This window comes from Solimonas sp. SE-A11 (genome assembly GCF_030345715.1).
Lineage (GTDB): Bacteria > Pseudomonadota > Gammaproteobacteria > Nevskiales > Nevskiaceae > Solimonas_A.
Genome location: NZ_JAUASX010000018.1, coordinates 1 through 115,343, shown reverse-complemented (window position 1 = coordinate 115,343; position 115,343 = coordinate 1). Strand labels below are relative to the sequence as shown.

94 protein-coding genes, 2 tRNA genes, 1 pseudogene and 1 riboswitch (1 of these 98 running past the window's edge) are annotated in these 115,343 nt (G+C 67.1%); of the genes and pseudogenes, 27 read left to right on the top strand and 70 right to left on the bottom strand.

Features of this window, described 5'->3' with window-relative positions:
• Window positions 1–956 carry the 3' portion of a thrombospondin type 3 repeat-containing protein gene (locus QT386_RS18445; protein ID WP_289275213.1) on the top strand. It extends 610 nt beyond the left edge of the window, so only the last 956 of its 1,566 coding nucleotides appear in the window; the start codon falls outside the window, past its left edge; its stop codon occupies window positions 954–956.
• Between the two features lie 389 nt (window positions 957–1,345).
• Here the strand turns inward: QT386_RS18445 and QT386_RS18440 are convergent, their stop codons facing one another.
• From QT386_RS18440 to QT386_RS18405, 8 genes are all read right to left on the bottom strand, one after another.
• Entirely contained in the window at window positions 1,346–3,334 is a 1,989-nt protein-coding gene (locus QT386_RS18440) for an acetyl-CoA carboxylase biotin carboxylase subunit (RefSeq protein ID WP_289275212.1), read from the bottom strand.
• A gap of 20 nt (window positions 3,335–3,354) precedes the next feature.
• Window positions 3,355–4,167, bottom strand: coding sequence for an enoyl-CoA hydratase/isomerase family protein (locus QT386_RS18435; protein ID WP_289275211.1), 813 nt, complete (start codon window positions 4,165–4,167; stop codon window positions 3,355–3,357).
• 17 nt (window positions 4,168–4,184) lie between these two features.
• The gene (locus QT386_RS18430) at window positions 4,185–5,810 is read right to left on the bottom strand and encodes an acyl-CoA carboxylase subunit beta (RefSeq protein WP_289275210.1); all 1,626 of its coding nucleotides are present in this window, start codon (window positions 5,808–5,810) and stop codon (window positions 4,185–4,187) included.
• A gap of 164 nt (window positions 5,811–5,974) precedes the next feature.
• The gene (locus QT386_RS18425) at window positions 5,975–6,835 is read right to left on the bottom strand and encodes an SDR family oxidoreductase (protein ID WP_289275209.1); all 861 of its coding nucleotides are present in this window, start codon (window positions 6,833–6,835) and stop codon (window positions 5,975–5,977) included.
• 68 nt (window positions 6,836–6,903) lie between these two features.
• On the bottom strand, window positions 6,904–7,839 hold the full coding sequence (locus QT386_RS18420) for an electron transfer flavoprotein subunit alpha/FixB family protein (RefSeq protein WP_289275208.1): 936 nt from the start codon (window positions 7,837–7,839) through the stop codon (window positions 6,904–6,906).
• Entirely contained in the window at window positions 7,839–8,585 is a 747-nt protein-coding gene (locus tag QT386_RS18415) for an electron transfer flavoprotein subunit beta/FixA family protein (RefSeq protein ID WP_289275207.1), read from the bottom strand. The genes QT386_RS18420 and QT386_RS18415 overlap by 1 nt, the downstream gene beginning before the upstream one ends.
• A gap of 66 nt (window positions 8,586–8,651) precedes the next feature.
• Window positions 8,652–9,113: a hypothetical protein gene (locus tag QT386_RS18410; protein ID WP_289275206.1), complete on the bottom strand. Its 462-nt coding sequence runs from the start codon at window positions 9,111–9,113 to the stop codon at window positions 8,652–8,654.
• A gap of 7 nt (window positions 9,114–9,120) precedes the next feature.
• Complete coding sequence (locus tag QT386_RS18405) at window positions 9,121–10,782, bottom strand: electron transfer flavoprotein-ubiquinone oxidoreductase (RefSeq protein ID WP_289275205.1); 1,662 nt, start codon at window positions 10,780–10,782, stop codon at window positions 9,121–9,123.
• A gap of 240 nt (window positions 10,783–11,022) precedes the next feature.
• On the opposite strand from QT386_RS18405, the gene QT386_RS18400 reads away from it, so the two are divergent.
• Window positions 11,023–11,463, top strand: coding sequence for an EF-hand domain-containing protein (locus QT386_RS18400; RefSeq protein ID WP_289275204.1), 441 nt, complete (start codon window positions 11,023–11,025; stop codon window positions 11,461–11,463).
• Here QT386_RS18400 and QT386_RS18395 read toward each other — a convergent pair.
• Together QT386_RS18395 and QT386_RS18390 are read right to left on the bottom strand one after the other, a co-directional pair.
• Window positions 11,460–13,250, bottom strand: coding sequence for an acyclic terpene utilization AtuA family protein (locus QT386_RS18395; RefSeq protein WP_289275203.1), 1,791 nt, complete (start codon window positions 13,248–13,250; stop codon window positions 11,460–11,462). The genes QT386_RS18400 and QT386_RS18395 overlap by 4 nt on opposite strands.
• Window positions 13,251–13,354: 104 nt before the next feature.
• A complete protein-coding gene (locus QT386_RS18390; RefSeq protein WP_289275202.1) occupies window positions 13,355–13,897 on the bottom strand; it encodes a phosphatidylglycerophosphatase A in 543 nt (180 codons plus the stop codon).
• Here QT386_RS18390 and QT386_RS18385 point away from each other — a divergent pair.
• Window positions 13,896–14,342, top strand: coding sequence for a hypothetical protein (locus QT386_RS18385; protein ID WP_289275201.1), 447 nt, complete (start codon window positions 13,896–13,898; stop codon window positions 14,340–14,342). The genes QT386_RS18390 and QT386_RS18385 overlap by 2 nt on opposite strands.
• A 126-nt stretch (window positions 14,343–14,468) precedes the next feature.
• Window positions 14,469–14,843, top strand: a complete 375-nt coding sequence (locus QT386_RS18380) for a hypothetical protein (RefSeq protein WP_289275200.1) — start codon at window positions 14,469–14,471, stop codon at window positions 14,841–14,843.
• On the opposite strand, the gene htpG is transcribed toward QT386_RS18380, so the two are convergent.
• The 8 genes from htpG to rpsP form a co-directional block, all read right to left on the bottom strand.
• Window positions 14,821–16,698, bottom strand: a complete 1,878-nt coding sequence (htpG, locus tag QT386_RS18375; protein WP_289275199.1) for a molecular chaperone HtpG — start codon at window positions 16,696–16,698, stop codon at window positions 14,821–14,823. The genes QT386_RS18380 and htpG overlap by 23 nt on opposite strands.
• 106 nt (window positions 16,699–16,804) lie before the next feature.
• Window positions 16,805–17,680 (bottom strand): alpha/beta hydrolase, encoded by an 876-nt coding sequence (locus QT386_RS18370; protein WP_289275198.1) that lies wholly within the window; start codon window positions 17,678–17,680, stop codon window positions 16,805–16,807.
• A gap of 23 nt (window positions 17,681–17,703) precedes the next feature.
• Window positions 17,704–19,578 carry a DUF4105 domain-containing protein gene (locus QT386_RS18365; protein ID WP_289275197.1) on the bottom strand — a complete coding sequence of 625 codons (1,875 nt, stop codon included), beginning with the start codon at window positions 19,576–19,578 and terminating at the stop codon, window positions 17,704–17,706.
• 93 nt (window positions 19,579–19,671) lie between these two features.
• Window positions 19,672–20,148, bottom strand: coding sequence for a DUF3015 domain-containing protein (locus QT386_RS18360; protein WP_289275196.1), 477 nt, complete (start codon window positions 20,146–20,148; stop codon window positions 19,672–19,674).
• A 236-nt stretch (window positions 20,149–20,384) separates the two neighbouring features.
• On the bottom strand, window positions 20,385–20,738 hold the full coding sequence (gene rplS / locus QT386_RS18355) for a 50S ribosomal protein L19 (RefSeq protein WP_289275195.1): 354 nt from the start codon (window positions 20,736–20,738) through the stop codon (window positions 20,385–20,387).
• 15 nt (window positions 20,739–20,753) lie between these two features.
• The gene (gene trmD, locus QT386_RS18350; RefSeq protein WP_289275194.1) at window positions 20,754–21,491 is read right to left on the bottom strand and encodes a tRNA (guanosine(37)-N1)-methyltransferase TrmD; all 738 of its coding nucleotides are present in this window, start codon (window positions 21,489–21,491) and stop codon (window positions 20,754–20,756) included.
• Window positions 21,481–22,008, bottom strand: a complete 528-nt coding sequence (gene rimM / locus QT386_RS18345; RefSeq protein ID WP_289275193.1) for a ribosome maturation factor RimM — start codon at window positions 22,006–22,008, stop codon at window positions 21,481–21,483. Before rimM ends, trmD begins: the two co-directional genes overlap by 11 nt.
• A gap of 4 nt (window positions 22,009–22,012) precedes the next feature.
• Window positions 22,013–22,261, bottom strand: a complete 249-nt coding sequence (gene rpsP / locus QT386_RS18340; protein ID WP_289275192.1) for a 30S ribosomal protein S16 — start codon at window positions 22,259–22,261, stop codon at window positions 22,013–22,015.
• Window positions 22,262–22,561: 300 nt separating this feature from the next.
• Here rpsP and QT386_RS18335 point away from each other — a divergent pair, with 300 nt between their 5' ends.
• The 5 genes from QT386_RS18335 to QT386_RS18315 all read left to right on the top strand — a co-directional run bounded on the left by QT386_RS18335 (window position 22,562) and on the right by QT386_RS18315 (window position 31,138).
• Window positions 22,562–23,278 carry an Hpt domain-containing protein gene (locus QT386_RS18335; RefSeq protein ID WP_289275191.1) on the top strand — a complete coding sequence of 239 codons (717 nt, stop codon included), beginning with the start codon at window positions 22,562–22,564 and terminating at the stop codon, window positions 23,276–23,278.
• A complete protein-coding gene (locus tag QT386_RS18330) occupies window positions 23,259–25,877 on the top strand; it encodes a response regulator (RefSeq protein WP_289275190.1) in 2,619 nt (872 codons plus the stop codon). The genes QT386_RS18335 and QT386_RS18330 overlap by 20 nt, the downstream gene beginning before the upstream one ends.
• 8 nt (window positions 25,878–25,885) lie before the next feature.
• Entirely contained in the window at window positions 25,886–29,053 is a 3,168-nt protein-coding gene (locus QT386_RS18325; protein ID WP_289275189.1) for a hybrid sensor histidine kinase/response regulator, read from the top strand.
• Window positions 29,041–30,408 carry an alginate export family protein gene (locus QT386_RS18320; RefSeq protein ID WP_289275188.1) on the top strand — a complete coding sequence of 456 codons (1,368 nt, stop codon included), beginning with the start codon at window positions 29,041–29,043 and terminating at the stop codon, window positions 30,406–30,408. The genes QT386_RS18325 and QT386_RS18320 overlap by 13 nt, the downstream gene beginning before the upstream one ends.
• Before the next feature lie 88 nt (window positions 30,409–30,496).
• Window positions 30,497–31,138: a response regulator transcription factor gene (locus QT386_RS18315; protein ID WP_289275187.1), complete on the top strand. Its 642-nt coding sequence runs from the start codon at window positions 30,497–30,499 to the stop codon at window positions 31,136–31,138.
• A gap of 141 nt (window positions 31,139–31,279) precedes the next feature.
• Here the strand turns inward: QT386_RS18315 and bamE are convergent, their stop codons facing one another.
• The 6 genes from bamE to QT386_RS18285 all read right to left on the bottom strand — a co-directional run bounded on the left by bamE (window position 31,280) and on the right by QT386_RS18285 (window position 47,948).
• On the bottom strand, window positions 31,280–32,176 hold the full coding sequence (gene bamE, locus QT386_RS18310; RefSeq protein WP_289275186.1) for an outer membrane protein assembly factor BamE: 897 nt from the start codon (window positions 32,174–32,176) through the stop codon (window positions 31,280–31,282).
• A gap of 50 nt (window positions 32,177–32,226) precedes the next feature.
• Window positions 32,227–43,053, bottom strand: a complete 10,827-nt coding sequence (locus QT386_RS18305) for an ESPR-type extended signal peptide-containing protein (protein ID WP_289275185.1) — start codon at window positions 43,051–43,053, stop codon at window positions 32,227–32,229.
• 191 nt (window positions 43,054–43,244) lie between these two features.
• A complete protein-coding gene (locus QT386_RS18300; protein ID WP_289275184.1) occupies window positions 43,245–44,438 on the bottom strand; it encodes a nucleotide disphospho-sugar-binding domain-containing protein in 1,194 nt (397 codons plus the stop codon).
• Window positions 44,435–45,448, bottom strand: a complete 1,014-nt coding sequence (locus QT386_RS18295) for a GNAT family N-acetyltransferase (protein ID WP_289275183.1) — start codon at window positions 45,446–45,448, stop codon at window positions 44,435–44,437. Before QT386_RS18295 ends, QT386_RS18300 begins: the two co-directional genes overlap by 4 nt.
• A 19-nt stretch (window positions 45,449–45,467) precedes the next feature.
• Window positions 45,468–46,403 (bottom strand): hypothetical protein, encoded by a 936-nt coding sequence (locus tag QT386_RS18290; protein ID WP_289275182.1) that lies wholly within the window; start codon window positions 46,401–46,403, stop codon window positions 45,468–45,470.
• Between the two features lie 249 nt (window positions 46,404–46,652).
• Window positions 46,653–47,948, bottom strand: a complete 1,296-nt coding sequence (locus QT386_RS18285) for an OprO/OprP family phosphate-selective porin (protein ID WP_289275181.1) — start codon at window positions 47,946–47,948, stop codon at window positions 46,653–46,655.
• A gap of 90 nt (window positions 47,949–48,038) precedes the next feature.
• Here QT386_RS18285 and modA point away from each other — a divergent pair, with 90 nt between their 5' ends.
• From modA to QT386_RS18270, 3 genes are read left to right on the top strand one after another with little or no spacing between them, the layout of a single operon-like run.
• Window positions 48,039–48,809 carry a molybdate ABC transporter substrate-binding protein gene (gene modA / locus QT386_RS18280; RefSeq protein ID WP_289275180.1) on the top strand — a complete coding sequence of 257 codons (771 nt, stop codon included), beginning with the start codon at window positions 48,039–48,041 and terminating at the stop codon, window positions 48,807–48,809.
• On the top strand, window positions 48,810–49,514 hold the full coding sequence (modB, locus tag QT386_RS18275; RefSeq protein WP_289275179.1) for a molybdate ABC transporter permease subunit: 705 nt from the start codon (window positions 48,810–48,812) through the stop codon (window positions 49,512–49,514).
• Window positions 49,501–50,133 carry an ATP-binding cassette domain-containing protein gene (locus QT386_RS18270; RefSeq protein ID WP_289275178.1) on the top strand — a complete coding sequence of 211 codons (633 nt, stop codon included), beginning with the start codon at window positions 49,501–49,503 and terminating at the stop codon, window positions 50,131–50,133. Before modB ends, QT386_RS18270 begins: the two co-directional genes overlap by 14 nt.
• 100 nt (window positions 50,134–50,233) lie before the next feature.
• On the opposite strand, the gene QT386_RS18265 is transcribed toward QT386_RS18270, so the two are convergent.
• From QT386_RS18265 to QT386_RS18250, 4 genes are all read right to left on the bottom strand, one after another.
• Window positions 50,234–51,046: a TOBE domain-containing protein gene (locus tag QT386_RS18265; RefSeq protein ID WP_289275177.1), complete on the bottom strand. Its 813-nt coding sequence runs from the start codon at window positions 51,044–51,046 to the stop codon at window positions 50,234–50,236.
• 1 nt (window position 51,047) lies between these two features.
• Entirely contained in the window at window positions 51,048–51,551 is a 504-nt protein-coding gene (locus QT386_RS18260) for a TlpA disulfide reductase family protein (RefSeq protein ID WP_289275176.1), read from the bottom strand.
• Between the two features lie 5 nt (window positions 51,552–51,556).
• Entirely contained in the window at window positions 51,557–52,921 is a 1,365-nt protein-coding gene (ffh, locus tag QT386_RS18255; RefSeq protein ID WP_289275175.1) for a signal recognition particle protein, read from the bottom strand.
• Window positions 52,922–53,019: 98 nt separating this feature from the next.
• Window positions 53,020–53,787: an MBL fold metallo-hydrolase gene (locus QT386_RS18250; protein WP_289275174.1), complete on the bottom strand. Its 768-nt coding sequence runs from the start codon at window positions 53,785–53,787 to the stop codon at window positions 53,020–53,022.
• A 110-nt stretch (window positions 53,788–53,897) separates the two neighbouring features.
• On the opposite strand from QT386_RS18250, the gene QT386_RS18245 reads away from it, so the two are divergent.
• Together QT386_RS18245 and QT386_RS18240 are read left to right on the top strand one after the other, a co-directional pair.
• The gene (locus tag QT386_RS18245) at window positions 53,898–54,695 is read left to right on the top strand and encodes an inner membrane protein YpjD (RefSeq protein ID WP_289275173.1); all 798 of its coding nucleotides are present in this window, start codon (window positions 53,898–53,900) and stop codon (window positions 54,693–54,695) included.
• 133 nt (window positions 54,696–54,828) lie between these two features.
• A complete protein-coding gene (locus tag QT386_RS18240; protein ID WP_289275217.1) occupies window positions 54,829–56,061 on the top strand; it encodes an HlyC/CorC family transporter in 1,233 nt (410 codons plus the stop codon).
• A 55-nt stretch (window positions 56,062–56,116) separates the two neighbouring features.
• Here QT386_RS18240 and radA read toward each other — a convergent pair whose 3' ends face one another.
• On the bottom strand, window positions 56,117–57,493 hold the full coding sequence (gene radA / locus QT386_RS18235) for a DNA repair protein RadA (protein WP_289275172.1): 1,377 nt from the start codon (window positions 57,491–57,493) through the stop codon (window positions 56,117–56,119).
• A gap of 89 nt (window positions 57,494–57,582) precedes the next feature.
• On the opposite strand from radA, the gene QT386_RS18230 reads away from it, so the two are divergent.
• From QT386_RS18230 to QT386_RS18220, 3 genes are read left to right on the top strand one after another with little or no spacing between them, the layout of a single operon-like run.
• Window positions 57,583–60,267, top strand: coding sequence for a serine/threonine-protein kinase (locus tag QT386_RS18230; protein WP_289275171.1), 2,685 nt, complete (start codon window positions 57,583–57,585; stop codon window positions 60,265–60,267).
• A gap of 10 nt (window positions 60,268–60,277) precedes the next feature.
• A complete protein-coding gene (locus QT386_RS18225) occupies window positions 60,278–61,099 on the top strand; it encodes a Stp1/IreP family PP2C-type Ser/Thr phosphatase (RefSeq protein ID WP_289275170.1) in 822 nt (273 codons plus the stop codon).
• Between the two features lie 7 nt (window positions 61,100–61,106).
• Window positions 61,107–61,856, top strand: a complete 750-nt coding sequence (locus QT386_RS18220; RefSeq protein ID WP_289275169.1) for an FHA domain-containing protein — start codon at window positions 61,107–61,109, stop codon at window positions 61,854–61,856.
• A 433-nt stretch (window positions 61,857–62,289) separates the two neighbouring features.
• Here the strand turns inward: QT386_RS18220 and alr are convergent, their stop codons facing one another.
• The 15 genes from alr to rnr all read right to left on the bottom strand — a co-directional run bounded on the left by alr (window position 62,290) and on the right by rnr (window position 79,971).
• Window positions 62,290–63,366 (bottom strand): alanine racemase, encoded by a 1,077-nt coding sequence (gene alr / locus QT386_RS18215; protein WP_367401460.1) that lies wholly within the window; start codon window positions 63,364–63,366, stop codon window positions 62,290–62,292.
• Between the two features lie 34 nt (window positions 63,367–63,400).
• The gene (dnaB, locus tag QT386_RS18210) at window positions 63,401–64,750 is read right to left on the bottom strand and encodes a replicative DNA helicase (protein ID WP_289275167.1); all 1,350 of its coding nucleotides are present in this window, start codon (window positions 64,748–64,750) and stop codon (window positions 63,401–63,403) included.
• A 115-nt stretch (window positions 64,751–64,865) separates the two neighbouring features.
• Window positions 64,866–65,330 carry a 50S ribosomal protein L9 gene (rplI, locus tag QT386_RS18205; protein WP_289275166.1) on the bottom strand — a complete coding sequence of 155 codons (465 nt, stop codon included), beginning with the start codon at window positions 65,328–65,330 and terminating at the stop codon, window positions 64,866–64,868.
• Window positions 65,331–65,342: 12 nt separating this feature from the next.
• The gene (rpsR, locus tag QT386_RS18200) at window positions 65,343–65,570 is read right to left on the bottom strand and encodes a 30S ribosomal protein S18 (RefSeq protein WP_104231687.1); all 228 of its coding nucleotides are present in this window, start codon (window positions 65,568–65,570) and stop codon (window positions 65,343–65,345) included.
• Window positions 65,571–65,573: 3 nt separating this feature from the next.
• Window positions 65,574–65,990 (bottom strand): 30S ribosomal protein S6, encoded by a 417-nt coding sequence (gene rpsF, locus QT386_RS18195; protein ID WP_289275165.1) that lies wholly within the window; start codon window positions 65,988–65,990, stop codon window positions 65,574–65,576.
• Between the two features lie 169 nt (window positions 65,991–66,159).
• On the bottom strand, window positions 66,160–67,929 hold the full coding sequence (gene atzF, locus QT386_RS18190; protein WP_289275164.1) for an allophanate hydrolase: 1,770 nt from the start codon (window positions 67,927–67,929) through the stop codon (window positions 66,160–66,162).
• The gene (uca, locus tag QT386_RS18185) at window positions 67,926–71,507 is read right to left on the bottom strand and encodes an urea carboxylase (RefSeq protein ID WP_289275163.1); all 3,582 of its coding nucleotides are present in this window, start codon (window positions 71,505–71,507) and stop codon (window positions 67,926–67,928) included. Before uca ends, atzF begins: the two co-directional genes overlap by 4 nt.
• Window positions 71,508–71,739: 232 nt before the next feature.
• Window positions 71,740–72,378, bottom strand: coding sequence for an urea amidolyase associated protein UAAP2 (locus tag QT386_RS18180; RefSeq protein WP_289275162.1), 639 nt, complete (start codon window positions 72,376–72,378; stop codon window positions 71,740–71,742).
• The gene (locus QT386_RS18175) at window positions 72,375–73,103 is read right to left on the bottom strand and encodes an urea amidolyase associated protein UAAP1 (RefSeq protein WP_289275161.1); all 729 of its coding nucleotides are present in this window, start codon (window positions 73,101–73,103) and stop codon (window positions 72,375–72,377) included. The genes QT386_RS18180 and QT386_RS18175 overlap by 4 nt, the downstream gene beginning before the upstream one ends.
• Complete coding sequence (locus QT386_RS18170; protein ID WP_289275160.1) at window positions 73,100–73,891, bottom strand: ABC transporter ATP-binding protein; 792 nt, start codon at window positions 73,889–73,891, stop codon at window positions 73,100–73,102. Before QT386_RS18170 ends, QT386_RS18175 begins: the two co-directional genes overlap by 4 nt.
• Entirely contained in the window at window positions 73,891–74,718 is an 828-nt protein-coding gene (locus QT386_RS18165; protein ID WP_289275159.1) for an ABC transporter permease, read from the bottom strand. The genes QT386_RS18170 and QT386_RS18165 overlap by 1 nt, the downstream gene beginning before the upstream one ends.
• Before the next feature lie 25 nt (window positions 74,719–74,743).
• Window positions 74,744–75,793: a putative urea ABC transporter substrate-binding protein gene (locus QT386_RS18160; RefSeq protein ID WP_367401459.1), complete on the bottom strand. Its 1,050-nt coding sequence runs from the start codon at window positions 75,791–75,793 to the stop codon at window positions 74,744–74,746.
• Between the two features lie 98 nt (window positions 75,794–75,891).
• Window positions 75,892–75,994, bottom strand: a riboswitch (guanidine-I (ykkC/yxkD leader).
• Window positions 75,995–76,103: 109 nt separating this feature from the next.
• The gene (rlmB, locus tag QT386_RS18155; RefSeq protein WP_289275157.1) at window positions 76,104–76,856 is read right to left on the bottom strand and encodes a 23S rRNA (guanosine(2251)-2'-O)-methyltransferase RlmB; all 753 of its coding nucleotides are present in this window, start codon (window positions 76,854–76,856) and stop codon (window positions 76,104–76,106) included.
• Between the two features lie 116 nt (window positions 76,857–76,972).
• Entirely contained in the window at window positions 76,973–77,668 is a 696-nt protein-coding gene (locus QT386_RS18150; protein ID WP_289275156.1) for an OmpA family protein, read from the bottom strand.
• On the bottom strand, window positions 77,665–79,971 hold the full coding sequence (rnr, locus tag QT386_RS18145; RefSeq protein ID WP_289275155.1) for a ribonuclease R: 2,307 nt from the start codon (window positions 79,969–79,971) through the stop codon (window positions 77,665–77,667). Before rnr ends, QT386_RS18150 begins: the two co-directional genes overlap by 4 nt.
• Before the next feature lie 125 nt (window positions 79,972–80,096).
• On the opposite strand from rnr, the gene QT386_RS18140 reads away from it, so the two are divergent.
• Window positions 80,097–80,181: transfer RNA gene (locus tag QT386_RS18140), tRNA-Leu, on the top strand.
• Between the two features lie 166 nt (window positions 80,182–80,347).
• Here QT386_RS18140 and QT386_RS18135 read toward each other — a convergent pair.
• From QT386_RS18135 to QT386_RS18080, 12 genes are all read right to left on the bottom strand, one after another.
• Window positions 80,348–81,640: an adenylosuccinate synthase gene (locus tag QT386_RS18135; RefSeq protein ID WP_301334391.1), complete on the bottom strand. Its 1,293-nt coding sequence runs from the start codon at window positions 81,638–81,640 to the stop codon at window positions 80,348–80,350.
• Window positions 81,641–81,669: 29 nt separating this feature from the next.
• A complete protein-coding gene (locus tag QT386_RS18130; RefSeq protein WP_289275154.1) occupies window positions 81,670–82,653 on the bottom strand; it encodes an ATP phosphoribosyltransferase regulatory subunit in 984 nt (327 codons plus the stop codon).
• A gap of 10 nt (window positions 82,654–82,663) precedes the next feature.
• Window positions 82,664–82,849 carry a DUF2065 domain-containing protein gene (locus tag QT386_RS18125; RefSeq protein ID WP_289275153.1) on the bottom strand — a complete coding sequence of 62 codons (186 nt, stop codon included), beginning with the start codon at window positions 82,847–82,849 and terminating at the stop codon, window positions 82,664–82,666.
• Window position 82,850: 1 nt separating this feature from the next.
• Window positions 82,851–83,720, bottom strand: a complete 870-nt coding sequence (gene hflC / locus QT386_RS18120) for a protease modulator HflC (RefSeq protein ID WP_289275152.1) — start codon at window positions 83,718–83,720, stop codon at window positions 82,851–82,853.
• Between the two features lie 2 nt (window positions 83,721–83,722).
• Window positions 83,723–84,859 carry an FtsH protease activity modulator HflK gene (gene hflK, locus QT386_RS18115; RefSeq protein ID WP_289275151.1) on the bottom strand — a complete coding sequence of 379 codons (1,137 nt, stop codon included), beginning with the start codon at window positions 84,857–84,859 and terminating at the stop codon, window positions 83,723–83,725.
• Between the two features lie 222 nt (window positions 84,860–85,081).
• Window positions 85,082–86,398: a ribosome rescue GTPase HflX gene (hflX, locus tag QT386_RS18110; RefSeq protein ID WP_289275150.1), complete on the bottom strand. Its 1,317-nt coding sequence runs from the start codon at window positions 86,396–86,398 to the stop codon at window positions 85,082–85,084.
• 80 nt (window positions 86,399–86,478) lie between these two features.
• Window positions 86,479–86,763: an RNA chaperone Hfq gene (hfq, locus tag QT386_RS18105; protein ID WP_289275149.1), complete on the bottom strand. Its 285-nt coding sequence runs from the start codon at window positions 86,761–86,763 to the stop codon at window positions 86,479–86,481.
• 90 nt (window positions 86,764–86,853) lie between these two features.
• Complete coding sequence (gene miaA, locus QT386_RS18100) at window positions 86,854–87,795, bottom strand: tRNA (adenosine(37)-N6)-dimethylallyltransferase MiaA (protein ID WP_289275148.1); 942 nt, start codon at window positions 87,793–87,795, stop codon at window positions 86,854–86,856.
• A gap of 4 nt (window positions 87,796–87,799) precedes the next feature.
• On the bottom strand, window positions 87,800–89,626 hold the full coding sequence (mutL, locus tag QT386_RS18095; protein ID WP_289275147.1) for a DNA mismatch repair endonuclease MutL: 1,827 nt from the start codon (window positions 89,624–89,626) through the stop codon (window positions 87,800–87,802).
• Window positions 89,627–89,742: 116 nt separating this feature from the next.
• Window positions 89,743–90,981 (bottom strand): N-acetylmuramoyl-L-alanine amidase, encoded by a 1,239-nt coding sequence (locus QT386_RS18090; RefSeq protein ID WP_289275146.1) that lies wholly within the window; start codon window positions 90,979–90,981, stop codon window positions 89,743–89,745.
• A 96-nt stretch (window positions 90,982–91,077) separates the two neighbouring features.
• Window positions 91,078–91,548, bottom strand: a complete 471-nt coding sequence (gene tsaE / locus QT386_RS18085) for a tRNA (adenosine(37)-N6)-threonylcarbamoyltransferase complex ATPase subunit type 1 TsaE (RefSeq protein WP_289275145.1) — start codon at window positions 91,546–91,548, stop codon at window positions 91,078–91,080.
• Window positions 91,545–93,029 (bottom strand): NAD(P)H-hydrate dehydratase, encoded by a 1,485-nt coding sequence (locus tag QT386_RS18080; RefSeq protein ID WP_289275144.1) that lies wholly within the window; start codon window positions 93,027–93,029, stop codon window positions 91,545–91,547. The genes tsaE and QT386_RS18080 overlap by 4 nt, the downstream gene beginning before the upstream one ends.
• On the opposite strand from QT386_RS18080, the gene queG reads away from it, so the two are divergent.
• Window positions 93,028–94,113, top strand: coding sequence for a tRNA epoxyqueuosine(34) reductase QueG (queG, locus tag QT386_RS18075; protein WP_289275143.1), 1,086 nt, complete (start codon window positions 93,028–93,030; stop codon window positions 94,111–94,113). The two genes, QT386_RS18080 and queG, sit on opposite strands and share 2 nt — an antisense overlap.
• On the opposite strand, the gene QT386_RS18070 is transcribed toward queG, so the two are convergent.
• The 10 genes from QT386_RS18070 to pcnB all read right to left on the bottom strand — a co-directional run bounded on the left by QT386_RS18070 (window position 94,110) and on the right by pcnB (window position 102,551).
• Window positions 94,110–95,048: a PA2778 family cysteine peptidase gene (locus QT386_RS18070; protein WP_289275142.1), complete on the bottom strand. Its 939-nt coding sequence runs from the start codon at window positions 95,046–95,048 to the stop codon at window positions 94,110–94,112. The two genes, queG and QT386_RS18070, sit on opposite strands and share 4 nt — an antisense overlap.
• Window positions 95,048–95,431 carry a PA2779 family protein gene (locus QT386_RS18065; RefSeq protein ID WP_289275141.1) on the bottom strand — a complete coding sequence of 128 codons (384 nt, stop codon included), beginning with the start codon at window positions 95,429–95,431 and terminating at the stop codon, window positions 95,048–95,050. Before QT386_RS18065 ends, QT386_RS18070 begins: the two co-directional genes overlap by 1 nt.
• Window positions 95,432–95,463: 32 nt before the next feature.
• The gene (pgi, locus tag QT386_RS18060; RefSeq protein ID WP_289275140.1) at window positions 95,464–97,107 is read right to left on the bottom strand and encodes a glucose-6-phosphate isomerase; all 1,644 of its coding nucleotides are present in this window, start codon (window positions 97,105–97,107) and stop codon (window positions 95,464–95,466) included.
• Between the two features lie 136 nt (window positions 97,108–97,243).
• Window positions 97,244–97,858, bottom strand: coding sequence for a TIGR02466 family protein (locus tag QT386_RS18055; protein WP_289275139.1), 615 nt, complete (start codon window positions 97,856–97,858; stop codon window positions 97,244–97,246).
• Window positions 97,859–97,918: 60 nt separating this feature from the next.
• Window positions 97,919–98,302, bottom strand: coding sequence for an aspartate 1-decarboxylase (gene panD, locus QT386_RS18050; protein WP_104231717.1), 384 nt, complete (start codon window positions 98,300–98,302; stop codon window positions 97,919–97,921).
• A gap of 158 nt (window positions 98,303–98,460) precedes the next feature.
• Window positions 98,461–99,306: a pantoate--beta-alanine ligase gene (panC, locus tag QT386_RS18045; protein WP_289275138.1), complete on the bottom strand. Its 846-nt coding sequence runs from the start codon at window positions 99,304–99,306 to the stop codon at window positions 98,461–98,463.
• Window positions 99,303–100,124, bottom strand: a complete 822-nt coding sequence (panB, locus tag QT386_RS18040; RefSeq protein WP_289275137.1) for a 3-methyl-2-oxobutanoate hydroxymethyltransferase — start codon at window positions 100,122–100,124, stop codon at window positions 99,303–99,305. The genes panC and panB overlap by 4 nt, the downstream gene beginning before the upstream one ends.
• 39 nt (window positions 100,125–100,163) lie before the next feature.
• Window positions 100,164–100,793 carry a deoxynucleoside kinase gene (locus tag QT386_RS18035; protein ID WP_289275136.1) on the bottom strand — a complete coding sequence of 210 codons (630 nt, stop codon included), beginning with the start codon at window positions 100,791–100,793 and terminating at the stop codon, window positions 100,164–100,166.
• Window positions 100,794–100,800: 7 nt separating this feature from the next.
• Window positions 100,801–101,274 (bottom strand): 2-amino-4-hydroxy-6-hydroxymethyldihydropteridine diphosphokinase, encoded by a 474-nt coding sequence (gene folK, locus QT386_RS18030; protein WP_289275135.1) that lies wholly within the window; start codon window positions 101,272–101,274, stop codon window positions 100,801–100,803.
• Window positions 101,274–102,551, bottom strand: coding sequence for a polynucleotide adenylyltransferase PcnB (gene pcnB, locus QT386_RS18025; protein ID WP_289275215.1), 1,278 nt, complete (start codon window positions 102,549–102,551; stop codon window positions 101,274–101,276). The genes folK and pcnB overlap by 1 nt, the downstream gene beginning before the upstream one ends.
• A gap of 106 nt (window positions 102,552–102,657) precedes the next feature.
• Between pcnB and QT386_RS18020 the strand changes: the two genes are divergently transcribed.
• The 3 genes from QT386_RS18020 (at window position 102,658) to QT386_RS18010 (ending at window position 104,275) form a co-directional block, all read left to right on the top strand.
• Window positions 102,658–102,733, top strand: a tRNA-Glu gene (locus tag QT386_RS18020).
• A 378-nt stretch (window positions 102,734–103,111) separates the two neighbouring features.
• Window positions 103,112–103,675 (top strand): glutathione peroxidase, encoded by a 564-nt coding sequence (locus QT386_RS18015; RefSeq protein ID WP_289275134.1) that lies wholly within the window; start codon window positions 103,112–103,114, stop codon window positions 103,673–103,675.
• 72 nt (window positions 103,676–103,747) lie between these two features.
• Entirely contained in the window at window positions 103,748–104,275 is a 528-nt protein-coding gene (locus tag QT386_RS18010) for an RDD family protein (RefSeq protein WP_289275133.1), read from the top strand.
• Between the two features lie 12 nt (window positions 104,276–104,287).
• On the opposite strand, the gene lptG is transcribed toward QT386_RS18010, so the two are convergent.
• Together lptG and lptF are read right to left on the bottom strand one after the other, a co-directional pair.
• A complete protein-coding gene (gene lptG / locus QT386_RS18005) occupies window positions 104,288–105,361 on the bottom strand; it encodes an LPS export ABC transporter permease LptG (protein ID WP_289275132.1) in 1,074 nt (357 codons plus the stop codon).
• A complete protein-coding gene (lptF, locus tag QT386_RS18000) occupies window positions 105,358–106,431 on the bottom strand; it encodes an LPS export ABC transporter permease LptF (protein ID WP_289275131.1) in 1,074 nt (357 codons plus the stop codon). The genes lptG and lptF overlap by 4 nt, the downstream gene beginning before the upstream one ends.
• Before the next feature lie 323 nt (window positions 106,432–106,754).
• On the opposite strand from lptF, the gene QT386_RS17995 reads away from it, so the two are divergent.
• From QT386_RS17995 to QT386_RS17980, 4 genes are all read left to right on the top strand, one after another.
• Window positions 106,755–108,272, top strand: a complete 1,518-nt coding sequence (locus QT386_RS17995; protein ID WP_289275130.1) for a leucyl aminopeptidase — start codon at window positions 106,755–106,757, stop codon at window positions 108,270–108,272.
• Between the two features lie 52 nt (window positions 108,273–108,324).
• Window positions 108,325–108,759 (top strand): DNA polymerase III subunit chi, encoded by a 435-nt coding sequence (locus QT386_RS17990; RefSeq protein WP_289275129.1) that lies wholly within the window; start codon window positions 108,325–108,327, stop codon window positions 108,757–108,759.
• An 8-nt stretch (window positions 108,760–108,767) separates the two neighbouring features.
• Entirely contained in the window at window positions 108,768–110,237 is a 1,470-nt protein-coding gene (locus QT386_RS17985) for a glycosyltransferase family 39 protein (protein WP_289275128.1), read from the top strand.
• 138 nt (window positions 110,238–110,375) lie between these two features.
• On the top strand, window positions 110,376–113,165 hold the full coding sequence (locus QT386_RS17980) for a valine--tRNA ligase (RefSeq protein ID WP_289275127.1): 2,790 nt from the start codon (window positions 110,376–110,378) through the stop codon (window positions 113,163–113,165).
• A 187-nt stretch (window positions 113,166–113,352) separates the two neighbouring features.
• Here QT386_RS17980 and QT386_RS17975 read toward each other — a convergent pair whose 3' ends face one another.
• Window positions 113,353–113,766: a pilin gene (locus tag QT386_RS17975; protein WP_289275126.1), complete on the bottom strand. Its 414-nt coding sequence runs from the start codon at window positions 113,764–113,766 to the stop codon at window positions 113,353–113,355.
• Here QT386_RS17975 and QT386_RS17970 point away from each other — a divergent pair.
• Complete coding sequence (locus QT386_RS17970; RefSeq protein WP_289275125.1) at window positions 113,765–114,010, top strand: hypothetical protein; 246 nt, start codon at window positions 113,765–113,767, stop codon at window positions 114,008–114,010. The two genes, QT386_RS17975 and QT386_RS17970, sit on opposite strands and share 2 nt — an antisense overlap.
• A gap of 431 nt (window positions 114,011–114,441) precedes the next feature.
• On the opposite strand, the pseudogene QT386_RS17965 reads toward QT386_RS17970, so the two are convergent.
• A pseudogene (locus tag QT386_RS17965) lies at window positions 114,442–115,261 on the bottom strand (IS3 family transposase); the annotation flags it as partial.
• Window positions 115,262–115,343 lie beyond the last annotated feature (82 nt).

The window sequence follows — 115,343 nt, the reverse complement described above, 5'->3', positions numbered from 1 at the left end:
AGAAGCCGGGTGATGCCGACGGTGACGGCGTACCCGATCACCTCGACAAGTGCCCCAACACCCCCAAGGGTGTCTCGGTGTACTCGGACGGCTGCCCGGTGGATACCGACGGCGACGGCGTGCCGGATTACCTGGACAAGTGCCCCGGCACCCCCAAGGGTACGGTGGTCAATGCCTCCGGCTGCCCGGCGGATTCCGACGGTGACGGCGTGCCCGACGAGCTGGACAAGTGCCCGAACACGCCGCGCGGCGTGCTGGTGGGCCCGGACGGCTGCCCGATCGATTCCGACGGTGACGGCATCCCGGATGCCTATGACAAGTGCCCCAACACCCCCAAGGGCACCATCGTGGGTCCGGACGGTTGCCCGGCCGCTGACGCCGATGGCGATGGCATCCCCGACTTCATGGACAAGTGCCCGGATACTCCCAAGGGCGTGGCGGTGGGTCCGGATGGCTGCCCGCTGGATTCCGACGGTGACGGCATCCCCGACTACCTCGACGAGTGCCCGCGCACGCCGCCGGGTGCCAAGGTGCTGCCCAACGGCTGTGCACTGACGGGCGATTGCCGTACGCCGCGTCCGGGCGAGGCGGTGGACGCCAACGGTTGCGCGCTGGACAAGAATTTCATCCTGCGCGGTGTGAAGTTCGAGTTCGACTCCGACCGCCTGACCGAGCCGGCCAAGCTGATCCTCAACGAGGTCGGCGAGACGCTGAAGGCCTACCCGGCCATCCGCGTGGACCTGGAAGGCCACACCGACGCGATCGGTTCCGACGCCTACAACCTGGGCCTGTCGGAGCGCCGCGCCAACGCCGTGAAGACCTACCTGATGGGGCGTGGCGTGCCGAGCGGCCGCATGAACCCGGTGGGCTACGGCGAGACCCGCCCGATCGACACCAACGACACCGAAGAGGGTCGCGAGAACAACCGTCGCGTGGAACTGAAGGTTCTCGAGTAAGCGACGAACGCAGCAACTGAAAGCCCCGCCAGGGCAACCTGGCGGGGCTTTTCTTTGTCGTACCGTTCTGAGTTGTCATCCGTGACGAGGCCGCAGGTACTTCTTCGTGCGAGCACGGGGGCGCTCATTTCCGGTTTTCGACGCGCCCTCTCAATCCATTCGCTCGGTAATCGGCTGGGCTTGCCTTGGAGCAAGCCCACAAGCCGCTGATGCCGAGTGCCGGCGAACGCATCACGGACACAAAAAGGCCCGCATACGCGGGCCTTGAATCGTTGCCGTGGCTCACTCAATCGTGTCGCTGGATTCATCCGGCGCGCAGCACGGAGCGAATGTAGGGTGGTGGCTTGCGACCCCAGTCCGGTGTCGAGCAAGACCGCGACGCCTCCTGCCTACGCCACACGCACCACCACCAGCACCTGCCGGTTCTTCACCTGCTGCCCCGCAACGACGCTGACCGACTCCACGGTGCCGGCCACCGGTAGCTGCAACTGGAACTCCATCTTCATGGCCTCCAGCACGGCAAGCACCTGGCCCTTTTCGACACGGTCTCCGGGCTGCACGTGGACAGCCACGACCTTGCCGTCTGAATGCGCCAGCAGGCGGCCATCGGAACCCGCAGCGGCGGCCTGAGCGGGCGCCAGCGAGGCATCTGCATAACGCCAGCAGGCGGCATCGGCGTCGATCCAGATGCCGTCGCCGTCGCGTGCGGTACGCGCCTTCCCCTGCACACCATCGCAGACGTAGTGGAACCCATCGTCGCTGCAGCGGCTCACGTCGATCGCCAGGGTTTCGCCGCCCAGGGTCACGGAGAAGGCATCGCCTCGCTGCACCAGCATACGCAGATCGAAAGCCTGGTCACGCCACTTCAGCTTGTAGTCCGCCGGGAACTCATGCGAGCTGTGCCAGCCGATGAACTCCGGCGCCAGCCCATGCTCCTGCGCCAGGCGCGAGGCTTCGTCCAGGTACAGCGCCACGGCCGCCAGGGCGATCTGCCGCGGTGTTGGCCTGCGCGCCGCCACGACTTGGGCCGGGAAATGCTGGCTGATGAACGCGGTGCTGAAATCACCCGAGGCAAAGGCCTCGTGCGCGATGATGTCCAGCAGGTAGTCGCGATTGCTGACCACGCCCAGCAAGGTGGTATCGCGCAGGGCCTTGAGCAGGCGCTGGCGCGCGGTCTCGCGGTCCTCGCCCCAGGCGATGATCTTGGCCTGCATGGAATCGTAGAACGGGCTGACGATCTGGCCGTCGCGCAGGTAGCTGTCGACGCGGATGCCGGTGCCCTGCGGCGGGCGCCAGCGCAGGACCTTGCCGGTCTGCGGCAGGTAGTTCTGCTGCGGGTCCTCCGCGCAGAGGCGCACCTCGATGGCCCAGCCCTGCATGCGCCGCAGTATCTCATCCTGCGACAGCGGCAAGGGCTCGCCCTGCGCCACGCGCAACTGCCATTCCACCAGGTCGAGCCCGAAGACCAGCTCGGTCACCGGATGCTCCACCTGCAGGCGGGTATTCATCTCCAGGAAGTAGAACTGGCCATCGCGCGCCAGCATGAATTCCACGGTGCCGGCACCGACGTAGTTGACCGCCTTGGCTGCGGCCACGGCCGCCTCGCCCATGCGGCGACGCAGCGCCTCGTCCACGGCCGGCGACAGGGCCTCTTCCACCACCTTCTGGTTGCGGCGCTGTACCGAGCAGTCGCGCTCCCCCAGGTAGACCACGTTGCCGTGGCGGTCGCCGAAGACCTGGATCTCGACGTGACGTGCGTCCACCACCGCCTTCTCGATCAGCAACTGGCCGCTCCCGAAGGCATTGGCCGCCTCGGAACGTGCCGACTGGATGCTCGCCAGCAGGTCCGCTTCCTGGTGGACCAGGCGCATGCCGCGCCCGCCGCCACCCGCCGCCGCCTTGACCATCACCGGCAGGCCGACCTTGCTTGCCTCCGACACCAGCGTCTCGTCGGACTGACCGTCACCCTGGTAGCCCGGCACGCAGGGCACACCGGCGGCGATCATGCGGATCTTGGAGGCGGACTTGTTGCCCATGGCCTCGATGGAGTGCGGATCGGGACCGATGAACACCAGCCCTGCATCCTGGACGGCCTGTGCGAAATCCTCGCGCTCGGACAGGAAGCCATAGCCCGGGTGGATCGCCTCGGCGCCGCTCTGCCTCGCCGCGGCGATGAGATGCTCGATGACGAGATAGGACTCCTTGGCCGGCGCAGGACCGATGCGCACGGCCTCGTCGGCCTCCTGGACGTGCATGGCGTCGCGGTCGGCGTCGCTGTAGACGGCGACCGTACGATAGCCGAGTTGCTTCGCACCGCGGATCACGCGGACGGCGATTTCGCCGCGGTTGGCGACGAGGACTTTGGAGAATCGGGCCATGGTTCCTGCCTCGAAGTTTTCTAGTTTTTCGCCCACTGGGGGCTACGCTTCTGCATGAAGGCCGCGATACCTTCCGGCGCCTCCGGCCCGCGCACACAGACTGCGAACTTCTGCGCCGCATCGTCGAGCACCGCATCCATCTCGAGCTTGCCGACGTTGAGCAGGATCTGCTTGGTCAGTGCATTGGCACGCGGCGCGCAGTTCATCACCTGCGCCAGCGTGTCGCCGAGCTTTATCTGCAGCTCTTCTTCGCTGGAATAGCCCTCGTGCACCAAGCCCAGCCGCAGGGCCTCGGCGCCGTGGAATTGGGCGCCAGTCAGGCACAGGCGGCGCGCCTGCGTCAGGCCGATTCGCTCGACCACGAAGGGTGCGATCTGCGCTGGCGGAAGACCGCGTGTGGTCTCGGGCATGCCGAACTTGGCGTCCGCATGAGCAAAGGCGATGTCGGACACGCAGGCCAGGCCGAAGCCGCCACCCAACACCGCGCCCTCGCAGATCGCGATCACCACCTGCGGCGCGGCGCTGACCTGGCGCAGCATCACGCCAAAGGCACGGTTCATGGCCGCCACCGGATCAGCCTCGCCCGGTGCAGGCGGCTTGAGGCCACCGGCCATCATGCCCTTGAGGTCGGCGCCCGCACAGAAGTGGCCGCCGGCACCGCGCAGAACCACCGCACGCACCTCGACGGACTCACGGATGGCGTCGAAGGCCGCACCGATCTCAGCCAGCAGTTCCGGCGTCATGGCGTTGCGCGACTCCGGGCGGTTGATCGTCAGCCATAGCACGCCGCCTTCGAGTTTCAGCAGCAGGTTCTTGCAGTCGGATAGTTGCATGGTCGTTCTCCCGGCGATCAGAAGCGCGCGACGCCGAAACTGTTCGGGAACAGCTCGCGCGCCTTGCTCTCGCGGCAGACCGACAGGCACAGGCCCAACACCTTGCGGGTGTCGCGCGGGTCGATCAGGCCGTCGTCGAATAGCCTCGCCGTGGCGGCGAAGGCATGCGACTCCTTGTCGAACTGGCCGACGATGTTCTGTCGGATGATGCCGAGCATCTTCTCGTCGTTCTCGGAGACCTGCTTGCCCTCCTTGGCCCACTTCTCGCGCGTGATGATCTCCATCACGCCCGCGGCCTGCTCGCCGCCCATCACCGAGGTGCGGGAGTTGGGCCAGGCGAAGATGAAGTGTGGGCCGAAACCGCGGCCGCACATGCCGTAGTTGCCGGCGCCGAAGCTGCCGCCCATGACGATGGTGATCTGCGGCACCGTGGCGTTGGCCACGGCCTGGATCATCTTGGAGCCGTGCTTGACGATACCGCCCTGCTCGCTCTCCGTGCCCACCATGTAGCCGGTGGTGTTCATCAGGTAGACGATGGGCACGTTGGCCTGGCAACACAACTGGATGAACTGTCCGGCCTTGGCGGCGCCCTTGGTGGTGATGGGACCGTTGTTGGAGATGATGCCGATCCGGTGTCCGTGGAGCGTAGCGCGGCCGCAGATGGTCTGCTGGTCGTACTCGTTCTTGAACTCCAGGAACTCTGAGCCGTCCACCAGCCGCGCGATCACCTCGCGGCAGTCGAAGGGCTTACGGTAGTCCGGCGACACCACGCCGCAGAGCTCCTCCACGTCGTACAGGGGCGCACGCACCGGCAGCAGTTCCAGCCGGGGGCGCGAGGCGTTCCAGTTGAGGTTGCGCACGATCTCGCGGCCGATGCGGATGCCATCAGCGTCGCTCTCAGCGATGAATTCGGAAGTGCCGGCGACGCTGCAGTGCATCTCGGCGCCGCCCAGGGATTCCTCGTCGGCGATCTCGCCGGTGGCGGCCTTCAGCAGCGGCGGACCGGCCAGGAATACCTTGGCGTTCTTGCGCACCATGACCGTGTAATCGGACAGGCCGGGCATGTAGGCACCGCCGGCCGTGGAAGAGCCGTGGACGATGGCGACCTGCGGAATGCCGGCGGCCGACAGGCGCGCCTGGTTGGCGAAGCTGCGCCCGCCGGGAATGAAAAGTTCGGCTTGGTACATCAGGTTGGCGCCGCCGGATTCGATCATGGAAACCGTCGGCAGCTTCTGCTGCAGGGCGATCTCCTGCACGCGCAGGCCTTTCTGAACGCCCCAGGGGGTCATGGTGCCGCCCTTGATGGCGGAGTTGGAGGCCGACACCAGGCAGCGCACGCCGGAGACGTAGCCGATGCCGATGATGGTGTTGCCGCCGGCAAGTGACCCGTCCTTGTCGTCATGTAGCTTGTAGCCCGCCAGCGTGGACAGCTCCAGCCAGGGCGAGCCGCGGTCCAGCATCAGGTGCACGCGCTCTCGCGGGAGCAGTTGCCCGCGCTTGCGGTAGCGCTCGCGCTTGGACTCTTCTTCCTTGCGGCCCTTTTCCTCGATGGCGCGCCATTCCTCGATCAGCTTCAGCAGGCCCTCGCGGTTCTGTTGGAACTGGCCGCTGCCGGTGTCGATGCGGGATTCGATAACAGGCATTTCCAATCTCTCCACTATTCGCAGGCTTTCGCGAGTTTACCCCCGTATAAACAGAGGTTTCATCAACAATAAATATTTCCGAATAAGGGCATCCTAAAGCACGCCCTGCCGCCTTCGGGCATGAAAAAAGCCGCCCGGGGCGGCTTTCGGTGAATTCCGGTGATTCAGACCTGCTTGGGGCGCACCGCACGGTGGAAGCCGCGGTAAGGCTGCGAGCGCTTCTGGTCCAGCAGCGGGAAGGCCTTGGCATTGAGGCTGCCGCCGCCGTCGATCTTGATGCAGTTGCCAGTCACGAAGGCAGCGCCTTCGGACAGCAGCCAGACGATCGCGGAGCTGATCTCGGCCTCTTCGGCCATGCGCTTGAGCGGCACCAGGCCGGAGAGCTGCGACAGCACCTCCTTGGCAAACACCGGGTCGTACTTGTCCATGCCGCTGGAGGCGACGAACCCCGGGGCCACGGCATTGACGCGCACGCCCGACACGCCCCACTCCACGGCGGCGGTCTCGGTGAAGTTCAGCATGCCGGCGCGAGCGGCGCCGCTGTGGCCCATGCTGGGCATGCCGCCCCACATGTCGGCGAGCATGTTCACGATCGCACCGCCCTTGTCCTTCATGCACTGGTTGTAGGTCTCGCGGGCCATCAGGAAGCCACCGGTGAGGTTGTTGGCCACCACTGCCTCCCAGCCCTTCTTGCCGATGGTGGCCAGCGGCATCGGGTACTGGCCGCCCGCGTTATTGACCAGGCCGTGGATCTGCCCATGCTCGTCCAGCATGCCCTTCACGGCATCCCTGACGGCGTCCTCGTCGCGGATATCGAAGGCCCGGGTCGAAACGCGCCCGCCATCCTCCACGATCTCCGCGGCCGTAGCGTCGAGCTTCTCCTGCTTGCGGCCGGTGATGATCACGTGCGCGCCCAGGGACGCCAGCTCGTGCGCGGTGCAGCGTCCGATGCCCGAACCGCCACCGGTGATCACGATCGTCTGGCCATCGAACTGGCCGGCGCGGAATACAGACTGGTAACCCATGTTTTCACCCTCCGGAAACGATCAAGGCCGGGAATTCCCGGCCTTGATCAGCACTGCTTAGCGACTTCTTACAGCTTGCCCTGCAGCTCCGGGACCACCGTGAACAGGTCTCCGACGAGGCCGATGTCGGCCACCTCGAAGATCGGGGCCTCCGGGTCCTTGTTGATGGCGACGATGGTGCGGGCGTCCTTGATACCGGCCAGGTGCTGGATCGCGCCGGAGATACCGATCGCGAAATACAGCTCCGGGGCGATGATCTTGCCGGTCTGGCCGACCTGCATGTCGTTCGGCACGTAGCCCGAGTCCACTGCGGCACGCGAGGCACCGACGCCGGCGCCGATCTTGTCGGCGAAGTCGTAGATGACCTTGAAGTTCTCGGAGGAGCCCAGAGCACGGCCACCGGAAACGACGCGGCTGGCGGCCTGCAGGTCCGGACGGGCGGACTTCTGGGCCTCGATCTTCACGAAGCGGGTGTGCGACGGCAGCGCGGCGCTGACCGAGACGGTCTCGACGGCAGCGGAACCGCCCTCACCGACCACCGCATTGAACGAAGCCTGGCGGACCGTGGCGACGACCGTGCCGGCCGCGGCTTCCACCGTGGTGATGGCATTGCCGGCGTAGATCGGGCGATCGAACTTGTTCGGCGCGTGCACGGCCATGATGTCGCTGACCTGCTGCACGTTCAGCTTGGCGGCCACGCGCGGGGCGAGGTCCTTGCCGAAGGTGGTGCCCGGGAACAGCACGTGGGTGTAGCCCGCGGCCAGTTCGGCAATCTGCGGCGCCAGCACGGCGGCGATCGGGTAGGCGTTGGCGGCGTTGTTGACCACCACGACCTTGGCGACGCCGTCCAGCTTGGCAGCCTGGGCAGCGACGGCAGCACCGTCGGTGGCCAGCACGGCAACGGCGATTTCACCGCCGATCTTCTGGGCGGCGGCCACGGCCTTGGCGACGCCGGCGTTCAGCTTGCCGTCGGAATGTTCGGCAATGACGAGAATCTTGCTCATTACACCAGCCCCTTCGATTTCAGTGCAGCAACCAGTTCGTCCACCGTCTTGACCATGATGCCCTTGGCACGCGCCGGCGGCGGCGACACCTTGACGGTCTTGGAACCGGCTTCGATGGCAACGCCGACGTCGCCCAGGCCGATGGTTTCGATCGGCTTCTTCTTGGCCTTCATGATGTCCGGCAGCTTCAGGTAACGCGGCTCGTTGAGGCGCAGGTCGACGCTGACCACGGCCGGCAGGTCGACTTCCAGGGTCTCGAGACCGGCGTCGATTTCACGGGTGATCTGGGCCTTGGCGCCGTCCACTTCCACCTTGGAGGCGAAGGTGGCCTGGGCGATGTCCAGCAAGGACGCAACCATCTGGCCGGTCTGGTTGGCGTCGTCGTCGATGGCCTGCTTGCCGCAGAGGAACAGCTGGGCGCCTTCCTTCTTCAGCACGGCAGCGAAGGCCTTGGCGGCCGTCAGCGGCTGCACTTCGCCCTCTTCCTTGATGTGGATCGCGCGGTCGGCGCCGAAGGCCAGCGCGGAGCGCAGGGTCTCTTCGTTCTTGGCGCCGCCGATCGTCACGGCGACGATCTCGGTGACCTTGCCCTTCTCGCGCAGACGGACGGCTTCTTCCATCGCGATTTCGTCGAAGGGGTTCATGCTGAACTTGACGCCGTCCGTGACCACGCCCGAACCATCGGACTTGACCTGGATGCGGACGTTGTAGTCCACCACGCGTTTGACGCTGACTAGAACTTTCATTCTCTCGATCTCGGTTTATTCCAAAACTGCCCCAAACGAGCCGGGGGACGGCGCGTTCACATCAAATCAGGGACTTGCGAATCTCGCATTCGAGTATTCGCAGCAGTCCTTGTCAATGACCCAGCGGCCATTTTCCTTCACCAGCACGATTTTCTCGACATGCTCGATCTGCTGATCGAGCACCCCGGACCGGTTGTTCGTCTCCAGGGTGACCGTGCCCAGGTCCTCGCTGACCACCGACGAGAGGATCTGGACCTCCCAGGGGGCGGCCTCGGCCTGGCCCTTGAGCCACTGCTGCTCATCTTCCTGCGGCAGGTCGGCATCGGCCAAGCGCTGCTCCTGCCGGCGCGCCTTGGACAGCCGCGACTGGCACAGCTGGTACATCGGCAGGTCGGCCTGGCGCAGCGCCGTGTAGCAGCGGTTGTAGGTCGCCGTGGCGTCCCGCTCGGCCTGCACGCGCGCCGACACGCAGCCCGTGAGGGGCAGCAGCATCAACGTCAGCAGCAACAGCCAGGCGGAACGGAGCATGGGCAGCTTACATGTTGGCGTAGTTGGGACCGCCGCCACCTTCCGGGGCAACCCAGTTGATGTTCTGCGCCGGATCCTTGATGTCGCAGGTCTTGCAGTGCACGCAGTTCTGCGCATTGATCTGGAAGCGCTTGGCATCGCCCTCGCCCACCACCTCGTAGACGCCGGCCGGGCAGTAGCGCTGCGCGGGCTCGTCGTACAGCGGCAGGTTCTTGGCGATGGGGATGCTCTTGTCCTTCAGCACGAGGTGGACCGGCTGGTCTTCCTCATGGTTGGTGCTGGACAGGAACACCGAGGACAACTTGTCGAAGGACAGCTTGCCGTCCGGGCGCGGGTACTCGATCTTCTGGCTGTCGGCCGCCAGCTTCAGCGAAGCATGGTCCAACTTGAGATCGTGGAAGGTCCAGGGGAACTTGCCGCCGAACCAGTTCTGCTCGATGTAGTTGATGGCGCCGCCGATCAGCGCACCGAACTTGTGCAGCAGCACACCGAAGTTGCGCGACTTGTAGAGCTCCTCGTGGAGCCAGCTGGCCTTGAACTTCTCGGTGTAGGTGGTCAGCTCGTCGCCACCCTCGGAACCGCCCAGCACGGCCTCGGCCGCGGCTTCCGCCGCCAGCATGCCGGACTTCATGGCGGTGTGGCTGCCCTTGATCTTGGCGAAGTTCAGCGTGCCGGCGTCATCGCCGACCAGGACGCCGCCCGGGAAGGTCAGCTTGGGCAGGGAGTTGAGGCCGCCCTTGACCAGGGCGCGGGCGCCGTAGCCCACGCGCGTGCCGCCCTTGAGGTATTGCGCGATCTTCGGATGGTGCTTGAAGCGCTGGAACTCGTCGAACGGCGACAGGTACGGATTGGTGTAGGACAGGTCCACGATCAGCCCGCAGACCACCGTGTTGTTTTCCAGGTGGTACAGGAAGGAGCCGCCCAGGGCATCGGTGCCCAGCAGGTCCAGCGGCCAGCCGGCACCGTGCACCACCAGGCCCGGCTTGTGCTGCTCGGCCGGCACCGTCCAGATTTCCTTGATGCCGATGGCGTAGTGCTGGGGGTCGGTACCTTTGGCCAGGTCGTACTTGGCGATCAGCTGCTTGCCGATGTGGCCACGGCAGCCTTCGGCGAACAGGGTGTACTTGGCGCGCAGCTCCATGCCCGGCGCGTAGTCCGGCTTATGCTCGCCCTGGTGGTTGATGCCCATGTCGCCGATGGTGACGCCCTTGACGACACCGTCCTCGATGATCGGGGTCTGCGCGGCGAAGCCGGGGTAGATTTCCACGCCCAGCGCCTCGGCCTGGGTCCCCAGCCAGCGGCAGAGGTTGGCCAGCGAGATGATGTAGTTGCCCTCGTTGTGCATCGGCTTGGGCACGAACAGGTTGGGCATCTTCACGGCAGCGGTCTCGCTGCGGAAGAAGTAGATGTCGTCGCCGATCACCGGGGTGTTCAGCGGCGCACCCTTCTCCTTCCAGTCCGGGAACAATTCGTTGAGCGCGCGCGGCTCGAACACGGCGCCCGACAGGATGTGGGCACCGACTTCCGAACCCTTTTCGACGAGGCAGACGTTGAGTTCCTTGCCGGCCTCGGCCGCCCTCTGCTTCAGGCGAATGGCTGCGGACAGGCCAGCGGGACCGCCGCCGACCACAAGGACGTCATACTCCATTACATCGCGTTCAACGGACATTTAGGCAGTTCCTGGCTGCTCCCGATACCCTGGGAGGCTGGCTGTTGGGCAAATAGAGACGCGTATTGTAAACCGTCACGCGCGCCGGACCTACCCTCCGTAAGACAGGTTTTGCTGGCTTTACAGTCAATTCCAGGCCACCGGGGACCGTTCAGCGCGAGGACAGCCGCGGCTGGGCAGTCTGGCTGGGCCCGGGGCTGCCGGATGCGGCCCCACCCTTGCCTCAAGGAGGAGACGCGCATGAAGACCCACCTGATGCTGGGTGTCCTGGCCCTCGCGGCCGGCCCCGCCCTTGCCCAGCCCGCCGGCATGCCGCCCGGCGACTGCTACCCCCCGGCCTCGGCCGCACCCCAGCCCGCCGCCGCGATGTCTCCAGGGGCCGCCCTGCAGACCCCAACCGCCCTGCCGGCCCCGACCACGGCGCAGCCGCTGGCACAGCCCGCCACCCTGCCGCCGGTAGTGGTGATCAAGCCGGCCCCGAAGCCGGTGCAGCCGATGATGAGCGACGACGCCAAGTTCGCCACGCTGGACACCAGCGGCAACGGCAAGCTGGACCGCGGCGAGGTCAGCGCCAACTCCGAGCTGGTAATCCGCTTCGGTTCGCTGGACAAGAACAACGACGGCAAGCTGTCGCGCCTGGAGTACGGCCTGCGCAACGTCGACCCCAGCGGCGGCCGCTAATCCACCAGCAGCTTCGGCGGCACCGGCACCAGGAAGTCCAGCAGCATCTGGCCGAAGGCCTTGCCCTGCGGGTCGGTGCGCAGGCTGCCGGCGCCACCGCCGCCCAGGGCGTTGTGGAGCAGGAAGTTGAGGGAGTTCGTACCCGGCAACTCCCAGCGCTCCACGCGGCCGCCCTCACCGCCCGCCAAGACGTGTGCGAAGTGGCGGCGCAGGGCCGCCGTGGACAAGGCCGCGCGCAGGTACGGCAGGTATTCCGGCCGGCGGGCGATCACGCCGATGTTGGCGTGGTCGCCCTTGTCGCCGGAACGTGCCAGCGCCAAGCGGATCAGGGGCACCGGCACGGCCGCGGCCATATCCAGATCCGGTAGCACCTCGGCCTCTGCTGGCGGCGGCGCGAAACCACCCGCCAGTGGCACGCCGACCGGCAGGCGCTCCTCGCCCACCACCACCTCGATCGCCACGCGCTCCTTGGGCACCAGCGTGGAAAACAGCCGCGGCACCATGTGCGGCTCCGGACGTCCGGCGCCAAAGTAACCGGTGAAGCCTGGCGCCATGCCGGTGGCGGCCTGGGCGATCTCGCGGGCGAACAGCTTCAGGGCCTTGGGATTGGGGTGCTGCACGGCGATCTTGACCACCACCTCGCGCGTCGCCGTGGCGGCCGCGCGCGCATGGGGGCCATAGCTTTCCTCGGCACCGATGCAGTGGATGTCCACGCCGCTGAAGTCACCCAGCTTCGCCTCCAGCAGTTGGCGACGCACCTTCTCGACGATGCCCTGGGCGGAGGCACGTCCCTTCCTGGCCGCATCGATGCCGCCGATCATGAACAGCGCGGCGCAGCGCATGCCCGCCGGGTAGGTGGCACTGACCTTGTACGAGTCGGTCGGCGCATGGCCGCGGCAGCCGCTCACGCGCACCACGTCGGGCGCGGCCTGCTCCAGCTTCACCTGGGTGAAGTCGCAGGTCACGTCCGGCAGCAGATAGGCCCGCGGATCGCCGATCTCGTAAAGCATCTGCTCCAGCACGGTGTGCGGCGACACCAGGCCGCCGGTGCCCTCGGGCTTGGTCACCGTGAACTCGCCGCCGGCCTGCATCTCGACGATGGGAAAGCCCATGTCGGCATAGCCGCCCCGCACCAGCTCCCAGTCGGTGAAGTTGCCGCCGGTGCACTGCGCACCGCATTCGATGATGTGGCCGGCGATGGAGCCTGCGGCGAGACGGTCGTAGTCATCCGGCTGCCAGCCGAACTCGTGCATCAGCGGGCCCAGCACCACGGCGGAATCGACGCAGCGGCCGGTGATGACGATCTCCGCACCGGCTTCCAGGGCCTTGGCGATGGGGATGGCGCCCAGGTAGGCGTTCATCGACACGGTAACCGGCGGCAGGGGCTTGCCCGTTCCCAGCTCGGTGCAGTCGGCGAAGTCCTTGCGCCGGCCATTGAGCTCGTCCCCCAGCACCACGCCCACACGGAAGCTCAGGCCCGCCTTGGCCGCAGCCTCCTCGAGGGCTTTCTTGCAGGCCAGCGGATTGACGCCGCCGGCGTTGGCAACGACCCGGATACCTTTTTCCTTGATGCGCGCCATCAGCGGCGCCATGACGTGCTCGACGAAGTCGGTGGCGTAGCCGTCGTTGGGGTCCTTCATGCGCTTGGCGGCAAGGATCGACATGGTGATCTCGGCCAGGTAGTCGAACACCAGGTAGTCGATGCCTCCCTTCTCCACCAACTGGGCGGCGGCGGCGTTAGTGTCGCCCCAGAAGGCGGAAGCGCAGCCGATACGCACGGTCTTCATTTCGAATCCTTTTCGGTAATTTACATTGTCACAACCTCAGGTCGTGACCCGTCATTGCCGCGAAGAATGTCCGCAGACCAAGAGGTTTTCAAGGAAAACGTAGCTTACCGCTGCAGCAACAATATGCCGCCATAGAGCACCGCGGCACTGAAGACGCCTGCCAGCACGTCGTCGATCATGATGCCGACGCCGCCGTGGACGCTGCGGTCGAAGGCGCGGATCGGCCAGGGCTTGAGGATGTCGAACAGGCGGAACACCGCGAAGGCCGCCAGCAGCCCCAGCGCCATGTCACGCGGGCCCTGCACCAGGCCCAGCGCCGGCAACAGCGGCAGGCAGGCGATCAGGAAGCCGACGATCTCGTCGAACACGATACCGCCGTAGTCGTGCACGCCCAGCAGGCGGGCACTCTCGCCACAGATCCAGCAGCCGAACAGGAACAGCAGCAGCAGGGCCGCACCGAAGCCCCAGACAGGCAGCCACATCAGGATCAGCCAGAACGGCAAGCCCACCAGCGTGCCCACCGTGCCCGGCCCCTGGGGCGCCAAGCCGGCACCGAAGCCGAAGGCGATGAAGTGCTCCGGCGTCGTCAGTACCAGTTCGCGCGGCGGGCGCGGGAAAGCACTGGTCTTGGGCAGGGGTTCGGCCATGGGTGCGTTGATCCGCAATGAGTTTCGGCAAAGCTTAGCGCAGAGCGGCGACAACCGGCCGACGCAGGCCGATGGGCTGGCCCCGTCCGCCATCGCCGGGGCGCTCCGGGCCTGGGATACTGGCGCCAGCATGAACCTCGCGCCCCGACTATCCTGCCTGTTTCTCGGCCTGATGCTGCCGCTAGCGCTGGCGGCCCAGCCGGCACCGCCGCCGGGCAGCCCGCCGCAGGCGGTGGCCTTGCTGGCCCAGTGCCAGACGGCCCTGCCGCAGGCGGATAGCCGGCGGCGGCGCGCCGCACGCGAGGCGATGCTGCGCCTGCGGCTCAGCCTGTCCTGGCGCCGGGCGCCCGGGCAGCTATCCGCCGAGGAAAAGCAGTCCGCCATCGCCAACGAGCGAGGGGCCTACCGGCAACTCGTGGCCGCCTGCAAGCCATTCCTGATCTGAAGATTCGGGATTTAGTCATTGATTTTAAATGACTAATTAAATCTCGTCGCGCCTGTCGCCTTGGCCATTGTGCAGTGCAACATGAATGGTTAACCTGTATACAGTCCGGGCTTCAGGCCGAGTTTCATGAAACCCCCTTCCAGGCTGTTCCACAGGTTGTCCCAGCGCATGCCGGCGTTGCTCGCCGGAGCAGCGCTTTCGCTGATGTCCCTGCAGGCGGGTGCGGGGCCGCTGCCGCCGCCACCTCCGGCTGGAGGCAGCCTGGCGCTGATCGAGCAGTGTACCGCCGCCATGCCGCGTGCCCATCCCTGGCGGGCCAAGCAGCTCCGCCAAGCGATGTTCCGCATGCGCGTGAGCATGTCCTATCGGGCGGCGGGGACGCGCCTGTCGTTGGCGGAGCGACGCTCGGCGATGGCCGCCGAGCGCGCGTCCTATGAGCTGCTGTTCGAGACCTGCCGGCCGCTGCTGGCCCTGGGCGTCAGCCCAGCACGATCCGGCTAGGGCCTGCGCCCTCCAGCAGCAAGCGGTTGAGCCGCTGCACGAAGCCGGCGGGATCAGACAACTGACCGCCCTCGGCCAGAACGGCCTGGCCCAGCAGCAGCTCCGCCAGATCGGCGAAGGCCGCATCGTCGGCGGTGTCGCGCAGACGCTGCACCAGGGCGTGATCCGGATTCAGCTCCAGCACCGGCAGGCTGCCGGGCACGGCCTCGCCCGCCTTGCGCAGGATCTCTTCCAGGCGGCGCGACAGCGCCTGCTCCCCGGCCACCAGGCAGACCGGTGATTCAGTGAGGCGCACCGACAGCCGCGCCGCCTCGATGCGCCCCTGCAGCACCTCACCGAGGCGCTTGAGGGTTTCCGCATACTCGCTCTCGTGGCGCGCCTTGTCGGCGGTCTCGATCTTCGATTCGATGTCCTTGGAGGCGCGCGCCACCGACTCCAGCTTCTTGTCCCGGAATTGCGTCAGGTGCGCGACCACCCACTCGTCGATGCGGTCGCTCAGCAGCAGCACCTCGAAGCCACGCTTGCGGAAGCCCTCCAGGTGCGGGCTGCCCTTGGCGGCGGCCAGGCTCTCGGCGCTCAGGTAGTAGATCTTGTCCTGGCCTTCCGGCATGCGGGCGATGTAGTCGGCCAACGAGACCTTCTGTTCGGTCGTTTCCGCCGTGGAGTGGAAGCGGCAGAGCCTGGCGATGCGTTCCTGGTTGGCGTGGTCTTCGACCAGGCCCTCCTTCAACACGACGCCAACGGCCTGCCAGAACTTCGCGTAATCCTCGGGGCGCTTCTCGGCGAGATCCTCCAGCAGGTCGAGCACGCGCTTGACCAGCGCGGCGCGGATTTTGTCTACCGTGCGGTTGCCCTGCAGCAGCTCGCGCGATACGTTGAGCGGCAGGTCGGCGGTGTCGACCAGGCCGCGCACGAAGCGCAGCCAGGGCGGCAGCAGCTCCGCCGCCTTGTCCATGATGAAGACGCGCTTGACGTAGAGCTGCACGCCGCGGCCCTGCTCGCGATCCCAGAGGTCGAAGGCCGCCTGCGAAGGGATGTAGAGCAGCGAGGTGTATTCCAGGCTGCCGCCCTCGACACGATTGTGCGCCCAGGTCAGCGGCGGCTGGTGATCGTGCGAGAGGTGCTCGTAGAAGTGCTGGTAGTCCTCGTCCTTGAGCTCGGACTTGGGCCGGGTCCAGAAGGCGCGGGCCTGGTTCAGCGTCTCGGTTTCGCCCTTGTCGTTCTTCAGGCGGATCGGCAGGCCGATGTGATCGGAATACTTGCGGACGATGGCCTGCAGGCGCCAGGACTGCAGGAAGTCCCTGTCCTCCTCGCGCAGGTGCAGGGTCACCTCGGTGCCGCGGTCCTGCTTGAAGGACGGCTCGATGGTGAACTCACCCTCGCCGTCGGATTCCCAGCGCACCGCCTCGGTGGCCCCGGCGCGCAGGGTCAGCACCGTGACCTTGTCGGCGACGATGAAGGACGAGTAGAAGCCGACGCCGAACTGGCCGATCAGCTGCGAGTCCTTCTTCTGGTCGCCGGACAGGGACTCCAGGAATTTCTTCGTGCCGGAACGGGCGATGGTGCCGAGATTCTCGATCACCTCCTCGCGTGTCATGCCGATGCCGTTATCGCGGATCGTCAGTGTGCCGGCCGCCTCGTCCGGCACCAGTTCCACCGCCAGCTCGTCACCGCCCTGCAGGCTGGCATCGCTCAAGGCCAGGAAGCGCAGCTTGTCGCAGGCGTCGGACGCATTGGAGATCAGCTCGCGCAGGAAGATTTCCTTGTTCGAGTACAGGGAGTGGATCATCAGCTGCAGGATCTGGCGGGTTTCCGCCTGGAACTCGCGTTTCTCGGAGCGCGTGTCGGTGGTCATGGCGTGTACTTTGTGGTGATGGGGTTGATCGGGCAAATCCGATTATGCGGTCGCCCAAAACACAATCAAGCCCCGTCCGCGGCAATGGCGTCAGGGCCTGGCTCCTTCAAGGAGCGGCTTTTCCGGCTGCCGTATCCAGGTACTGCAACAGCCTCTGGCGCACCGACTCGCGGCGCGTCAGGTCGATATGCTGGCCGCCGGGGATCAGCCAGATTTCCTTGGGCTCCCGGGCCTCGGCATACAACCGCTGCGAGTGGCTGAAAGGCACCACGACATCGTTCTCGCCATGGAGCAGCAGCAGGGGGATCGGGCCGATGCGATCGACGACGTCCACTGCGGAGTAGCGGTTGGAGATCAGCAGCGACAGCGGCGCCTGAAGTGGCCAGGTCAGCCAGACCTGCGCCAGCTTCTCGCGCGCGATACCACGGTAGCTGGAGAAGGCACTGTCGGCGATCAGCGCGGCGATGCGCTGGCGCTGCACGGCATCGGCCTGCGCCACCAGGCGAATGGCCACCGATCCTCCCAGGCTCTGGCCGTAGACGATCAGCGGGCCGGTGGCGGTGGGCTCCTGCGCCAACAGCCAGGCCAGCGCCACGGCGGCGTCCTGGTGGATGGCGTCGACATTGGCGCGGCCCTCGGACAAGCCGAATCCGCGGTAGTCGAGCGCCAGCACGGCATAGCCCTGCGCCGGTAGCCAGCTCACTGCGTGCACGTGCGAACTGAGGTTCTCGGCATTGCCGTGCAGGAACAGCACCGTTGCCCGTCGGGGCCCCTGCGCCGGAAGGAACAGGGCGTGCATCCGGCTGCCGTCCTGCGCGGGAATCCACTGCTCCTCGGCGGGCGTGCCAATCGCCCGGTCCGGCAGGTGCCGCACGCGGTCCGGATACAGGAACAGTCCGGTGCAGCCACTCAATGCCAGGCTCAGCCACAGAAGGATCAGGGCATGGAATCTGCGGCGCGGCACAAGGAGCAGGCGGTTCATGCGCGTCACCCGGCGCCCCAGGCTCAATAGTAGTACTGGTAGCGCAGGCCGACGGCCAGGGTGTCGTCCGGCCGCTGGTCACGCCACAGCAACTGCAGGTGCAGGGCCTGGTTGCGCGACAGGCGCAAGTTCTGCTGCAGGTCCACGCGTGTGCGGGTCTGGCCGTTGGCGAACTGATCCACGCCCGCCTCCCATACGGCCGTCAGCTTGCCGCCCCCCAGCAGCAGCCCGCCGCGCGCGCCGATCGCGGGCTGCAACGGGTCCTCGAACCCGTGGTTGTGCTCCAGGCGGCCGGTGAACAGGCCGTAGACGCGATTGTCCGCCCACAAGGTCCGCGTGGCTCCCACGCCACCGTTGACCTGAGCCACGCGATGCTCACGGCCGCCGGCCCATTGCCGCTCCACGCCGGTGTTCACGGCCCAGGACAGGGGCTTGAAGAAGCGATCACGCGGACTCAGCGACAGGATGTCGACCAGGTCCAGGCGATTGATGTCCACCTCGCCGTCGTCCTCGACACGCAGTTCGAGGTTGCCGATGTTGATCTGCGCCCCGGCGGGAAAGCCAGCACGGTTCTCCGGCAGGCTGTGCAGCGACATCCGCAGGCCCAGGGTCAGGTAGTCCTGGCGCTCCTCGCGCCAGACGCCCGCCGACAGGCGACGGCTGCCGTGGCTCATGTCCGGTGACGCGGCGGGCTCGACCGGGGCCTGGGTCTGCGCCAGTTCCGGCGCGTGGGCCTGCATGGCCTGCAACAGCCGGAAGCTGCGTTGTGCGATCTCCGGATCGCGCTCCTCACCGGTCTGCTTGTAGCGCAGGTACTTGTAGGCAGCTTCGATCAGGCGTGCGCGCAGGACCGGGTCCAGCGCGCGCAGTTCGGCGGAATCCAGGCGCTCCGGGTGCGCGCTCACCTGGATGACCAGCGGATACAGCTCCGGCGGCATGTCGTCCAGGCGCTGCTTGAGCACCGTGCCCTGCGCCGGCCGGAAATGCTTGTCGCGCACCAGGCCTGCATCCTGCACGGCGCGCACGGTGTCGATCGGAATGGCCGTCAGCGGAAACCCGCTGGTAAGGTCCAGGCCCGGGCGGGCGACCTCAAGCAGTTCCAGGATGCGATAGGAGCAATTCTCGTCGAAGAAGTAGTACGCGAAATTGATCTTGCGCAGTTCCCACAGATGCTCGACCAGGCGCCCGGTTTCCTCGGCGCTCAGGTTGAGCGGATACTCCCAGATGTCACGGTTTTCACCGTGGTTGTACTCGCGGATTTTCTTGTAGTACTGGTCCACCTCGAACTGGCCGCGATATCCGCCGGTCAGGCCGCGGAAGGCGTAGAACAGGCTGTTGTCGCCCGGGTCCACCAGGGCTCCGAAGTTGGCGGCGAAGGACAGGTATTCGGCACCGCCGTCGGCGGCGCCCGAGTCCAGCCGCAACAGGGTGTGGCCGAACATCGAAGAAGGACTGTTCAGGTAATACGAGGGGAATACCAGCACCGCCTGCGTCGCCTGCACCAGCGAGCGGAACTCCCGGTATTCGGCGCAGTCGGGCTGCGGCAACTCGCCCAGCGCCAGTTCACGGCGCAGCCAGGCCAGGCGGGCGACGAAACGGCATTGCGCGTGCTCGTTACCCAGCTCGGCGGGCGCGGTGAAGGCCTCCAGTGTGGCCTGCAGTTCCGCGCGCGGGTTGGAGTCACCGTCAGCCGCCAGGAAGAAACGGGAATCGTCCGCCTGGCTGCTCCAGCTTCCGGGCCACTTGCCCGGCTTGTAGTGGACCAGCTTGCGCCATTCGTTGCGCTGCCACAGCTCAAGCGCCTGGGCCTGGGCCCAGGCGTCATCTGCCGCACGTGCAGGCGACACCGGCAGGAACAGGAGAACGATCAGGAGAGGAACAAGCGTCAGGTGGCGCATTGCATCAGGCGTTCAAAGAAAAGGCCCGGCATCCTGCGATACCGGGCCCATGCCGATCATGGGACAGCCGCCCGGAGGCGGCCGTCACAGGGATCAGATGACGTACTTCGACAGCGTGGCGTCGGACTTCATCAGCGACTCGAGGCTGGCGGTGACTTCGTCGGCCGTCACATTCTCGCTCGGGAACAGGACGGAGAAGTTGTTGTGAGCCAGCGCAGCGAAGGCCGCGCGGTCTTCCTTGGAGACGCCGTAGGCAACGGCGACGGCATTGAGCGCCTCGCCCTGGCCCACCGCCACGTCAGCGGAGAATTCGTCGAACATCGCGCCGACCATCTCCTTGCCGCCGTAGGTCAGCTTGCCGTCGACCGAGCAGCCGTTGGTGCCGGTGGTCATGCCGAAGGTGGCATTACCCGAGGTACCGTTGGTGGTGGACGCCAGGAAGTGCGGGGCGAAGCCCGACTGCCCCTTGAACAACATGTTGCCCCAGCCGCAATTCGGGCCGCCCGGGGCCTCCGCGAAAGCAGACGACGACGCAACGACAAGAATCGCACCCAGAACCAGCTTCTTCATGATTTTGATCTCCCTCAGTGGGTTATACCGGCTCGGACCTGAATAAGGGCCGCAGCGGATATTAGAACTGTCACAAACATAACCGCAAGGCGAGGCCGCCGGGACCAAGTGACGGGCATCACAGCGCGCATCCATGGCCGGACAGCAGACGCAAAAAGCCCGTGGCCGGACGGCCACGGGCTTTGGATGCTTCCTGCTACCGCCAAACCAGGGCGCGATGCGCCCTGGAAGCTGGATTAATCCAGCTTCTCGGCGATACGGGCGGCGCGGCCCGACAGGTTGCGCAGGTAGTACAGCTTGGCGCGGCGCACGTCACCGCGGCGCTTCACCACGATGTCGGCAACCTGCGGGCTGTAGGTCTGGAACACGCGCTCCACGCCTTCGCCGTGGCTGGTCTTGCGCACGGTGAACGCGGAGTGCAGGCCGCGGCTCTTGATGGCGATGACGACGCCTTCGAAAGCCTGCAGACGCTCGCGGTCGCCTTCCTTCACCTTCACCTTGACCTCGACCGTGTCGCCAGGACCAAAGTCCGGGACCGTCTTGGTCATCTGCTCCGCTTCGACCGCAGCAATGATCTTGTTCGCATTCATCGTCAGCTACCTCACTTATGTTCGCTGTTCCGAGATGAATTCCCGCAACAGCACCTCTAGATTCTTGTCCAGCTCCAGCCCGTCCAGCAGGTCGGGCCGCTTGAGCCAGGTCTGCCCCAGCGCCTGCTTCAACCGCCACCGCGCCACCTTGGCGTGGTCCCCCCCCAGCAGCACGTCCGGCACCCGCTCCCCGCGCCACTCTTCGGGCCGCGTGTAGTGCGGATGGTCCAGCAGGCCGCTGGAGAAGGAGTCGGCAGCCGCCGAACCCTCGTGCCCCAGCACCCCGGGCAGCAGCCGCGCGATCGCGTCCACCACCACCATCGCCGCCAGCTCGCCACCGGACATCACGAAATCGCCCAGCGACAACTCGAAATCCACTTCCGAGCGGATCAGGCGCTCGTCGAGCCCCTCGTACCGCCCGCACAGCAACACCAGCCCCGCTTCCTGCGACAGGCGCTCCGCCCATCGCTGGTCGAAACGCTCGCCCTGCGGCGACAGGTACACCACCCTCGCCGCCTCCGTCGATGCCTTGGCATCGCGGATCGCGTTGGCCAGCGGCTCGGCTTCCATCACCATGCCGGGACCGCCGCCGTAAGGCCGGTCATCGACCTTGCGCCACTTGTTCGTGCTGTAGTCGCGCAGGTTGCGCGTCGCCAGCTGCAGCTTTCCCCGGTCCACCGCGATCCGCGGCATGCCGTGCTGCGTGACCTGCTCCACCCATTCGGGGAACAGCGTCAGGACTTCAATTTTCATCGTAGTCCGGATGCCAGTCGCAGACGATGCGGCCCGCTTCCAGATCCACCTCCTTGACGATGTGCTCCTTGACGAAAGGAATCATCCGTTCCTTGTCGCCGTCCCGCAGCACCATCACATCCTGGGCGCCGTTGCTGGTCATGTCCTCGACCTGCCCGAGCGCTACGCCCAGGGTGCTTTCCACCTTCACGCCGAGCAGGTCGAACCAGTAGTACTGCCCCTTGGGCAGCCTCGGCATCGCCTCCCGATCCACCTGGATTTCCGCTCCCATCAGCCCTGCGGCGATGTCGCGATCCGTGATCGGCTGCCCGTCCGCCCCACTGATGTAGACCACCAGGGAACGCGCGTGCGTGTGAGTCTCCAGCACTTTGGCCTCGAATCCCGCATCGTGGGCAATCCACCAGCGGCGGTACTCGAAAATGTTCTCGATGGGTCGGGTAAGGGACCAGACCTTGATCCCGCCCCTCACACCGTGAACCCCGGCGACGCGGCCCAGCGTCACCCGGCGTGCCGTCATGGCCTTAGGCGGCCTTGGCGGCCGACTTCAGCAGGAACGCAACGCGGTCGGAGGTCTGCGCACCGTTCTTCTGGTAATGCGCGACACGGCCGAGGTCAACGACGAGCTTCTGCTCGGCGCCGCTGGCGTTCGGGTTGTAGTGGCCCAGGCGCTCGATGAAGCGGCCGTCACGGGCGCTGCTCTTCTCGGTCGCCACGACGTGGTAGAACGGGCGCTTCTTCGCGCCGGCACGGGCAAGACGGATGGTTACCATGCTCGAATCTTCCAATAAAAATTGAACGGCCCGGGACCTCCCGAGCCGTTTGAGGGCGCGTATTGTATCGATTTCCTCACAAAATTCCAGTTTTCCCGTAACTTGCGAGCGACGGGGGCGGAATTGCGCCCGCCAGCAGCGCCGCGCCCTTAGTTATTGATTATATTACGAAGGTATCGGCCGATCCGGGGGAACCGATCAAAACCTCCCACCTGGCCTTTTCTGGCAAGCCCTGCGCTCTCGCCCTGTCCGGGCGCCGCCATGGCGGGCGATGCCCAGCACCTCTGCGGAAAATCCCGGATGAACACCGAAGCTGGAAACACCCCGACCGACTGCCTGATCGTGGACGCCGACCCCGTCAGTCGACGCCTGGCCGGGCTGCTGCTGGCGCGCCTGGGCTACCCCTCGCCCGCGCTGGCCGAGACGGTACAGGAGGCCCCTGCCACCCTGCAGGGCCTGGTTTTGGCCGGGACCGACGATCGCGCCGAGGGCATTGCCACCCTGCGCTCCCGGATCGACCCGGCCCGGCGCGCGCGGACGCGGCTGGTGGCCGTGCTCGCCGCCCCTTCGGAAGAAGCCCGGCAGGCCTGCCTGCGGGCGGGCGCCGACGCCGTGCTGGCCAAACCGCTGGCACTGGCGGAGTTGGCGGCGCTGCTGGCACCCGCGGCGAAGGCTGGCGACTTCAATGCCGAAGCCTGGGCCGAACTGCTGGAGATGTTCGGTGCCGACGGCGCCGCCCAACTGGTCGCCGCCCTGATCGATGACCTTCCGGTCCAGCAGCAGCGCATGGCTGACGCCCTGCGCGACCAGGACCTGATCGCGTTGAAGCGTATTGCCCACGCGCTGCGCGGCGTCAGTCTGCAACTCGGCGCCGAGTCCCTGGCAGAGCTCTGCACGCAGACCGAGGCCGCCGCCGCCGCGGGCCAGGCCAGTGTCGCCACCGAACTCGGAGCCCGCCTGATCGGGCGCCATGAAGCCCTTGCGGAGCGACTGCGCCATGAAACAGCCCGCCGCTGAACCCTCTGCTGCACGGATGCCTCCGCTGGCGGGGGCTTTGATCGCCCTCACGCTGCTGGCGAGCCTGCTGATGGCTGCCCAGACCGCACGCATCATCCACCAGCACCAGCAGCAGCGCTTCGATTCGGAGGTGCAGCTGATCGAGTCGTCCATCGGCAGGCGCATGAACGCCTACACACAGATCATGCGCGGCGGGCGCGGCATGATCGAGGCTTCCACGCATGTCAGTCGTGACGATTGGCGCGCGTATGTGGAGCCACTGCAACTCTACAAGAACTACCCCGGCATCCGTGCGATGACCTTCGTGCCCAGGCTTTCGCCGGACGAAGTGGATGCCTTCGTCGCCGGTGTGCGCCAGGAGCCGACGGCGCGCTTCACCAATCCGCTGATCCTGAGCGAATTCAAGCTGCGCGCACCGCCACCGCCGATCAAGCCGGTGGATCCTCCTTTCCATGCGCCGGTCTACTACAGCGAGCCGCTGACAGCCGAGAGTGAACGAGGTATCGGCATCGACATGATGCGGGACGCCGACCGCGGCGCTGCTCTTCAAGCGGCGGTCGCGGCGGGTGACGCGGTCCTGGCGCCGCGCGTGCGCCTGCTCAGCCTCACTGAAACGCGGGTGGGCTTCATCGCTTATGTGCCGATCTTCAAGGAGGGACGGCACTTCGGCTGGATCTCGGCAACGTTCCATGCGCAGGCATTCATGCAGGGATTGCTGGGAGGCGACAGCAGCAGCCTGGCCTTCGAAGTCTTCGACGGAAACTCCGCCGATCTCAACGACATGCTTTACTCATCCGCCGGCGTCAAGGCGGACGGAGACCCGCTGCCGCTGTCGTCCGACTCGCAGTCCGACTTCGAAGCCTTCCGCACCGTAAAGATGCCGGGCCGCGAATGGACGGTGCACTTGCGCAGCAAGCCGGGATTCGCCACGCCGAGCGAACAGGCCATACCCTGGCTGGTCGCCCTCGGCGGTCTGATGGCCAGCCTGCTGCTCTACGTCTTTGCCCGCGGCGGCGCGCGCTGGCGGGCCCAGGCGGCGGCACTCGAACGAGCCCAGGCCGCGGTCGAAGCCGCGACACAAGCCAAGAGCGACTTCCTGGCCAACATGAGCCATGAAATCCGGACGCCGCTGAATGCCATTCTCGGCACCGCAGAACTGCTGGGCGACACCACGCTGGATGCCTCCCAGCGGCAAAGCCTGGACACCATCACCCAAAGCGGCGATCACCTGCTGGGTGTCATCGACGACATCCTCGACTTCACCAAGGTCGAGGCCGGCATGCTGGAGCTGGACGAGCAGGTCTTCGAACTGCGCCGCGTGGTGGAAGAGGCGCTGGAGCTGGTGGGCACGCGCACCGCGCAGAAGGGCCTGGACCTGGGCTGCGAATTCGCGCCCGGCACGCCCGAGATGCTGAAGGCCGACCGCGGCCGCATGCGCCAGATCCTGGCGAACTACCTGTCCAACGCGGTCAAGTTCACCGAACAGGGCGAGATCGCCGTCACGGTCCATGCCGTGGAGGTGGAGCCCCAGCGGCATCGCATCCACGTCAGCGTGCGCGACACCGGCATCGGCATCCCGCCCGATCGCCTGGATCGCCTGTTCAAGACCTTCAGCCAGGTGGATGCCTCCACCACCCGCCGTTATGGCGGCAGCGGCTTGGGCCTTGCGATCTGCAAGCGCCTGGCCGAACTGATGGGCGGCGGCGTGAGCGTGGAAAGCCACGCAGGCCAGGGCTCGGTGTTCTCGTTCAGCTTCATGGCCAGCAGCGATCCGGCCTGGCGGGCGCCGCCCCCAGCCGACGCCAGCCGCCTGAAAGGCAAGCGCTTGCTGATCGTCGACGACAACGACACCAACCGCCGCATCCTGCGCGCCGCGGCGCAGGAGTGGGACATGCAGGTCACCGATACGGCCTCGCCGCAGGAGGCGCTGACGCTGATCGGCGGAGGGGCACGCTTCGACTCCGCGATCATCGATTTCCTGATGCCGGAGATGGACGGCGCCGCGCTTGCAGCCACGCTGCGCCGTGATTTCGGCAACGCCTGCCCCCGGCTGATGCTGCTCAGCAGCGTGCGCCAAAGCTCGCAGTCGCAGCCGGTCTTCGACCTTGTCCGCTACAAGCCGCTGCGCCGCGCGGGCCTGCTCGACGCCTTGCTGGAGCTGATGTCGCCTGGAGACGCGGCCAGGACTGCAAGCACCGCCACCTCGCGGCCGGCGAGGTCGGCCACGGCGCTGCGCATCCTGGTGGTAGAGGATACGCCGCTGAACCAGCAGGTTGCGCTGCGCATGCTGGAGTCGCTGGGCTATCGCGCCGATCTGGCCGAGAACGGCCTCCTGGCCGTCGAAGCGGTGCAGCAGCGTGACTACGACCTGCTGCTGATGGACATGCAGATGCCGGTGATGGATGGGCTGGAGGCGACACGCCGGATCCGGGCACTGGAGAACCGGCCGCAGCCGCAGATTTTCGCCATGAGCGCCAGTGTGCTCGATCACGAGCGCCAGGCCTGCCTCGACGCCGGCATGAATCGGCATCTGGCCAAGCCCCTGCGCCGGAACGAACTGGAAAAGGCACTCCAGGAAGCGGCGGGCAACGCGTCTTGAGCACCGGAATGATTCGGCCCGAGGCGCGACCGCCCAGCCTGCTTCGGCGCATGGCGGGCCTGCTGCATGTCCTCCTGCTGTCCCTGCTGCTGGTGCCGGCGATCGCGCAGGCAGGACCGGTCATCCTCGACGACAGCCTGGATTCAGCATCGATCTCGCTGACAGGTCATCTCGAGGCGTTCCATGACGCCAGCGGGCAATTGACGCAACCGCAAGTCGCCTCGCCGGAAACCTCGGCCCGGTTCCAACCGGTGGAAGGCGACTTCAACGGCGGCTTCACGCCGCACGGGGCCTGGTGGATCCGTTTCCAGATCGCGGCGGCGCCCGGCTCCGCCGACGGCTGGTGGCTGCAGTTGGGAGTGCCTTATGTCGACTACGTCGATATCTGGTTGCCCGAGAGCAACAGCGGTGGCCGCGCAGTGCTGCGCCACCGGGCACTCGGCGGGATGCGCCCCGTCTCGGCCAGGGACCTGCCCTGGTCGGTACCCGTGCTGCGCCTGGGGGCGCTACCAGAAGAGGGACCACACTGGGTCTGGATCCGACTCGCCGGAGAGCGCTCACTCAACCTGACCGGCAGCGTGTCGAAGCTGGATACCCTGACCCACAACCTGCAGGGCGTGGTCGTCAGGGTGGCCGCGGTCGTGGGCATGACCTTGCTGATGGCACTGGTATGCCTGGCACTGGGCGTGTCCCTGCCCGACCGCAAATTTCTTTGGTACTCGGCGTATCTCGGAGGCACGGCGCTGCTGTTCGCCTGCTCGGAGAACCTGGTCGCGGTGTTGCTGCTGCCCGAACAGCCTTTGTTCGCCGTGCGCATCCATCATGTCGCGGTAGGCCTGGGCCTGCTGACCTCCATCCTGTTCGCCCACAGCGTGCTCGACATGCGCGAGCAGTTTCCGCGCCTGTCCAAGGCATTCCTGGCGCTGGCCGCCCTCGCGGCGATGGCCTGCATCGTGGCGATGGGCGGCTACTACGGCATCATCGGGCCGGCGGTGAGCCTGACGCGGCTGGCGCTGGCGCTGGTCATCGTCGCGCTGTGCATCGTGCTGATACGCCGCAGCCAGCCCGGCGCCTGGCTCTACTTCGTCGGGTACTCGGCCTATGGCCTGGTCGGCATGCTGCATTTCGCCAAGAATCTCGACTGGCTGCCCTTCACCCGGTTCACGCAGTACAGCTACCTGTTTGGCGTGATCATCCATATGTTCGCGATCTTCATGAGCCTGGGCATCAACGTACGCCTGCGGGAGCGTCGCGCCATCGCACTGGAGCATTCGCAACGGGACGCCGAACTGGCGAACCGTGCCAAGAGCGATTTCCTGGCCAACATGAGCCACGAGATCCGCACACCGCTCAATGCGATCCTCGGCACCGCGGAGCTGATCAACGATACGCCGCTGACCCGCGAGCAGCGCGAGAGCCTGCACACCATCCAGCAGAGCGGCGACCACCTGTTGGGCGTGATCGATGACATCCTCGACTTCAGCAAGGTCGAGTCCGGCATGCTCGAACTGGAAGACGCCGTGTTCGACCTGCGTCGCGTGGTCGAAGAATCCATGGAACTGGTCGGGCACAAGGCGGCACAGAAGCGGCTTGAGCTTGCCTGCGATTTCCAGCCAGGCACACCGGACATGGCGCGTGGCGACGCCGCGCGCGTACGCCAGATCCTGGTCAACTACCTGTCCAACGCCATCAAGTTCACCGAGCGAGGTGATGTCTCCGTCACCATCACCTCGGAGACACTCGAAGCAGGACGCCACCGTTTCCACATCGCGGTGCGCGATACCGGCATCGGCATACCGGCCGAGCGGCTGGGACGCCTGTTCAAGTCCTTCAGCCAGGTCGATGCCTCGACCACGCGCCGCTACGGCGGCAGCGGTCTGGGCCTGGCGATCTGCAAGCGGCTCGCCGAACTGATGGGAGGCGGGGTAACGGTCGAAAGCGCGCCCGGCCAAGGCTCGACTTTCGCCTTCAGCTTCGTTGCCGCCACCGATCCGGCATGGCAGCCACCGCAAAGGCCCGGCCTGGAGGCGCTGGCGGGCAAGCGGTTGCTGATCGTCGACGACAGCAGCACCAATCGGCGCATCCTGCGCAGGACGGCCGAGGACTGGGGCATGCATGTCACCGACACCGCTTCGCCGCGAGAAGCGCTGGGCCTGGTCGAGCGCGGCGAGCCCTTCGATCTGGCGGCACTCGACGAACTCATGCCGGAGATGGATGGCATTGCGCTGGCGGCGGCGATACGGCGCCAGCGAGACCCTGCCTCACTACCCCTGCTGCTGCTCAGCAGTGCGCGCCAGTCCGGCAGCGACTTGGCCGACTTCAACCTGGTACGCATCAAGCCGCTGCGCCGCAGCGGGCTCCTCGACGCGTTTCTCGAACTGCTGGCACCGGCGCGGGCTGACATCCCGGCGCCGGAACAGGACCTGCCCGGAACCTTTGCCCCCGCGCTGCGAATCCTGCTCGCGGAGGACAATCCGATCAATCGCCAGGTCGGAACGCGGATGCTCGAGTCGCTGGGCTATCACGCCGACGTGGTCGAGAACGGAGCCGAGGCTGTCGAAGCACTGCAGCGAGCACACTACGATCTCGTGCTGATGGACGTTCACATGCCGGAACTGGATGGCCTAGAAGCCACCCGGCGGATTCGCGCATTGCAGGGTCGGCCGCAGCCACAGATCTTCGCGATGACCGCCAGCGCCCTCGATCACGAGCGCCAGGCCTGCCTCGACGCCGGCATGGATCGCCACCTGGCCAAGCCCTTCCGCCGCCGGGAGCTGGAGAGCATGTTGCGCGAAGTGTCTGCCAGCGCCGGCCGCCAGCCACCGCCGGCCACGCAAGCCGCGGCGAGAGTGCAGGCCGATCCTGTGGTGCTGGCACAGCTGGCGTCGGATCTCGGGGCCGAGGGGGCGGCCGGATTGATCGCCGAGATGATCAGCGCCGCAGCGGCCAGCCTGGACGCCCTGCGCGATGCCCATGCCGATGGTGACACGCAGCGCCTGGCACGCAGCGCACAGGCCCTGCAGGCCAACTGCAGCATGGTCGGCGCATCACTGTTGGCCCAGCACTGCGGGGCGCTGGCAAAGGTGCAGGACACCGCGCTTCGCGGGCCACTGCTGGAATCTGTCGCGAGCGGCTACACGGCCTTGATCGGGCAGTTGCGCGAATGGCGCGCCTGAGCGCGGCTGGCGCGCTGATCGCCCTGGCCTGCACGCCGTTGCAGGCCGCGGACTTCGCCCTGACACGCTGGTCGGAGGACCACCGCGACCTCGCCGACCGGGCGCGGCAGGCGACGCCACTCGACGCCGTCAAGCACATCTCCCTGGGCGCGGACCCCGAACGCTACCTGAGCCTCGGCGGACAGCTACGCTTGAAGGCCGTCGACTTCGACGCGCCCCTCTTCGGTCTCGGCGGCGCCGAAGCCGATGGTTACTGGTTCCAGCGCCTCAACCTGCACAGCGACTGGCACCTGGGCCCCCGGTTTCGCGTGTTCGCCGAGATCGGCGACGCCCAGGTGCATGGCAAGCAGACGCCGGCCACCGTGGCGGACTCCAATCGTAGTGACCTGCATCTGGCCTTCGCCGACCTGTCGTCGCCCGCTGCCGGCGGCAAGCTGAGCTTGCGGGTCGGCCGCCAGGAACTGGCCTTTGACGCCATGCAGCGCTTCGTCGCCCTGCGCGAGGGGCCGAACGTCAGGCGCGCCTACGATGGTGCGCGGCTGACTTGGTCTGGCGGAGCACTGGATGTCGCCGCATTCGTGACCGAACCTGTCGAGATCCGCGACGATCGGGCCTTCGACGACCGCAATAGGGACGGCACCCGCTTCTCCGGCCTGCGCGTCCGGCACGGCGTGGGCATGCCGGGCCAGCTCGATGGCTACTGGTATCGCTACGAGCGTGATGAGGCCCGCTTTGGCGGCGTCCTTGCCGATGAGCGTCGCAACGTCTTCGGCCTGCAATCCACCGGGCGCCATGGCTCGTTCGACTGGGATGTGGAAGCGGTCTACCAGACGGGCCGCTTCGGTACCGCGGACATCCGTGCCTGGGCTTTCGGCAGCGTCCTGGGCCTGCGCTTCGATACCTGGGCCTGGCAGCCGCGCCTGGCGCTGCAGGTCGATGTGGCCTCGGGAGACCGCGAGGTCGGGGACGATCGGCTCGAGACCTTCAATTCCCTGTTCCCCCGCGGGGCCTATTTTTCGCAATCAGGCCTGACGGATTTCTCCAACCTGGTGAATACCGGCCTGTTCCTGAGCGCCCGCCCCGTGCCGCAGGCTACCCTGGGCATTGGCGGCGGGCGAATGGCGCGGCAGGCCCGAGAGGACGCCGCCTATGCCCAGCCCCTGCTGCCGATGCCCGGCTCCATCAACGCAGACAGGGTCATCGGCGACTATCTGCGTCTCAATGCCAGCTATCGTTGCAACCGCCACCTCACGCTCACCACCGAAATCCTGCACTACGTCCCCTCCTCCGGCCTGCGCGCGGCAGGGGCAAGGACGGCGGACTATGCCGAATTGGTGATCAGGTTCCTGTTCTGAACCCCGCCGCTGCGTAGTACACTTGTCCGGCAATGCCCTGGCGCCCGCTTGCTTCGCGCCCGGCAATGAGGATTACATCGGAGGCACCGTGGGTACCACGGCCACAGGCACCATCATCATCGCGGACGATCACCCGCTGCTGCGCATCGCCCTGCGCCTGAGCGTGGAGCGCCTCGAACCCGGCACCCGTGTCATTGAAGTGGACTCGCTGGCGGCCCTCAAGGCCTGCCTGCCGCAGCACCCGGATACCCGGCTGGTGCTGCTGGACCTGATGATGCCCGATGTCGAGGACCTGTCCTCCCTGCAGTACCTGCGCCACGAATGGCCCCATTTGAAGGTGGCCGTCGTCTCGGGAATGGAAGACCGCTCCTGGGTCCGCTCCGTGGAGGCCCTGGGCGCCATCGCTTTCATTCCCAAGGCGACGCCGGTGGAACAGACTCAGCAGATCCTGGCAAAAGTGCTATCCGGCGGCAGCTGGTGGCCGCCGCCGGATAGCCTTCCCCCGCCACTGCCTGACTCGATCGATGCACGCATCGAGCGTCTCTCCCCCCAAGAACTGCGCATCCTGCTCTACATCAAGGATGGCCGGCTCAACAAGCAGATCGCAGACGAGCTCTCGATCCGCGAATCCACGGTGAAGACCCACATCACCGCACTATTGCGCAAGCTCGACCTGCGCAGCCGCACGCAGGCCGCCGTGCTGGCACAGCGCCTGCTTGTCGGCAGCTGAATCCGGCCGTTCCCCTACCTCATCCGGCGCCGATCATTCCTGATCGCCAGCCAGGCAAGCCCGCCGGCGCCAGCCATCGTGCCCATTAGCAGGCCCACGGTCATCCCAAGCCAGAACATGTGCATATCTCCCATGGCTCTTTCATCCTTTCTTCATATGTACGATCACCGACACGCGGCGGTCCGCGGTCAGGCAGGCCAACAGTTCCGCAAGCGGCGGCTGCGAGGGACAGGCTGACAGCGGTTCCGTGTCGCTGCGCCCCATCACTTCGATGATCCCGGGCGCAACGCCTTTGGCCGTGAAGGCCTCCGCCACCGCATGAGCTCGGTCCAGCGCACGCGATTGTTTGCGTGAATCCGAGCCGACGCGGTCGGCGTGGCCGATCACGACGACGCGATCCACTGAATCCAGCTGGCGCACCACCCGGGTCACCAGAGCCTTCAGCCGCGCCCGGTCAGCCGCGCGCAGATCGTCCAGGCTGGAACGACCAAACGGGAAAACCAGATCGTCTTCGGTCCAGCGATCTCCCCTGGCATCGCCCTCCGCCGCCTCGCCTGCGGCTCCGCCGTCGGCGGACACCGTGGACGGCTTGCCTCCCGCCAGCATCGTCCCACCCTCCGCCGCCGAGCAGGCCTCGGTCTGCCAGTGCCGGCTCCGCAGGTGGCTGCGCTCGTCGAAGCGGAGCTGGAGCTGGCACTCCAGCAGAGCGCCTTCGCCGGACGGAAGCTTGAGGATGTAGTTCCACTCCCGGACCTCGAAAAGCCCTTCGCTGAAGTGGGGATTGCCGACGAGCTGGCGCACCTGGTCCTTGCTCACGCCGGGCTGCAGAAGGCGCACCGTATCCGCTGCGACCACGATGCCATCGCTGCGATACGACGCCTCGCGCGGTGGGAACGAAACGCCGTGAGCATCCGGCGCCAGGCGCGGCGTGCTGCAACCGGCCAGTGCCATCGCCGTCACCAGGGCGGCCAACAGGCCGCCCGTCTTGCGGCACCGCTGGTGCGCCTTCCCACTGCTGTTGTCGTTCTCGAGGCTCATCTGGATATCGCCCTTGGTGTTTCCTGTGGTTCTGGAAAAGCCGGGTGCCGTTACCACAGCACACCACTGACGCCGAAACGCACCGCCGTGCCGTGCTCCGAGGTGGAGACACCCGTGGTAACGCTCCAGCGGCCGTTCTCCGCCGTTCCGCGGAAGGTCACGCCGACAGCGCCTTGGTTGACGTAGTAGCCGCTGCCCAGCGCATAGGTGATGTGCCCCGGAATGAACGGTGCCGCTTCCATGGCGATGGCCGCGGCGATGCCGGCGTTGGCCTCGTCGCGCATCTCGTCCACGGTCTGTCCGAAGTCCACGCGCAGGTCGGTGAGCTGCTGGACGTTGACGGCATCGGTCGGCGCCACGCCTGCGGCGATGTTGCGCAGCGTCGCCGGGCCGCCATTGCCGTTGGGATTGCCGAAGGTCACCGAGTTGTAGTTGATGCTGCCGTCGCCGTTGAAGTCGTAACGCACCGCACTGGCACCGAGCTGGTTGAGCTGGCCCACGTTGGCCGCATCCGTGTCCGCCGTTCCGGCCGCCACGTTGGTAATGCGCCGTTGCTGGGTGGAAGATCCCACCGAGACCGTGTTGGCCTGGTCCGCCACCGAACCGTTGCCCAGCGCCACGCTATTGTCCGCACTGGCCAAGGCGTTGTTGCCCAGAGCCGCAGCAAAGATCCCCGTGGCGCGGGCGTTGTCGCCAACAGCCGTGGTGTTGGTACCCGTCGCTTGCGCGCCGGTACCCAGCGCCACCGAGGACTGCGCCACGGCACCGGCACCGATGGCCACCGAGTTGGACTGCACGGCCCTGGCGTTCTGACCCATGGCGATGGCGCCCGCGGCCTGGGCCTGGGCACCGCTGCCGATGGCGACGGCGTGGGCGGCATTGTCCGCCACCTGGGCTCCGCTGCCGATCGCCACGGCATTGTTGGCATTGCTGCCGACGCTGGCCGAACTGGCCGCGTCTTCACCGGCACCGATGGCGACGGCGTTGTCCGCAGCGGCCGTGGCATTCACGCCGATAGCACTGGAGTTGGCACCGCTGGCCGTATTGCCGGAACCCACCGCCGCACTGCCCGCACCGCTAGCCGCGTTGTCCACGCCCATCGCAGTAGCGCCGTCGGCGCTGGCGTCGTTACGTACGCCGCAGTTGGCGGAATCAGAACCGCCGCCGGGCCCACAGAACGCCAAAGCCTCGTCGGCGCGAGCCAGCGCGGTGCTGGCCGTCGTCTGCGCCGCGTTGGCAGCGTTCTGAACCACGGTCACGCGGTTATCCACCTCGATGACGTTGCTCTCGACGGTGTCGAGACGATCGCCCATCTCGCTCACATCGCCGGATATTGCCGCGACATCCGCTTCCACCGAGCCCACGCGAATGTCGAGCGAGCTGATGTCCGCGGTGTTCTGCGCGATATCCGCTTCCGCGGCATCCACACGCGAATCCAGCACACCGATCGCTGCCGTGTTGGCTTCAATGTCCGCCGTATTCTGGGCAGTGGCGGATTCAAGTGCGGAAATATCCGCGCTGTTCTGCGTGGTGGCCGCTTGCAGCGATTGGATATCCGCGGTGTTCTGGGCCGTAGCGACCTCGTTGGCGCCCAGGCGCGTATCCAGATCGCCGATCTGCTGCTCCACCGCGTCCACCCGCCCGTTCACCGTGGCGATATCCGCCTCCGCGGCACCCACACGGCCGTCGACCCCGGCGATGGCCGCAGCGTTGGCGGCGATACCGGCATCCGCCGCGTCGGCGCGTGTGCTCAGGCCATCGATGGCGGACTCGTTGGTGCTGACACGATCACCCAGGGCGACGATATCCGCCGTATTCTGGGCAACGCCAGACTCGACCGCGCCCATGCGGCCATCCAGTGCCGCGATGCGAGCGGTGTTCTGCGCAACATTCTGGTTGGTGGCATGGAGCTGCGCGCCGTTGACCGCATCGCTACTGTCGGCGGCCAAGTTACCGGCCGCGACGCGGGTGATGCGGGTAGCACCGCTGGCGCCCTGCAGGGTCAGCGTGTTGCGGTTGGCATCGTCATAAGCAACCGCCAGCGGATTGCCGATGGCAGCCAGCCCCTCGAGCGCCCCGAAGGCATCGCCGACATTGCTGTAGGCGTTACCGCCGATGCTGTAGCTCGGCGCCCGGATGCTGCCATCTGCATTGACCGCGGCGCCGCCCCCAAGGGCTTGCGCCAGGCCTGCCGCGCTGCTGGTGTTGGCGGTGACGCGGCCGTCCAGGTTGACGATGCTGGACTCTGCCGAGCCCAGCCGCGTGTCAAGACCGGCAATATCAGTCGTGTGCTGGCTGAGGGTGTCCTCCGCCGTATCGACGCGCCCCTCCAGGTCGCCGATGTCGGTTTCCGTGGCGGTGACGCGATCACCGAGCGAAGTGACGTCGGTCTGCAGGCCAGCGATGTCGGTCTCGGCTGTGTCCAGACGCGTGCCGAGACCGGCAATGTCGGTGCTGTGCTGGGTGAGCGTGCCTTCCGTGGAGCTGACGCGGCCATCCAGGGCAGTCAGGTCATCCTCGGTCGCGGCCACGCGGGTGTCGAGCGCGCCGATCTGCGTGGTATGTGCACCCACCGTGGTCTGCAGGCCACCAATGTCCGTCTGCAGGATGCCGATGTCGGTCTCCGCCGTACCGACACGGCCATCCAGGGCGGTCAGGTCATCCTCGGTGGCGGTCACGCGGGTGTCGAGCGCGCCGATCTGCGTGGTATGCATACCCACAGTGGTCTGCAGGCCGCCGACGTCCATCTGCAGCGTGGCGATGTCGGTCTCCGCCGTACCGACGCGGCCATTCAGGACGGTCAGGTCATCCTCGGTGGCGGCCACGCGGGTGTCGAGTGCACCGATCTGCGTGGTGTGCGCTCCCACCGTGGTCTGCAGGCCGCCGATGTCCATCTGCAGCGTGCCGATATCCGTCTCGGTGGCATCGATACGGCCATCCAGACTTGCGATATCGCTGCTGTTCTGGGACACGTTCTGGTTGGTGTCGAAGAGCTGCCCGGCATTGACCGCGTCCGTGCTGCCCACGGCCAGTGTGCCGGCCGTCAGGTTGGTGATGCGGGTTTCGCCGCTGGCACCCTGCAGGCTGATGCTGTTGCGGCTGGCGTCATCGTAGGACACGCCCAGCACACCGCCGGCACCCGCCAGGCTTTCAAGGGCCTCCACCACCGCCCCGACATTGTCATAGTTGGCGCCGCCCACGTTGTAGGTGGGAGCGGCAATGCTGCCGTCCGGGTTCACCGACGCACCGCCACCCAGGGCCTGGGCCAGGCCGCCGATACCGGCCGTGTGCTGCCCTACCGTGGTCTGCAGGGCACTGACGTTGCTCTCCGTCGTGGTCACGCGGCCACCCAAGGTGGTCACATCACCCTCGACCGTGGTGACACGATTCCCAAGCGTGGTGATCCCGCCTTCGGCCGCGGTCACGCGGGTATCCAGCGCGCCGATCTGCGTGGTGTGCGTGCCCACCGTGGTCTGCAGACCGCCGACACCCGTCTGCAACGTGCCGATGTCGGCCTCCGTGGCATCGACACGACCGCCCAGGGTGGTGATGTCACCCTCGGTCGCGGACACGCGGGTATCCAGCTCGCCGATTTGGGTGGTGTGCGTACCCACCGTGGTCTGCAAGCCGCCGACGTCCGTCTGCAGCGTGCCGATGTCGGTCTCCGCGGCATCCACGCGGCCACTCAGCGTGGTGATGTCACCTTCGGTCGCGGTCACGCGGGTGTCGAGCGCGCCGATCTGCGTGGTTTGCGTTGCCACTGTGGTCTGCAGGCCGCCGACGTCCGTCTGCAGCGTGCCGATGTCGGTCTCCGCGGCATCCACGCGGCCACTCAGCGTGGTGATGTCACCCTCGGTCGCGGACACTCGGGTATCCAGCTCGCCGATTTGGGTAGTGTGCGTACCCACCGTGGTCTGCAAGCCGCCGACGTCCGTCTGCAGCGTGCCGATAGCGGTCTCCGCGGCATCCGCGCGGCCACCCAGGATGCCGATGTCACCTTCGGTCGCGGTCACGCGGGTGTCGAGGGCGCCGATCTGCGTGGTTTGCGTTGCCACTGTGGTCTGCAGGCCGCCGACGTCTGTCTGCAGCGTGCCGATGTCGGCCTCCGTGGCATCCATGCGGCCACCCAGCGTGGTGATGTCACCTTCAGTCGCGGTGACGCGCGTATCCAGCGCGCCGATCTGCGTGGTGTGCGTGCCCACCGTGGTCTGCAGACCGCCGACGTCCGTCTGCAAGGTGTCGATGTCGGCTTCCGCGGTATCCACGCGGCCGTCCAGGGCAGCAATGTCGCTGGCGTTCTGCGCCACGTCCTGGTTGGTGTCGAAGAGCTGCCCGGCATTGATCGCATCCGTGCTGCCCGCCGCCAGCGTGCCGTCCGTCAGGTTGGTGATGCGGGTCGTGCCGCTGTCGCCTTGCAGGGTGATGGTATCGCGGCTGCTGTCATCGTATGACACGCCCAGCACACTGCCGGTACCGGCCAGGGCCTCCAGTGCTTCCACCGCGGCACCTACGGTGTCGTAGTCATTGCCGGCGACGTTATAGATGGGAGCGTTGATGCTGCCATCCGGGTTCACCGAGGCACCGCCTCCGAGGGCCTTCGTCAGCCCGCCGATCCCGGTGGTGTTCTGGGCAACGGTGGTCTGCAGCGAGCTGATACCCGCCTCTGCCGTATCCACGCGGCCGCCCAGCACAGAGATCCCGCCCTCGGTCGTGGTCACTCGGGTATCCAGCGCGCCGATCTGCGTGGTGTGCGTGCCCACCGTGCCCTGCAGGCTGCCCAGGTTCGTCTGCAGCGTGCCGATATCGGTCTCGACAGCGTTCACGCGTTCACCGAGCGTGGTGATGCCACCCTCGGCCGTCGTGACGCGAGTGTCGAGCGCACCGATCTGCGTGGTGTGCGTGCCGACCGTCGTCTGCAAGCTGCCGACGTCCGTCTGTAGCGTGCTGATGTCGGTCTCCGTGGCATCCACGCGGCCGCCCAGGGCGGTGATGTCACCCTCGGTCGCGGTCATGCGGGTATCCAGCGCGCCAATCTGCGTGGTGTGCGTACCTACCATCGTCTGCAGACTGCCGACGTCCGTCTGCATCGTGCCGATGTCGGTCTCCGTGGCATCCACGCGACCGTCCAGCGCGGCAATATCACTGGCGTTCTGCGCCACGTCCTGATTGGTGTCGAACAGCTGACCGGCATTGACCGCATCCGTGCTGCCCGCTGCGAGAGTACCGGCCGCCAGGCTGGTGATGCGGGTGCTGCCGCTGTCACCCTGCAAGGTGATGGTGTCGCGGCTGGTATCGTCGTACGAAACACCCAGCGCACTGCCCGTGCCGACGATGGCTTCCAGCGCTTCGATCGCGCCATTGACATTGCTGTAGCTGTTGCCGGCCACGTTGTAGGTCGGTGCCACAAAGCTGCCATCCGCATTCACCGCCGCGCCACCACCGAGCGCGCTGCTCAGCGTCAGGCTCAGCCCGCGCAGCTGGCTGCCATTGACCGCGTCGGTGCTGCCTGCGGAAAGAGAGCCGGCGCCGACATTGACGATGCGTCGCTGATTGGTGGAAGAACCCACCGAGACCGTATTGCCCACGTCGGCCACCGAATTCAGGCCCAGCGCGACGCTGCCCGCCGCCGTCGTCGAGGCATTGGTGCCGAGGGCAATCGCATCGGTCCCGGCTGCCGCTACCGCCGCATTGCGGCCGATGGCGATGCCGCTGATGGCGCCGGCAGCCACGCGTGCACCGCTGTCTTCGTCGTCGGAATTACCCATGGCCAACGAGTAATCCGCGGCCGCCTCGCTGTGCGCACCCACGGCGGTGCCATAGGCACCCGAGGCCCTGCTGCTGAAGCCCATCGCGGAGGAGTTCAGCCCGCTGGCGACGTTGTCGTATCCCATCGCAGAGCTGCGATCGCCGCTCGCGTTGTTCTCGTAACCGAAAGCACTGCTGGCCAGCCCCGTCGCGTCGTTCTCGTTGCCGAAGGCGCTGCTGTTGGAGCCACTCGCGGTGTTGTCGCGGCCGAAGGCACTGCTCTCGCCGCCGGACGCGTTGTTTCCGAGGCCGATCGCGACGTCGTCATCATCCCCAGCCTGGTTGTCCGTACCGAGGGCGATGGCGGAATTGCCCTCGGCGGTGTTCCGCGTGCCGATAGCGATGGATTCGTCGCCCTCCGCGACCGAGCCCTGGCCGAACGCCGTGGAGAAGTCGCCGATGGCGCTGACCCCGCTGCCGATCGCGATGCTGCCATCGCCTTCGGCGGTGGCAGCAATTCCATTGACGGTCAGCCCGCCATAGCCATCGGCGGTGAGCTCGCTCGTACCGATCGCCAGCGAACTGATGCCCTGGGCCCTGCTGTAGCTACCGATCGCCGTGCTCCATTCCCCTTCGGCGCTGTTGTACTTGCCGAAAGCGGAACTATTGCCGCCCGCAGTCTCGTTGAAGAGTCCGAAGGCGGCACTTTCCCTGCCCGAGACAATGTTGAAGGCACCGAAGGCGCTGCTGAACAGATTCGTAGCGCTGTTGCCTCGGCCCATGGCGGAACTGCCCATGCCCGACGCCAGGTTGCCGGAGCCGACCGCGGTGCTGTCGCTGGCCGATGCGGCGCTGCCGGCACCGACCGCGGTGCTGCCAGTAGCTGCGGCGTTGGAGTTGACGCCCAGGGCCGTGGCCGAGGCGGCCGAGGCGGTGGCGTTGGAGCCTAGGCTGACGGCATTGATGGCATTGGCCGCGACGGAGGCATTGCGGCCGATGGCCACGCTGTTGGCGGCTCCAGCGCCGACACGTGCTCCGGCGGCTGCGCTGTCGGAGTTGCCTATGGCTACCGAATCCGAGCCGGCGGCATTGCTATAGGTACCGATGGCAGTGCTGCGGATACCGCTGGCGGCGCTTGCGGAACCGATCGCCATCGCGTTGACGCCAGTCGCAGCTACCGCCGCGTTGTTGCCGATAGCAATACCGTTGGTCGCGCCCGCGGTAACGCGAGCTCCTGTCGCCGTCGTAGCCGCCCCGCCGATGGCGACTGAATCCTGCGCCGCAGCCGTGCTCGACATGCCCATCGCCGTGCCGCGCAGGCCGCTGGCCGTGTTGCCGGCGCCCACCGCCGTGCTGAACTGGCCGGAGGCCGCGTTGCTGCGGCCAAAGGCACTGGCGCCCGTCTCCGTCGCCTGGTTGTTGCTGCCCATGGCCGTGCTGTTGGTGCCCGAGGCCACGTTGGCGGGCCCGCAGGTAATGGAGCCGGCGCCGGTGCCCGGACCGCAGTCGTCCGCTGCCGCGATGGCGGCGTTCATCTGTGTGAGATTAACTGCGTCCGTGCCCGCGGTGGCGGCGGCGACGTTGACGATGCGGCGCTGCGCCGTGCTGCTACCGACGGAGACCGTGTTGGCGGCATTGGCGACGGAGCCCTGGCCAAGCGCGACACTGTTGGCTGCCGTCGCGGAAGCCGAGACGCCCAGCGCCATGCTGCTGACGCCGGCTGCAGCGACATTGGCGTCACGGCCGAGCGCAATGCCGTTGGTGGCGCCGGCGGCGATACGGGCGCCGGTGGCCGCATCGACGGAGTTGCCGATGGCCAACGAGTAGTCGGCAGCCGCCTGGCTGTAGGCGCCTACCGCCGAGCTGTTGACGCCCGATGCGGTGCTGGTGAAGCCCATGGCCGAAGCATTCACACCGCTGGCGACGTTGCGCGCGCCGAGTGCGCTGGCGCCGGCGGCCGAAGCGGTGTTGTCGCTGCCCAGGGCGCTGCTGACGAGTGCCGAGGCGATGTTGGAATAGCCAACGGCCACGCTCTGGGAGCCCGAGGCCACAGCTTCGCTGCCAACAGCGGTGCTGGTGCTCGCGGAAGCCCGGGTGGCGTAGCCCAGGGCGATGGCATTGGTGGCATTATTCGCCACGGCCGCATCGGGGCCGATAGCGACGCTATTGGTGGCGCCGGTGCCGACACGCGCGCCGTTGGCTGCGGCGGCCGCGTTGCCGATGGCGACCGAGTTCTGTGCTGCGGCGCTGCTGTTGGTGCCGATCGCCGTGCTGCGCGCGCCGCTCGCGGTGGCGGCGGAACCCATGGCGATCCCATTGACTCCGGCTGCCGCCACCGTCGCATTGCGACCGATGGCGATGCCGTTGGTGGCGCCGGCGGCGACCGTGGTGCCGGCCTCCGCATCCAGCGCCGAGCCGATGACGATGGAATGATCGGCGTTCGCGTTGGCGTTGGCACCAACCGCCACGCTGTAGTTGCCTACTGCCAGGCCCTGGTAGCCGAAGGCGCTGCTGGCGGTACCGCTTGCCACGTTCTGATGACCCAAGGCGCTGCTGTCGATGCCGCTGGCTTCGTTGTCGAAGCCGATGGCGCTGCTGTCTTCGCCGGTAGCCTGGTTGCGCACACCGATCGCACTGCTGTCGTTGCCTGCGGCATAGTTGCCGCTGCCGATCGCGACGGCATCCTCTTCCGCCGCCTCGTTGTTCAAGCCGATGGCAATGGCCTCATCCAGGTTGGCCAGGTTGCCCAGGCCCAAGGCAAGGCTCGACTCGCCATAGGCCTGGTTGAGCAGGCCGATCGCGATGCTGGAGTCGCCGTAGGCGCCGTTCTGCGTACCGAAAGCCAGGGCGTTGACGCCCGAGTAGATGAACTCTTCCGTTTCCTCGTCAAAGGTGTAGGACCCCGCGAAGCTCTGGTTGCCGATCGCAATGCCGCCGTCGGCAAAGGCCATCGCCACATTGCCGAAGCTGATCGCGCTATCACCGACCGCGCCCGACAGGCTACCGATCGCGATACTTCCCACCCCCCCACTGATTGCGCCGAATCCGCCGCCATACGCCTGGCCCGAAGACATGCCGATCGCCAGCGAACGGCCGCCATAGGCCTGGGAATAGGCACCCATCGCCACGCTATCAGTGTTTGTGGCGGAAGTGGCGTAACCCATGGCGACGCTTCTGAGGCCTCCGGCGGTGTTGTTGGTGCCGAAGGCGGCGGCAGCTACACCTTCTGTGCGGTTGCCAAAACCGAACGCGCTGCTGTTCTGTCCGATGGTAGTGTTGTTTGCGCCCACCGCACTGCTTCTGGTGCCGGAAGCCAAGTTACTGCGCCCCACGGCGGTTCCATCGACAGCAATCGCCGAAGAACTTGCACCGACTGCCAGGGCGGTAGTCGCGTCCGCGCCGACGCTCGCATTGGTGCCGATCGCAACGCTGCTGGTGGCGCCGGCGGCGACCCGCGCGCCCGAGCCTGCGGCAGACGCATTGCCGATGGCCACAGAGTCCTGTGCGGCGGCGTTGCTGTACACGCCGATCGCCGTGCTGCGCAGGCCGCTGGCGGCGCTGGCGGAGCCGATCGCCATCGCGTTGACGCCGGTCGCTGCGACCGCCGCGTTGTTGCCGATGGCGATGCCGTTGCTGGCGCCGGCGGCGACTCTGGCGCCGGCGCCAGCCGCAGACGCATTGCCGAGCGCCATCGAATTCTCCGCGGCGGCGTTGCTGAAGTTGCCGATCGCGGTGCCGCGCAGGCCGCTGGCAGCGCTGTTGGAACCGACCGCCATCGCGTTGACCCCGGTCGCGGCCACCGCCGCGTTGCGCCCGATCGCGATGCCGTTGGTGGCACCTGCGACCACACGGGCACCGGTGGCCGTGGTATCGGAGTTGCCGATGGCCAGCGAATACTCGGCAGCTGCTACGCTGGCCGCGCCCACCGCCGTGCCACGCAAGCCGCTGGCAGTGCTGCCCGCACCCACCGCGGTGCTGAACTGACCGGAGGCTACATTGCTGCGGCCGAGGGCACTGGCGCCACTCGCCGTAGCTTGGTTGCCACTACCAACCGCCTGGCTGTTCACGCCCGAGGCGGTATTGGAGGGGCCGCAGGCCAGCGAGCCTGCACCCGTGCCGGCGACGCAGTCGTCCACCGCGGCAATGGCCGCATCGAGTTGGGCCTTGTTCACCGCATCCGTGGCCGCCGTGCCGGGCGCCACGTTGACGACGCGGCGCTTGATGGTGCCAGAGCCCACCGAAACCGTGTTTGCCGCAGTGGCGACCGAGCCCTGGCCTATCGCCACGCTGCCGGCGGCCGTGGCACTGGCGTCCGCACCCAGCGCGACGGCTTGAACGGCATTGTTGGCGACGGAGGCATTGGTGCCGATCGCGATGCCGTAGGTGGCGCCGGTGCCGACGCGGGCGCCTGAGGCAGCCGTGGCGGCATTGCCGATCGCCACCGAGTAGTCAGCGGTAGCAGTGGCACGGCTGCCGACCGACAGGCTGCGGAGCCCCGCGGCGACATTGTCGTAGCCCAGCGCCGCACTGAACATGCCGCTCGCGGCGTTGTCATCACCGATGGCAAGGCTGCTCTCCATGGATGCGCGGTTGTTCCGACCCACGGCCAGGCTCGCGAAGCCCGAAGCAATGTTGCTGACACCAAAACTGGAACTGCGCTCTGCGGTGGCCTGACTGCTGGCACCGAAAGCGCTGCTGAACACGCCGGAGGCCGTGTTGCCATAGCCGACTGCGCTGCTGGCGGCGCCGGTCGCCGAGTTGCCGCGGCCGAGCGCGCTGGCATCGGTAGTACTGGCAGTGTTGCTGTTGCCGACGGCAACGCTGCCGGCGCCGCCTGCCGCGTTGAAGAAGCCACAGCCCAGCGAGTTCGCGCCGGCACCCGTGCTGCTGCCGGAACCGCCAACGGAAAGGTCGCAGGTGGCCGACTTTGCCGGCGGCGCATAGCCCATCAGCGGCAGTGCCAGTTGCAGCGCCAAGGCCCAGGCGCCAAGGCGGACCACGCCGGGCCTTTCCACGGGTGTCGCGCCAACCATGCCGCTGCTGCCGCCGCCGCCATGGTTGCGAGCCAGCTCTGAAGCCACCACGAGGCAGTTCAGCGCGCGGCTCCAGATGATCTTGTGGATATGGTTCATTGCGCGCGCCCCTGGCATTCGTGATTTGATGCAAGGATCGGCGGCCGGCGACTTTGGCGGTATCCGCGAGTAGTCCTAGTACTTTAGTCGGAGGCACGGATGGGACGGCCCCGGCTCCGCCGAAATGCGAGGCGCAGGCGCCGCGCAGCCCCGGGAGGGCGGCGGCAATGACCGTTGGTGGCTTGGGGCGCTCAGGCGGCGAGCTTCTCCAGCCAGCCATCCACCCAGCGCGGCAGGATGGCCTGCCGGTCCTGGCCGGCGTAGCGCGCGGCGAACTGCTGGGCTGCCTGATGCAGCGAAGGATCGTCCAGCAGTTGCCGCACCGCGGGGCCGTAGGACTCCTGCTGGTTCGACGCCAGGCCCAGGCCGACGCCCAGGGCCGTGACGCGCTCGGCCATCAGGCGCTGCTCCGTATGGGAATACTGGATCAGGCAAGGCTTGCCGGCGAGCAGTGCCTCGGCCACCGCGCCGTGGGAGCCGGAACTGACGAAGGCATCGCAGGTTTCCACGGCCTGCCGCAGCCAGATGTTGCTGTCCGTGATACGCATGCCCGGGCGCTGGTAGCGGGCGACCTTTTCGAACGGTACGTCCGCCAGCCGCACGAGCACCTGCGCGCGGCTGGCCTGGAGTGCGGCCAGCAGCGCCTCCAGGCCTTCACCGGCGCGCAGGTAGGCAAACAGGCGCGGCTCGCGGGTTTCGCCCCAGTTCGCTGCCAGTCCGGAGGAAAAGTCCTGGAGCCCAAGGTAGCGGGCCCCGCGCTCGATCCCGTAGTGATCCAGCTCAGGGTAGGTCTTGAGGCCCAGTTCCACACCGTCGAAGAGGGATTGCAGCGCCGGCAGGGGTTCCGCGCCCAGCGCGGCCAAGGCGCCATTGACCACCATGAGGACCCGGGATTCATTGTCGCGCAGGCGCTGCTCGCGTGCGGGCACCACGGGATAGGCCGGAAACGGGCTTTGCAGCGGCGGCAGGCAGAACCCCGTGCCCATGGCGGCGGCTGGCAGCCCCAGCACGCGTGCGGCGAGCAGGGCGGTCGGCGCGTGGTCGACCAGGACAGCCCGGGCGCCGCTGAGCTGCATCAGGGAACACCAGGCGCGCAGGCGACCCGCCAGGGCCGCCGCCCCATGCCAGCCACAGTTGTGCAACAGGCTGGCGTAGCTGGCCTGGATGGGCACGGACTGGACACCGGCGGTGCCGACCGGCACCGGCAGGATGGGCGCGTAGCGGTGCAGACCCAACACCTCGGCCGTCTCGGGCTGGTGCGTGGCCAGCACGCGCGGCTGCCCGCGGCTGGCGAGGTGGGTGATGATCGCCCCGATGGGCGCGAGGTGCCCCTGGCCATTCCCCAGCTCGGTGGCCAGCAGGATCGGCGCGGCGGGTTGGCTCATGCGGCGACCAGGATGCTGGTGGATCGCACGCGTGCCTGCTCGCGGGACTGGTGCTCGGCGATGCGCCGCGCCAGCGGATTGATCAGCACCAGTTCGCCGGGGTCGATGGCTTGCGCCAGCCACTGTAGCCGCAGGCCGGGTCCGTCGCTGAAGGGCTCGGCGGTGATCGTCGAGAAGAAGAAGCCCCTGGCCTCGGCCAGTTCGCAGAGGGTGCTGGCGCCCGGCTGCGCCAGCGGCAGCTCCAGTTGCGCGCAGGCCACTCCGGGATCGGCCTGGATGCGCCAGATGGCGACCAGCAGTTCCGCGGCGCTGTCCCTGCCGATGCGCGGCACGGCTAGGCTCCAGGAGCAAAGACCCGCCTCGTGCTTCATGTCCAGGATGCCGGTTCCGCTGGCCGAGCTTTCGTCCTCGAAACTGACGGGGCAGCACAGCCGCTCGAGGATCTCCGAGGCCAGCGCACGGTGCCGCGCGGCCAGCCGGCAGGCGGTCGGCATGGCGTCGGGCGGCAGCGGCCGCGCATAGCGGACAAAGCTGTCCCGCTCGCCGGCTGGGCCCGGCCACAGTCCCAGCGCGATGCCGCAGGGCACGAGCTGCGCGCGCTCGGTGAGTTGCTGCGAAGCGCAGGCGGTGTCCGGCGACTGGCGAAGCGGGGCCAGGACTTCTCCCCAGAGGCCACGCCGGCCGTTCTCGCGCGCCCAGGCGACCAGCAGCAGGCGCAGGTCGTCGGCGACGTGCTGGCGGCGCTGCGAAGGCCGCACCATCATCACGCCGAGCTCGCCGGTGCGTCCGTAGGGCGAAGGCTCCAGCGCCGCCAGGCCGGCGACCTCGCCGGTGGATGGCAGCAGCGCCAATGCAAAGACGAGCCGATTGCCGGCGATCACCTGCGCGAGTTCTTCCGGCGCGTAGAGCAGCCGGTTCGGGTAGTGATCCCCCCGGACGGCCCGCACGCAGGCGGTGATAGCCTCGGCGTCCTGCGGTGAGGCCAGCCGGAACTGCAGTGCGTCCGTCACGGGCGCCTTCATCTCTGCCTCAGGCAACCAGCGTGTTGGCGAGGCCCGGCCAGCCGGCGTCGGTCGATTCGTCCCCGGCGCTGTCGATGGACTGCATAGCCGCGAGGTAGCGCTCGGCGAAGGCCTGGTGAAAATGGCGGATTCCCTCCGGGTAGGCCTGCGGGGCACGCATGATCTGCGGGTTGGTGTTGATCTCCCAGACCTGGATGCGCCCGTCGCGGTCCACGGCGTAGTCGATGCGGCCGTAGTCGATCTGCGCGCGGGTGAACACGCGGCGCAGCTCGGCTTCGTGGGGGTTGTCCTGGCAGTAGTCGCGGGTCTCCGCGCGATGCGTCGGCTCCAGCAGGTCCATGTCCTTCAGCATCCACTTGCGGCTGAACAGCACATGCCGCGGGACAATGTGATCGCCGATGCGGAAGGCGGAGTACTTGCGGTAGATGCCGTCCGGGTCGGAGGTGTCGCACATCTCCACCACCAGCAGGTCGGCCAGGGCATGTCCGGCCAGCACCAGTTGGAGCATGGCCTCGCGCACCGACTGCAGGTCATGCAGCAGCGGGCTGCTCGCACCGCTGTGCTCCTTCTCCTGCCGCAGGAAGACCGGGTAGCGCCAGGGCTCGCCTGGGGTATCGGCGCGGAAGGCGCGGAAGCGGTTGCTGCCATCCTGGTGCAGGGCGTCGAGCAGTTCCAGCCGCCGCAGGCTGCGCTCCGGGTGGTTGAGCATGCGGCAGCCATTGGCCTGCAGCCGGCTCCAGACCTTGCCGAGGACCTTGCGCGGCATCGCGTCGAGCCGTTCCAGGTCGGAGAAGATGTAGCTGCCCTGCGGCATCACCGGCATGCGCGTCAGCAGCTCGTAGGGCATGACTACCATGTGCTTGCGCAGCGAGGCACCCCAGTCGCTGCGCAGGTGCTCGCTCACCGTGTAGGCGTGGGGTGCGGTGACCAGATACCAGATCATGGGCGGCTCCTGGGACGCTCGCGGGCGTCCCCGATTGATGGCGTAACGGCCATGTTCCGCCGCCGCCGCCCCGCGCGCTATCCGAGATAAGGACTACGACTTTGGTCGTAGGCACAGGCCTGGCCCCTGGCCTTGCAGGTACGTATGGCGGCGGCCATGGGCCGTCCGCGATGCCTGACCCTGCCGCAATAAAGGAAACGCCCGGGCCTAAGGCCCGGGCGTGGGTGTCACGGTACCGAAGATGAGTGATCAGATCGCCAGCTGCAGGCGCATCTGGAAGATCGTGGACTCCTTGCCGTTGAGCGCGGCATTGGCGCCCGTTCGGCCATCCACATCCAGCACCTTTATGGCGTTGAAGCTGATGCGTGTAAAGGGCGTCAGGTACCAGTTCAGGGCCAGAGCGGCGTTGTCCTCGGTACCGCCCCGGATGTCCTTGTCTTCAAGATCGGCGGTGCTGTAGCGCGCGGCCACTTCAAAGGCACCCCAGCCAGCGTCCTTGCCGAAATTGTTCGCCGGCCGTATACCTTCGAACACGCCACGGTCCGCCTTATAGCGCCGCCCTTCCCCGGTCAGGGCCCACGCCAACTGGGCATAGCCACCGGAGAAGCCCAGCGAAGATCCGGTCTTGCGATCCAGTTGCAGGAACGTGTACTCCGCCTGTGCCGAAAACGCGCCCTGCTGCCAGGCCAGTTCCAGACCTTCCACGGTGATCAGGTCGGCATCCGCGATGTTGCCGGTGTTGACGAGGCGCTGGGCGGCGGGTACCGGGTTGGACTCGGGCCTGAAGGCGATGGAGGCGGGCGTGTCTTGTGTAGGGTTGCGGACCTGTGCCGCCAGACCCAGGTGCAGCACCCGGTTATCTCCCAACAGCGGCGCCCAGGTGACGCGGCCAACGCTGCTGAAACTCTCGTCACCCGCCTGGGCGGTGGCCACCGGCTCGCCGAAGGCGCCCAGGGCTGCCGTCCAGTTGGTGCCCGAGGTGCTGACCATGAGACCCGGCGCGCGCGAGGGCACGAAGCCCCAGGACATGGCGCGCTCCATGAAGGCGACGCTCTTGTCCGCCGCCAGGGCGTCCATGCCGAAAGGCACCTTGAAGTTACCGACAGTGACGACCACAGGCTTGTAGCCGTTGTAGGCCACGAGGGCGTCCGTGACGCCGGTGGTGCCGGCGAATTCGTACTCGGCGCGATAGCTCCAGTCCTTGATGAAGCTCCCACCCACGGAGATGCGCGAGCGGCGCATCTCGCTGCTGTCCGGCAGGTCGTAGCCGGTCCGGTCCTGGTAGACCGCGAAGTCCAGTTGCTGCAGCGTGCCGACCTGGATGCTGGCGCTGCCGTCGCCGGACAGCACGCGGAACCCGTCGTCGGTGTTCACGGTGGGCGTGCTCTTGCGCGAAGCCTTGAGTTTCTCGTACTCCTCCATGGTGATCACGCCCTTGCGGGCAAGCGTTTCGAGGAGATCGTCCGCAGCCAGTGCCGCGGGGGCGAGGGCCAGCATGGGGAAAGCACACAGCATGGCCAGACCGGCCGGAAAACGACGGCTCATCGTAAATCTCCCTGTGCATCCTGATTGACAGCGGATATCGTTATATAGAACGCTATATATCGATTCCTTCGCAAGTCCCCGGTACCGGCCATGCGCCTCCAGACCAGAGTGCTGTCGCTGCTGCTGTTGATCTCCTGCCTTGCCGCTGGCGCCGCGGAGCCTGCCCGCGTGTATGCCGCGGCCAGCCTCACCAACGCCGTCACCGACATCGGTGCCGCATGGGAGAAGACCGGTCAGCCGGCACCCGTGCTGGTGTTCGGAGCCTCTTCGGCACTGGCCAAGCAGGTGGAAGCCGGCGCGCCGGCCGATGTCTTCATGTCAGCCGACCTGAACTGGATGGACTACCTGGAGCAGCGCCAGGTACTGACACCCGGCACCCGCAGTTCCTTGCTGGGTAACACGCTGGTGCTGGTCGCTCCCAAGGGCCGTGCCGTGGACGCCCGGATGGAGCGCGGCTTCGACCTGGCCGGGGCCTTCAAGGGCAAGCTCTGCACCGGCGAGCCGGGCGTGGTGCCGGCGGGCATCTATGCCAAGGAGGCATTGCAGTCCCTGGGCTGGTGGGACAGGCTTTCCGGCCGCATCGTGGGCACCGACGACGTGCGCACGGCCTTGTCCTTCGTCGAGCGAGGCGAATGCCCCCTGGGGATCGTCTACGCCACCGACGCAGCCATCAGCAGCAAGGTGGAGGTGATTGCCAGCTTCCCTGCGAGCAGCCACAAGCCTGTGGTCTACCCTGTGGCCCAGGTCAAGGGTGGACGTGCCGCGGGCGGCGAATTCCTGCAGTATGTGCGCACCTCGCCGGAGGCTGCGGCGATCTTCCGCAAGTACGGCTTCACGCTGCTCGAATCTCCCAAGCCCTGAGTGTTTTCCCCTGACGAACTGACCGCGCTGTGGCTCTCCGCGAAGATCGCGTCCTGGGCCACCTTGCTGTGCCTGCCGCTGGGCATCGCCACCGGCTGGTGGTTGGCGCGGCGCGACTCGCGCGGCAAGCTGGCGGTGGAAGTGCTGGTGCAATTGCCGATGGTGTTGCCGCCGGTGGTCCCCGGCTATGTCCTGCTGCTGCTGCTGGGTAACCAGGGCCTGATCGGGCGCTGGCTCAACGAAAGCTTCGGCATCACCGTTGCCTTCACCTGGAAGGGCGCGGTGCTGGCCTCGGCAGTGATGGCCTTCCCGCTGATGGTGCAACCGGTGCGCCTGGCCTTCGCGATGATCGACCGGCGCCTGGAACAGGCCGCCACCACGCTGGGCGCGCGCCCTTGGCGGGTATTCCTGAGCGTGACCCTGCCGCTCGCCCTGCCCGGCATCATCGCCGGCCTGGTGCTCTGCTTCAGCCGCAGCCTGGGCGAATTCGGAGCGACCATGGCCTTCGTCGGTAGTATCCCCGGCGAGACGCGCACGGTGCCACTGGCCATCTACGGCTATACGCACGTGCCGGGTGGTGAGGCTGCGGCAGAGCGCCTGGCGATCCTGTCGGTGGCGCTGGCCACGGCGGCGCTGGTGGCCGCTCACCTGATCAACCGGCGCGCCGAGCGCCTGCTGGGTTACCGGCCGCATGCTGAGCATTGATCTCGAGTTCCAGCGTGGGACGTTCCGCCTGCAGGCGCAGGCGGACTTCGGCACCGGCGTGACCGGCATCTGCGGCCCCTCAGGCAGCGGCAAGAGCACGCTGCTGGCCCTGCTGGCGGGGCTGCTGAAGCCGCGGGCGGGAGCGATCCGATTCGACGGCGAGACGCTTTGCGATGCTGGCCGCTTCGTGCCGCCCTGGCAGCGCCACTTCGGCCTCGTCTTCCAGGACGGCCAACTGTTTCCGCACATGAATGTGCGCGACAACCTGCTCTACGGCTACCGGCGCCTGGAGCCGGCGCAACGCCGCTTTGAACTGCAGCCGGTGCTGGACCTGCTGGAGATCGGTCCGCTGGAGGCGCGCCGCCCGTCTCAGCTCTCCGGCGGCGAGCGCCAGCGCGTGGCGCTGGGCCGCGCCCTGCTCTACTCGCCGCGCCTGCTGCTGCTGGACGAGCCGCTGTCTTCCCTGGACGAGCGCCTCAAGCAGCAGATCCTGCCCTTCCTGCGACGGATGAAGGAGGAGACGCGCTTGCCGATGCTTTACGTAACGCACGCCACCGCCGAGGTGGAGTACCTCGCAGATCAGGTCATGCGGATGGAAGGCGGGAAACTCAGCGCCTGAAACGGGCGGTCTTGGCGTGGGGGCTGCTCAAGTCGCGATCTTCTGCGATGCCGATGGACAGATCGCGGCCAGGGCCGCTGCCACGGGCAGGCAATGATCTTCAGCCGGCTACGCCCAGGATGACACTCGACGCCTTGAAGATCGCACTGGCGGGCTTGCCCTCGGCCAGGCCTAGTTCCTCGACGCTGGCATTGGTGATGGTGGCCACTACCGAGTTGCCGCCCTTGAGGCCGATCACCACCTCGCTGTTGACGGCGCCGGGGGTGAGCTTGGTGATGCTGCCCCGCAGGCGATTGCGTGCGGACAGCTTCATGGCCGGCCCCTCATCCAGGGCCACGATCACCCAGGAGGCCTTGACCAGGGCCAGGGCTTCCACGCCCTTCTTCAGTCCCAGGCTCTCGACGCTGTCGTGGGTGACGATGGCGACGAGGCGGTCGCCGCCGGAGAGCTCCAGCTCCACCTCGTCGTTGATCGCACCGGTCTTGACGTGCACCACCTTGCCGGAAAAATGGTTGCGGGCACTGGTGAGCATGGTGAACCTCCGGAGCATGCGCAGGTCGGCCTCGGCATTGCCGAGCAGTCCGTTCACGCGATCAAGGAAGCGCTGGTGTTCTTCGGCGACGGCGCCATAGGTCTGCACCAGTTGCTCGCCGCGCGGGGTCAGCATGGTGCCGCCGCCGCCCTTGCCGCCGGCCGCGCGCTGCACCAGTGGCCGGTCAGACAGGTTGTTCATGGACTCCACGGCGTCCCAAGCGGCCTTGTAGCTCAGGCCCACGGCCTTGGCCGCGTGGGTAATGGAATGGGTCTCGCCGATCGCCGCCAGCAGTTCGATCCAGCGCTGGCTGCCGAGCTTGCCGCCCCTGGCCTCCAGCTGCAGGCTGCCGCTGACGCTGAGAGCCTTTTTCGCCGGCACGCTACTTCTTGTTCATCAGCGCGATGACGCGCTGCTTGAGGTCTTCGGTGAAGCCGGCGCCGTAGCCGTGGTAGACCATGGAGATGCGGCCGTCCTGGGCCACGAGGTAGGTCGCCGGCAGGCGCCAGACCTCGTAGAACTTCGGCGCGAAGCCGAGTTGGTCCACCACCAGCGGATAGGTCACCGGGCGTGCCTTGACGAATCGGCGGGCGTCCTCGACGTTGCGGTCGATGCTGACACCCAGGATCTCGAACTTGTCGGCGTAGCCTTTCTTGTGCAGGTCCGCGCGCATCTCGTCCAGCTCGGGCATGGCCTGGATGCAGGGGCCGCACCAGGACGCCCAGAAGTCCACGATCACCACGCGGCCCTTGAGCGAGCTAAGCTTGATGCCCTCCGGCCCGCTGAGTACGACGCCGGCGGCCTCGGGCGCCATGTCGCCGATCGTTGCCGCATGCGCCGCAGGCAGGCAGAGCAGGCACAGCAATATCGCCAGGCGCTTGAACATGGAGATCAGCGCTTGGGCATCATGCCCGGCGGCAGACGCCCGGCGAGGCTGCGCATCATCTTGGCCATGCCGCCGCCCGCGAACTTCTTCATCATGTCCTTGGTAGTCTCGAACTGGCGCAGCAGCTGGTTGACCTGCTGCACTTCCACGCCCGCACCAGCCGCGATGCGGCGCTTGCGCGAGGCCTTGATCAGGTCGGGGAAGCGGCGCTCCTGCGGCGTCATCGAGTTGATGATGGCGACGGTGCGGCGGACCTGCTTCTCGGCGTCCACGCTCTTGAGCTGCTCCTGCATCTGCGCACCGCCCGGCAGCTTCTCCAAGATCGACTGCATGCTGCCCATGTTCTGCATCTGCAGCATCTGCTCGCGGAAGTCCGCCAGATCGAATCCCTTGTTCTTCTTGAGCTTCTCGGCAAGCTTCTGGGCCTTCTCGTGATCGACCTTGCGGGCCGTCTCCTCGATCAGGCCGAGCACGTCGCCCTGGCCGATGATGCGGTTGGCGATACGGTCCGGGTGGAAGATCTCCAAGCGGTCGGACTTCTCGCCGACGCCGAGGAACTTGATCGGGCGGCCGGTGACCTGGCGCACCGACAGCGCGGCACCGCCGCGGGAGTCACCGTCGACCTTGGTCAGGATCACGCCGGTCAGCGGCAGCACGTCGCCGAAGGCCTTGGCGGTCTTGGCGGCGTCCTGGCCGGTCATGCTGTCGACCACGAACAGGGTCTCGACCGGAGTCAGCGCCGCGTGCAATTCGGCGATCTCCTTCATCATCGCCTCGTCGACCGTGGTGCGGCCGGCGGTGTCGACGATCAGGACGTCGGCATACTGCTTCCTGGCATGGGCCAGGGCCGCCTGGGCGATGGCCACCGGCTGCTGCCCGACCTCGGAGGGGAACCATTCGACGCCGATGTTGCCGGCGACGATGCGCAGCTGCTCGATGGCGGCCGGTCGGTAGACGTCGGCGGAGACGACGACGACATTCTTCTTCTCGCGCTCCTTGAGCCACAGCGCCAGCTTGCCGGTGCTGGTGGTCTTGCCGGAACCCTGCAGGCCGGCCATCAGGATGATAGCAGGGGGCTGCTGGCGCAGGTTCAGGGGTTCGGCATTGCCGCCGAGGGTCTCGGTCAGCTCCTGCTGGACGATCTTGAGGAACTGCTGGCCAGGGGTCAGCGACTGCAGGATCTCGGCGCCCAGGGCGCGGGCCTTGACCTTGTCGATGAATTCCTTGACCACCGGCAGGGCCACATCGGCCTCGAGCAGGGCCATGCGCAGCTCGCGAGCGGCGGCGGTGACCTGTTCTTCGGTAAGGCGGCCCTGGCCGCGGATGGAGTCAAGGACGCGGCCAAGGCGCGTCGTGAGGTTGTCGAACATGAGGACGAAAGCGGGTCTGTATAGAGCGTCCGGCGGATTCTAGAGCAAGACCCGCCGGGGTGCCCGTGGGTGTTCCTGCCCAGCCCGCGCCCGCCCATTCAGGAGGTGATCAGATCGCCGCGCTGGAGGTGGTGGTAGCGCCAATCCTTCAGCGCGGTGCGGCACTGCTTCTCGATCAGCTGCTCGCAACCCGGCTTGTGGTGGGTCAGGAACAGCTCGGGGTGATGCCGCAGCTTGCGCAGCTCCGAGGCCAGCAGGCTGGGGGTGAAGTGGCGCGAGGCCGCCCCCAGTTCCTCCTGCTCGTCCGGAAAGGCGATCTCGATCATCAGCTTGTCGAGCCGCGGCAGGCCGTTGAGGAAGGCCCAGATGTCGTCGTTGGCCCAGGTGTCGCCGCTGAAGGCGAAGGTGCCGTTGGGGCTCTCCAGGGCATAGCCCACGGCCGGGACGGTGTGCAGCACCTTGAAGGCCGTCAGGCGCCGGTCGCCGCCCAGGTCGGTGGGCTGCCCCACCTCGATCTGGTCGAAGCGCAGCAGCGGCCGCTCCTCGTTGGGCAACTTGGAGAAGTCGGGCCAGATGGTCCAGTTGAAGATGTGCTGGCGCACCGCGTCCAGGGTCTGCCGGGTGGCATGGACAACGACCGGCCGATCGATCAGGTCGAACAGGTTGTCGGCCATGAAAGCCAGGCCACAGACGTGGTCGAGATGGGAGTGCGACAGGAAGACATGGCTGATGCGGCGCTGCTGCGCCAGCGACAGGTCGCCGACGCCCGTTCCCGCATCGATCAGGATCTCGTCGTCCACCAGCAGGCTGGTGGTACGCAGGCCCGGCCCCACTCCCCCGCTGCAGCCCAGGACTTTGATCCGCATGCGTTCCGTTGTCTTAAAAGTTTGTATTTTTTTGATCCTAGCATAGGGGTCCGCACCCTCAACCGCGGCTTGCGTCACATCGCAAGGGATTCGGTTATGCTGGAGACCCCATGACATTAGCACTGATTCTCATTGCCGTTCTGCTGTACGCCGCTTGCGGCTGGCTGATCTGGCGTAACCCTCAGACCGACAGCCCGCTGGAGCGGTCGCTGGCCTCCGCGGCCATCGTGCTGCATGCCGGCGTGCTGGGCCACCAGGCCCTGCAGGGCGGCGCGATCCGCATCGGCCTGCCAGAAGCGGCCTCGCTGTTCACTCTGCAGTCCGCCGTGCTGCTGTGGCTGCTGTCCTGGCGCGAGCCGCTGCGCTCCCTGGGCCTGACGATCTACCCCCTGACCGGCCTGGCCGCCCTCTGGGCCGCCCTGGACCCCAGCCTGCTGGACGCCGCGCCGGTGGCCGACTGGAAGCTGCGCTGGCACATCATCCTGTCGCTATTCTCGGCCGGGCTGCTCACCATCGCCGCAATGCAGGCCGGTGCGCTGGCCCTGCAGGACCGTCTGCTGCACCGCCACGATCTCAGCCGCCTGCTGCTCGGCGGCATGCCGCCGCTGCAGACCATGGAGCGGCTGCTGTTCCAATTGATCGCTATCGGCTTTCTGCTGCTGTCCCTGACCCTGCTGTCGGGCCTGTGGTTCGTGCACGACTGGTTCGCACAGCACCTGGCCCACAAGACCGTGCTGTCGATCAGTGCCTGGTTGATCTTCGGCACCTTGCTGTGGGGGCGCTGGCGCTACGGCTGGCGCGGCCGCACCGCCATCCGCTGGTCGCTGGCTGGCTACGCCGTGCTCATCCTGGCGTACTTCGGCAGCAAGCTGGTGTTGGAACAATTCCTAGGCAAGCACTGGAGTTAGGCGGTATACCTCATGTCAGCCTCATTGACAGCAGCCCTCCGGGCCGCATAGATAGAAGTCCACACGGCCAAAGACTGACCGCGCGATCTTGGACGCCATCCCCCTGTGGGTCCTCTTCGGACTCCTCATCTTGATGTTGCTGCTGTCGGCATTCTTCTCCGGCTCCGAAACCGGGCTGATGACGATGAACCGCTACCGCCTGCGCACGCGCGCCAAGAAGGGGGAACGTTCCGCGCGACTGGCGCAAAGCCTGCTTGAGCGCCCGGACCGCCTGATCGGCACCATCCTGCTGGGCAACAACTTCGTGAACACGCTGGCGGCGTCGATCGCCACGCTGATAGGCCTGCGCCTGTTCCCGGGCGAAACCGGTATCGCCGTGGCCACCGGCGCGGTGACGCTGCTGCTGCTGATCTTCGGCGAGGTCACGCCCAAGACGCTGTCCGCCATTCATCCCGAGCGCCTGGGCCTGCCGGCTGCCTATGTCCTCTGGCCGCTGCAACGCCTGCTATTCCCGCTAGTGTGGCTGGTCAACCTGATCGGCAACAACCTGCTGCGCCTGCTGGGCGTCTCCCCCGAGGAAGCGGCACAGCACAGCCTCAGTGCCGAGGAGCTGCGCACCGTGGTCGCCGAGGCCGGCGCCATGATCCCGCACCGTCACCAGAAGATGCTGCTCTCCATCCTGGACCTGGAGAAGGAAACGGTCGAGGACATCATGGTGCCGCGTAACGAGATCACCGGCATCGACATCTCCGAGCCCTGGGAGCAGGTGCGCGCCGCGATCGTGGACAGCCAGCACACCCGCCTGCCGGTGTTCGACGGCTCCATCGACAACCTGCGCGGCGTGATCCACCTGCGTCGCGTGGTGCGCCTGGCCGCAGAGAACAACCTGGACCCGCACAGCCTGGTGGGCCTGGCCAGCGAGCCCTACTTCATCCCCGAGGGCACGCCGCTGAACCAGCAGCTGCTCAACTTCCAGAACCAGAAGCGCCGCATCGGCTTCGTGGTGGACGAATACGGCGACATCCAGGGCCTGGTGACACTGGAGGACATCCTCGAGGAAGTGGTGGGCGAGTTCACCTCCGACCCCGCCACCCGCATCAAGAACGTCTACGCCGACCCCGACGGCTGCTACCGCGTCAACGGCTCGGTGACCATCCGCAGCCTCAACAAGAACCTGGGCTGGAAGCTGCCCCTGGACGGCCCCAAGACCGTCAACGGTCTGGTGCTGGAAAAGCTGGAGACCATGCCCCAGGCCGGCCGCCGCATCACCATCAAGGGCTACGAATTCGAGATCACCGAGACCCGGGCCAACGCAGTGAAATCGGCGAGGGTGCGGCCTCCGGGCGAGCAGCGGGCCGCTGCCTAGCGAACACCGCTGCCCTTGTCCCCTCTCTCCGCAAGCGGGGAGAGGGAATGCAGGTCTAAAGCACCGCCAGTGCCTGCTCCAGCCGCGCTACCGGGATCACCTCGATATCCAGCCTCACCGACTTCCGGGGCCTGTTGGCCTCCGGCACGATGGCGCGGCGGAAGCCGTGCTTGGCAGCCTCGGCCAGGCGCTCCTCGCCCCCCGCCACCGGCCTCACCTCTCCCGCCAGCCCCATCTCGCCGAAGACCACCAGGTCGTTCGGCATCGGCCGGTTGCGGAACGAGGACAGCACGGCCAGTACCAGCGGCAGGTCCGCCGCCGGCTCCTGGATGCGCATGCCGCCGACCACGTTGGCGAACACGTCCTGGTCACCCAGGGGAATGCCACCGTGGCGATGCAGCACCGCCAGCAGCATGTTCAGGCGGTTGCCCTCCAGGCCCAGGGTCACGCGGCGCGGGGTGCCGGCCAGGGAGCGGTCCACGAGGGCCTGCACCTCCACCAGCAGTGGGCGGCTGCCCTGGCGCGTGACCGTGACCACCGAGCCCGGCACCGGCTGCTCGTGACGCGACAGGAACAGCGCGGAGGGATTGCTGACCTCCTTGAGGCCGTCGTCGCCCATGGCGAACACGCCCAGTTCGTTGACGGCACCGAAGCGGTTCTTCACCGCGCGGATGATGCGGAAGCGCGAGCCGGGGTCGTGCTCGAAGTACAGCACCGAGTCCACCATGTGCTCCAGCACGCGCGGTCCGGCGATGGCGCCTTCCTTGGTGACGTGGCCCACCAAGATCACGGCGGTATGGCTGGCCTTGGCGTGGCGCACCAGCTGCGCCGCGCACTCGCGCAACTGCGAGACCGAGCCGGGCGCCGAATCAAGCGAGTCGGTGTACAGGGTCTGGATGGAGTCGATCACCACCAGCCCGGGACGGTGCTGGGCGATCTGGGCCAGGATTTCCTCCACGCCGGTCTCGGCCAGCACCGGCAGATCCAGCTCCGGCAGCCCCAGGCGGTGCGCGCGCAGGTGGACCTGGGTCAGTGACTCCTCACCGGTGACGTACAGGGTCTTCAGGTGCGGCTGCACGCTGGCCAGGACCTGCAGCAGCAGGGTGGACTTGCCGATGCCCGGGTCGCCGCCGATCAGGATCACCGCACCAGGGACGATGCCGCCGCCCAGCACCCGGTCCATTTCCGACAGGCCGGTGGTGGTGCGCGGCGTCTCGCGCATGTCGACCTCGCGCAGCGACTGCACCCGCCCGCCGGCCGTGCCGCTGATGCCGCCGCCGCGGGACTTGGCGGCAGCCTTGGCGACGGAGGCGTCGACACGCGCCTCCACCAGCGTGTTCCAGGCGGAGCAGTCGGGGCACTGGCCGATCCACTTGGGGCTGGAGGAGCCGCAGGACTGGCAGACGTATTGAGTTTTCGTTCTGGAACCCATCTCACATATTCTTGTTTTCTGAGGAACTAATATCGGAGATACTTGAGTTAGTATGAGCCGAAGAGCACAACTGCGGGGGGACGTAGCTCGTGCAAAAGAATAGCTTCTGGTCGAAAGACTGGTTCGCGGCGGTAGCCTTCTCGCTGGTCTTCGCCCTGCTGGCCTGGGGTGTCTTCGGCGATGCCTTCCAGTCCCTGGAGCGCAGCACCTACGACGTGGGTGTGCGGTCGCGCGACCTCGCCCCGTCCGAAGATGTCGCTATCGTCGCGATCGACGAGCAGTCCATCGCCAACTTGGGCCGCTGGCCCTGGCCGCGCAACCAGCAGGCCGAGCTGATCAACAAGCTGCACGAGGGCGGCGCCAAGGTCATCGGCGCCACCATGCTGTACTTCGAGGCCGACGCCGGCAGCTCCGCCGAAACCTTCAATGCCATCCTGGCCGAGCTCAAGGCCTCGCCGCTGGTGCAGGACATCCCGGCCGAGGCCGAGACCTTCGGCATCATGCTGGACGAGACCGCCAAGACCACGCGCTCGCCGGCCATCGTCAACATCGCGCAGACCTACAAGGATTCCGCGCTGGCCACCAAGTACCGCCCGGCGATGGAAGCGCTGCTGGCGCAACTCGAAGCCGGCGCCAAGGCCGGCGGCACCACCGACTCCGTGCTGGGCGCCGCCGTGGCCTCCGGCAACGTCGTGCTGCCGATCCTGTTCAAGGAGGGCCGCCCCCAGGGCCGGCCGGACCAGGCGCTGCCCGAGTACGTGCGCCGCAACCGCCTGCAGGACGTGCAGGACCGCATCGGCGCACGCGCCGACGGCGCCGTGCCCGGCCCCACCATCTCGGTGGAAGTGCCGGTGGCGGGTGTCGGCGAAGCCGCTCCCGGCATGGGCCACCTCAACATCGCCCAGGACGTGGATGGCGGCGTGCGCTACGAGCCGCTGGTGCTGCAGCACTTCGACGAGTTCTACCCGTCGCTGTCACTGATGATAGCGGCCGCCAAGCTGAACCTGAAGCCGCAGGACATCCAGGTGCAGCTCGGCGAGGGCGTAACGCTGGGCGGCATCCATATCGGCACCGACTACGCGCTGCGCATGTACACGCAGTTCTACGGTGACCAGGAAGGCAAGCCCGCCTTCGCGGTGGACTCCGCATATGACGTGCTGGCCGGCAAGATCCCGCTGGCCAAGTACAAGGACAAGGTAGTGCTGATCGGCACCACCGCGCCGGGCACCGGCGACACCTTCGCCACCCCCTCGTCCGCCTCGACCACGCCGGTGGCGATGCTGGCGCACGCGGTCTCCTCGATCCTCAAGCAGCACTACTTCACCCGCCCAGCCTGGGCCGGCTGGCTGGAGCTGGTGGTGTTCCTGATGTTGGCGGCCTATCTCGCGCTGCTGCTGCCGCGCATGAAGGCTACGCTGGCCGCCGGCGTGACCCTGGTGCTGGTGCTGGCGCTGCTGGGCACACAGATCGGCGTGATGGCCTCCAGCGCGCTGTGGTTCAAGCTGACGATCCCAGCGGTGTTCCTGCTGGCCGGCCATGCTTTCATGACGGTGAAGAAGTTCCGCATCACCGAGATGCTGAAGCAGACCACCGAGGTGGAGAACTCCGAGTCCAACAAGATGCTGGGCCTTGCTTTCCAGGGCCAGGGCCAGCTCGACATGGCCTTCGAGAAGTTCCGCCGCGTGCAGCCGGTGGACGACAAGCTGCTGGACCTGATGTACAACCTCGCGCTGGACTTCGAGCGCAAGCGCCAGTTCAACAAGGCCGAGTCGGTGTACCAGCACATCGCCGGGCACCAGAAGGACTTCCGCGACGTCCAGCAGAAGCTCAACCGCGCCAAGAAGCTCTCCGAGACCGTGATTCTGGGCGGTGGCGCAGGCCGCTCGCACCCCGGCGGTACCATGGTGCTGGACAACGATGCCACCCAGCAGATCGAGAAGCCGATGCTGGGCCGGTACCAGGTGGAGAAGGAGCTCGGCAAGGGCGCCATGGGTATCGTCTACATGGGCAAGGACCCGAAGATCGGCCGCACCGTGGCGATCAAGACGATGGCGCTGTCGCAGGAGTTCGAGCCGGACGAGCTGACCAGCGTCAAGGAGCGCTTCTTCCGCGAAGCCGAGACCGCCGGCCGCCTGACGCACCCGCACATCGTGTCGATCTACGACGCCGGCGAGGAACATGACCTCGCCTTCATCGCGATGGAGTTCATCAAGGGCCACGACCTCACCAAGCACACCAAGGCCAACAACCTTCTGGCGATGCCCGAGGTGCTGCGCCTGGTGGCCGACGCCGCCGACGCCCTGGACTACGCCCACACCAACGGCGTGGTCCACCGCGACATCAAGCCGGCCAACATGATGCTGGTGGAAGCCACACAGACCATCAAGCTGATGGACTTCGGCATCGCCCGCATCGCCGACTCCAGCAAGACCAAGACCGGCATGGTGCTGGGCACGCCCAGCTACATGTCGCCCGAGCAGCTCGCCGGCAAGCGCGTGGACGGCCGCTCCGACCTGTTCTCGCTGGGCGTAACGCTGTACCAGCTGCTGACCGGCACGCTGCCCTTCCAGGCGGACTCGATGGCGACGCTGATGTTCAAGATCGCCAACGAACCGCATCCCCCGGCCGGCGGCCTGCGCCCCGACCTGCCTCCCAAGGTGAACGTCGTGATCGACCGCGCGCTGCACAAGGACATGGAGCAGCGCTACCAGCGCGGCAGCGAACTGGCGCGCGATCTCCGCTTCATCCTTTCCGGCCTCGGCGGCCCGACCTGAGAGAACCGGCATGACATTGAAGGACAAGGTGGCCACCGCCCTGCTCTCCGACGTGGGCAGGATGCGCAACAACAACGAGGACGCCGTCGAACAGGACGGTGACCTGGGCCTGCTGGTGCTGGCCGACGGCATGGGCGGCTACAACGCCGGCGAGATCGCCAGTGGCATCGCCACCACCACCGTGCTGGACGTGGTCCGGCGCGAGTGGAAGGAGCTCAAGCGTGGCGAGGTGGACACCGCCAGCGGCCATAGCGTGGAAGCCCTGCTTCTGCGCAAGGCGGTGGAGAGCGCCCACCAGACGATCTATCAGGTGGCGCAGAGCCAACCGCAGTGCGCCGGCATGGGAACGACGATCGTTACCTGCCTGATGCACGACGATAGGATGTCGATCGCGTATGTTGGCGATTCCCGCCTGTATCGGTACCGGGATGGCAGGCTCGAGCAGATCACCCGGGACCACTCCCTGCTGGAGGAGCTGGTGGCCCGCGGCCACTACACCCGCGAGGACGCCCAGCGCCTGGTTCGCAAGAACATCGTCACCCGCGCCCTGGGCGTGGAACCGGACGTCACCGTGGACCTGATCGAGGACATGGTGGAGGTCGGGGACATCGTCCTGATCGCCTCCGACGGCCTCACGGACATGATCTCCGACGAGAAAATCAGCTTAACACTCGGCAAGTTAGCTGATAATCTTGATAGTGCGGCAGAAGAATTGATCAGGCTGGCCAATGAAGCCGGCGGCAAGGATAACGTTTCGGTGGTGCTGGCTCGCGCGGACGCGTCGTTCGCCCGCGGCAGGCGCTGGTATGAACGATTGATGGAGTGGTTCTGAGAACACTATGGGCAAGCTCATCGTCACGGATAGCAGCGGCCAGACCAAGGATTTCCCGCTCAGCAAGGAGCGGGTGACCATCGGCCGTCACGCCGACAACGACATCCCGCTCAACGACAAGGCCGTTTCCGGCCACCATGCCGTGGTCATCACGATCCTGCAGGACTCCTTCCTGGAGGACCTGGATTCGACCAACGGCACGCAGGTCAACAGCAAGCAGATCGCCAAGCACCCGCTGTCGCACGGCGACGTGATCAGCATCGGCCGCAACACCCTGCGCTACGAAGGCGAAGGCCAGGGCGCGGACGACGATTTCGAAAAGACCATGATCCTGAAGCCGGGCCAGTTCGGCGCGGCCTTCGATGCCCAGGTCAACAAGGCGACGGGCGCCCCGGCGCCCGCTGCGGCCTCGCTGGGCAGTTCCCTGGGTCATTCACACGGCCACTCCCCCACCCCCAGCCTGTCCGCGACCAACACGCCCAAGCCGATCCTCGGCAAGCTGCGCGTGGTGAGCGGCCCGAACCAGGGCAAGGAACTGGAGCTGTCCAAGGCCCTGACCACGATCGGCAAACCCGGCGTGCAGGTGGCGGCCATCACCCGCCGCGCCGACGGTTACTACATCGTCCACGTGGGCGGCCAGGCCGGCGGCGCCAAGCCCCTGGTCAACGGCCAGTCGCTGGACACGCAAGCGCGCAAGCTCAGCGACGGCGACGTGGTGGAACTGGCCGGCACGCAGATGAAGTTCATGATCATCTGAGTCCTCTGCAGGTCAGACAAAGGGCAGCCATGGGCTGCCCTTTTTCGTTGTTCCCGGCCGCCGTGGAAGCGGCGCGAGTCGCGATGGCCCTGGATGCCCCAGCAGAAGATCGCGACTCGCGTCGCTCCCACGGGAAGGCCGATTCCGAAGGGGATTCCAGCTCCCTCCCGGCTACGGCGGGATATCCAGTCCGGGGACCACCCGTGGGAGCGGCTTCAGCCGCGATCTTCCAGGCGCAGGACAGGATCACGGCTGAAGCCATTCCCACGGAACCTGGTGTCGCCAGTGGGCTGGCTCTTACGGGGGGACTTGTAGGAGCCAGCTTGCTGGCGACACCGGGCATCGATGGAAGAGCCCTGCCGGGCAGCCGCACAGCACCGCTGCGCAGCGGGATACTTCGCGGCTGAAGCCGCTCCCAGCCGAGGCCAGTGCCTCAGCGATACCGGAAATGAACCCTCTGCGTGAGCCCGCAGAACAATTCGTAGGGAATGGTGCCGGCCTGGGCGGCGACATGCTCCGCCGGCAGCTCGTCACCCCACAGCAGCACCGGGTCACCCACCCTGGCGTCCGGGGCGCCGCGCAGGTCCAGGGTGATCATGTCCATCGAGACGCGGCCGGCATAGGTCACCTGGCGCCCGCCGACCCTCGCGGCGGTGCCGCTGCGGAAGGTCCGGTGGATGCCGTCGGCATAGCCGACAGCAGCCACGCCGATGCGCGTGCGCTCCGGGCAGGTCCAGCTTTGGGCGTAGCCGATGGTTTCACCCGCCTCGAAGTCGCGTACGGCGATCAGGCGGCTTTCCAGGCGCATGACAGGCCTCAGGCCGAGGTCGGCGCCGGTCTGTCCCGGCATCGGGGAGGCACCGTAAATGATCAGGCCCGGGCGCACCCAGTCGGCGCGCGCCTCCGGCCAGCCGATGATGCCGGCGGAGTTGCCGATGGAGCGCTGCCCCGCCACGCCCTGCAGCGCGTGGCTGAAGCGGGTGACCTGTTCGCGGGTGAAAGAGTTCTCGGGCTCGTCGGCGCTGGCCAGGTGGGTGATCCAGCCGTGGAAGCTCCAGCCCGGATGAGCCTTCAGGACCTCCAGCAGGCGCGGCACGTCCTCCAGCGGGAAGCCCAGGCGGTGCATGCCGCTGTCCAGCTTGAACCAGACGCCGACCTGGGCTTCGGGCCCCAGCCGGTGCAGCATGTCGATCTGCCAGTGGTCGTGCACCACCACCTGCAGGCGCTCGTAGACGGCCTGCGCGGCCTCTTCCTCGGAGATCACACCCTCGAGCAGGGCGATCGGGCAATGGATATGGGCGCGGCGCAGCTCTACCGCTTCTTCCAGGCAGGCCACCGCCAGGGCGTCCACGCCGGCCGCCTCCAGGGCACGCGCCACCGGTATCGCCCCGTGACCGTAGCCGTTGGCCTTGACCGCCGCCATCACGCGCGAGCGCGGCGCCAGACGCCGCACCACGCCCAGGTTGTGCTGGATCGCGGCGAGGTCGATGCTGGCGGTGACGCGCGGGATCACGCCGCCCCCTCGCTGAGCGGGAGCGCCGCCATCAGTAGAAGCTTTGCGATGGATCCGCCAGGTCGCGGAACTTGGTGTACTTGCCGTCGAACTGGACCTTCACGGTGCCGGTGGGGCCGCTACGCTGCTTGGCGATGATCAGTTCGGCCTGGCCCTTGTCCGCGGAGGTTTCCGGGTAGTAGTAATCGTCACGGTAGACGAAGACCACGACGTCGGCGTCCTGCTCGATACCGCCGGACTCGCGCAGGTCGGCCATGCGCGGGCGCTTGTTGTCTCGCTGTTCGACGCCACGGTTGAGCTGCGACAGCGCGATCACCGGCACGCTCAGTTCCTTGCCCAGGGCCTTGAGGCTACGCGAGATCTCGGCCACCTCGTTGGCGCGGTTGTCCGAGCCGGGCACCTGCATCAGCTGGATATAGTCCACCACGATCAGGCTGAGACCATGACGCGCGGCAATACGGCGTGCACGCGCGCGCAGTTCCAGCGGCGACAGTCCGCCGGTCTCGTCGATGAACAGCGGCGCCTCGCGCATCAGGCCCATGGCAGAGGCCAGGCGGTCCCATTCGCTGTCGTCCATCCGCGCGTTGCGCAGGTTCTGCTGGTCGATGCCGCCGAAGGAGGAAATCACGCGGAACACCAGCTGTTCCGCCGCCATTTCCATGCTGAACACCGCCACCGGCATGTGGCTCTCGATGGCGACGTGCTCGGCGATGTTCATCGCGAACGAGGTCTTGCCCATGCCCGGACGGCCGGCCACGATCACCAGGTCGCCCGGATGCAGGCCGTTGGTCTTGTTGTCGAAATCGCGGAAGCCGGTCTGCAGGCCCTTGCGGCCGCCCTCCTTGTCCTTGGCTTCCTCCAGCGACTTGGAGATGTGGTCCAGCAGCGGCGGCATGCTGTGGTACTGCACCTTGCCCTTGGCGTCGCCCTGGCGCAGTGCGAAGACTTTCTGCTCGGCTTCCTCCAGCAGGGCGCTGGCATTGCGGCCCTCGGGACGGAAGCCAATGTCGGCGATGCCCTGCCCAGTGGAGATCAGCTGACGCAGCACCGAGCGCTCGCGCACGATCTCGGCATAGGCCACGGTGTTGGCGGCGCTGGGCGTGTCGTTGGCCAGGGTGCCGACATAGGCGATGCCGCCGGCCTCCTCGAGCTTGGTGATGTAGCGCAGGTGCTCGGTGACCGTCAGGAAGTCGCAGGGCTTGTGCGAGCTGAGCAGGTCGCGCATGGCGGCGAAGATCAGCTGGTGCGCATGGAGGTAGAAGTCCCCCTCCTTGAGCAGGTCCAGCACTTCGAAGCCGGCGCCGTTGTCCAGCATCATGCCGCCCAGGACGGACATCTCGGCGTCGATGGAATGCGGGGGATGCTTGGGCGGGTTTTGCATGGGTTGGATTGTAGAGGAATGGGCGGACCGCAGAAGGGGCAGGGTCCGGCCGGGGAGCCCAAAATGAAACGGCCCGCCGAGGCGGGCCGTCTGGTGACACAGACCTGCCGGCGCCTTAGGCGGCCGTCGGGGCCTTGCTGTCGACCACGACAACGGTCAGCTCACCTTCCACTTCGGTGTGCAGGCGCACGCTGACGGTGTAGGTGCCGAGCTGGCGGATCGGACCGGAGGTCATGTCGATCTCGCTCTTCTTGACGTCGATGCCCTGGGCAGCGGCGGCATCCACGATCTCGGACGGACCGACCGAGCCGTACAGCTTGCCCTCTTCGGCGGCCAGCACCTTGAGGGTGATGGTCTTGCCGTTGATCTTGCCGGCGCGCATGTTGGCGGCGGAGATCGAATCGTTGGCCTTCTTCAGCAGCTCAGCCTTGCGGGCCTCGAACACGGCACGGTTTGCCTCGGTGGCCGGCAGCGCCTTGCCCAGCGGCAGCAGGTAGTTGCGGCCGAAACCGGCCTTCACCTTGACGGTCTCGCCCAGGTCGCCGAGCTTCTTGATCTTCTCGAGCAGAATCACATCCATGGTAGCTGCTCCTTAGCCGTGGCTGTCGCTGTACGGCAGCAGCGCCAGGAAACGGGCGCGCTTGATGGCCGTGGCCAGCTCGCGCTGGTAGCGCGACTTGGTGCCGGTGATGCGAGCCGGCACGATCTTGCCGTTCTCGCCGATGTACTGCTTGAGCGTGGAGAGGTCCTTGTAGTCGATCGCCGGGGCGTTCTGACCGCTGAACTTGCAGGACTTCTTGCGACGGAAAAACTGTGCCATGACTTAGGCTCCTTCAACAGCGGTTTCGGCCTGGGCGTCGTCGCCCTCGCCTTCCGCATCCTGGTGACGGGCGCGGAACTCGCCCGGCTTCTTCTCTTCATCCTGAACCTTGAAGAGCGGCGACTGGTCGATCACTGCAGCTTCGGTCTTGACGACCAGCTTGCGGATCACGGCGTCGTTGAAGCGGAACGCATTCTCCAGCTCGGCCAGGGCGGCATCGTCGCACTCCACGTTCATCAGAACGTAGTGGGCCTTGTGGGCCTTGGCGATCGGGTAAGCCAGCTGACGGCGACCCCAGTCTTCCAGGCGGTGAACCTTGCCGCCGGTCGCGGTGACCATGCCCTTGTAACGCTCGATCATGGCCGGAACCTGTTCACTCTGGTCCGGATGCACCATGACCACAACTTCGTAGTGACGCATCGATAACTCCTTGTGGACACAGGATTTTCACCCTGCGGCCCCCGACCAGGGAACGGTCGTGGAGCAAGTGGTTGAAACAAAAAACCTTCACCCCGGCGGGATGAAGGGGCGCGAATCTTAAGGGAATCAGCAGTTTGTTGCAATTAGGGCTGCCAGTGCCGCCAGCCCCTCAGGCCCTCTTCTCCGCCATGTAGCGGCGCCAGCCGCCCAGATGGGTAATGTCCCGGGCGCCCGTCTCCCCGGCCGGCTCGCAGATGAAGCCGCTGACCCAGCGGCCGTCGGCCAGTTCCAGCTTGCCGATGCCCAGCGGCGCCGGGATGCCGGCCACGAAGCTGCCGAACTCGGCCTCGGGCACCGACCAGACCTCCACCTCGATGGCAGCGCCGCGTTCCGCGTCACGGATCATCCCCGGCCGGAACGGCGGTCCGCCGGCCAGCGCGATCAGGCGGTAGCAGGGCGCGCTATGGGTGGCGCACACACGGAAGGCACTGCGGCTGGTGAGCTGGTGGTTCAGCGACATGCCCGACAGGTGGGCGCCGCAGACCGCCACCTCGATACGCCCCGGCGGCGTGGGCGGCAGAGCCGGCATCCAGCGGCTGGCGTCACGGCCGCCGGGCCGCGGGTCCGCCGCCATCCAGCGCTGCGCCAGCGCCAGCAGGTAGTCGTCGGACCAGGCGGGGCCGAACAGGGTGATGCCGAACGGCAGGCCGGCCGGAGTGGCGCCGGCAGGCATGGCCACGGCGGCGTAATCCAGCAGGTTCATGAAGTTGGTATAGGTGCCCAGGCGGCTGTTGAGCAGCAAGGGCTCGGCCTCCAGTTCGGCGATGCGGTAATGGGTCGGTGCCGTGGGGGTCAGCACCGCGTCCACCAACGCCAGTTGCGCGTCCGCGGCCTGCTTCAGGGCCTGCAGCCGGTAGAAGGCCTCGAAGGTCTGCTCCGCGCCGATTCCCGCCCCGCCCTCCAGGATGCGGCGCAGCACCGGCAGCATGGCCTGCGGCGCCATGTCGCGCGTCGCATGGCGGCGCTCTGCTACCCAGGGGCCTTCGTACAGCAGCCGGGCCGCCTCGCTGAAGGGCGTGAAATCCAGCCGCACCAGCTCCGCGCCCAGGGCCTGCCAGCGCTCCGCCGCCTGCGCGAACAGCGCGGCATAGGTCGTGTCCCCGAAGAACTCGAGCTGCTCGGGACGGGGCATGCCGAACCGTAGGCCCTCCAGCCGTCCGCTTACCGGCCGCCCACGGCGGCTCCAGGGGTCGGCGGCATCCAGGCCATCCATCACCGTGCCGATACGCCGCGCATCCTCGGGGTTCAGCGCAAAGAGCGAAGGGCAGTCGAGACTGCGGCAGGCCGGCACCACGCCGGCGGTGGACCAGCGCCCGCGCGTGGGCTTGATGCCCAGCAGGTTATTGAAGGCCGCGGGCACTCGGCCGGAACCGGCAGTGTCGGTGCCCAGCGAGAAGCTCACCTCGCCCAACGCCAGCGCCACGGCGGAACCGGCACTGGAGCCGCCGCTGATGTAGTCCGGATCGAAGGCGTTGCGCACCGCGCCCCGGGGCGAGCGCGTGCCGACCAGCCCGGTGGCGAACTGGTCGAGATTGGTCTTGCCCAGCGGGATCGCACCGGCATCGACCAGGCGCTGCACGACGGTGGCGCTGCGTGCGGGCGTATACGCGAAGTCCGGGCAGGCGGCGGTGGTCGGCACCCCGGCCAGGTCGATGTTGTCCTTGATCGCGAAGGGAATGCCGTAGAGCGGCAGCGACTCCGGGCCCTGCCCCTCAAGCCGGGCCAGGTACGGTGCCAGCTGTGCGTCGTCCAGCAAGGCGATCCAGGCATGGTGATCCGCGTGTGCGGCGATGCGGCCGCGCAACTCGGCAAGCAGCTCCGCGGGCTTGAGCCCCGCGCGGTAGTCGCGCTGCAAGGCAGCAATGGCAAGGTCCCTCATACGGCTTCCTCCAGTACCAGCAGGCTCTGCCCCGGCGTGACACCCTGCCCGGGCGCGCACAGCACGCGGCGCACGATGCCGCTGACGCGGGTCACCACCGAGATTTCCATTTTCATCGATTCCACCAGCGCGACCGTGTCGCCCGCGCTGACCTTCTGGCCCGGCTGCACGGCGATCTGCCACACACTTCCCGGCACCGGGCTCTGCACGGCGCGCTCGCCTTCGGCCAGCCGGTCCTCCACCGGTGGCGACGCCTCCGCCTCGGTGCCGACCACGTCCTGTCCGGCCGCCGCCCAGCGCTGGCGCTCCTCTTCGAATGCCTGCTGCTGGCGCGACTTGAACGCGTCGATGCTGTCGCGGTTCTGTTCCAGGAACTCGCGGTAGTCGCGCAGGCGGAAGGTCTGCTCCTCGATGCGCAGCGGGTAGCGGCCGCGCGGGAAGTCCTCGCGGATGCGCAACAATTCCTCGGCGGAGACCTCGTGGAAGCGCAACTGGTCGAAGAAGCGCAGCAGCCAGGGCTTGCCCTCGCCGAAGGCGGCGGTCTGCTTCCAGGTATTCCACATCTGCAGCGTGCGGCCCACGAACTGGTAGCCACCCGGCCCTTCCATGCCGTAGACGCAGAGATAGGCACCGCCGATGCCGACGGCATTCTCCGGCGTCCAGGTGCGCGCCGGATTGTACTTGGTGGTGACCAGGCGATGCCGGGGATCCAGGGGCGTCGCCACCGGCGCGCCCAGGTAGACGTCGCCCAGGCCCATCACCAGGTAGCTGGCCGAGAAGAAGATGCGCTTGACCTCTTCCAGGTCCTCCAGCCCGTTGATGCGGCGAATGAACTCCAGGTTGCTCGGACACCAGGGCGCATCACGCCGCACCGACTGCATGTACTTCTCGATCGCCAGCCGGCAGGCCGCGTCGTCCCAGGAGATCGGCAGGTGGACGATTCGCGTGGGGACCTCCATATCCTCGATCGCCGGCAACTGGCGCTCAGTCTGGTGCAGCAGCGCCAGCAGCCGGGCCTGCGGCAGCCGCAGGTTGTCGTAGTGCAGCTGCAGCGACCGGATGCCGGGCGTCAGCTCCAGCAGCCCGTCGATGTGCTGCTCCTGCAGGCGGCACATCAGCGCATGCACGCGGAAGCGCAGATTCAGGTCCAGCTCCTGGGGCCCGTATTCCAGCAGCAGGTTGTCGTCGCCCGAGGGCCGCACCACCAGGGGCAGCGGCCCGTCTTCCCAGCGGGCCAGCACCGCGCCGTCCGGCACGACGATGGCAGGCGCCTCCACCGGCACGGCCTCGAAGCGATCCACCAGCGCGAGCTGCGCGCGCTCCAGGGCCTCGGCGGTTTCCATGCTCACCGGCACGAAATGCAGCTTGTCGCCCGGACGCAGCTGGCCCAGTTGCCAGAGGTCGGCCTTGACGATGGTCACCGGGCAAACAAAGCCGCCGAGGCTGGGGCCATCCGGCCCCAGGATCACCGGCATGTCGCCGGTGAAATCCACCGCGCCCACGGCGTAGGCATTGTCATGGATATTGGAGGGATGCAGGCCGGCCTCGCCGCCGTCGCGGCGCGCCCACTTCGGCTTGGGTCCGATCAGCCGCGTGCCGGTGCGGCTGGAGTTGTAGTGCACTTCCCAACTCGCAGCGAAGAACTCCGCGATGTCCTCCGGCGTGAAGAAATCCGGCGCGCCGTGCGGGCCATAGATCACGCGGAACCGCCAGTCGTGGCCATAGGCCGGCTGCAGCGCTGCGGGCAGCGCCTGGCCTTCCGCCTGCACACTGCCGACATGCAGCACGTCCCCCGGCAGCAGCGCACGCCCGCCATGGCCGCCGAAGCGGCCCAGCGTGAAGGTGCTGGCGCTGCCGAGATAGGCCGGGACGTCGAAGCCGCCGGCCACGCAAAGATAGCCGCGCGCACCGCCGCCGCGCAGGGCACCGAATGCCAGTGTGGCGCCTGCCGGCACCGTGACGGCCTGCCACGATGGCAGGGACTGCCCGTCCAGTGTTGCGCCCATGTCCGCACCGGCGATGCAGACCGTGGCCGCCGCGCGAAAGCGCAGTACCGAGCCGGTCAGCGCCATCTCCAGCGCCGCAGTGCCCGGCGCGTTGCCGAGCACGCGGTTGCCCAGGCGCAGCGCCAGGCTGTCGTAGGGGCCGGAGGGTGGCACGCCCACGTCCCAGTAGCCCGTGCGCCCTGGATAGTCCTGCACCGTGGTCTGCGTGCCGGCCTCCAACACCTCGATGCCGGCAGCGTGGTACTGGAAGCCACCCAGGGTGGCGGTGGTGGCGCGGCCCGCGACGAAGGACGGCTCGTCCAGCACCTGGCGCAGGTAGGCCAGGTTGGTCTCGATGCCACCGATGCGGCTCGATGCCAGAGCGGCACAGAGCCTGCCGCGCGCGGCCTCGCGGTCCACGCCATGGGCGATCAGCTTGGCCAGCATGGGATCGTAGTACGGGGGCACCTCCACGCCGGGCTCGATCCAGCGATCGCAGCGCAGACCTTCGCCGAACTCCACCGCCGTGAGCCTGCCGGCCACCGGTTGGAAGTTGCGCGCGGGATCTTCCGCATACAGGCGCACCTGGATGGCGTGGCCGCGCGGCTGGTAGCGGAAGCCCTCCAGGAATGCCGACTCGCCGGCCGCCACGCGGATCATCCACTCCACCAGGTCCACGCCAGTGGTTTCCTCGGTGACACCGTGCTCCACCTGCAAGCGGGTGTTCACTTCCAGGAAGTAGAAGCGCTTGGCCTCGTCGTCGTAGATGTACTCCACGGTGCCGGCAGAGCGATAGTTCACCGCCCGGCCCAGCTTCTCCGCGGTGGCCCAGAGCGCTTCGCGTACGGCCTGCGGCAGGTTCGGGGCCGGAGTCTCCTCTACCACCTTCTGGTTGCGGCGCTGCAGCGAGCAATCACGCTCGCCCACCGACACCACCTGTCCCTGCCCGTCGCCGAACAGCTGCACCTCGATATGCCGGGCGCGCTCGACGAACTTCTCCAGGAACAGGCCGTCGTTGCGGAAGTTGTTGCGCGACAGCCGCTGTACCGAATCGTAGGCCGCGCTCAATTCGCTGGCACTGCGGCAGCGCTGCATGCCGATGCCACCGCCACCCGCCGTGCTCTTCAGCATCACCGGGTAGCCGATAGCCTCGGCTTTCTCCAAGGCCTCGTCGAGGTCGCGCAGCAGGCCGGAGCCCGGCAGCAGCGGCACGCCGTTGTCCTGGGCCAGCTGACGTGCGGTGTGCTTCAGACCAAAGGCGGATATCTGCTCCGGCGTAGGGCCGATGAAGGCCAGCCCCGCCTGCTCGCAGGCCGCGGCGAATTCCAGGTTCTCGCTGAGGAAGCCGTAGCCGGGATGGATCGCCTCCGCACCGCTCTGCAGCGCCGCGGCGATGATCTTCTCGATGCTGAGGTAGCTTTCGGTAGCCAGGGCCTCGCCGACGCAGATGGCTTCGTCGGCCGTCTGCACGTGCAGCGAGCCGGCGTCGGCGCGGGTGTATACGGCCACCGAGGCGATTCCCATGCGACGCAGCGTGCGCTGGATGCGGCAGGAAATCGCTCCGCGGTTGGCGATCAGGACCTTCTTGAACATCTTGGGCTCGTTTGCGGGCCGTCCCGCGGGGGTCTACACCGCCGGGCCGTCCCGGGGAGGTTCTTATCTCCTCTCCCCCGCTTGCGGGAGAGAGGCCGGGAGAGAGGGGTTCTGTAAAACCTTCAGGAGTTACAGAAACCCTCTCTCGGCAACTGCTCATGCGTTGCCCTACCTCGGGCATCCATGCCCTCGCCCTACCCCCTCTCCCGCAAGCGGGAGAGGGGAACTATTGCTAGCCCCAGATCAGGACTTCGATCGGCGTGGGGTTGTACGCGTTGCAGGGGTTGTTCAATTGCGGGCAGTTGGAGATCAGCGCCACCACGTCCATCTCCGCACGCAACTCCACGTACTTGCCCGGCGCGGAGACGCCGTCGGCGAACATCAGGCCGCCCTCCGGCGTCACCGGCACGTTCATGAAGAAATTGATGTTGTGCGTGATGTCGCGCTTGGTCAGGCCGTAGTGCTCGTGCTCCGTGACCGCCAGCAGGTAGGAGTCGCGGCAGGCATGCATGCATTTCTTCTCCAGCGCGTAGCGCACGGTGTTGCTCTCGGTGGCGCAGGCGCCGCCCAGCGTATCGTGCCGGCCGCAGGTATCCGCCACGATCTGGAGCAATACCTGCCCCCCGGTGGACATCAGCCGTGTTCCGGCGGTGAGATAGACGTTGCCCTGCTCGCGGATCGTGTCCACCGCGCTATAGCGCTCGGCTGGGTCGGCGGCGCTGTAGAACAGCGTGTCGGCCGCCTGGTTGCCTTCGAGATCGAGGATGCGCAGGACCTGGCCCTTGCGGAGCGTGTGCATCCAGTAGTCACCGGCCTCGACCACGCGGCGGTAGCCAGCCTGTTCCGGTTTCAGCGGGCTCTCGACGATCACCGGACACCTCCCAGCGACAGCTGGTACAGGCGGTTGTTGGCGAAGCCGCGCTGGTTCTCCGGACGCGAGTCGCGGCAGACGTCTGGATGGGCCAGCGGCGGCGCCTCGCGGATCTCGTAGCGCACCGGCCTCGCCGGATACTCCTGCGCCGGGTTCAGCGGGTGCGGAGCGGTGCTCATCACCACCAGCGTGTCCATCTCGAAGCGCAGGTCCACATGGCTGCCCGGCCGGCTGGCGCCCTCGACATAGCGCAACGCGCCGGTTTCGTCGGCCACCACCTTGCTGAACAGGTTGAGGTTGGCGGCGAGGTCCTTGCGGCCCAGGCCGTGCTTGGCCAGCTCCACCAACAAGCCGTCGAGTCCGTTGCGGCGCATGCCGTTGCGCGCGGCCTGGTAGTTGAGCCTGCCCCAGCGCCGCTCGACCAGATCGCGGCTGGCGACGCCACAGACCGCATCATGCCAGCCCGCCGTGTCCTGCACGATGGAGCAGAACACACGCCCCATGTCGGAGTATATGCAGTGACCCTGGCCCAGCCGGAACGTGTGCTGGCACTTGAGCGTGTCCGGCACATTGATGCGCTCCAGCAACGCATAGGGGTTGTAGAGCAGCATGCCAACATTGGCGCCGCCCTCGACGTCGACCAGCCGCAGCAACTGGCCGCCTCGCACCTGCAGGGACCAGTGGCAGCCCCCCGGCAATACATCCTGGTAAAGGATCTTGTTCATTGCTGGTCGTTGAAGCGTGAGGTTTCGGTGACGGCACCCTGGATTTCTTCCAGCAGCGCCGGCTCTTGGCGGCCAATGACCAGGTCGTAGGTGATGGTGGCGCCGTAGCGGTTGGGGGCCTGCGCATCGAGGCGCGGCTTGTCGAATACCAGCAGGCGGGTGCCGAGCTTGAAGCCCTCCTTCAGGTCGTGGGTGATCATGAAGATGGTCAGGCCCGACTCCTGCCAGAGCCGCAGCACCAGCGCGTGCATGTCGGCGCGGATGCCGGGGTCCAGCGCGCCGAAAGGTTCGTCCAGCAACAGGATGCGCGGCTTCTTGATCAGTGCCTGGGCAATGGCCAGGCGCTGCTGCATGCCGCCGGAGAGTTCCGAGGGGTAGCGATCCAGGGCGTGGCTGAGGCCGACCTGGGCCAGCATCGCCGCCGCCTCGTCGCGCGCCTTGCGGCGCGCGGCGCCGAACAGGCGGCCCAGCAGCGGGCTGCGCGTCACCTCCAGGCCGAAGGTCACGTTATCCAACACGCTCATGTGCGGGAACACCGAGTAGCGCTGGAACACGATGCCGCGATCCGGTCCCGGTTCCGCCGGCATCGGCTTGCCATCGAGCAGCAGGCTGCCACGCGTCGGCCCCTCCTCGCCCAGCAGCATGCGCAGGAAGGTGGTCTTGCCGCAGCCCGAGGTGCCGACGATGGTGCAGAACTCGCCCTCCTTCACACTGAGGTTGAGCTTCTCCAGCACGATGCTATTGCCGTACTCCTTCCAGACCTGCTTCACTTCGAGCAAGGCAGCCATTACGCGCGCTCCTTGCCCTGATGGAACCAGGGGAAGGCCCAGCGCGAAACACCGCGCAGGGCAATGTCCATCAGGAAGGCCAGCAGCGTGATCCAGACCACGTAGGGCAGGATCGTGTCCATGGCCAGGTAACGCCGCACCAGGAAGATGCGATAGCCTAGACCGCTCTCGGCGGCGATGGCCTCGGCCGCGATCAGGAACAGGAAGGCCGGCCCCAGGTTCAGGCGCAGCGAGTCGATCAGCCGCGGCAGGGTCTGCGGCATCACCACGCGCCACAGGATATGGCCGCTGTGCGCCCCGAGGGTCTGCGCCTTCACCAGTTGCTCCGAGGGCAGCTCCATCACCCTCTGCTGGAGGTCGCGCATCATGCAGGGTGCGATGCCCAGCACCACCAGAACGACCTTGGACAGCTCGCCCAGCCCGAACACGATGAACAGGATCGGCAGGATCGCCATGGGCGGCACCATCGACAGCACGCGCACGAATGGTGCGAGCGCCGCACGAACATAGGGCACCATGCCCGTGGCCAGGCCCGTGACCAGGGCCAGCAACGAGGCCACGGCCAGGCCGATGCCGAGACGCTGCAGGCTGGCCGCAGTGTCCGCCCAGAGCTGCAGCTCGCCGGTGCGCCGGTTGGGCTCCAGCGCCACGCGCTCCACCGCGGCGGCGAGGCTGGACAGGGCCGGCAGCAGCTTGTCCTCCGGGTTCGCCTCCAGGCGGACCTGCGAGCCCCAGGCATAGGCCAGCAACAGCAGCAGGAACGGCAGCAGGCCGAGAACCGCCGCCGCTCCCTGCCCCGGCAAGCGGTTGATGATGCGCTTCTTCATGGAAGTCCCCGTCGGGGAGGCCGGCTCAGAGCTTGCCGTCGGCCGCCAGCTTCATGTATTGGTCCGTGAAGCGCAGCTTGACCTTGGCCTTGTCGCCGCTGGTCTTGCCGCCCGGGTAGGCGATGCCAATGAAGTTCTCGCTGGAAGCGCCCTCGCCCAGCAGGCCGTGATCGAAGGAGAACTTGGCCACCTTCTGCATCGTCGCCGGCAACTGCGCGCTGGTGGTGAAGGCCACGGCGTCCGCCGGCTTGTAGAACATCTTGGTGGAGGCCAGCTGCGCGTCGAAGCCCGCAAGGTCGGTGCCGGAGGCCTTGGCCATCGCCGTGCGCGCCGCCTTGCCGGCGGCATCGTTCTTCGACATCAGCGCCATCGTCTCGTACCAGGCGCCGGCGAGGGCCTTGCCCAGGGCCGGGTTCTTCTCGAGCTTGGCGGTGTTGACCACCGTCAGGTCGATGATCTCTCCCGGGATCTTGCTGGAGTCGAACACCAGCGAGGTCTTGGGCATGGCACGCACTTCGGACAGCAGCGGGTTCCAGGTGACGGCGGCGGTGACGTCCGGCGTGGCATAGGCGGCGACGATGTCGGCGTCCGAGGTGTTGACCACCTTGATGTCCTTCTCGGCCAGGCCCACGGTCTCCAGCGCGCGCGCCAGCAGGTAGTGCGACACCGACAGTTCGACCAGATTGACTTTCTGGCCCTTGATGTCCTTGAGTGCGGTCTTGCCCTTGAGCACCACGCCGTCATTGCCATTGGAGAAGTCGCCCACTATCAGGGCGGTGGAATCCACGCCGCCCGCGGCGGGGATGGTCAGTGCGTCCATGTTGGTCATGACGCAGCCGTCGAAGGCGCCGGCGGTGTACTGGTTGATGGACTCGACGTAGTCATTGACCTGCACCAGTTCGATCTCGATGCCGTACTTGTCGGCCCACTTCTTCACGATGCCCTGCTGGGCGGCATGGTCCCAGGGCATCCAGCCGACGTAGATCGTCCAGGCGACGCGGTACTTGTCCTTGGCGGACGCGGCGGGAGCGAGAAGCAGCGAGGAGAAGGCGAGCGCGACGGCCAGCAGGGGCATCAGCGCGGAACGCAGGGGCTTGCGGCGGAACATGGGGAAACCTCCCGAATCAGGGCTACACGGCTGACGGACGATGCACAGGAGAACCACGTACTGCGGTCTCCCGGGCTTTTGTCCCGCCGTGTAACCCCCCTCGCGGAAGGTCGGCAGCTCTCGGACCAGCACCCGCTTTCGCGAGCCGGAACCCTAGCCACCTTCTTGGTGCCGCATGCAGTTGCAACAGAATGAAACTGGACTCTTCTGCGCCACTCTCATGCAGCAATAGGCATGCCAGCCCCCGGCGCACCAGGGCGGTGCGCGGTGGCCCCGCCTACTTGCGGCGCGCCGGGCGGTGGCGCTGGCGGTAGGCCTCGTACAGGCACACCGCGGCGGCGACCGAGACGTTGAGGCTCTCGGTCTTGCCTTCCATGGGGATGCGCACGAGGCGGTCGCAGGACTCGCGCGTCAGGCGGCGCATGCCCTCGGCCTCCGCGCCCATCACCAGCACGGTGGGGCCGGTCAGGTCGACGTCGTAGAGCGTCTCGGCCGACTCGCCGGCCAGGCCGGTGATCCAGTAGCCCAGCTCCTTGAGCCGCGCCAGGGTGCGGGCCAGGTTGGTCACCGCCACCAGCGGCACGCGCTCCGCCGCACCGGCGGCGGCCTTGTGGGCGGCGGCTCCCAGGGCGGCGCTGCGGTCGCGCGGCACGATCACCGCGCTCACCCCTACCGCCTCGGCGGTGCGCAGGCAGGCGCCTAGGTTGTGCGGGTCCTGCACGTTGTCCAGGGCCAGCAGCAGGCGATACGGCTCGGCCGGCGCATACAACAGGTCCTCGCCATCCAGCTTCTTCTCGGGAACGTAAGCCAGCACGCCCTGATGGCGCAGGCCGTCCGGCGCCTTGAGGTCCAGGTCCGAGCGCGGCAGCACACGCACCGGCACCCCATGATGCTGCGCCAGCCCCTTCACACGTGAGGAGCGCTCGTCCTGGCGGGTGTCCGCCAGCAGGATCTCGAAAGGCTTGTCGTGGCTGTCTTCCAGCGCGGCGAGGACGGCGTGGAATCCGCCGATGACGGTCGTCTTGGACACGGGATGCTCCGGTTAGGGCTGTATTGTCCCAGAGAGCCCCGGTCGGCGTCTCGCCTGCACCACGCAAAAGCAGAAGCCCCCGCATGGCGGGGGCTTCTGGGTCACAGCGGAGGCTGCTAGCCGCCCAGGTACGGCGGCGGGGTCCAGGCTTCCTGCTCGCGGCCTTCGATCACCGGCTTGATGACGATGTCGACGCGACGGTTGCGGGCTTCCTTGACGCCATCGGCGGTGCGCACCAGCAACTCGCGCTCGCCACGGCCTTCCTCGCGCAGACGGCCGGCCGGCACGCCCTGGTTGACCATGTAGCTGGCCACCGACGAGGCGCGACGCTCGGACAGGCTCTGGTTGTGGGTGGCCGAGCCGCTGGAGTCGGTGTGGCCGACGACGTGGATGACCGTCTTGTCGTAGGTCTTCAGCACGTTGGCGATCTTGGCGTAGGTGGTCAGCGCGTTCGGCAGCAGCTGGGCGCTGTCGATGTCGAAGCTGACGTCGCTGGCGATGCCGATCTTCAGCGCGCCGCCCGGCAGCTGCGTGATCTGCAGCTCGTTGCGCGCCGCCTCCGCCGCCAGGTCACGCTGCAGCTGGGCATGCTGCTTGTCCATGTAGTTGCCGACGGCGCCGCCGGCAATGGCACCGACCACCGCGCCGACGATCGGGGCGCCGCGAGCACCGCTGACCTGGTTGCCGGCCACCGCACCGAGCACGGCGCCGATGGCGGCACCGGTCTTTGCGCGCTTGTTGGGATCATCCGTGGCGCAGCCGGCGAGGCCGACCACCAGCGCTGCGACGACCAGAGGCTTGAAAGACTTCATCGTTTCCCCCTTCGGGATTGGTTCTTGGACGGGTGCGATTCTGAGCTGCCCGGCTTAACGGGTTCTGAACGCCCGGATTGCCGGCCCTGAGGACGCTGCTCCTTGGCCGGGCCCGCATGGCCCTTGCCGGAACTCAGCAGCTCAAGGTCGATTTTGCGCTCATCCAGGTCCACGCGCACTACTTTTACGCGCACCTTGGTGCCCAGCGTGTAGGTCATGCGGGTGGCTTTGCCTACCAGGCGATGGGAGCGGTTGTCGTACTCGTAGTAATCGTTCTTGAGGTTGCTGACGTGGACCAGGCCATCCACGTACAGGCCGTCGAGCTCCACGAACAGGCCGAAGGCGGCGACGCTGGACACCGTGCCGTTGAAGTCGTCGCCGACGCGGTGGCGCATGTACTCGCACTTGAGCCAGGTGTTGACGTCGCGCGTGGCCTCATCGGCGCGGCGCTCGGCCATCGAGCAGTGCGTGCCGAAGGCTTCCATCTGCTCGGGGGTATAGAGAAAGGGCTGGCCCTTCTTCTTGAGCAGGATGTGCTTGATGCCCCGGTGCAGCAGCAGGTCGGGGTAACGCCGGATCGGCGAGGTGAAGTGGGCGTAGTGCGTCAGCGCCAGGCCGAAGTGGCCGCTGTTGGTGGGGTTGTACTTGGCCTGCATCAGCGAGCGCAGCATGATGGTCTGCACCAGGCCCTGGTCCGGGCGGCCCTTGGCCGCTGCCAGGGTCTTGGCGAAGTCCATGGCCGCCGGCTTGTCGCCGCCACCGAGCTTGAGCGCCTGCAGCGACAGGAACTCGCGCAACGCCGAGACCTTCATGGCGTCGGGCTGCTCATGGATGCGGTACAGGGTCGGCACCTTCTGCTTCTCGACCAGCTTCGCCGACTCGACGTTGGCGGCGATCATGCACTCCTCGATCAGGCGATGGGCGCGGTTGCGCTGCACCGGCACGATGCGGTCGATCTTGCGCTCGCCGGAGAACACGATCTTGGTCTCGGTGCTCTCGAAGTCGATCGCGCCGCGCCGCTCGCGGGCCTTGAACAGGGCCTCGAACACGCCGTTCAGCGCCTGCAGGTGCGGCACCAGGGCGGAGCGGGCCTTGGCCTTCTCACCCTCGGGGTTGTCGAGGATTTCGGCCACGTCGTCGTAGATCAGGCGCGCCTTGGAGCGCATCACGCCCTCGAAGAAGCGCGCCTTGGCAATCTCGCCGTCGGGCATCACGCGCATCTCGCAGACCATGCACAGGCGGTCCACGTCGGGGTTGAGGGAGCACAGGCCGTTGGACAGCTTCTCCGGCAGCATCGGGATGACCCGCTGCGGGAAGTACACCGAGGTGGCGCGCTTGTTGGCCTCCTTGTCCAGCGGCGTGTCCGGTCGCACGTAGGCGGCCACGTCGGCAATGGCCACCCACAGCGTCCAGCCGCCCTTGTTGAGCAGGCTCTTCTTGATGGGCTTGGCGTAGACCGCGTCGTCGAAGTCACGCGCGTCGGCACCGTCGATGGTCACCAACGGCAGGTCGCGGATGTCCTCGCGGCCCTTGATCTGCTCCGGCTGCACCGTGTCCGGGATCGCGGCGGATTCGCGCTCCACGGCGTCGGGGAACTCGAACGGCAGGCTGTGGGCGCGGATCGCGGCCTCGATCTCCATGCCCGGCGCCAGGTGCTGGCCCAGGATCTCCTTGATCTCGCCCACGGCCAGCGTGCGGTTGCCCGGCGGGGTGACGATGTCGGCCACCACCATCATGCCGTGCTTGGCGCCCTTGCGGCCTTCCGGCGGGATCAGCAGATCCTGCGTGATGCGCGGGTTGTCCGGGATCACGTAGGAGATGCCCTGGTCCATGTGGAAGCGGCCGACGATGGTGCGGCTGACGCGCTCGATGACCTCGGACACGGCGCCCTCCGGGCGGCCCTTGAAGTCGGTGCCGGTGATGCGCACCAGCACGCGGTCACCGTTCATCAGTGCGCGCATCTGGCGCGGCGGCAGGAACACGTCCGGCCCGCCTGCATCGGGGATCAGGAAACCGAAGCCGTCGCGGTGGGCCTGCACGGTACCGGCAATGAGGTTCATCTGCGCCACGGGTCCGTAGGCGCCGTTGCGGTTCTGCACCACCTGCCCTTCGCGGTTCATCGCGACCAGGCGCTTGTTGAGGGCCTCCTGCTGAGACAGCTTGCGCAGGCCGAACAAACCGATGAGATCGTCCAGCGTCACCGGGCCGGGCTGCTCGCCCAGGGTCTTGAGGATATGGCTGCGGCTGGGAATGGGGTCGGCGTAGCGGCCCTGCTCCTGCTGGAACTCGGCGTCGTTTTCCATCCAGGCCGGCTGGCCGCGAGGGGGTCTGCCACCCTGTTTTTGCGGCTGGCGAGGATTATTTGAATTTTCTTTATTTCTTTTCATTGACAAAGCGGTGCCTCATGGCGAAAATGCGCGCCCCTGTTGCCCAGGTGGCGGAATTGGTAGACGCACCAGTTTCAGGTACTGGCGGGTAAAACCGTGGAGGTTCGAGTCCTCTCTTGGGCACCAAACAAAACAACCTGGCTTCGGCCGGGTTTTTTTGTTTTGGGGCCCACCTGAACACGGCAATAGTGTTCCACATCCCCAGCCCCAACGCCCGCAGGCGCCCCTGCCCCCGGTGGGGAGGGCAAGAAGGCGCCGCGGATGGGACCCAGGAAGCGGGAAACAGCAGGAATCAGTTGAACGGGTTCCTCAGCACGATCGTGTGCTCACGATCCGGCCCCGTGGAGATGATGGCGACCTCGGCTTCGGTAACCTCTTCCACGCGCTTCAGATAGCGCTTGGCGGCTTCCGGCAGGTCCTCATAGCGGGTCACGCCGTAGGTGTTGCTCTTCCAGCCGGGGAAGTCCTCGTAGATCGCCTCGACCTTGCTGAAGGCCTCGGCCCCCACCGGCGGCACTTCCACCGGCTTGCCATCGACCTTGTAGCCGGTGCAGATGCGGATCACGTCCATCTCGTCGAGCACGTCGAGCTTGGTGACGCACAGGCCGGTGACGCTGTTGTTGAAGATCGAGCGGCGTGCGGCCACGGCGTCGAACCAGCCGCAGCGGCGCGGGCGCTTGGTGACGGTGCCGTACTCGGCGCCCTTGTCGCGGATATGCTGGCCGATGTCGTTGTCGAGCTCGGTCGGGAACGGACCGGAGCCGACGCGCGTGGCATAGGCCTTGACGATGCCCAGCACGTAGTCGAGCTCGCGCGGACCCACGCCGGTGCCGGTGGCGGCGCCGCCGGCGGTGGTGTTGGACGAGGTCACGAACGGATAGGTGCCGTGGTCCACGTCCAGCAGCGCGCCCTGCGCGCCTTCGAACAGGACGTTGTGGTCCTTCTTCAGGTGCAGGCGCAGCAGCTCGGTGACGTCGGCCACCATCGGCTTGACGATCTCGGCGTAGCCCAGCAGATCATCCAGGGTCTTCTGGAAGTCGACCGGCTCTTCCTTGTAGTAATTGGTCAGCACGAAGTTGTGGTACGCCAGCAGCTCGCCGAGCTTGGCGGCCAGCAGCTCGCGGCTGAACAGGTCGCCGACGCGCACGGCGCGGCGCGCCACCTTGTCCTCGTAGGCCGGGCCGATGCCCTTGCCGGTGGTGCCGATCTTGTTCTCGCCGCGGGCGCGCTCGCGCGCCTGGTCGAGCTTGGCGTGCACCGGCAGCACCAGCGGGGTGGCCTCGGAGATGCGCAGGCGGTCGCGCACGGACGCGCCGGTGGCCTCGACCTTCTCGATCTCCTTGATCAGGTCCGGCAGCGACAGCACCACGCCGTTGCCGATCAGGCAGTCGACGCCGGGGCGCATGATGCCGGAGGGAATCAGGTTGAGTGCGGTCTTGATGCCGTTGATCACCAGCGTGTGGCCGGCGTTGTGGCCGCCCTGGAAGCGCACCACGGCCTGGCAACGGTCGGTGAGCAGGTCCACGACCTTGCCCTTGCCCTCATCGCCCCATTGTGCGCCGATAACTACTACGGTCTTGCCCATGATGATTCTCTGGTGAATCTTGTTGGTGACTACTGCGCCAGGCGCAGCAGCTCGTTCAAATCGGCCGAGAAGCCGGTGGCCGGACGCGCCACGCCGAACTCGGCGCCGACACCGTCGTAGCGACCGCCACGGGCAATCTCGCGGCCGTGCCCCGGCGCGAAGGCCGCGAACACGATGCCGGTGTGATAGCTGTAGCCGCGCAGCTCCGCCAGGTCCACATGGATCGGCAGCTTGGGCGACTCGGCGCGCAGCTTGCGCACCACTTGGTCCAGCGTATCCAGCGCCGCCTGCACGGCGGGGCCGGCAGCCTTCAGCGTCTCGCGCGCACGTTGCAGCACCGTGACGTCGCCATTGAGCTCCATCAGCTCGGCGAAGACCTTCACCACCCGCGGCTTGAGGCTGCGGGCCTGGGCGAACTCCGCCAGGTCCGGCTGCGACTTGCGCTGCAGGATGTCGAACAGCACGGCCTCGTCGTCCGGGTCCAGCGCCAGCTTGGCGGACACGGCGCGATAGATGCCGACGTGGCCCAGGTCCAGGTGCGCCTTCTTCAGGCCCGCCCCGCGCAGGGTGCGCAGCATCAGGTCGATCACTTCCAGGTCGGCCGCGATGCCGGCCTCGCCGAAGATCTCGCAGCCGACCTGGCGCGGCGAGCGCGGACCACCGAGGGCATCCGGCTGCGCGCGCAGCACGGTGCCCAGGTAGCACAGGCGCACCACGGCCTGGTCGCCGAAACGGCGCGCGGCGATGCGCGCGGCTTGCGGCGTCATGTCAGAGCGCAGGCCCAGCAGGCGGCCACTGGCGGGGTCGGTGAACTTGAAGGTGCGAGCATCGAGATCCTGGGCGGTGCCGGTCAGCAGCGCATCCAGGTGCTCGATCAGCGGCGGCAGTATCAGTTCGTAGCCGCGCTTGCGGAAGCCGTCCAGCAGCTTGCGCCGCAGGTCTTCCAGTTCCCAGGAGGTCGGCGGCAGGGCTTCTTCCACGCCCTCCGGGAGCATCCATTTCTTGATCGACATGACTAGGCTTCTAGAGCAGGTTGAGCAGGACAACGCCGCCGAGCATCGACCCCAGGCCGATGATGCGGATGTGGCGGCTGTCCAGCTGCATGACCGACAGCATCATTTGGCGCCAGCGGGCCGGGGCCACGAAGGGCAACAGCCCTTCGATCACCATGACCAGCGCCAGCGCGCGCAGGAGTTCGTTCCAATCCACACTACTTGGCGCCAGCGCCCTTGAAGTAGCGGAACAGCTCGCCCTTGGGCTCCAGCACCATCAGGTTCTGGCTGCCACCCATGCTCTCGCGGTAGACGTTGAGCGAGCGGTAGAAGCTGTAGAACTCGGCATCCTGGCCATAAGCCTTGGCGTAGATCTCGGCCGCCAGCGCATCGCCCTGGCCCTTGAGGGTTTCGGCCTGCTTGTAGGCGTTGGCCAGCGTGACCTGCGCGGTGCGGTCGGCCTCGGCGCGGATCTTTTCCGCGTCTTCGGCACCACGGGCGCGCAGGTCGGTGGCCACGCCGATACGCTCGGCGCGCATGCGGTCGTAGACCGATTCGCTGACGTTCTTCGGCAGGTTGATCGACTTGATGCGGATGTCCACCACCTCGATACCCAGGTCCTTGACCTTGGAGGCGGCGTCCTTCTCCACTTCCTGCACCATGGAATCGCGGTCGTCGGCCACGGCCTGCTGGATCGTGCGCGAGCCGAACTGGTCGCGCAGACCGCGGTTGAGGATCGAGGACAGTCGGTCGGACGCGACGATCTCCTGGCCACCAGTGGCCCGGTAGTAGATCGCCGCGTCGGAGATGCGCCACTTGACGTAGAAATCGACCTCGACGTTCTTCTTCTCGACCGTCAGGAAGTTCTCGGTCTGGTTGTCCAGCGTCAGGATGCGGCCGTCGAAGCGGCGCACGTCCTGGAAGAACGGCGTCTTCACGTGCAGGCCCGGAGCGTAGTCCTTGCCCTTGAGTTCACCGAGCTGGAACAGCACGGCCTTCTCGCGCTGGTCGACGATGAAGAAGGAGTTGGTGATGGTGAGCAGCGCCATCAGTCCCAGCGCGGCCCAGAAAACAGGATTCTTGCTCATGATCAACGTCCCCGGTCGCGCGAGCGCGAAGGATCGCCGCCCTGCAGGCTGCCGGCTCCCGGCAGCGCGCTGGGCGCGGTGATGTAGTCGGACGCGCTGTCGCGCGGCGTTGCCGGGGCCGTTTTCATCAGCTGGTCCAGCGGCAGGTAGAGCATCGGGCTGCCCTTGTCCACGTCCACCAGCACCTTGCTGGAGCTGCCCAGCACGCTGCTCATGGTGTCAAGGTACATGCGCTCGCGCGTCACGCGCGGCGACTTCTTGTACTCCACCAGCAGCTGCTGGAAGCGCGCCGCGTCACCCTGCGCTTTGGCCACCACCTGCTCGCGGTAGGCGTTTGCTTCCTCCACCTGGCGAGCGGCGGCACCGCGCGCCTTGGGCAGGCGGTCGTTGGCGTAGGCCAGGGCCTCGTTGCGGGCACGCTGCTGGTCTTCACGGGCCTTGATGGCGTCGGCGAAGGCGGCCTGCACCGGCTCCGGCGGCTGGGCCTGCTGCAGGTTCACTTCGGTGACCACCAGGCCGACGTTGTAGCTGTCCAGCAGCTCCTGCAGGATCGCCTTGGTGCGGTTGGCCATCTCTTCACGGCCTTCGGTCAGCACGAAGTCCATGGAGTTGCCGCCCACCACGGCGCGCACGGCCGAGGTGGTGGCCTGGCGCATGGTCAGGTCCGGGTCGTTTACGCTGAAGACGTAGTCCTCGACGTTGGACACGCGGTACTGGACCTTGAGCTCGACCACGACGATGTTCTCGTCGCGCGTCAGCATCGTGGCCTCGTCGCGCGCCTCGCGCACGCCCGTCACGTTGACGATCTCGACCTTGTCCACCGGCCAGGGGATGTGCCAGCGCAGGCCCGGCTCGGTGGTACCCACGTACTTGCCGAAGCGCAGCGTCACGGCGCGCTCCTGCTCGTCCACCACGTAGAAGCCGGACACCAGCCACAGCACGCCGAACAGGGCCGCGATCAGGCCGATCAGCCCGAAAGGCAACGGCGCGCGCGTCCCCGGAGGGGTGCGACCGCCACCACCGCCGAAGCGCGACTTGAAGCGCTTCAGCATTTCATCCAGATCCGGAGGACCTTCGCCGCCCTTCTTGGGCCCCTGGCTCCAGGGGTCTTTGCCGGGGCCGGGTTCATTCCATGCCATTCGTATTTCCTTTCGTAGCCGATGCCGCGAGGGGCACCCGAATCCGGTCCGGCTCGTTCCAAGCCATTGTTGCTGCTGAAAAACAAGCGGGGGACAGGGTATTTCCCGAAGCGGGGGAAGCGAAAAATCGGGGGACTTTCAATATTTTAGAGTGCGAGATTTTAGAGCCTATGCGCCAATAAATCACGCCAGCGCCGGCCCGATCCATGGGCGCAAGGGCCCTCAGAGCCCCATCTCCCATTCCTCAATGACCGTCGGCGCGGGAGGCGGTTCCAGGCCCGCGGCGACGCAGAGGCCGCGCAGGCGCTCCCAGGACAGGCTGATCCTGAGGTGGAAATTGCCGTCCTCGTCCAGGGATTCGGACAGGATGGCGTTCAGGGCGAAAAGCTGCGCCCGCAGCTTCGCCGCCCGCGGCGGCACCACCAGCTCGAAGCTCTGCAGCTGCGGGCGGATACGCTCGGCGATGGCTTCGCGCAGGGCGTCCAGTCCCTCACCGGTACGTGCGGAGACAAAGGCCCGGACCGGCACCCCCTCGTCGTCACGCTCGATGCGCGGCAGTTCGCCCTCGCGCAGGTCGATCTTGTTGAACACCTGCAGGCGCGGCACCTCGTCGGCGCCGATCTCCTTGAGTACTTCCTCGACCTGGCTGATGCGAGTCAGGCGCTCGGGGTCGGCGGCGTCGATCACGTGCAGCAGCAGGGCGGCCTCGCGGGCCTCCTCCAGGGTAGCGCGGAAAGCGGCCACCAGGTCATGCGGCAGGTCGCGGATGAAGCCCACTGTGTCGGCCAGCACCACCGGCTCGCCGGCCGGCAGTTCCAGTTTGCGCACCGTGGTATCCAGGGTCGCGAACAGCACGCTGGAGGCAAAGGTGGTATCGCCGGTCAGGGCGTTGAACAGCGTCGACTTGCCGGCGTTGGTGTAGCCCACCAGTGACACGGTCGGCACGTTGTTGCGGATGCGCGCCACGCGATTCTGCTGGCGCCGGGTACGCACGGTCTCCAGGTGCCGCTTGAGCGTGGCGATGCGGGTCTTGATCAGGCGGCGATCCAGCTCGAGCTGGGTTTCACCCGGGCCGGTCATGCCGATGCCGCGGCCGCCGCCCTGGCGCTCGAGATGCGTCCAGCCGCGAATCAGGCGGGTGGACATGTGCTGCAGCTGGGCCAGCTCCACCTGCAGCTTGCCCTCGTGGGTGCGAGCGCGCTGGGCGAAGATGTCCAGGATCAGGCCGGCGCGCCCCAGCACGCGGGCGCTGACCAGCTTCTCCAGGTTGCGCTCCTGGCTAGGCGACAGCGGGTGATTGAAGATGACCAGCTCGGCACCGGTGGCGGCAACGCTGTCGGCCACTTCCTGGGCCTTGCCGCTGCCCACGAACAGGCCGGAATCGGGGTCCTTGCGGCTGCCGCCGATGACGTTGAGCACCTCGGCACCGGCCGAGACGCAGAGCTCCACGAATTCCTGCCTGTCCGAATCGAAATCGGCACCGGGAAACTCAAGGTGGACGAGGATGGCCTTCTGGCCGGACTTGGGACGTTCAAACATGATTCAGAAATGCAAAGGCCACCCATGCCGGCTGGTGCCGGCATGGGTGGCGCGGTAAAGCTGGGAAACCTGAGACGACGTCAGGCCGACGGCGCTTCCGAAGCGCCACCCTCGTGGCCATGATGGTCGGAGGAATCGCTGCTGCTGCCGTCGAAGATACGGACGGCGCGCGCCGGCACGATGGTCGAAATGGCGTGCTTGTAGACCATCTGGCTTACGCTGTTGCGCAGCAGGACGACGAAGGAGTCGAAGGATTCGATCTGGCCCTGCAGCTTGATGCCGTTCACCAGGTAGATCGAAACCGGGATGCGTTCCTTGCGCAGGGCGTTGAGAAACGGTTCTTGTAACGTATGACCTTTAGACATGTTCTGTTCCCTATTTTAATGTTCGTCCTGCGGCTGGAACCTCGCACACCGCAACGGCCGGATATCCCGGCGGGGCGAGTGTACCACTTGTCAAGTCCCGCGCACGCCCCGTACAGGCGCCCCGATCAGACTGAGCGCACGGGACAAAAGTTCAGGTTCGGCGGGGTTCAGCCACTGCAGTTCCGGCTCCGAGCGCAGCCAGGTCAGCTGACGCTTGGCGAACTGGCGCGTCGCCGCGATGCCGCGCCCCACGGCCTCTTCCAGCGTCCCCCGCCCCTCCAGGTGATCCCAGAGCTGCCGATAGCCGACGGCCCGCACCGACGGCAGGTCGGCATGCAGGTCACCGCGGGCGCGCAGGCGTCGCACCTCGTCCAGGAAGCCCTGTTCCATCATCTGCCGGAAGCGCAACTCGATGCGCCGGTGCAGTTCCGAACGCTGCGGCGGATTCAGGGCCAGCTTGATCACCGGCCCTTCCATGCCCTTGGGCTTGGGACGTGCGTACCAGTCGCTGGGCGACGCGCCGCTGAGTTCGATCACCTCCAGCGCCCGCTGGATGCGCTGCGCATCGTTCGGGTGCAGGCGCGCCGCGGTGGCCGGGTCCAGGGCGGCGAGCTTCGCATGCATGCCGGCCCAGCCGACCAGTTCGGCCTCCTGCTCCAGGCGCAGGCGTAGTTCGGCATTGGCCGATGGCAGGTCCGACAGGCCCTGCTGCAGGGCGCGGAAGTACAGCATGGTGCCGCCCGCCAGCAACGGGATGCGGCCACGGCCGCGGATCTCGTCGATCAGCCGCAGGGCATCGTCGCGGAAGCGCGCGGCGGAATAGATCTCGCTGGGCTCCAGGATGTCGATCAGGTGGTGCGGCACTGCGGCACGCGTGGCGGCATCGGGCTTGGCGGCGCCGATGTCCATGCCGCGGTAGACCAGGGCCGAGTCGACGCTGACGATCTCCACCGGCAACTGCGCCGCGAGATCCAGCGACAGCTGGGTCTTGCCGGAGGCGGTGGGCCCCATCAGCAGGATGACAGGGAACATCGTTTCAGCGCCCACGCAGGAACAAGCGATCCAGCCCCGCCATGTCCACCTGGATCCAGGTCGGCCGGCCGTGATTGCACTGGTCGGCCAACTCGGTGCGCTCCATGTCGCGCAGCAGCGCTTCCATCTCCGGGAGCGTCAGGCGCCGGTTGGCCTTGATCGCCGCCTTGCAGGCCATGTCGGCCATCACGCGGTGCTGGGCATCCAGCACCTCGCCGAGATGATGCGAGCTCTCGCGCAGGTCCTCGTCCGACACCAGGCTGCGCACGAAGGCGGGCACGTCCTCGCGCGACAGCAGCGGCGGCACCGCGCGCAGCAGCACCGACCCTGGCCCGGCGCGGTCGATCTGCAGGCCGTAGCGCGACAGCTCCTCGCGGCGTGCCTCCAGCGCATCGACCGCATCTTCCGGCAGTTGCAGGCGCTCCGGCACCAGCAGGGCCTGGGACGGCACCCCGCCCTCCGCCAACTGCTTCTTCAGGCGCTCGTACAACACCCGCTCATGGGCGGCATGGGCGTCCACCACCACCAGGCCATGGCGGTTCTGCGCCAGGATGTAGACGCCCTGCAGCTGCGCCAGGGCGTGGCCCAGGGGCTGCTCCTCCGGCTCCACCGACAGCCCGGATGCCGGTGCCGGCATCGACAGCGAGACCGGCTGCGATTGCGGCAGTTGTGCGACCTGAGCCGCCAGCGCGGTCCAGGCCGGCGCGGCGACCTCGCGAGCCTCCTCGTAGCGCGACGCAGGCGCCGCGTAGCGGAAGCCCGACTGCTGCGGCTCCGGCGCGGGCGGCATGGGCGCCACGAACTGGGCCGGACGATTCAGCGCCGGATCGGGGCGCAGTTCACGCAACACGCGGTGCACGGTGCCGAACAGGAAGTCGTGCACCATGGACGAATCGCGGAAGCGCACCTCGGCCTTCTGAGGATGCACGTTGACGTCCACCCGCGCCGGATCCAGCTCCAGGTACAGCACGTAGGCCGGGTAATGCGTGGAATGCATGGCGTCGGCAAAGGCACGGCGCAGGGCATGCGTCATCAGCTTGTCGCGCACCGCGCGGCCGTTGACGTAGAGGAACTGCAGGTCCGCCTGCCCGCGGGCAAAGGCCGGCAGGGCCACCCAGCCCCAGAGGCGCAGCCCGCCGCGCTGCTCGTCGAGGAACACGGCATGGCGCAGGAACTCCTCGCCGCAGACGGTGCCGACACGCTCCTCACGGCCGACCTCGTCGTCCACCGGCGGCAGGTCCAGCACCTTGCGGCGGTTGTGCAGCAGGCGGAAGCCGTGCGCGAAGCGCGACAGCGCCAGCCGCCCGACCAGTTGCTGGATGTGCCGGAACTCGGTGGATTCGGACTTCATGAACTTGCGCCGCGCGGGCGTGTTGAAGAACAAGTCCCGCACGACGACGCTGGTGCCGTGGGGATGCGCGGCCGGCTGCGGCTTTTCGCTCTCCAAAGCACCGGCCCCGTCGACCTGCCAGGCATGACCGTCGCCCGGAGTACGCGACACCAGGCTCAGGCGCGACACCGACAGGATGCTGGGCAGCGCCTCGCCACGAAACCCGAAGCTGGCCACCTGCTCCAGGTCGTCCAGCGAGCCGATCTTGCTGGTGGCGTGGCGCGTCAGGGCCAGTGCCAGTTCCTGCGGGGCGATGCCGCCGCCATCGTCGGTGATGCGGATCAGCCCCAGGCCGCCCTGCTCGATTTCCACCTCGATACGGCGTGCACCGGCGTCGAAGGCGTTCTCCACCAGTTCCTTGACCACGGCGGCGGGGCGCTCCACCACCTCGCCGGCGGCGATCTGGTTGACCAGGACATCGGGAAGGATCTGGATCGACATCCGCATATGGTAGCCGGCCGCCAGGGGAATGCCGAAAAGAAAAAGGCCCCGGCGGGAGCAACGCCAGGGCCTGAATGCCTCCGGTCAGGAAGGCCTATGTGTAAACCTTGAAGCGCCTACTTGAGGCTGACTTCCTGCGGGCCGGCCACGGCCTCGACCATCTGCTGCTGCGGCCGGTAGCTGACGAAGTAACCCTTGATACCGTCCAGGATCGAGCGCGCAAGCTTCTCGCGGTAGTCATCGTCGGCCAACAGGGCCTCCTCGCGCTCGTTGGTGATGAAGGCCGTTTCCACCAGCACCGAGGGGATGTCCGGCGCCTTGAGCACCATGAAGCCAGCCTGCTGCACGTCGGCCTTCTGCAGCTTGTTGACCTTGCCCATCGACTTGAGGATGCGACCGCCGACGTCGAAGCTGGCTTCCATCGTCGCGCTCTGCGACAGGTCGATCAGCACCGCCGCCAGTTCCTTGTCCTTGCCGTGGATCTCGACACCGCCCACCAGGTCGGCCTCGTTCTCCTTGCGGGCGAGCCAGCGCGCGTGCTCGTTGGTGGCGCCCTTGTCCGACAGCACGTACACGGCAGTGCCGTGCAGGTCACGGTTGTGGAAGGCATTGGCATGCACCGAGACGAACAAGTCGGCCTGATGCTTGCGCGCGATGTTCACGCGATCGCGCAGCTTGAGGAAGTAGTCACCGTCACGGGTCAGCACGGCCTTCATGCCCGGCTCGGCGTTGATCGCCTTGGCCAACTTGCGGGCGATGGCCAGCGCCACCTCCTTCTCCTCGAGGCCGCTCTTGCCGCGCGCGCCCGGGTCTTCGCCGCCATGGCCGGCGTCGATCGCGATCACCACCGGCCGCTCCTGCAGCTTCATCGGCGGCATCGCCGGCGCGGGCGGTGCGGCCATGACCGGCGTCGGCGCGGCCACCGGCGCGGCAGCCGTCACCACCGGGGCCTGTTCCGCGGCCGGCGCGGTACGCGGCCGGCCTGGCAGATCCAGCACCAGGCGGTAGCCGTGCTCGTCATTGGGGGTGAGCACGAAGCTCTTGGGATTCACGGCCTCGCTGACATCCAGCACCACGCGGACGCCGCCATCCTGGATACCGGAGCGCACGCGGCGCACCAGGCCCTTGCCGGTCACGCGATTGATGCGCGCCATGGCCGACGGCGAGAGGCCGCCGATATCGACGACGATGCGGTCCGGATTGGCGAGCGTGAAGACCTTGTGCTGCGCGTCGGTGCTCAGGTCGAACACGATGCGGGTGGAGTCCTGGCTTTCCCACAGGCGCAGGTCGCGCAGCTCCGCCGCAAACGCGGCAGGCATCGCAAACAGCATGGCCAGCAGGACGATGGACCGCACGGCAGACCCCCAACACAGGCAGTGATGGGAAATGTATCGCGATCTTTCAATCAACGCAACTTTTCCCCAATTGATCCATGGGGATAGGTTTGCTTCTTAATGTTCAACCTTCAAGAATTCAGAAATGTGGCCCGACCAGGGGCCTGATAGGCGCGCCCGGCGCCCTTCTCCATGGACCTGCAGGTCCACGATCAGGTCGGCCGGGGCCAGCAGGCCGGCGCCCTTCTCCGGCCATTCCACCAGCCAGAGATGATGCTCCGGCGGATAGTCTGCAAGCCCCAGGTTCTGCAGTTCCAGCGGGTCCGCCAGGCGGTACAGATCCATGTGCAGGACGCTGCGCCCACCCAACTCGTAGGGCTCCATCAGCGTGTAGGTGGGGCTGCGGATGCGGCCTTTCACCCCCAGGGATTCCAGCAGCCCTCGTGCCAGCGTGGTCTTGCCGGCACCGAGATCCCCCAGTAGCCAGAGGACGCCGCGCGGCTGCGGCCCCAGCGCCCGCGCCAGGGCGGCACCCAGGGCGGCGGTGGCGTCCGCGTCAGCCAGGGAATGAAGGGTTTCGGAGTTCATGCGACAGGGTTCACCACGCGACGGAGCTGGCCAATCAGGTCGCTGGGGAGCAGGCCACGCTCGCCTTCGGCAGCGGCGAGGTCGCCGGCCATGGCATGCGCCAGGACCCCCGCGGCGGCCGCCTCTTCGAGCGGCAACCCCTGGGCGATCAGGGCGGCGATGATACCGGTCAGCACATCCCCCATGCCACCGACCGCCATGCCCGGATTGCCGCGGTCGCAGAGCCACAGGCGCTGGCCGGCGACCAGGCTGCCGGCACCCTTCAGCACGGCGACGCCGCCGTAGCGGGCCGGCAGCGCCTGCGCGGCAGCCGGGCGCTCGCGCTGCAGCTCGACCGTGCTGGACTTGAGCAGGCGTGCCGCCTCGCCCGGGTGCGGGGTCAGCACCCAGTTGTCGCGGCGGATCGGCTCCCGCGCCAGCAGGTTGAGGGCGTCGGCATCCATCACCAGCGGCAGGCTGCTGTCCAGCACCTCCGCCAGCAGGCCCAGGCTCCAGTCGTCCTGCCCCAGCCCGGGGCCGATCGCCACCACGTCGGCGCGCTCCATCAGCCGCCGCAGCAGCGCCGGTTCCTCGATACCATGGCACATCAGCTCCGGCTGGCTTGCCGTGAGCGCCGCGGCATGGGCCGTGCGCGTGGCCAGCGTCACCAGCCCCGCCCCGCTGCGCAGGGCCGCCCGGCCCGCCATAAGGGCAGCACCCGACATGCCGATGTCGCCGCCCACCACCAGCACATGCCCATGGGAGCCCTTGTGCGCACCCCGCGCGCGCCGCGGCAGCCAAGCAGCCAGTTGCGCCGGCGCCAGCACCGTGGCCACCGGCACGAGGCCCTCGTGGGCTTCCGGCGGCACGCCAAGATCGTCGAACAGCCGCTCGCCGCTGCAGGCGGGGCCCTCGCCGGTCTCCAGGCCCAGCTTGCGGCCGATGAAGCTGACCGTGACGTCCGCCAGCACCGCCGCGCCCCGGAGGCGACCGTTGTCAGCATCCAGGCCGGAGGGAATGTCCACCGCCAGAACCCCGGCGCCACGGGCGCGAGCAGAGCGCATGGCGTCCACGGCTGCCGCGGCAGCACCCTGCAGCGGTCGCGACAGGCCGATGCCGAACAGCGCGTCCACCACCACATCGGCACCATCCAGGCCGCCGGGCAGCAGCAGGGCTTCCGTCCCGCCACCGGCCAGCCAGTCGGCACGCGCCTGGACAGCATCGCCGGCCGCCGCGGCGGGGCCGACGGCATGCAGTGTCACCGGCAGGCCGGCATCGCGCGCCAAGCGGGCGATCACGTAGCCATCGCCGCCATTGTTGCCGCCGCCGCAGACCACGGCGATCTGCCGCGCCGCCGGCCAGCGCCGGCGGATCTCGGCCCAGCAGGCCCCGCCTGCGCGCTGCATCAGCTCGTAGCCGGGGATGCCATGGCGCTCGATTGCACGCCGGTCGAGTTCGCGCACCTGAGAGGCGGAATACAATCTGCGGGCGATGTCGTTCATGGCCGCCAGTATAGGAACTCCCCCAGCCGCCTTGGCGGCCGGCCTGCCGGCGCGCATCCGCGCCTGGGCGCAGGAGCTGGGCTTTGCCGACGCCGGCATCGCGGAGCTGACGCTGGACGAGGATCTGGCGCACCTGCGGCGCTGGCTGGACGAGGGACGTCACGGCGGCATGGAGTTCATGCGCCGCGACCTGGCCCTGCGCGAGCATCCCACCCGACTACGGCCCGGCACCCTCAGCGTGATTTCAGCCCGCCTGGATTACCGCCCGGAGGCGGAAGCCGCCGAGGCGGTGCTGCGCGACGGCGACCAGGCCTACATCTCGCGCTACGCGCTGGGGCGCGACTATCACAAGCTGATGCGCGGCCGCCTGCTGAAGCTGGGCGCCCGCATCGAGGCGGAGGTGGGGCCGCACGGCTACCGTGTGCTGACCGACAGCGCCCCCGCGCTCGAGAAAGCGCTGGCGCGCAATGCGCGGCTGGGCTGGATCGGCAAGAACACCCTGCTGCTGAACCCGGCCGCCGGGTCCTGGTTCTTCCTGGGCGAGATCTACACCGACCTGCCCCTCACTCCCGAAGAGCGCCCCACGGTCGCCGAGCAATGCGGGCGCTGCAGCGCCTGCATCCGCATCTGCCCGACGCAAGCGATCACCGCGCCCTACAAGCTCGACGCGCGCCGCTGCATCTCCTATCTCACCATCGAGCACCACGGCCCGATTCCCGAGGAACTGCGGCCGATGATGGGCAACCGCATCTTCGGCTGCGACGACTGCCAGCTGGTCTGCCCCTGGAACCGCTACGCCCGAACCACGGTGGAGCCGGACTTCGCGCCGCGCCACGGCCTGGACAGCCCAGGCCTGCTGGAGCTGTTCGCCTGGGACGAGGAGGAATGGCTGCGCCGCACCGAGGGCATGGCCCTGCGCCGCGTCGGTTACCCGCGCTGGCTGCGCAACCTGGCGGTGGCCATCGGCAACGCACCGCGCTCCACGGCCGCCGCCGCGGCCCTGGTTTCACGGCTGGAATATCCCGACGAGGTGGTGCGCGAGCACGTGCGCTGGGCGCTGCAGCGGCAGGCGGCTGACGTCTAGGGGACGCAGGCCGCCTGTGGCGACACCGCCAGCGCCTCGCCGGTCTCCTGTAGGGCCGCGGCAATGACCGGCGTGGCCGGCAGCTCCGCAGCGCGCACCAGGGCTGCCGCCGCCGCCTCGCGGCAGCCCAGCTCCAGCTCCACCTGCGCCAGGTTGTTGTAGCTGGCGGCATCCGGCTTGAGCTCTAGCGCACTGCGGTAGGCCTGGCGTGCGCCCACCTTGTCGCCACCGCGATAACGGACATTGCCGAGCAACTGCCAGGCCAGCGGTAGCTCTGGCCAGCGCGTCGCTGCCGCCTCGTAGGCCGAAGCGGCCAGCGGCAACTGGCCGAGTTCCTCGAAGGCTGCGGCCGCCGTCAGCCAATCCAGGGCAGTGGCGCTGGCCGGCACCTGATCGACCGGCGTAGCGACCATCGCCCAGCGATCGGCGCGCTGCCAGCTATCCATGAAGCGGCGATAGCTCATCACGCGCCGCCGGTTGGTACCCGAACGCAGCACCACGGTCTCCGCCACGGGGTCCGCGCCGATCACCACGGCGTAGTGCCAGGCCGGCAGCCAGGACACGCCGAGGTTCTGCAGCACCAGCACCGGCTTGCCCGAGGCCAGCTCGGCGAACAGGGCACCGGGCTCAGGCTTGAGCACGTAGGCCAGCCGCTGCTGGCGGCGCGTGGCCGCCACCAGTTCCAGCTGCAGGCTGCCCTTGCGGCCGGGCAGGAAGACCTGCGGCGCCAGCTCGTCCGGCGTCACCGCCAGTCCCGAGGCACCCAGCACAGTGGCCAGTGCGGCGGGGCCGCACTGGTATTGCGTCTGCGGGAAGAACGGCGTGTCGGCCAGCTCGGTGGCGGCGGCGGCCTCCGGCCACTGCGAGCGCAGCGGCGCGTAGCTGGCGCAGGCAGCCAGCGCCAGGGCGACGCAGGCTGCCGCGAAACGCCGCATCAGATCGCCGTGAAGATGTTGGTCACGCCGAGCAACTCGAGGATCAGCAGCACCACGAAGACAACGCCGATCACGCCGATCACGCCGCTGCCGGCCGGCTGCTCCTCCATGTTCTGCGCGAGCTGCTGCAGCTCCTGCTCGGTCAGCGCATTGATGCGCTCGGTCGCCTGCTGCGCATCCACGCCCAGGGACTGGAGCTGCTGGCGCACGTCGTCTCGCGCCATCCACTGCTGCAACTGCTCACGGTTGACCGTCGTGCGCTCGGACTGCAGCAGCTGCTCGCTGCCGACGATGCCGGCCTGAGCCGGCAGCGGCATGCCGACCATCGCGAGTGCGGCGAACAGGATGCCCAACAGGAAATGAGAGGGTTTGGACTGCTTCATGACACGCTCCTTGTGTAGAAAGTCGGGGTGGGTCAGGCCTGCCCCTGGGTACTCCGCCTGACCTGTTCGAGCAAGGCGATGGTAGAGGGATCCAGGCCGGCATCCTTTCCGTCCATCGCCTTGAGGACATCCTGTGCCAGCTGCTTGCCGAGCTCGACGCCCCATTGGTCGAAGGCATTGATCTCCCAGATCACGCTTTCGACGAAGGTGCGGTGCTCGTAGAGCGCCAGCAGGGCGCCGAGGTGCCAGGCATCCAGCCTTGGCAGCAGCAGCGTATTGCTGGGGCGGTTGCCGGAAAACACCCGGTGCGGCACGGCGCTCTCCAGCGCCTCGCCGGATAGCCCCTTGCCGTGCAGTTCCTCATGCACCTGGGCCGGCGTCTTGCCCCGCATGAGCGCGGCACTCTGCGCCAGGCAGTTGGCCACCAGGATGCGATGATGCTCGTCCAGGCCCGGGGCCCCCTGCATCGGCAGGATGAAGTCCACCGGATGCACGCGCGGCCCCTGGTGCAGGGTCTGGAAGAACGCGTGCTGCGCATTGCTGCCGACATCGCCCCAGAGCTCCACAGACGTGCGGTAGTTCACCCTGGCGCCGTCGCGCGTCACCGTCTTGCCGTTTGACTCCAGTTCCAGCTGCTGCAGCCAGCCGATGAACTTGTCCAGGCGCTGTGCATAGGGCACCACCACCTGCGTGCCGTAGTCGAGGAAATTGAAGTTCCAGATCGCGATCAGGGCCAGCAGTACCGGCAGGTTCCGCTCCAGCGGCGCCGACACGAAATGCTGATCCATGGCCCGCGCTCCCTCCAGGAGGGCGTCGAAACGAGCCGGCCCCACGCTGAGCAGGATTGCCAGGCCTACCGCTGACCACAACGAATAGCGGCCGCCAACCCAGTCCCAGAACTCGAACATGTTGGCCGGGTCGATACCAAAGCGCTCGATCTCGGCGCGGTTGGTGGACACGGCGACGAAATGGCGTGAGATGGCTTCTTCACCGGCATGCTGCACCAGCCAGCGACGCGCGGTATGCGCGTTGGTCATCGTCTCCTGGGTGGTAAAGGTCTTGGAGGTCACGATCCACAGGGTGCGTGCCGGGTCCAGCCAGCGCAGCAGGCCGCCGATCTGGGCGCCGTCGACGTTGCTGACGAAATGGATGCGGGGGCCGTCGGCCTCGTCGCGCAGGGCCTCGCGAACCATGCGGGGGCCGTAATCCGAGCCGCCGATGCCGATGTTGACCACGTCCTGGATGGTCTGGCCGGAGTACCCGCGCCATTGCCCGCTGCGCACGCGCTCGGCGAAGGCATTCATGCGCTGGCGCACTGCATGCACGGCGGGCATCACGTCCGCACCCTGCACTTCCATGCGGCTGCCGGCGGCACCCCGCAGGGCCATGTGCCCGGCGGCACGTCCCTCGGTGGCATTGAGCGTCTCGCCCGCCGCCATGCGCTGGATCCAGCCTGGCAGGTCCTGCTGGCGGGCCAAAGCCATCAGGAAACCCAGGCCCTCTCGATCAATCAACTGCTTTGAGTAGTCGAGGCGAATCCCTTCCAACGATGCGGAAAAGTCCGCAGCACGCTTCGGATCATTGTCGAACAGGTCCGTGATACGCCGGCCCTTCATGGCCTGCGCATGGTTCTGCAGCCGGCGCCAGGCCGGGGTTTGAATGAGGGCGGTCGTCATCGGAGTCGATACGCTGCTGGTGGCGGTCGATACGCTTCTTTTGGCGACAGTGTAATTCACGACCCCAGGCCCCGGTGCGACAGTCGTCATAAAGACAACATGGTATGGCTGAATCGGCCCTGAACTCCCTGGAAAATCAGTTCCAGTGATAGTTGAAGCTGACGCTCACCCGCTCCTCGTCCACCGGATTGGGGGGCACCTCGTGCCGCAGCCAGCTTTCGAACAGGATCAGGCTGCCGGCCTTGGCCGGATAGACGATATGGGCCTGCCCGGGGCTGCCGGCCTTGCGCATCGGTGCCGCCATCATCCGCGACAGGCGCGGATCCTCGAACTTGAGCCCCGGCGCCCCGCGCGGCACGCGCAGGTAGTAGGTGCCGCTGATCACCGCGTGCGGATGCAGGTGGAAGCTATGGGCGCAACCGCGGGGCATGATGTTGAGCCAGCAGTCGCTCATCCCCAGTCGGCCGCCGCGCAGGTCCCACTCCAGCTTGCGCGCATAGGCGCGCACATGACGGTCCACCGACCGCCGCAGGGTATCGAAGCTGGAGGAGAACTGGTGCAGCCGATCCAGCGACCCGTAGCTGGTGTAGCCGCCCGGATAACTCTTTTCCGACCAGCGCCGCCCGGCTTCGTCGTAGTCACGGATCTGCTCCGCCTCGCGCAGCAACTCGTTGTTGAACGCACGCAGACCCTCGCGCTGCAGTGGCGCGTGGTAGATCAGCGTTGGAAACCAGGCCTTGGTATTGGACATGTCTGGATGCCTGAAACGAGAACGCCCGCTTGCGCGGGCGTCTTTCGAACCGGAAGGCGCTTAAGCGGCCATCTGCACGGGAATGGTGTTGGCGGTGCGGACCACGCGGTTTTCCTCGTCGAGATAGACCAGGCGCGGCTTGAGCTGGCGGGCAGCAGCCTCGTCCATCTGGGCATAGGCGGCAATGATCACGCGATCGCCGACGCGGGCCTTGTGGGCTGCGGCGCCGTTGACCGAGATGATACCCGAGCCTTCCTCGGCGCGGATGGCGTAGGTGGTGAAGCGCTCGCCGTTGGTGATGTTGTAGATGTCGATCTTCTCGAACTCGAGGATGTTGGCGAGATCGAGCAGCTTGCCGTCGATGGCACAGGAACCGTCGTAGTCCAGCTCGGCGTGCGTTACTCGCGCACGGTGCAGCTTGCACTTGAGCATATGGAGATGCATGGCGTATGTCCTCTGAAGGGTCTGCGAATCCGGTGGCCCACTAAGACATGCACCTGATACGCGGTTTGGGTCGAAACGGGCGGCCCACTAAGACATACGCCCGGGCTTGTGACCTGGGTCGCAAGCGGCAGCTCAGTTTACCCGATTCCGATCGTTCATCAAAGCTTCACGACGAGATTGTCGATGAGGCGGGTCTTGCCGAGAAACGCGGCCAGCAGCACGACGAACGCGTCATCCTGGGCGCCCGGCGGGTCGAGCTGGGGATTGCGGACTTCCAGGTACTGCGGCTTGAAGCCGGCGGCGAGCAGCCGCCCCAGGCCCTGGGCGCAAAGTTCGCCAAAATCGCGCCTGCCCGCCCGGATCGCGTCGGCGATTTCGGTCAGTGTGGCGTGAATCTGAGCGGCGGTACGCCGCTCGTCAGCGGCAAGGTATTGATTTCGCGAAGACATCGCCAGGCCGTCCGTCTCACGTTCGGTCGGCACGCCGACGATCTCGATCGGCAGGTGCAGGTCCGACACCATGCGCCGGATCACCAGCAGCTGCTGGTAGTCCTTCTCGCCGAACAGGGCCACGTCGGGCTGCACCTGGTTGAACAGGATGTTGACCACGGTGGTCACGCCATCGAAGTGGCCCGGGCGGAAATGCCCTTCCAGGATCGTCGAGTAGTGCGGCAGCGACACCTGGCAAAGGTGCTCGCGGCCATTCGGGTACATCTCGTCCACCGTGGGCGCGAACAGCAGGTCGCAGTTCACCGACTCCAGCCGCTGCTGGTCATCCGGCAGCGTGCGCGGGTAGCGCCCGAAGTCCTCGGTGGGCCCGAACTGCAGCGGGTTGACGAAGACGCTGGATACGACCCGGTCGGCCAGCTTGTGTCCGCCCGCGATCAGCTTCAGGTGGCCCGCGTGGAGATTGCCCATGGTCGGCGCGAAGGCGACGCGCTGGCCGGCACGGCGCCACTCGGAAACCTGGGCGCGCAGCTCGGCGACGGTGCGGACGGTCTTCACTTCAGGAAGCAGTGCTCGGGGGCGGGATAGGCGCCGCTCTTGACCTCGGCGACGTAGTTGCGGATGGCCGTTTCGATGTCGACGCCACCGGTCATGTAATTCTTGACGAAGCGCGGCTTGCGACCCAGCGTCACCATCGGCGAGATGTTGAGGATGTCGTGCATCACCAGGATCTGGCCATCCACGTCCTGGCCGGCACCGATGCCGATCACCGGCACCGGGGATGCCTCGGTGATGCGGCGCCCCAGCTCGGCCGGCACGCATTCCAGCAGCAGCAGGTCGGCGCCAGCCTTGGCCAGAACCTCGGCATCGTGGAGCATTTCCCGAGCAGCCTCCTCGTCCCTGCCCTGCACCTTCATGGCCCCCATCTTGTGCACGAACTGCGGGCGCAGGCCCAGGTGCGCACAGACCGGCACACCACGCACCGACAGGTACTCGACGATGCTGGCTTGCTCGCGGCCGCCCTCGAGCTTCACCATCTTGGCGCCGCCCTCCTGCATCAGGCGCAGGCTGGCATCCAGCGCGCGCTCCAGGGTGGCATAGGACAGGAACGGCAGGTCCGCCACCAGGAAGGCGCGTTTCAGGTGCGGGGCGACGCAGCGCGAGTGATAGGCGATGTCCGCCACCGTCACCGGCGTGGTGGTATTGCCGCCGTGGATGACCATACCCAGCGAGTCACCCACCAGGATCATGTCGACGCCGGCGCGGTCCTGGATCAGGGCGAAGCTGGCGTCGTAGCAGGTCAGGCAGGCGATCTTCTCGCCGGCCTCGCGCATGCGGCGCAGCTCGGAAACGTTCACGGTCTTGGCGGGTTCCATACGGGCTCCGAAAATAGGGGGGCTCCGAAAGCGGCGCGACTATAGCAAATGGTCCCGCGGCAATCGCAGCCCGTCGCCGTCCTCGCCCAAAGCTGACAGAAGTTCGCAAAAATCCGCCCGCGAATGCAGGAAATCGAAGCGTGCCGTGTCCACCTCGATGACCGGAGCCGGCGCGTACTGGCTGAAATAGCGGCGGTAGGCCGCGGATAGGCGCAGAAGGTAGTCCGCCTCGATCGACACCTCGTACTCCCGTCCGCGCCGGGCGATGCGTTCCAGCAGCAGCTCCGGCGGGGCGGTGAGGTGGATCACCCGCTTCGGCGGCGGCACATTCCAGGCCAGGCGCTCGAACACCTTCAGGTACAGCTCGAAGTCGGCGTGCTCCAGCGTCAGCTCGGCGAACAGCCGGTCCTTGTCGAACAGGAAGTCCGCCACGCAGCCCCGGGAGAACAGGTCCGGCTGCTGCAGTTGCTCGGCCTGCCCCGCCCGCTGCAGCAGGAAGGCCAGCTGCGCCGGCAGCGCGCCGCTGGCCGGATCACGGTAGAAGCGCGGCAGGAAGGGGTTGTCCTCCGGGCGCTCCAGCAGCAACTCGTAGCCCAGCTCCGCCGCCAGCAGGCGCGCAAGCGTGCTCTTGCCCGCACCGATGGGCCCTTCGATGGCGTAATAGTTCATCGGCCTGCTACCAGGGCTGCAGGCCGGCCCGGCCCAGCGCCTGCGCGGCATCGGCCACGCGGCCCACCCCGGGGATTTCCAGGTCGGGAGCCACGTCGGCCAGCGGCGCCAGCACGAAGTTGCGCCGGCCGATCTGCGGATGCGGCAGGCACAGCTCCGGCGAATCCAGCGTCACGCCTTCGTAGTGCAGCAGGTCCAGGTCGAGGCGTCGTGCCGCCCAGCGCCGGCCATCGCGCACCCGCCCCGCGCAGCGTTCCAGGTCCAGCAGGCGATCCATGAGCTGCCGCGGCGTCAGCCCGGTATCGAGCACGCAGGCGGCGTTGCAGTAGTCCGGCTGCCCGGGCTCGCCCAGCGGGGCTGTGCGGTACAGGGGGGATTGCGCCAGCACGCGGCCACAGCTGCCGAGACCAGCCAGGGCCTGCAATACCTGCTCGGCCGGCTGGCCGAGATTGGCGCCCAGGCCGATATAGGCGAGCGGCATCAGTCCGTGGAGGCTGCCGGACGGCGGCGCCCACGCCCACCGCGACGGCGGCGGCGCTTGGGCCCGTTGCCCTCACCCGGCGAGTCCTCGTCCGTCGGCACAGGGGGCAGTTCCGCGCCCTTCTGGGCCTCGGTCCACCAGTCCGCCAGCTCCTGCGGCGCCTCGCCGACGGCCGCGCGCAGCAGCAGGAAGTCGTAGGCCGCACGGAAGCGCGGGTGGGTCATCAGGCGCTGGGCACGGCCGCCACGGCGGCCGTCGAAACGGGTCTGCATGGCCCAGATTTCGCGCATCGGCACCGAGAAGCGCTTGGGGATCGCCACGCGCTGGATCGCCTGCGACAGCACGATCTCGGAGGCCTCGGCGATCGCCACGTTGGGATGCTTGCCGTCACGGCCGACCAGAGTGTTGACCTGGGCAGCCACCGCCGGCCACAGCAGCGCGGCGTAGAGGAAGGCCGGGCTGACCGGCATGTCGGTGCGCACGCGCTCGGCGGTGTTGCCCAGGGCACGCTTCACGAAGTCCAGCGCACGCGGGTAGCGCAGCATGGATTCGGTATAAGGGAACAACTGCCCGAACAGCCCGTGCTCGCGCAGTCCTTCGAAGTTGGCCACGCCGTCGACGCTCTGCAGCAGCTTGAGCACCTCGTCGAACAAGCGCGCCGCCGGGATTTCCTGCAGCAGCGCGGAGAGGCGGCGGATTGGCTCGGCGCTGGCCGGCTCGATGCGGTATTTCAGCTTGTTGGCAATGCGGACCGCCCGCAGCATGCGGACCGGGTCCTCACGGTAGCGCAGTTCCGGATCGCCGATCAGGCGGATCACGCCGTCCTTGCAGTCCTGCAGGCCGCCGGCGAAGTCCACGATGGAGAAGTCGCGGATGTCGTAGTACAGCGCATTGACCGTGAAATCGCGGCGGAAGGCGTCCTGCTCCAGGTTGCCGTACTGATTGTCCGAGAGGATGCGGCCGGTCTCGTCGCGCTCGTGGGAATCCGTGATCGGGCCACGGAAGGTGGTGACCTCCAGGATTTCGTCACCGAAGCGCACATGGGCGATCAGGAAACGGCGGCCCACCAGGCGGCAACTGCGGAACACCTGCCGGATCTGCTCCGGATGGGCGTTGGTCGCAATGTCGAAGTCCTTGGGCTCGATGCCGGCGAGCAGGTCGCGCACGCCGCCACCGACCACATAGGCCTCGTAGCCGGCGTCCTTGAGGGTGTAGAGCGTCTTGAGCGCCGCGCTGGAAAGCTGCGAGCGGGAGATGGGATGCTCGGCGCGGGGAATGCGCTGGGGTTCGATGGTGGGTACCTGCTAATGTTTTTTTTGATCAGGGCCTTGAGAGGCGCGAAACGCTGCGTATAATACGCGCCCTTGTTGTCGCCTGAAACATGCTCCTATCGTCTAGAGGCCTAGGACGGAGCCCTCTCAAGGCTTAAACCCGGGTTCGAATCCCGGTAGGAGCGCCAAACAAGCAGCAAAAACAGCCCCCGCAAGGGGGCTTTTTTGTGCGCGTTTGGCGCGACACCGGGATGAGAACCCGCAGGGTTCGACCGGATCGCCAGGAGCGATCCGGCGCGCTGGCGCAAAGCGCCAGCAGCCCTCGGCAAGGCCGAGGGTCAGGCCCATGGATGGGCCTGACAATCCCGGTAGGGCCACACTTCTTACCTCTCCCTCTGGGAGAGGTCGCGCGGAGCGCCGGGTGAGGGCCTCTCAATCGGCGGCGAGGTGCGTACCGCCAACACACCACCCCGCTCCCGCCAGCAACATAGGGAGAACCCGCGTTCACCGCCTCCATACCCTTCTTTCCATCGTATCCTCCGTCTCAAAGCCCCTCGGAGCCCCCCATGCGCCTCGCCCGCCCCCTCCTCCTTACACTCGCCCTGCTCGCCGCCGCCCCCATGGCGAGCGCTGCCTGCCCGGCCAACAGCCCCCTGAACGCCTCCGCCAAGCGCCTGCTCGGCCCGGTCGAGCCGCTCTGCGAGACCTACGGCGGCAAGGTGGTGCTGGTGGTGAACACCGCCAGCCAATGCGGCTTCACCCCGCAGTACGAAGGGCTGGAAAAGCTCTGGAAGACCTACAAGGACAAAGGCCTGGTGGTCCTGGGCTTCCCCTCGGACCAGTTCGCTGGACAGGAACTGGACAGCGACGAGGAGATCCAGAAGTTCTGCAAGCTCAACTTCGGCGTGAGCTTCCCCATGTTCACAAAGAGTGATGTGCGCGGCGACAAGGCCAACCCGCTGTTCGCGGCCCTGATCAAGCGCACCGATACGGCGCCCAAGTGGAATTTCTACAAGTACCTGATCGGGCGGGACGGCCAACCGATCGAGGTCTGGTCGTCGCGCACCAAGCCGGAGGACCCCAAGCTGGTGCAGGCGATCGAGACGGCGCTCGCGGCCAAGGCGCCCTGAACGCCGGGGTGCAGGCCGGGCGCCCCGGCGGGTATGCTGCGCGCCCCTGACGCACCCAGACCCTGATCGATCGTGACCGAGACCACCCTCCCCGCGCCGCTGTGGCGGCGCCTAACTGCTGCCGTGTACGACGGCCTGCTGCTCGTAGGCCTGGCCTTCGCCACGGTGATCTTCTTCGGGATCGGCTGCTGGGCGCTTGGAGTAGAGGCCAATGAAAACGAAAAGGCCCTCAGGTTCTGCCTGTTCGCGGTGGGCCTGGGTTTCTTCGGCGGCTCCTGGACCAACGGCGGCCAGACGCTGGGCATGCGTGTCTGGCAGTTGCGGGTCCGCCGGCTCGACGGCAGCGCGCTGCGCTGGCCCACCGCAGCAGTGCGCTATGCCGTGATGAGTGTGGTCTGGGGCGCCCCCATGATCGCGGTGGCGCTGCTGTCGTCCCCCACGCTCGCCGCCCGGCATCCCAACTACGAACTGCCCGGCGTCGCCGTGCTGGCGATCCTGACGGGCGCCTTCGTGCTGAGCCTGCTGGACGCGCGCAAGCGCGCACCGCAGGACTGGCTCAGCGGCTGCGAAGTGGTGGTGGAACCGAAGCAGAAGGCCTAGAACCAGCCGGCGCTAGCGAGCCCGCATCAGCCGCCAGGCCGCGATGCCGCCGAGCAGGAAGGTAGGCAGGCCTGCGGACAGTATCGGTGGCCAGCCGCCAATCTGGCCGGTATTGGCGGTGACTTCGTTGGCCATGTAGAAGGCCACGCCCACCAGAACACCGAACAACAAGCGCTGCCCGGTACCGGTATCGCGCAGGGACCCCATCACGAAGGGCACGGCGAACAGCATCATGGCCATGACCGTGAACGGCGCCATCAGCTTGCGGTAGAGCTCCAGGCGATACTGGCCGTCGTCCAGGTCATTGGCCTGGAGATAACTGGTCAGGCTCATCAGGCCGCGGATGCTGATGGCATTGGACTTGAGCATCACCAGCCGCAGCACCTCCGGCGAGATGTTTCCCTCCCAGACCATCTCCGGCAGTTCGGCCACCTTGGCGCCGGCCTCGCCGAAATCCGTGCGGCGTACCTTGCGCGCCTGCCAGTGGCCGTCCACGTAGCTGGCCTCCTCGGCATGCACCACCGCCGCCAGACCCAGGTCCGGCCGCAGGCTGTAGGCGACGATATCCGCCACCTCGGTCTCGGTCTTCACCTGGCCGACATGCAGGATGACATTGCCCTCGCGCAGCCAGACGGGCTGGTCGATGGAGCCCGGCACACGCCCGCGACGGTACTGCTCGCGCAGTTCGGTGGCATTCTGCTTGCCCATCGGCGCCAGCCAGTCGCCCAGCACCAGGTTGATGGCGCCAATCACCAGGCCTGCCATCAGCGTGGCGCGGCCGATGCGGGTCAGCGAGATGCCAGCCGCGCGCATGGCGGTGATCTCGTTCTGCGCCGCAAGCGTGCCCAGGCCCATCAGGGTGCCCAACAGGGCAATGATCGGCAGCAATACATGAAGGCTGGTGGGAATCTGCCACAGCACGTAGCCCGCCAACTGCCAGACGCCGTAGTTGCCCTTGCCGATGTCGCCGGACTCGGACACGAAGGTGATGAAGGTATAGATCGCCGACAGCGCGAGTGCGGCGATTGCGGTGAGGCCGAAGATGTGCCCCATGATGTAGCGGTCGAGACGACTGATGAGGATCATTTGCGCATCCAGCCCTCGCGCTTGGCGATCAGCGTCAGAGCCAGTGCGGCTGCCATGGCATGGATCCACCACAGGCCCAGCACCTCCGGCATCTTGCCCTTGGCCAGGTAGGTCTGGCCAAAGGTCAGCAGGTTGGAATACAGCAGGTACACCACGATGCCGATCACGACCTTGCCATAGCGGCCCTGTCGCGGCGCGATATGCGACAACGGCACCGCGATCAGGATCATCAGGAACACGCTGATCGGCGAAGCCAGGCGCCAGTGCCATTCGGCACGGTCGGCGGGGTCGCTGGAGCCCAGCAGTTCCAGGGTCGGCTTGACCTTGCGCGCTTCGGACTTGTAGACGAATTCCGGCAGCTGGATACGCGAGGTGAGGGTCCGGTAGTGCGTGATGTCGTAGGCGCCCTTGCCCGGCTCGCCCTGGAAGCGCCAGCCATCCTCCAGCACCAGATGGCGGCTGCCGTCGGCGTCCTGGACATAGCGTCCGGATCGCGCCGTCAGCGCGCTGCTGCCATCCTCGTCCTGCAGTTCGCCGAAGACCATGCCCAACTGGTTGCCGCTGTCGTCGACCCGGTCGGTGTAGAACACGGCGCGGCCGTTCCCCACTTCCTTGAAGCGCCCCGCCTCGAAGGGATTGAACTGCACCAGCCAGCGGCCGTCCTTGAGAAGGAAATCCGCCTGGCGCCCCGCCCAGGGACCGACCTGGAAGCTGAAGGCACCCGCCAGCAGCGCCATGCCCACCGCCAGCATCACGAACGGCCGATACAGGCGCCCACCGCCGACGCCGCAGCCGTTCATGGCGGCGATCTCCTGGTCCTTGTAGAGGCGCCCCAGCGTCAGCATCACCGCCATCAGCGCGGAGAAGGGGATCAGGATCATCAGGTACTGCAGGCTGGTGAGGGCGACCACACTCAGCAGCAGGTCCTTGGGCAGCGTCCCGCCGGCCGCCTGGGCCAGGTAACGGGCAAATTGCGCGGAGATCATGATCGCCAGCAGCACCAGCGCTACCGCGACGAGGGCGCCGGCGGCTTCGCGCAGCAGATAGCGTCCGAGAATGCCGAGTCGCATGGGGTCCGGCGATGGGGGCGGATCGCAATTATGCCGATCCCGGGGCCCGTGTCACCCTTCCGGCGGATAACTGTACGCCTGCGGGCGAAAACAGGGCATTTCCCGCCTGGGGTCCATGGAGACCAAAAAATCCTACCAAATAACTACCGTAATTCACGAATATAGCTTGGTAGGCAAAAAAATTGCCGATACAATGCCGGCCGCCCCTCCCCTTGCCGCGCTCCGGCGCGCCGGGCGGCAGCGGCAGGCTTTTTCCCTCAGCGAGCACCCACAACAGAATCCCGGCCCGGGCCCTACCCGGACGGCAGGCGTCAGGTGAGTTCATGGAATATTTCGTAAAGAGCGGCAATCCCGAGAAGCAGCGCGTTGCCTGCGTCATTGTTGGCATTTTTGACCGCCGCGCGCCCTCCGAAGCCGCCGAAACCATCGACCGCGCTGGCGACGGCATCATCGGCAGCGTCATGCGTCGTGGCGATATGGACGGCAAACTGGGCCAGACCCTGCTGCTGCACAACGTGCCCGGCACCTTCGCTGACCGCGTAATGCTGGTGGGCTTGGGCAAGGAGCGCAGCTTCGACGAGGCCGCCTTCCGCAAGGCCATGATCGCCAGCGCCAAGGCGCTGCGGGCCACGGGCTCGATCGACGCGGTGAACTTCATCACCCACCTGCCCATCAAGGGCCGCGACTACCAGTGGAACGTGCAGCAGGCCGCCCTGGTGACCGAGGACACCTACTACCGCTTCGACGAGTGCCGTGGAGAGAAGGCGCGCGAGGACCTGCCCGTCTCCAAGCTGGAGCGCTACACCTTCGACGTGCCGCGCCGCTCCGACCTGCCGGCCGGCGAGAAGGGCCTGGCCGAAGCACTGGCCATCGCCAAGGGCGTGAACCTGGCCAAGAACCTGGCGAACCTGCCGGGCAACCTCTGCACCCCCACCTACCTGGCCGAGCAGGCCCTGAAGATCGGCAAGGCCGGCTCCGGCATCAAGACCAAGGTGCTGGACACGGCGGAGATGGAGAAGCTCGGCATGGGCTCGTTCCTGTCCGTGGCCCGCGGCTCCAGCCAGCCGCCCAAGCTGATCATCATGGAATACCTGCACGGCCCCAAGGACGAAAAGCCCATCGCGCTGGTCGGCAAGGGCCTGACCTTCGACGCCGGCGGCATCTCGATCAAGCCCGCCGCGCAGATGGACGAGATGAAGTTCGATATGTGCGGCGGCGCCTCGGTGTTCGGCGCGCTGACCGCCATCGCCGAGCTCAAGCTGCCGCTGAATGTGGTGGGCATCGTTCCCGCCACGGAAAACCTGATCAACGGAGACGCGGTCAAGCCGGGCGACATCGTCACCAGCATGGCCGGCATCACCATCGAGGTGCTCAACACCGACGCGGAAGGCCGCCTGATCCTCTGCGACGCGCTGACCTACGCCGAGAAGTTCTACGAGCCCAGCCTCTGCGTGGACATGGCCACGCTGACCGGCGCCTGCGTGGTGGCCCTGGGCTCGCACGCCTCCGGCCTGTTCGCCAACAACTCCGCCCTGGCCCGCGCCCTGCTGGCGGCCGGCGAGCAGATCGGCGACCGCGCCTGGGAACTGCCGATGTGGCCGGAGTACGACGAGAACATCCGCAGCGACTTCGCCGACGTGGCCAACATCGCCACCCGCGGCGGCCGCGAGGCCGGCGCCATCATCGGCGCCACCTTCCTGCACCGCTTCACCCGCAAGATGAAGTGGGCGCACCTGGACATCGCCGGCACCGCCTGGGTCGGCAAGAAGGCCAGCGGCCGCCCGGTGCCGCAGCTGAGCCAATGGCTCATCAACGTCGCCGCCAAGAAGACCGAGGAATGAGACAGGGTGGCGGTCGCCAGGGGCACCCGCCCCGGCGACGCCGCACACCGCCATGACCCGCATCGACTTCTACATCCTGCCGGAAGGCAGCACCGAGAACAGCGTGCTGACTGCCTGCAAGCTCTGCGAGAAGGCAACCGGCGCCGGCATGAAGGTCTATGTCAACGCGCCGGGCGCCAGCCTGGCGGACGAACTCGACGGCGCCCTCTGGAGCTTCCAGCAGGGGGCCGGCTTCATCTCCCACGAGCGTTACCTGGGCCGCCCGCCGGAGGAGCCGTTGCCGGCCGTGCTGATCGGTGACGGCGAGCCGCCGGAAACGCACCATGGCGCCCTGATCAACCTGAGCCTGGAAGTGCCGGGCTACTTCAGCCGCTTCGATCGCGTGCTGGAACTGGTTTCCGGCAACCCCGAGGCACGGGCCAAGTCGCGTGAGCGCTACAAGTTCTACCGCGACCGCGGCTACGAGCTGAAGACCCACAATCTCTGAGGGCCTGCATGAACCTCCTGGCACGCCCCTGGCCGCTGTTTCTGCTGGCGGTCGCCGTGTCGCTGTACCGATACTGGGCCTGGACACTGGCGGACGGCATCAGCCTTTCCAGCGAGGAGGCCCTGTATTGGACCTGGGCACAGTCGCCGGACTGGGGTTACTACTCCAAGCCGCCGATGATCGCCTGGCTGATCCACCTGGCCGGGGAGCTCTGGGCCAGCGACGCGGAGCGCGTGATCAAGGCCATTCCGCTGCTGCTCTACCCCCTGACCACCCTGCTGGTCTACGCCCTGGGCCGCAGGCTCTACGACCCTGCTACTGGCCGCGATGCCGCTCTGCTGTTCCTGCTGATGCCGGCACTGTTCCTGTCCGCTTTCGTGGTCACTCCCGACGTGCCGTTGCTGCTGGCCTGGGCGGCCGCGCTGTGGTTCCTGTGGGCCGCCGTGCAGGGCAACCGCTGGCGTGACTGGCTGCTGCTGGGCCTCTGCTGCGGCCTGGGCCTGCTGTCGCGCTACAGCATGTCCTTCTTCGTCTTCGGCGTGCTGGCCTTTGCCCTGGGCCACCCTGCCGAGCACCGGCTGCTGCTCAACCCCCGCCTGTACGTCGCCGCCGGCATCGCCGCACTGGTGCTGCTGCCCAACGTGCTGTGGAACCTGGAGCACGACCTGGTGACCTACCGGATCCATGCGGAGATCTCACAGCTGGGCGAGTCCCTGGTCCATCCGGGCGCCCTGTTCGAATTCTTCGTCGCCCAGTTCGGCATCTTCGGCCCGCTCAGCCTTGCGTTGCTGGTGCTGGGACTGGCCCGCCTGCCGATGTGGCGCCGCGGCACGCGCGAACTGCGCTTCCTGCTGGCCTTCTGCGCCGCGCCGCTGCTGCTGATCTGCGGTATCGCCCTGCTGACCCATGCCTCCGCCACCTGGGCCGCGCCGCTGTACCTGGCCGGTGCCGTGCTGGTGGCGGCGCTGTACCGCGAACAGCGGCCCTGGATCTTGCGGGCGCTGGAGCTGAATGCCGTACTGGGCATGGCGCTCTATCACTACCCGGCCGTCCTCAAGGCTACCGGCCGCCCCCTGGAGCCCCGTTACGACGCCTTCCAGCAGCTTCGCGGCTGGGACCAGATCGGCTACCAGGCGCAGCGCGAAATCCAGGAATACGGTGACCTGCGCCTGCTGACGGACGACGGCCCACTCACGGCATCCCTGATCTACTACGCACGCCCCCTGAAGGACCCACGAATCTGGGTACTCCCCGGCCAGCCGCCGCAGGATCATTACCAGCTCACCATGCCCTTGCAGCAGGGTGACGACGGTCCCTTCCTCTGGGTAACGGCCGGGCCGGCCGCTACCGAGGTCCTGCTGCGCTTCAGCCGCTTCGAGCGTCTGCCGGATCTGGAGACCGAGTCCTATCCCGGCCTGCGCCGCCGTTACGAGGCCTGGCGCGTGGAAGGGTTCAAGGGATACGAACCGCGCCCCTGAGGCACCCCATGAGGCCCATTTCTCCCCGGGCCTGCAGGGGCAAGAAGCAGGCGCGGCCACTGCGGCCCGCTTCGTTTTTTTGTAATCTGTGCGGCCGTTTCGCGCGCCGCGCGAACCCCCGACAAGACGCTGAATCCCATGGACAAGACCTACGACCCCCGCGCCATTGAATCCCGCTGGTGCGAGGCCTGGGAAAAGAACGGCTGGTACACGCCCGAAACCGTGGCGCAGATCCGTGGCGGTGATCGTGCCGCGATGCCGCCGTACAGCATCGTGATCCCGCCGCCCAACGTCACCGGCACGCTGCACATGGGCCACGCCTTCCAGCACTCGGTGATGGACGCACTGACACGCTACCACCGCATGGCAGGCTACGACACCCTGTGGCTGCCCGGCACCGACCACGCCGGCATTGCCACCCAGATGGTGGTGGAGCGCCAGCTTGCTGCCCAGGGCATCAAGCGCACCGACATGGGCCGCGAGAAGTTCCTGGAGAAGGTCTGGGAGTGGAAGGAATACTCCGGCAATACCATCACCAACCAGATCCGCCGCATGGGCAACTCCGTCGACTGGACGCGCGAGCGTTTCACGATGGACGAGATGCTCAACAAGGCCGTCACCGAGGAGTTCGTCAAGCTCCACGAAGACGGCCTGGTCTACCGCGGCAAGCGCCTGGTCAACTGGGACCCGGTGCTGCTCACCGCGATCTCCGACCTTGAGGTGGAAAGCAAGGAAGAGAACGGCAACCTCTGGCACTTCCGCTATCCGCTGGCCGACGGCTCGGGCCATCTCACCGTCGCCACCACGCGCCCCGAGACCATGCTCGGTGACAGCGCGGTGGCCGTGCATCCGGAAGACGAGCGCTACAAGCACCTGATCGGCCGCAACGTGAAGCTGCCGCTGTGCAACCGCGAGATACCAGTGATCGGCGACGACTACGTCGACCGCGAGTTCGGCACCGGCGTGGTCAAGATCACCCCCGCGCATGATTTCAACGACTACGCCGTGGGCCAGCGCCACAAGCTGCCGCTGATCAACGTTTTCACCCCCACCGCCCACATCAACGACGAAGCGCCCGCCGCCTACCGCGGCCTGGAACGCTACGATGCGCGTAAGCGCGTGGTGGAGGACCTGGAAAAGCTCGGCCTGGTCGAGAAGATCGACGACCACAAGCTGATGGTGCCGCGCGGCGACCGCACCGGTGTTGTCGTGGAACCCTTCCTCACCGACCAGTGGTTCGTGGACATGAAGGGCCTGGCCGCGCAGGCACTGGCCGCCGCCAAAGACGGCCGCATGCAGTTCGTGCCCGAGAACTGGATCAACACCTACGACCAGTGGCTGGGCAACATCCAGGACTGGTGCATCTCGCGCAACCTCTGGTGGGGTCATCGCATCCCCGCCTGGTACGACGAGGACGGCAAGCACTACGTCGGCCGCAATGAAGCCGAGGTACGCACAAAGTACGAGCTCGCCGACAGCGTGACGCTGACGCAGGACGATGACACCTTCGACACCTGGTTCTCCTCCGCGCTATGGCCGTTCTCCACCCTGGGCTGGCCGAATCCGACCGAGGACCTCAAGCGCTGGTATCCCACCAGTGTGCTGGTGACCGGCTTCGACATCATCTTCTTCTGGGTCGCCCGCATGGCCATGATGGGCCTGCATTTCATGGGCGAGGTGCCGTTCCGCGAGGTCTACATCACCGGCCTGGTGCGCGACGCCGAGGGCAACAAGATGTCCAAGTCCAAGGGCAACGTCCTGGACCCGCTGGACCTGGTCGATGGCATCACACTGGAAGACCTGCTGCGCAAGCGCACCACCGGCCTGATGCAGCCACAGCTCGCCGCCAAGATCGACGCCGCCACGCGCCGCCAGTATCCCAACGGCATCGAGCCGGTGGGCGTGGACGCGCTGCGCTTCACCTTCCTCGCGCTGGCCAGCACCGGCCGCGACGTGCGCTTCGACGCCAGCCGCGCCGGCGGCTACCGCAATTTCTGCAACAAGATCTGGAACGCCGCCAACTACGTGTTCATGAACACGGAAGGACAAGACTGCGGTCAGAACGAGAGCCTGCCCTACACCCTCTCCGCCGCCGACCGCTGGATCGTCTCGCGCCTGCAGAAGCTCGAGACCGAGGTCGCGGAGCACTTCAAGACCTACCGCTTCGACCTGCTGTCGCAGTCGCTCTACCAGTTCATCTGGAACGAGTACTGCGACTGGTACATCGAGCTGTCCAAGCCGGCGCTGCGTTCCACCGACGAGGCTGTGCTGCGCGGCACCCGTCGTACGCTGGTGCGCGTGCTGGAAACGTCCTTGCGCCTGCTGCACCCGCTGATGCCCTTCATCACCGAGGAAATCTGGCAGCGTGTCGCCCCGCTGGCCGCCAAGACCGGCCCCACGTTGATGCTGCAACCGTACCCCGTCGCCGACACCGCCAAGATCGACGAAGCCGCCGAGGCCGACATCGAGTGGCTCAAGGGCTTCATCCTGGGCGTGCGCCAGATCCGCGGCGAGATGGACATCGCCCCCGGCAAGGTGCTGCCGCTGCTGCTGCAGAACGCCAGCGCCGCCGACGGCGACCGCCTGGCGCGCCTGCAGGATGCGATCCAGTTCCTGGCCCGCGTCGAGGCACCGCGCGTGCTCGCCGCCGGCGAAGCCGCCCCCGAATCCTCCACCGCACTGCTCGGCCAGATGACTCTGCTGGTGCCCATGGCCGGCCTCATCGACAAGGATGCCGAACTGGCCCGCTTGGCCAAGCAGATCGCCAAGCTGGAAGGCGACATGGCCAAGACCGAGGCCCGCGTGGCCAACCCCAATTTCGGCAAGGCACCCGAGCACGTGCAGCAGCAAGGACGCGACCTGCTGGCCAAGCAGCAGCAGGACATGGCGGCGCTGAAGGCGCAGAGCGAGAAGATCAGCGCGCTCTGAGCAGCAGATATAAAAGAGCCCGCCGATGGCGGGCTTTTTTATATCTAGGCCCCACGCTGAACGCTGCTGCCGCGAAGCCTCGGAATCCGGGTGGGGGATGCTGCTAGCCCCGCTAGCAACGTCACATCCCTCACCCTTTCCCGCTACCTCGCCTTCACCCCTACCGCCCCCAGAATCTCTTTTGCACTCACCGGCACTCTGGCGGCACGAAACGCTCGCTACCCGAATTCGTCGCGCAGCGCCAGGTGACCGCGCCACCGGCCACGGCCGAGGGCGTATACGTCAACACCACGTTCTGCGCCTTGTCCGTGCCGGTCACCGTCAGCACGCCCACGGCACAACTCAGGGACGCCGTATTCTCTGTGGCCACGCTGATCGCATTGACGTCGTCACAGGTCGCGGCATTGATCAGGCCAGCGCGTGTCAGGATGTTCTCAGTGACCCGGGCCCGCGCATCCCCGCTGATCGACACCAGCTCTGCGACCCGGCCACGCACCACGTACTCCAGATAGGCAGGCACGGCCAGGGACGCCAGGATGGCAACGATAGCCGTTACGATCATCAGCTCCACCAACGTGAAGCCCTTGTGAGCCACCGTCATGGGAATCTCCACCCCGCTTGCGTTGCAGGGATGGAGGCACGGCGCATGCCACCAATGCCTGCTGATCACAATCAAGAGAATCAATGAGTTGGCGAATCGCGGCAGCGGCGAGGCCAACATGAATAGTCAGTCACTGACAAATTTCGGCAGCATTCCATTGCTTCCTGGATACGACATCCACCCGATGAAGCCAGCAAATACTCCAGGAATTGCCGCCTTCAACCGATACATTGCAGTGGCGTAGCCTGGATACAATCCGGGATTTTCCGCTCGCTACTATGCGCAGCCTCCGGACTTCGACCGGGCTACTTCTGTGAAGCAAAAAATGGAACCCCGCTATGAGTTCTATCCGTCAGGGCGCAAGATATTCCTCATCGAGCCAAGCCCCACGTCGTCACGCAGCGACCTAAGCCCATCGCATGCCGGGAACGATCTCACCCACCCGGCCCATGCCCTCACGGCTCCAAAAATCCCCCGCACTAGAACGATTGCCGGATAACCCAGCAAGGCTCTGCCACACATCCGCGAACGAGTCCCGGGTCCGCCTGCTGTCGGTACTCATTAACAACACGGTATTGCTGCCCGCCGGGCCCCTCCACCAGGGGAGCCCGCGTAGCGCAACGGGTGACCCACCCCCGATAACTGTGCCGGCCATTAGTGGAAATTCCGGCCTTGTTACCGCTCCCGCGAACTCGCTTGGGCCCCTTGTTGTCGGGCGAATTCAGCAGGTGTCTGCCATTGCAGTGCAGAGTGAGGACGTTCCTCGTTATAGAAACGCCGCCACGCCTCAATCTTGCCCTTCGCGTCGTCGAGTGACAAGAACCAATGCTCGTTAAGACACTCCTGCCGGAAGCGCCCGTTGAAGCTCTCGACCAGGGCGTTATCCGTCGGGGTGCCGCGTCGAGAGAAGTCCAGCTCCACGCCGTTTTCATAGGCCCACCGATCTAAGACCTTGCCGGCAAACTCGCTGCCGTTGTCGACCTTGATCGCGGCGGGTCGACCGCGCTCCCCAACAAGGCGCGTCATCGCTGCCGCGACGTGCTCGCCGCGCAGCGCTTGGTCAACCACGATGTCGATGCACTCATGGGTATAGTGATCAACGACGGTCAGCGCTCGAAAGCGCCGGCCGTCAAACAGCGCGTCGCTCACGAAATCCATCCCCCAAAGATCATTAGGCGCGAAGGCTTCCTTCCTCGGCTGGCGTCGTCGGCCGCTTCGACTGCGCCGAGGTCGGCAATGTCGCAGCGACAAGCCCTCGGCCTTGTAGAGCCGATGCACGCGCTTGTGGTTGTCGCCAGCCTTCCCGCCTCAGAACGACAAATACGCGCGGACAGCCGTAATGCACCCGGCTCGCGGCAATCTCCCGAATCCGCATCCGCAGCGCGCTGCAATCCCGCGCCTTGGGTTGATAGGTGAACGACGTCCGCGACATCGACATGATCTTGCAGGCCCGGCGCGACGTTACCCCAAAATTGAGTAGCACCGTGGTTTAGAGTCCGACCCAAGACCCCAGGAGGTCGGACGTGAAGAAGCGGTATTCGGAAGAGCAGATCATCGGATTTCTGAAGGAAGCGGAT

Coding starts and splice junctions, on each gene's coding strand:
- QT386_RS17980 (WP_289275127.1), top strand. CDS start 110,376: ATGGACAAGACCTACGACCCCCGCGCCATTGAATCCCGCTGGTGCGAG.
- QT386_RS18330 (WP_289275190.1), top strand. CDS start 23,259: ATGAAACAGCCCGCCGCTGAACCCTCTGCTGCACGGATGCCTCCGCTG.
- QT386_RS18335 (WP_289275191.1), top strand. CDS start 22,562: ATGAACACCGAAGCTGGAAACACCCCGACCGACTGCCTGATCGTGGAC.
- tsaE (WP_289275145.1), bottom strand. CDS start 91,548: ATGAACTCCGAAACCCTTCATTCCCTGGCTGACGCGGACGCCACCGCC.
- QT386_RS18055 (WP_289275139.1), bottom strand. CDS start 97,858: ATGTCCAATACCAAGGCCTGGTTTCCAACGCTGATCTACCACGCGCCA.
- QT386_RS18165 (WP_289275159.1), bottom strand. CDS start 74,718: ATGAAGAAGCGCATCATCAACCGCTTGCCGGGGCAGGGAGCGGCGGCG.
- QT386_RS18410 (WP_289275206.1), bottom strand. CDS start 9,113: ATGCTCCGTTCCGCCTGGCTGTTGCTGCTGACGTTGATGCTGCTGCCC.
- QT386_RS18135 (WP_301334391.1), bottom strand. CDS start 81,640: ATGGGCAAGACCGTAGTAGTTATCGGCGCACAATGGGGCGATGAGGGC.
- hfq (WP_289275149.1), bottom strand. CDS start 86,763: ATGTCTAAAGGTCATACGTTACAAGAACCGTTTCTCAACGCCCTGCGC.
- rplI (WP_289275166.1), bottom strand. CDS start 65,330: ATGGATGTGATTCTGCTCGAGAAGATCAAGAAGCTCGGCGACCTGGGC.
- QT386_RS18170 (WP_289275160.1), bottom strand. CDS start 73,891: ATGGCTGCCTTGCTCGAAGTGAAGCAGGTCTGGAAGGAGTACGGCAAT.
- mutL (WP_289275147.1), bottom strand. CDS start 89,626: ATGTCGATCCAGATCCTTCCCGATGTCCTGGTCAACCAGATCGCCGCC.
- QT386_RS18360 (WP_289275196.1), bottom strand. CDS start 20,148: ATGAAGAAGCTGGTTCTGGGTGCGATTCTTGTCGTTGCGTCGTCGTCT.
- QT386_RS18435 (WP_289275211.1), bottom strand. CDS start 4,167: ATGCAACTATCCGACTGCAAGAACCTGCTGCTGAAACTCGAAGGCGGC.
- dnaB (WP_289275167.1), bottom strand. CDS start 64,750: ATGCAAAACCCGCCCAAGCATCCCCCGCATTCCATCGACGCCGAGATG.
- QT386_RS18305 (WP_289275185.1), bottom strand. CDS start 43,053: ATGAACCATATCCACAAGATCATCTGGAGCCGCGCGCTGAACTGCCTC.
- QT386_RS18385 (WP_289275201.1), top strand. CDS start 13,896: ATGGGTGCGTTGATCCGCAATGAGTTTCGGCAAAGCTTAGCGCAGAGC.
- QT386_RS17970 (WP_289275125.1), top strand. CDS start 113,765: ATGGGAATCTCCACCCCGCTTGCGTTGCAGGGATGGAGGCACGGCGCA.
- pgi (WP_289275140.1), bottom strand. CDS start 97,107: ATGACGACCGCCCTCATTCAAACCCCGGCCTGGCGCCGGCTGCAGAAC.
- lptF (WP_289275131.1), bottom strand. CDS start 106,431: ATGCGACTCGGCATTCTCGGACGCTATCTGCTGCGCGAAGCCGCCGGC.
- panB (WP_289275137.1), bottom strand. CDS start 100,124: ATGGAACCCGCCAAGACCGTGAACGTTTCCGAGCTGCGCCGCATGCGC.
- trmD (WP_289275194.1), bottom strand. CDS start 21,491: ATGAAAATTGAAGTCCTGACGCTGTTCCCCGAATGGGTGGAGCAGGTC.
- QT386_RS17975 (WP_289275126.1), bottom strand. CDS start 113,766: ATGACGGTGGCTCACAAGGGCTTCACGTTGGTGGAGCTGATGATCGTA.
- QT386_RS18260 (WP_289275176.1), bottom strand. CDS start 51,551: ATGTTCAAGCGCCTGGCGATATTGCTGTGCCTGCTCTGCCTGCCTGCG.
- QT386_RS18405 (WP_289275205.1), bottom strand. CDS start 10,782: ATGTCCGTTGAACGCGATGTAATGGAGTATGACGTCCTTGTGGTCGGC.
- rpsR (WP_104231687.1), bottom strand. CDS start 65,570: ATGGCACAGTTTTTCCGTCGCAAGAAGTCCTGCAAGTTCAGCGGTCAG.
- QT386_RS18290 (WP_289275182.1), bottom strand. CDS start 46,403: ATGATCTGGTATCTGGTCACCGCACCCCACGCCTACACGGTGAGCGAG.
- QT386_RS18440 (WP_289275212.1), bottom strand. CDS start 3,334: ATGGCCCGATTCTCCAAAGTCCTCGTCGCCAACCGCGGCGAAATCGCC.
- QT386_RS18225 (WP_289275170.1), top strand. CDS start 60,278: ATGACATTGAAGGACAAGGTGGCCACCGCCCTGCTCTCCGACGTGGGC.
- miaA (WP_289275148.1), bottom strand. CDS start 87,795: ATGTTCCCTGTCATCCTGCTGATGGGGCCCACCGCCTCCGGCAAGACC.
- QT386_RS18390 (WP_289275202.1), bottom strand. CDS start 13,897: ATGGCCGAACCCCTGCCCAAGACCAGTGCTTTCCCGCGCCCGCCGCGC.
- QT386_RS18380 (WP_289275200.1), top strand. CDS start 14,469: ATGAAACCCCCTTCCAGGCTGTTCCACAGGTTGTCCCAGCGCATGCCG.
- queG (WP_289275143.1), top strand. CDS start 93,028: ATGGCCGCCAGTATAGGAACTCCCCCAGCCGCCTTGGCGGCCGGCCTG.
- rimM (WP_289275193.1), bottom strand. CDS start 22,008: ATGACGGCACGCCGGGTGACGCTGGGCCGCGTCGCCGGGGTTCACGGT.
- QT386_RS18080 (WP_289275144.1), bottom strand. CDS start 93,029: ATGAACGACATCGCCCGCAGATTGTATTCCGCCTCTCAGGTGCGCGAA.
- QT386_RS18150 (WP_289275156.1), bottom strand. CDS start 77,668: ATGAAGTCTTTCAAGCCTCTGGTCGTCGCAGCGCTGGTGGTCGGCCTC.
- QT386_RS18220 (WP_289275169.1), top strand. CDS start 61,107: ATGGGCAAGCTCATCGTCACGGATAGCAGCGGCCAGACCAAGGATTTC.
- QT386_RS18240 (WP_289275217.1), top strand. CDS start 54,829: ATGTTGCTGCTGTCGGCATTCTTCTCCGGCTCCGAAACCGGGCTGATG.
- ffh (WP_289275175.1), bottom strand. CDS start 52,921: ATGTTCGACAACCTCACGACGCGCCTTGGCCGCGTCCTTGACTCCATC.
- rnr (WP_289275155.1), bottom strand. CDS start 79,971: ATGGAAAACGACGCCGAGTTCCAGCAGGAGCAGGGCCGCTACGCCGAC.
- QT386_RS18175 (WP_289275161.1), bottom strand. CDS start 73,103: ATGAACAAGATCCTTTACCAGGATGTATTGCCGGGGGGCTGCCACTGG.
- rpsP (WP_289275192.1), bottom strand. CDS start 22,261: ATGGTAACCATCCGTCTTGCCCGTGCCGGCGCGAAGAAGCGCCCGTTC.
- rpsF (WP_289275165.1), bottom strand. CDS start 65,990: ATGCGTCACTACGAAGTTGTGGTCATGGTGCATCCGGACCAGAGTGAA.
- bamE (WP_289275186.1), bottom strand. CDS start 32,176: ATGAGCCTCGAGAACGACAACAGCAGTGGGAAGGCGCACCAGCGGTGC.
- folK (WP_289275135.1), bottom strand. CDS start 101,274: ATGCCGCTCGCCTATATCGGCCTGGGCGCCAATCTCGGCCAGCCGGCC.
- QT386_RS18395 (WP_289275203.1), bottom strand. CDS start 13,250: ATGAAGACCGTGCGTATCGGCTGCGCTTCCGCCTTCTGGGGCGACACT.
- lptG (WP_289275132.1), bottom strand. CDS start 105,361: ATGATCCTCATCAGTCGTCTCGACCGCTACATCATGGGGCACATCTTC.
- QT386_RS18425 (WP_289275209.1), bottom strand. CDS start 6,835: ATGGGTTACCAGTCTGTATTCCGCGCCGGCCAGTTCGATGGCCAGACG.
- QT386_RS18015 (WP_289275134.1), top strand. CDS start 103,112: ATGCGCCTCGCCCGCCCCCTCCTCCTTACACTCGCCCTGCTCGCCGCC.
- QT386_RS18285 (WP_289275181.1), bottom strand. CDS start 47,948: ATGAGCCGTCGTTTTCCGGCCGGTCTGGCCATGCTGTGTGCTTTCCCC.
- QT386_RS18400 (WP_289275204.1), top strand. CDS start 11,023: ATGAAGACCCACCTGATGCTGGGTGTCCTGGCCCTCGCGGCCGGCCCC.
- QT386_RS18070 (WP_289275142.1), bottom strand. CDS start 95,048: ATGCGGCGTTTCGCGGCAGCCTGCGTCGCCCTGGCGCTGGCTGCCTGC.
- atzF (WP_289275164.1), bottom strand. CDS start 67,929: ATGAGGGACCTTGCCATTGCTGCCTTGCAGCGCGACTACCGCGCGGGG.
- QT386_RS18245 (WP_289275173.1), top strand. CDS start 53,898: ATGACATTAGCACTGATTCTCATTGCCGTTCTGCTGTACGCCGCTTGC.
- QT386_RS18320 (WP_289275188.1), top strand. CDS start 29,041: ATGGCGCGCCTGAGCGCGGCTGGCGCGCTGATCGCCCTGGCCTGCACG.
- rplS (WP_289275195.1), bottom strand. CDS start 20,738: ATGAATGCGAACAAGATCATTGCTGCGGTCGAAGCGGAGCAGATGACC.
- QT386_RS18035 (WP_289275136.1), bottom strand. CDS start 100,793: ATGAACTATTACGCCATCGAAGGGCCCATCGGTGCGGGCAAGAGCACG.
- hflC (WP_289275152.1), bottom strand. CDS start 83,720: ATGAGCAAGAATCCTGTTTTCTGGGCCGCGCTGGGACTGATGGCGCTG.
- QT386_RS17995 (WP_289275130.1), top strand. CDS start 106,755: ATGGAATATTTCGTAAAGAGCGGCAATCCCGAGAAGCAGCGCGTTGCC.
- radA (WP_289275172.1), bottom strand. CDS start 57,493: ATGGGTTCCAGAACGAAAACTCAATACGTCTGCCAGTCCTGCGGCTCC.
- QT386_RS18270 (WP_289275178.1), top strand. CDS start 49,501: ATGCTGAGCATTGATCTCGAGTTCCAGCGTGGGACGTTCCGCCTGCAG.
- modA (WP_289275180.1), top strand. CDS start 48,039: ATGCGCCTCCAGACCAGAGTGCTGTCGCTGCTGCTGTTGATCTCCTGC.
- QT386_RS18130 (WP_289275154.1), bottom strand. CDS start 82,653: ATGTCGATCAAGAAATGGATGCTCCCGGAGGGCGTGGAAGAAGCCCTG.
- QT386_RS18065 (WP_289275141.1), bottom strand. CDS start 95,431: ATGAAGCAGTCCAAACCCTCTCATTTCCTGTTGGGCATCCTGTTCGCC.
- QT386_RS17985 (WP_289275128.1), top strand. CDS start 108,768: ATGAACCTCCTGGCACGCCCCTGGCCGCTGTTTCTGCTGGCGGTCGCC.
- QT386_RS18370 (WP_289275198.1), bottom strand. CDS start 17,680: ATGAACCGCCTGCTCCTTGTGCCGCGCCGCAGATTCCATGCCCTGATC.
- QT386_RS17990 (WP_289275129.1), top strand. CDS start 108,325: ATGACCCGCATCGACTTCTACATCCTGCCGGAAGGCAGCACCGAGAAC.
- hflX (WP_289275150.1), bottom strand. CDS start 86,398: ATGTTTGAACGTCCCAAGTCCGGCCAGAAGGCCATCCTCGTCCACCTT.
- QT386_RS18415 (WP_289275207.1), bottom strand. CDS start 8,585: ATGAAAGTTCTAGTCAGCGTCAAACGCGTGGTGGACTACAACGTCCGC.
- QT386_RS18365 (WP_289275197.1), bottom strand. CDS start 19,578: ATGCGCCACCTGACGCTTGTTCCTCTCCTGATCGTTCTCCTGTTCCTG.
- panD (WP_104231717.1), bottom strand. CDS start 98,302: ATGCATCTCCATATGCTCAAGTGCAAGCTGCACCGTGCGCGAGTAACG.
- QT386_RS18430 (WP_289275210.1), bottom strand. CDS start 5,810: ATGCCTGTTATCGAATCCCGCATCGACACCGGCAGCGGCCAGTTCCAA.
- hflK (WP_289275151.1), bottom strand. CDS start 84,859: ATGGCATGGAATGAACCCGGCCCCGGCAAAGACCCCTGGAGCCAGGGG.
- QT386_RS18325 (WP_289275189.1), top strand. CDS start 25,886: ATGATTCGGCCCGAGGCGCGACCGCCCAGCCTGCTTCGGCGCATGGCG.
- QT386_RS18160 (WP_367401459.1), bottom strand. CDS start 75,793: ATGCCCCTGCTGGCCGTCGCGCTCGCCTTCTCCTCGCTGCTTCTCGCT.
- QT386_RS18300 (WP_289275184.1), bottom strand. CDS start 44,438: ATGAGCCAACCCGCCGCGCCGATCCTGCTGGCCACCGAGCTGGGGAAT.
- QT386_RS18250 (WP_289275174.1), bottom strand. CDS start 53,787: ATGCGGATCAAAGTCCTGGGCTGCAGCGGGGGAGTGGGGCCGGGCCTG.
- uca (WP_289275163.1), bottom strand. CDS start 71,507: ATGTTCAAGAAGGTCCTGATCGCCAACCGCGGAGCGATTTCCTGCCGC.
- htpG (WP_289275199.1), bottom strand. CDS start 16,698: ATGACCACCGACACGCGCTCCGAGAAACGCGAGTTCCAGGCGGAAACC.
- QT386_RS18420 (WP_289275208.1), bottom strand. CDS start 7,839: ATGAGCAAGATTCTCGTCATTGCCGAACATTCCGACGGCAAGCTGAAC.